General features: G+C 62.4%; 110 protein-coding genes and 1 pseudogene (2 of these 111 running past the window's edge). 87 read left to right on the top strand and 24 right to left on the bottom strand.

Going from position 1 to position 115343, the window contains the following annotated elements; all coding sequences use genetic code 11:
- Both rpoB and J2T21_RS12900 read left to right on the top strand, forming a co-directional pair.
- Positions 1–2550 carry the 3' portion of a DNA-directed RNA polymerase subunit beta gene (rpoB, locus tag J2T21_RS12905; RefSeq protein WP_307581731.1) on the top strand. The gene continues 957 nt to the left of window position 1, outside the view, so 2550 of the gene's 3507 nt are visible here — the last part of the coding sequence; the start codon falls outside the window, past its left edge; it ends in the stop codon at positions 2548–2550.
- A gap of 190 nt (positions 2551–2740) precedes the next feature.
- The gene (locus J2T21_RS12900) at positions 2741–6634 is read left to right on the top strand and encodes a DNA-directed RNA polymerase subunit beta' (protein ID WP_307581730.1); all 3894 of its coding nucleotides are present in this window, start codon (positions 2741–2743) and stop codon (positions 6632–6634) included.
- A gap of 492 nt (positions 6635–7126) precedes the next feature.
- Here the strand turns inward: J2T21_RS12900 and J2T21_RS12895 are convergent, their stop codons facing one another.
- The gene (locus J2T21_RS12895; protein WP_307581729.1) at positions 7127–8929 is read right to left on the bottom strand and encodes an HNH endonuclease signature motif containing protein; all 1803 of its coding nucleotides are present in this window, start codon (positions 8927–8929) and stop codon (positions 7127–7129) included.
- Between the two features lie 416 nt (positions 8930–9345).
- On the opposite strand from J2T21_RS12895, the gene rpsL reads away from it, so the two are divergent.
- From rpsL to truA, 37 genes are all read left to right on the top strand, one after another.
- Positions 9346–9720: a 30S ribosomal protein S12 gene (rpsL, locus tag J2T21_RS12890; protein ID WP_007271021.1), complete on the top strand. Its 375-nt coding sequence runs from the start codon at positions 9346–9348 to the stop codon at positions 9718–9720.
- Positions 9720–10190: a 30S ribosomal protein S7 gene (gene rpsG / locus J2T21_RS12885; protein ID WP_071212929.1), complete on the top strand. Its 471-nt coding sequence runs from the start codon at positions 9720–9722 to the stop codon at positions 10188–10190. Before rpsL ends, rpsG begins: the two co-directional genes overlap by 1 nt.
- A gap of 81 nt (positions 10191–10271) precedes the next feature.
- Positions 10272–12386 (top strand): elongation factor G, encoded by a 2115-nt coding sequence (gene fusA, locus J2T21_RS12880; protein WP_307581728.1) that lies wholly within the window; start codon positions 10272–10274, stop codon positions 12384–12386.
- 235 nt (positions 12387–12621) lie between these two features.
- Positions 12622–13812, top strand: a complete 1191-nt coding sequence (gene tuf / locus J2T21_RS12875) for an elongation factor Tu (RefSeq protein ID WP_307581727.1) — start codon at positions 12622–12624, stop codon at positions 13810–13812.
- 218 nt (positions 13813–14030) lie between these two features.
- Complete coding sequence (locus J2T21_RS12870) at positions 14031–18128, top strand: hypothetical protein (RefSeq protein WP_307581726.1); 4098 nt, start codon at positions 14031–14033, stop codon at positions 18126–18128.
- Positions 18129–18209: 81 nt separating this feature from the next.
- On the top strand, positions 18210–18338 hold the full coding sequence (locus J2T21_RS12865; protein ID WP_281070099.1) for a hypothetical protein: 129 nt from the start codon (positions 18210–18212) through the stop codon (positions 18336–18338).
- Between the two features lie 575 nt (positions 18339–18913).
- Positions 18914–19222, top strand: a complete 309-nt coding sequence (rpsJ, locus tag J2T21_RS12860; RefSeq protein WP_003803825.1) for a 30S ribosomal protein S10 — start codon at positions 18914–18916, stop codon at positions 19220–19222.
- Between the two features lie 20 nt (positions 19223–19242).
- Positions 19243–19893 (top strand): 50S ribosomal protein L3, encoded by a 651-nt coding sequence (gene rplC / locus J2T21_RS12855; protein WP_071212933.1) that lies wholly within the window; start codon positions 19243–19245, stop codon positions 19891–19893.
- Between the two features lie 4 nt (positions 19894–19897).
- Positions 19898–20500 (top strand): 50S ribosomal protein L4, encoded by a 603-nt coding sequence (rplD, locus tag J2T21_RS12850; RefSeq protein ID WP_071212934.1) that lies wholly within the window; start codon positions 19898–19900, stop codon positions 20498–20500.
- Positions 20497–20799 carry a 50S ribosomal protein L23 gene (rplW, locus tag J2T21_RS12845; RefSeq protein WP_217389422.1) on the top strand — a complete coding sequence of 101 codons (303 nt, stop codon included), beginning with the start codon at positions 20497–20499 and terminating at the stop codon, positions 20797–20799. Before rplD ends, rplW begins: the two co-directional genes overlap by 4 nt.
- A 30-nt stretch (positions 20800–20829) precedes the next feature.
- A complete protein-coding gene (gene rplB / locus J2T21_RS12840; protein WP_071212936.1) occupies positions 20830–21669 on the top strand; it encodes a 50S ribosomal protein L2 in 840 nt (279 codons plus the stop codon).
- 12 nt (positions 21670–21681) lie between these two features.
- Positions 21682–21963 (top strand): 30S ribosomal protein S19, encoded by a 282-nt coding sequence (gene rpsS, locus J2T21_RS12835; RefSeq protein ID WP_068731512.1) that lies wholly within the window; start codon positions 21682–21684, stop codon positions 21961–21963.
- A 57-nt stretch (positions 21964–22020) separates the two neighbouring features.
- On the top strand, positions 22021–22386 hold the full coding sequence (gene rplV, locus J2T21_RS12830) for a 50S ribosomal protein L22 (protein ID WP_071212937.1): 366 nt from the start codon (positions 22021–22023) through the stop codon (positions 22384–22386).
- Between the two features lies 1 nt (position 22387).
- Positions 22388–23218, top strand: a complete 831-nt coding sequence (gene rpsC, locus J2T21_RS12825) for a 30S ribosomal protein S3 (RefSeq protein ID WP_071212938.1) — start codon at positions 22388–22390, stop codon at positions 23216–23218.
- Entirely contained in the window at positions 23219–23635 is a 417-nt protein-coding gene (gene rplP, locus J2T21_RS12820; protein WP_113762236.1) for a 50S ribosomal protein L16, read from the top strand.
- Between the two features lie 2 nt (positions 23636–23637).
- Positions 23638–23907: a 50S ribosomal protein L29 gene (gene rpmC / locus J2T21_RS12815; protein WP_307581725.1), complete on the top strand. Its 270-nt coding sequence runs from the start codon at positions 23638–23640 to the stop codon at positions 23905–23907.
- On the top strand, positions 23907–24194 hold the full coding sequence (gene rpsQ / locus J2T21_RS12810; RefSeq protein WP_113762234.1) for a 30S ribosomal protein S17: 288 nt from the start codon (positions 23907–23909) through the stop codon (positions 24192–24194). Before rpmC ends, rpsQ begins: the two co-directional genes overlap by 1 nt.
- Positions 24195–24666: 472 nt before the next feature.
- Positions 24667–26457 carry a serine/threonine-protein kinase gene (locus J2T21_RS12805; protein ID WP_307581724.1) on the top strand — a complete coding sequence of 597 codons (1791 nt, stop codon included), beginning with the start codon at positions 24667–24669 and terminating at the stop codon, positions 26455–26457.
- Positions 26458–27328: 871 nt separating this feature from the next.
- A complete protein-coding gene (rplN, locus tag J2T21_RS12800) occupies positions 27329–27697 on the top strand; it encodes a 50S ribosomal protein L14 (protein ID WP_071212943.1) in 369 nt (122 codons plus the stop codon).
- A 2-nt stretch (positions 27698–27699) separates the two neighbouring features.
- The gene (gene rplX / locus J2T21_RS12795) at positions 27700–28044 is read left to right on the top strand and encodes a 50S ribosomal protein L24 (RefSeq protein ID WP_071212944.1); all 345 of its coding nucleotides are present in this window, start codon (positions 27700–27702) and stop codon (positions 28042–28044) included.
- Positions 28044–28613: a 50S ribosomal protein L5 gene (gene rplE, locus J2T21_RS12790; RefSeq protein WP_071212945.1), complete on the top strand. Its 570-nt coding sequence runs from the start codon at positions 28044–28046 to the stop codon at positions 28611–28613. The genes rplX and rplE overlap by 1 nt, the downstream gene beginning before the upstream one ends.
- A gap of 62 nt (positions 28614–28675) precedes the next feature.
- Positions 28676–29074: a 30S ribosomal protein S8 gene (gene rpsH / locus J2T21_RS12785; RefSeq protein ID WP_071212946.1), complete on the top strand. Its 399-nt coding sequence runs from the start codon at positions 28676–28678 to the stop codon at positions 29072–29074.
- Between the two features lie 21 nt (positions 29075–29095).
- Positions 29096–29632, top strand: coding sequence for a 50S ribosomal protein L6 (gene rplF, locus J2T21_RS12780; protein WP_071212947.1), 537 nt, complete (start codon positions 29096–29098; stop codon positions 29630–29632).
- A gap of 2 nt (positions 29633–29634) precedes the next feature.
- Positions 29635–30006 (top strand): 50S ribosomal protein L18, encoded by a 372-nt coding sequence (rplR, locus tag J2T21_RS12775; RefSeq protein ID WP_071212948.1) that lies wholly within the window; start codon positions 29635–29637, stop codon positions 30004–30006.
- Entirely contained in the window at positions 30003–30710 is a 708-nt protein-coding gene (gene rpsE / locus J2T21_RS12770; RefSeq protein WP_071212949.1) for a 30S ribosomal protein S5, read from the top strand. The genes rplR and rpsE overlap by 4 nt, the downstream gene beginning before the upstream one ends.
- Before the next feature lie 2 nt (positions 30711–30712).
- Positions 30713–30919 (top strand): 50S ribosomal protein L30, encoded by a 207-nt coding sequence (gene rpmD / locus J2T21_RS12765; protein ID WP_071212950.1) that lies wholly within the window; start codon positions 30713–30715, stop codon positions 30917–30919.
- A 2-nt stretch (positions 30920–30921) separates the two neighbouring features.
- Positions 30922–31377, top strand: a complete 456-nt coding sequence (gene rplO, locus J2T21_RS12760) for a 50S ribosomal protein L15 (protein ID WP_071212951.1) — start codon at positions 30922–30924, stop codon at positions 31375–31377.
- A 287-nt stretch (positions 31378–31664) separates the two neighbouring features.
- Positions 31665–32969 carry a preprotein translocase subunit SecY gene (secY, locus tag J2T21_RS12755; protein ID WP_307581723.1) on the top strand — a complete coding sequence of 435 codons (1305 nt, stop codon included), beginning with the start codon at positions 31665–31667 and terminating at the stop codon, positions 32967–32969.
- Positions 32966–33538, top strand: coding sequence for an adenylate kinase (locus J2T21_RS12750; protein ID WP_071212953.1), 573 nt, complete (start codon positions 32966–32968; stop codon positions 33536–33538). The genes secY and J2T21_RS12750 overlap by 4 nt, the downstream gene beginning before the upstream one ends.
- 110 nt (positions 33539–33648) lie before the next feature.
- Complete coding sequence (gene map, locus J2T21_RS12745) at positions 33649–34479, top strand: type I methionyl aminopeptidase (protein WP_307581722.1); 831 nt, start codon at positions 33649–33651, stop codon at positions 34477–34479.
- Between the two features lie 232 nt (positions 34480–34711).
- Positions 34712–34933 carry a translation initiation factor IF-1 gene (gene infA, locus J2T21_RS12740; RefSeq protein WP_068731548.1) on the top strand — a complete coding sequence of 74 codons (222 nt, stop codon included), beginning with the start codon at positions 34712–34714 and terminating at the stop codon, positions 34931–34933.
- 83 nt (positions 34934–35016) lie between these two features.
- Entirely contained in the window at positions 35017–35130 is a 114-nt protein-coding gene (gene rpmJ / locus J2T21_RS12735) for a 50S ribosomal protein L36 (protein WP_071894985.1), read from the top strand.
- Between the two features lie 150 nt (positions 35131–35280).
- The gene (gene rpsM / locus J2T21_RS12730; protein WP_071212955.1) at positions 35281–35655 is read left to right on the top strand and encodes a 30S ribosomal protein S13; all 375 of its coding nucleotides are present in this window, start codon (positions 35281–35283) and stop codon (positions 35653–35655) included.
- A gap of 43 nt (positions 35656–35698) precedes the next feature.
- A complete protein-coding gene (rpsK, locus tag J2T21_RS12725; protein WP_071212956.1) occupies positions 35699–36100 on the top strand; it encodes a 30S ribosomal protein S11 in 402 nt (133 codons plus the stop codon).
- Between the two features lie 173 nt (positions 36101–36273).
- Complete coding sequence (locus J2T21_RS12720; protein WP_307581721.1) at positions 36274–37281, top strand: DNA-directed RNA polymerase subunit alpha; 1008 nt, start codon at positions 36274–36276, stop codon at positions 37279–37281.
- 94 nt (positions 37282–37375) lie between these two features.
- The gene (gene rplQ, locus J2T21_RS12715) at positions 37376–37888 is read left to right on the top strand and encodes a 50S ribosomal protein L17 (protein ID WP_132358637.1); all 513 of its coding nucleotides are present in this window, start codon (positions 37376–37378) and stop codon (positions 37886–37888) included.
- A gap of 134 nt (positions 37889–38022) precedes the next feature.
- Positions 38023–38967 carry a tRNA pseudouridine(38-40) synthase TruA gene (truA, locus tag J2T21_RS12710; RefSeq protein ID WP_373457928.1) on the top strand — a complete coding sequence of 315 codons (945 nt, stop codon included), beginning with the start codon at positions 38023–38025 and terminating at the stop codon, positions 38965–38967.
- Positions 38968–39133: 166 nt separating this feature from the next.
- Here the strand turns inward: truA and J2T21_RS12705 are convergent, their stop codons facing one another.
- Complete coding sequence (locus tag J2T21_RS12705; RefSeq protein ID WP_307581720.1) at positions 39134–39949, bottom strand: DUF4184 family protein; 816 nt, start codon at positions 39947–39949, stop codon at positions 39134–39136.
- A 1102-nt stretch (positions 39950–41051) separates the two neighbouring features.
- Between J2T21_RS12705 and rplM the strand changes: the two genes are divergently transcribed.
- The 4 genes from rplM to J2T21_RS12685 all read left to right on the top strand — a co-directional run bounded on the left by rplM (position 41052) and on the right by J2T21_RS12685 (position 45028).
- Positions 41052–41495 (top strand): 50S ribosomal protein L13, encoded by a 444-nt coding sequence (gene rplM / locus J2T21_RS12700; protein WP_071212959.1) that lies wholly within the window; start codon positions 41052–41054, stop codon positions 41493–41495.
- A 36-nt stretch (positions 41496–41531) separates the two neighbouring features.
- A complete protein-coding gene (rpsI, locus tag J2T21_RS12695) occupies positions 41532–42032 on the top strand; it encodes a 30S ribosomal protein S9 (RefSeq protein ID WP_071212960.1) in 501 nt (166 codons plus the stop codon).
- 176 nt (positions 42033–42208) lie between these two features.
- The gene (gene glmM / locus J2T21_RS12690) at positions 42209–43555 is read left to right on the top strand and encodes a phosphoglucosamine mutase (protein ID WP_307581719.1); all 1347 of its coding nucleotides are present in this window, start codon (positions 42209–42211) and stop codon (positions 43553–43555) included.
- Positions 43556–43684: 129 nt separating this feature from the next.
- Complete coding sequence (locus tag J2T21_RS12685; RefSeq protein ID WP_307581718.1) at positions 43685–45028, top strand: UDP-glucose dehydrogenase family protein; 1344 nt, start codon at positions 43685–43687, stop codon at positions 45026–45028.
- Between the two features lie 215 nt (positions 45029–45243).
- Here J2T21_RS12685 and J2T21_RS12680 read toward each other — a convergent pair whose 3' ends face one another.
- On the bottom strand, positions 45244–45459 hold the full coding sequence (locus J2T21_RS12680; protein WP_307581717.1) for a hypothetical protein: 216 nt from the start codon (positions 45457–45459) through the stop codon (positions 45244–45246).
- A gap of 944 nt (positions 45460–46403) precedes the next feature.
- Between J2T21_RS12680 and J2T21_RS12675 the strand changes: the two genes are divergently transcribed.
- Positions 46404–51842, top strand: a complete 5439-nt coding sequence (locus J2T21_RS12675; protein WP_307581716.1) for a fibronectin type III domain-containing protein — start codon at positions 46404–46406, stop codon at positions 51840–51842.
- 154 nt (positions 51843–51996) lie between these two features.
- The gene (locus J2T21_RS12670; protein ID WP_307581715.1) at positions 51997–52950 is read left to right on the top strand and encodes a helix-turn-helix domain-containing protein; all 954 of its coding nucleotides are present in this window, start codon (positions 51997–51999) and stop codon (positions 52948–52950) included.
- Between the two features lie 972 nt (positions 52951–53922).
- Here J2T21_RS12670 and J2T21_RS12665 read toward each other — a convergent pair.
- From J2T21_RS12665 to J2T21_RS12655, 3 genes are all read right to left on the bottom strand, one after another.
- Positions 53923–54552: a hypothetical protein gene (locus J2T21_RS12665; RefSeq protein ID WP_307581714.1), complete on the bottom strand. Its 630-nt coding sequence runs from the start codon at positions 54550–54552 to the stop codon at positions 53923–53925.
- Between the two features lie 523 nt (positions 54553–55075).
- Positions 55076–56611, bottom strand: coding sequence for an NAD(P)H-hydrate dehydratase (locus J2T21_RS12660; protein WP_307581713.1), 1536 nt, complete (start codon positions 56609–56611; stop codon positions 55076–55078).
- An 84-nt stretch (positions 56612–56695) separates the two neighbouring features.
- Positions 56696–57046 (bottom strand): holo-ACP synthase, encoded by a 351-nt coding sequence (locus J2T21_RS12655; RefSeq protein WP_307581712.1) that lies wholly within the window; start codon positions 57044–57046, stop codon positions 56696–56698.
- A 103-nt stretch (positions 57047–57149) separates the two neighbouring features.
- Between J2T21_RS12655 and J2T21_RS12650 the strand changes: the two genes are divergently transcribed.
- A complete protein-coding gene (locus J2T21_RS12650; RefSeq protein ID WP_307581711.1) occupies positions 57150–57725 on the top strand; it encodes a mycothiol transferase in 576 nt (191 codons plus the stop codon).
- Positions 57726–57813: 88 nt separating this feature from the next.
- On the opposite strand, the gene glmS is transcribed toward J2T21_RS12650, so the two are convergent.
- Positions 57814–59685 carry a glutamine--fructose-6-phosphate transaminase (isomerizing) gene (gene glmS, locus J2T21_RS12645; protein ID WP_307581710.1) on the bottom strand — a complete coding sequence of 624 codons (1872 nt, stop codon included), beginning with the start codon at positions 59683–59685 and terminating at the stop codon, positions 57814–57816.
- Between the two features lie 148 nt (positions 59686–59833).
- Here glmS and coaA point away from each other — a divergent pair, with 148 nt between their 5' ends.
- From coaA to tsaD, 7 genes are all read left to right on the top strand, one after another.
- Positions 59834–60793, top strand: a complete 960-nt coding sequence (gene coaA, locus J2T21_RS12640; protein WP_071212965.1) for a type I pantothenate kinase — start codon at positions 59834–59836, stop codon at positions 60791–60793.
- Positions 60794–60888: 95 nt separating this feature from the next.
- Positions 60889–61287 (top strand): large conductance mechanosensitive channel protein MscL, encoded by a 399-nt coding sequence (gene mscL / locus J2T21_RS12635; protein WP_307581742.1) that lies wholly within the window; start codon positions 60889–60891, stop codon positions 61285–61287.
- 223 nt (positions 61288–61510) lie between these two features.
- Positions 61511–62656 (top strand): alanine racemase, encoded by a 1146-nt coding sequence (gene alr / locus J2T21_RS12630; protein ID WP_307581741.1) that lies wholly within the window; start codon positions 61511–61513, stop codon positions 62654–62656.
- Positions 62649–63197, top strand: coding sequence for a tRNA (adenosine(37)-N6)-threonylcarbamoyltransferase complex ATPase subunit type 1 TsaE (gene tsaE / locus J2T21_RS12625; RefSeq protein ID WP_373457927.1), 549 nt, complete (start codon positions 62649–62651; stop codon positions 63195–63197). The genes alr and tsaE overlap by 8 nt, the downstream gene beginning before the upstream one ends.
- A gap of 14 nt (positions 63198–63211) precedes the next feature.
- Positions 63212–63883 carry a tRNA (adenosine(37)-N6)-threonylcarbamoyltransferase complex dimerization subunit type 1 TsaB gene (gene tsaB, locus J2T21_RS12620; protein ID WP_307581709.1) on the top strand — a complete coding sequence of 224 codons (672 nt, stop codon included), beginning with the start codon at positions 63212–63214 and terminating at the stop codon, positions 63881–63883.
- A complete protein-coding gene (gene rimI, locus J2T21_RS12615) occupies positions 63880–64365 on the top strand; it encodes a ribosomal protein S18-alanine N-acetyltransferase (RefSeq protein WP_307581708.1) in 486 nt (161 codons plus the stop codon). The genes tsaB and rimI overlap by 4 nt, the downstream gene beginning before the upstream one ends.
- A gap of 104 nt (positions 64366–64469) precedes the next feature.
- Complete coding sequence (tsaD, locus tag J2T21_RS12610; protein WP_307581707.1) at positions 64470–65543, top strand: tRNA (adenosine(37)-N6)-threonylcarbamoyltransferase complex transferase subunit TsaD; 1074 nt, start codon at positions 64470–64472, stop codon at positions 65541–65543.
- Positions 65544–65623: 80 nt separating this feature from the next.
- Here tsaD and J2T21_RS12605 read toward each other — a convergent pair whose 3' ends face one another.
- The 7 genes from J2T21_RS12605 to J2T21_RS12575 all read right to left on the bottom strand — a co-directional run bounded on the left by J2T21_RS12605 (position 65624) and on the right by J2T21_RS12575 (position 74616).
- The gene (locus J2T21_RS12605; RefSeq protein WP_307581706.1) at positions 65624–66766 is read right to left on the bottom strand and encodes a glutamate--cysteine ligase; all 1143 of its coding nucleotides are present in this window, start codon (positions 66764–66766) and stop codon (positions 65624–65626) included.
- 134 nt (positions 66767–66900) lie between these two features.
- Positions 66901–68175: a class I SAM-dependent methyltransferase gene (locus J2T21_RS12600; protein WP_307581705.1), complete on the bottom strand. Its 1275-nt coding sequence runs from the start codon at positions 68173–68175 to the stop codon at positions 66901–66903.
- 125 nt (positions 68176–68300) lie between these two features.
- Complete coding sequence (locus tag J2T21_RS12595) at positions 68301–69692, bottom strand: sugar transferase (protein WP_307581704.1); 1392 nt, start codon at positions 69690–69692, stop codon at positions 68301–68303.
- Positions 69693–69794: 102 nt separating this feature from the next.
- Positions 69795–71189, bottom strand: a complete 1395-nt coding sequence (locus tag J2T21_RS12590) for a UDP-glucose dehydrogenase family protein (RefSeq protein ID WP_307581703.1) — start codon at positions 71187–71189, stop codon at positions 69795–69797.
- A gap of 90 nt (positions 71190–71279) precedes the next feature.
- Entirely contained in the window at positions 71280–72251 is a 972-nt protein-coding gene (locus J2T21_RS12585; RefSeq protein WP_307581702.1) for a GDP-L-fucose synthase family protein, read from the bottom strand.
- Positions 72252–73286, bottom strand: coding sequence for a GDP-mannose 4,6-dehydratase (gmd, locus tag J2T21_RS12580; RefSeq protein ID WP_307581701.1), 1035 nt, complete (start codon positions 73284–73286; stop codon positions 72252–72254).
- Between the two features lie 73 nt (positions 73287–73359).
- Positions 73360–74616 (bottom strand): glycosyltransferase family 4 protein, encoded by a 1257-nt coding sequence (locus J2T21_RS12575; protein WP_307581700.1) that lies wholly within the window; start codon positions 74614–74616, stop codon positions 73360–73362.
- A 101-nt stretch (positions 74617–74717) separates the two neighbouring features.
- Here J2T21_RS12575 and J2T21_RS12570 point away from each other — a divergent pair, with 101 nt between their 5' ends.
- From J2T21_RS12570 to J2T21_RS12545, 6 genes are all read left to right on the top strand, one after another.
- Positions 74718–75299 carry a DapH/DapD/GlmU-related protein gene (locus J2T21_RS12570; protein WP_307581699.1) on the top strand — a complete coding sequence of 194 codons (582 nt, stop codon included), beginning with the start codon at positions 74718–74720 and terminating at the stop codon, positions 75297–75299.
- Positions 75296–76177 (top strand): glycosyltransferase family 2 protein, encoded by an 882-nt coding sequence (locus tag J2T21_RS12565; RefSeq protein WP_307581698.1) that lies wholly within the window; start codon positions 75296–75298, stop codon positions 76175–76177. The genes J2T21_RS12570 and J2T21_RS12565 overlap by 4 nt, the downstream gene beginning before the upstream one ends.
- A gap of 470 nt (positions 76178–76647) precedes the next feature.
- Complete coding sequence (locus tag J2T21_RS12560) at positions 76648–77256, top strand: glycosyltransferase (RefSeq protein ID WP_307581697.1); 609 nt, start codon at positions 76648–76650, stop codon at positions 77254–77256.
- Positions 77240–77815, top strand: coding sequence for a CatB-related O-acetyltransferase (locus J2T21_RS12555; RefSeq protein WP_307581696.1), 576 nt, complete (start codon positions 77240–77242; stop codon positions 77813–77815). Before J2T21_RS12560 ends, J2T21_RS12555 begins: the two co-directional genes overlap by 17 nt.
- Entirely contained in the window at positions 77812–79071 is a 1260-nt protein-coding gene (locus J2T21_RS12550; RefSeq protein WP_307581695.1) for a lipopolysaccharide biosynthesis protein, read from the top strand. The genes J2T21_RS12555 and J2T21_RS12550 overlap by 4 nt, the downstream gene beginning before the upstream one ends.
- Positions 79072–81918: 2847 nt before the next feature.
- Positions 81919–82890, top strand: coding sequence for a hypothetical protein (locus tag J2T21_RS12545; protein WP_307581694.1), 972 nt, complete (start codon positions 81919–81921; stop codon positions 82888–82890).
- Positions 82891–82990: 100 nt separating this feature from the next.
- Here the strand turns inward: J2T21_RS12545 and J2T21_RS20880 are convergent, their stop codons facing one another.
- The 3 genes and pseudogenes from J2T21_RS20880 to J2T21_RS12535 all read right to left on the bottom strand — a co-directional run bounded on the left by J2T21_RS20880 (position 82991) and on the right by J2T21_RS12535 (position 85459).
- Positions 82991–83410: an ISAs1 family transposase gene (locus J2T21_RS20880; RefSeq protein WP_373457929.1), complete on the bottom strand. Its 420-nt coding sequence runs from the start codon at positions 83408–83410 to the stop codon at positions 82991–82993.
- Between the two features lie 178 nt (positions 83411–83588).
- Positions 83589–84089: pseudogene (locus tag J2T21_RS20875) on the bottom strand (ISAs1 family transposase); the annotation flags it as partial.
- A 146-nt stretch (positions 84090–84235) separates the two neighbouring features.
- Positions 84236–85459 carry an IS110 family transposase gene (locus tag J2T21_RS12535; protein ID WP_307581692.1) on the bottom strand — a complete coding sequence of 408 codons (1224 nt, stop codon included), beginning with the start codon at positions 85457–85459 and terminating at the stop codon, positions 84236–84238.
- Positions 85460–85821: 362 nt separating this feature from the next.
- Here J2T21_RS12535 and J2T21_RS12530 point away from each other — a divergent pair, with 362 nt between their 5' ends.
- On the top strand, positions 85822–87219 hold the full coding sequence (locus J2T21_RS12530) for an integrase core domain-containing protein (RefSeq protein ID WP_444939669.1): 1398 nt from the start codon (positions 85822–85824) through the stop codon (positions 87217–87219).
- Positions 87220–87344: 125 nt separating this feature from the next.
- Here J2T21_RS12530 and J2T21_RS12525 read toward each other — a convergent pair whose 3' ends face one another.
- Positions 87345–87947: an arsenate-mycothiol transferase ArsC gene (locus J2T21_RS12525; protein WP_307581691.1), complete on the bottom strand. Its 603-nt coding sequence runs from the start codon at positions 87945–87947 to the stop codon at positions 87345–87347.
- Between the two features lie 242 nt (positions 87948–88189).
- Between J2T21_RS12525 and J2T21_RS12520 the strand changes: the two genes are divergently transcribed.
- Positions 88190–89827: a polysaccharide biosynthesis tyrosine autokinase gene (locus J2T21_RS12520; protein ID WP_307581690.1), complete on the top strand. Its 1638-nt coding sequence runs from the start codon at positions 88190–88192 to the stop codon at positions 89825–89827.
- A 185-nt stretch (positions 89828–90012) separates the two neighbouring features.
- Here J2T21_RS12520 and J2T21_RS12515 read toward each other — a convergent pair whose 3' ends face one another.
- From J2T21_RS12515 to J2T21_RS12495, 5 genes are all read right to left on the bottom strand, one after another.
- On the bottom strand, positions 90013–90882 hold the full coding sequence (locus tag J2T21_RS12515; RefSeq protein ID WP_307581689.1) for a GDSL-type esterase/lipase family protein: 870 nt from the start codon (positions 90880–90882) through the stop codon (positions 90013–90015).
- A gap of 369 nt (positions 90883–91251) precedes the next feature.
- Positions 91252–91626, bottom strand: coding sequence for a flagellar assembly protein FliW (locus tag J2T21_RS12510; RefSeq protein ID WP_307581688.1), 375 nt, complete (start codon positions 91624–91626; stop codon positions 91252–91254).
- A complete protein-coding gene (gene flgL / locus J2T21_RS12505) occupies positions 91623–92507 on the bottom strand; it encodes a flagellar hook-associated protein FlgL (RefSeq protein ID WP_307581687.1) in 885 nt (294 codons plus the stop codon). Before flgL ends, J2T21_RS12510 begins: the two co-directional genes overlap by 4 nt.
- A 16-nt stretch (positions 92508–92523) precedes the next feature.
- Complete coding sequence (flgK, locus tag J2T21_RS12500) at positions 92524–93963, bottom strand: flagellar hook-associated protein FlgK (protein ID WP_307581686.1); 1440 nt, start codon at positions 93961–93963, stop codon at positions 92524–92526.
- A gap of 9 nt (positions 93964–93972) precedes the next feature.
- Positions 93973–94458, bottom strand: a complete 486-nt coding sequence (locus J2T21_RS12495) for a flagellar protein FlgN (RefSeq protein WP_307581685.1) — start codon at positions 94456–94458, stop codon at positions 93973–93975.
- A gap of 221 nt (positions 94459–94679) precedes the next feature.
- On the opposite strand from J2T21_RS12495, the gene J2T21_RS12490 reads away from it, so the two are divergent.
- From J2T21_RS12490 to J2T21_RS12395, 20 genes are all read left to right on the top strand, one after another.
- Positions 94680–95492: a sigma-70 family RNA polymerase sigma factor gene (locus J2T21_RS12490; protein ID WP_307581684.1), complete on the top strand. Its 813-nt coding sequence runs from the start codon at positions 94680–94682 to the stop codon at positions 95490–95492.
- 118 nt (positions 95493–95610) lie between these two features.
- A complete protein-coding gene (locus J2T21_RS12485) occupies positions 95611–96495 on the top strand; it encodes a flagellin N-terminal helical domain-containing protein (RefSeq protein WP_307581683.1) in 885 nt (294 codons plus the stop codon).
- A gap of 161 nt (positions 96496–96656) precedes the next feature.
- Entirely contained in the window at positions 96657–97982 is a 1326-nt protein-coding gene (gene fliD, locus J2T21_RS12480; protein ID WP_307581682.1) for a flagellar filament capping protein FliD, read from the top strand.
- Positions 97983–97984: 2 nt separating this feature from the next.
- Positions 97985–98395, top strand: coding sequence for a flagellar export chaperone FliS (locus J2T21_RS12475; RefSeq protein ID WP_307581681.1), 411 nt, complete (start codon positions 97985–97987; stop codon positions 98393–98395).
- Entirely contained in the window at positions 98388–98717 is a 330-nt protein-coding gene (locus J2T21_RS12470; RefSeq protein ID WP_307581680.1) for a hypothetical protein, read from the top strand. Before J2T21_RS12475 ends, J2T21_RS12470 begins: the two co-directional genes overlap by 8 nt.
- A 113-nt stretch (positions 98718–98830) precedes the next feature.
- Complete coding sequence (locus J2T21_RS12465; protein ID WP_307581738.1) at positions 98831–99172, top strand: flagellar basal body rod protein FlgB; 342 nt, start codon at positions 98831–98833, stop codon at positions 99170–99172.
- Complete coding sequence (locus J2T21_RS12460; RefSeq protein ID WP_307581679.1) at positions 99172–99564, top strand: flagellar basal body rod protein FlgC; 393 nt, start codon at positions 99172–99174, stop codon at positions 99562–99564. Before J2T21_RS12465 ends, J2T21_RS12460 begins: the two co-directional genes overlap by 1 nt.
- Complete coding sequence (locus tag J2T21_RS12455) at positions 99564–99872, top strand: flagellar hook-basal body complex protein FliE (protein WP_307581678.1); 309 nt, start codon at positions 99564–99566, stop codon at positions 99870–99872. The genes J2T21_RS12460 and J2T21_RS12455 overlap by 1 nt, the downstream gene beginning before the upstream one ends.
- On the top strand, positions 99872–101464 hold the full coding sequence (gene fliF / locus J2T21_RS12450) for a flagellar basal-body MS-ring/collar protein FliF (RefSeq protein ID WP_307581677.1): 1593 nt from the start codon (positions 99872–99874) through the stop codon (positions 101462–101464). Before J2T21_RS12455 ends, fliF begins: the two co-directional genes overlap by 1 nt.
- Positions 101461–102492, top strand: a complete 1032-nt coding sequence (gene fliG, locus J2T21_RS12445; RefSeq protein ID WP_307581676.1) for a flagellar motor switch protein FliG — start codon at positions 101461–101463, stop codon at positions 102490–102492. The genes fliF and fliG overlap by 4 nt, the downstream gene beginning before the upstream one ends.
- Entirely contained in the window at positions 102482–103096 is a 615-nt protein-coding gene (locus J2T21_RS12440; protein WP_307581675.1) for a FliH/SctL family protein, read from the top strand. The genes fliG and J2T21_RS12440 overlap by 11 nt, the downstream gene beginning before the upstream one ends.
- Positions 103093–104412: a FliI/YscN family ATPase gene (locus tag J2T21_RS12435; protein WP_307581674.1), complete on the top strand. Its 1320-nt coding sequence runs from the start codon at positions 103093–103095 to the stop codon at positions 104410–104412. Before J2T21_RS12440 ends, J2T21_RS12435 begins: the two co-directional genes overlap by 4 nt.
- The gene (locus J2T21_RS12430) at positions 104412–104837 is read left to right on the top strand and encodes a flagellar FliJ family protein (protein ID WP_307581673.1); all 426 of its coding nucleotides are present in this window, start codon (positions 104412–104414) and stop codon (positions 104835–104837) included. Before J2T21_RS12435 ends, J2T21_RS12430 begins: the two co-directional genes overlap by 1 nt.
- Entirely contained in the window at positions 104834–105664 is an 831-nt protein-coding gene (locus J2T21_RS12425; RefSeq protein ID WP_307581672.1) for a C40 family peptidase, read from the top strand. Before J2T21_RS12430 ends, J2T21_RS12425 begins: the two co-directional genes overlap by 4 nt.
- A 704-nt stretch (positions 105665–106368) precedes the next feature.
- A complete protein-coding gene (locus tag J2T21_RS12420) occupies positions 106369–107250 on the top strand; it encodes a flagellar hook-length control protein FliK (protein ID WP_307581671.1) in 882 nt (293 codons plus the stop codon).
- A 15-nt stretch (positions 107251–107265) separates the two neighbouring features.
- Positions 107266–107745 (top strand): flagellar hook capping FlgD N-terminal domain-containing protein, encoded by a 480-nt coding sequence (locus J2T21_RS12415; RefSeq protein ID WP_307581670.1) that lies wholly within the window; start codon positions 107266–107268, stop codon positions 107743–107745.
- Between the two features lie 66 nt (positions 107746–107811).
- Positions 107812–108990: a flagellar hook protein FlgE gene (locus J2T21_RS12410; RefSeq protein ID WP_307581669.1), complete on the top strand. Its 1179-nt coding sequence runs from the start codon at positions 107812–107814 to the stop codon at positions 108988–108990.
- Between the two features lie 79 nt (positions 108991–109069).
- On the top strand, positions 109070–109294 hold the full coding sequence (locus J2T21_RS12405) for a flagellar FlbD family protein (protein ID WP_307581668.1): 225 nt from the start codon (positions 109070–109072) through the stop codon (positions 109292–109294).
- 12 nt (positions 109295–109306) lie between these two features.
- Positions 109307–110122 (top strand): motility protein A, encoded by an 816-nt coding sequence (locus tag J2T21_RS12400; RefSeq protein ID WP_307581667.1) that lies wholly within the window; start codon positions 109307–109309, stop codon positions 110120–110122.
- On the top strand, positions 110119–110940 hold the full coding sequence (locus J2T21_RS12395) for an OmpA/MotB family protein (protein WP_307581666.1): 822 nt from the start codon (positions 110119–110121) through the stop codon (positions 110938–110940). Before J2T21_RS12400 ends, J2T21_RS12395 begins: the two co-directional genes overlap by 4 nt.
- Positions 110941–111029: 89 nt before the next feature.
- Here J2T21_RS12395 and J2T21_RS12390 read toward each other — a convergent pair whose 3' ends face one another.
- On the bottom strand, positions 111030–111164 hold the full coding sequence (locus J2T21_RS12390; RefSeq protein ID WP_307581665.1) for a hypothetical protein: 135 nt from the start codon (positions 111162–111164) through the stop codon (positions 111030–111032).
- Between the two features lie 461 nt (positions 111165–111625).
- Between J2T21_RS12390 and J2T21_RS12385 the strand changes: the two genes are divergently transcribed.
- The 6 genes in view from J2T21_RS12385 to J2T21_RS12360 are tightly spaced (at most 38 nt apart) and all read left to right on the top strand, a layout consistent with a single transcriptional unit that may run on beyond the window.
- On the top strand, positions 111626–112549 hold the full coding sequence (locus J2T21_RS12385; RefSeq protein ID WP_307581664.1) for a flagellar motor switch protein FliM: 924 nt from the start codon (positions 111626–111628) through the stop codon (positions 112547–112549).
- A complete protein-coding gene (gene fliN, locus J2T21_RS12380) occupies positions 112546–113298 on the top strand; it encodes a flagellar motor switch protein FliN (protein WP_307581663.1) in 753 nt (250 codons plus the stop codon). The genes J2T21_RS12385 and fliN overlap by 4 nt, the downstream gene beginning before the upstream one ends.
- A 2-nt stretch (positions 113299–113300) precedes the next feature.
- On the top strand, positions 113301–113837 hold the full coding sequence (locus J2T21_RS12375; protein ID WP_307581662.1) for a FliO/MopB family protein: 537 nt from the start codon (positions 113301–113303) through the stop codon (positions 113835–113837).
- Positions 113834–114655, top strand: coding sequence for a flagellar type III secretion system pore protein FliP (gene fliP / locus J2T21_RS12370; protein ID WP_307581661.1), 822 nt, complete (start codon positions 113834–113836; stop codon positions 114653–114655). The genes J2T21_RS12375 and fliP overlap by 4 nt, the downstream gene beginning before the upstream one ends.
- Positions 114656–114657: 2 nt before the next feature.
- Positions 114658–114933 carry a flagellar biosynthesis protein FliQ gene (fliQ, locus tag J2T21_RS12365; protein ID WP_071212999.1) on the top strand — a complete coding sequence of 92 codons (276 nt, stop codon included), beginning with the start codon at positions 114658–114660 and terminating at the stop codon, positions 114931–114933.
- Positions 114934–114971: 38 nt separating this feature from the next.
- Positions 114972–115343 carry the 5' portion of a flagellar biosynthetic protein FliR gene (locus J2T21_RS12360; protein WP_307581737.1) on the top strand. Its footprint extends 357 nt past the window's final position, so the window shows 372 of its 729 coding nt (coding positions 1–372); the start codon lies at positions 114972–114974; its stop codon lies off the right edge, out of view.

Raw genomic sequence — 115343 nt, 5'->3', positions numbered from 1 at the left:
GACGCCTCGGTGCTGAACATCGACGACATCGTCGCGATGATCAAGTTCCTGGTTGCCCTGCACGCAGGCGAGAAGACCACCCCGGGCATCCGCGATGGCAAGCCTGTTGACCTGACCGTCAGCATCGATGACATCGACCACTTCGGCAACCGTCGCATCCGCGCCGTGGGCGAATTGATCGAGAACCAGGTCCGCACGGGTCTTTCCCGCATGGAGCGCGTGGTTCGCGAACGCATGACCACGCAGGACGTCGAGGCGATCACCCCGCAGACGCTGATCAACATCCGTCCGGTTGTTGCAGCGATCAAGGAATTCTTCGGAACCTCCCAGCTCTCGCAGTTCATGGACCAGAACAACCCGCTGGCCGGTCTGACGCACAAGCGTCGTCTTTCCGCGCTGGGCCCGGGCGGTCTGTCCCGTGACCGTGCAGGCATGGAAGTCCGAGACGTCCACCCGTCCCACTACGGACGCATGTGCCCGATCGAAACCCCTGAAGGCCCGAACATCGGCCTGATCGGTTCGTTGGCGACCTACGGCCGCATCAACGCCTTCGGATTCATCGAAACCCCGTACCGCCAGGTCGTCAACGGCCAGGTCACCGGCCAGATCGATTACCTGACTGCGGACGACGAGCTGGACCACTTCATCGCACAGGCCAACGCGCCGCTGAGCGAGGACGGCCACTTCATCGAAGACGGCGTCCTGGTCCGTGAAAAGGGCGGTGGCGGCGAGCCCGTCATCGTCGAGCCGTCCGAGATCGCGTACATGGACGTTTCCCCGCGCCAGATGGTGTCGGTGGCAACCGCCCTGATTCCGTTCCTCGAGCACGACGATGCCAACCGCGCCCTCATGGGTGCGAACATGCAGCGCCAGGCCGTGCCGCTGCTGGCATCCGAGTCCCCGCTCGTGGGCACCGGCATGGAGAAGTTCGCAGCAGTGGATGCCGGCGACTCCGTCGTCGCCTCCACCGGCGGCGTGGTCTCCGAGGTGTCGGCCGACCTGGTCACCGTCATGAACGACGACGGCACCGAGGCCTCCTACCCGATCATGAAGTTTGCACGCTCCAACCAGGGCAACGCATACAACCAGCGCGTGATGGTGTCCGAAGGCGACCGGGTTGACTACAACTCGATCATCGCCGACGGCCCGTCCACCGACAAGGGCGAGCTCGCCCTGGGCAAGAACCTCCTCGTGGCGTTCATGTCCTGGGAAGGCCACAACTTCGAGGATGCGATCATCCTGTCGCAGCGCATGGTCTCCGACGACGTGCTCACCTCGATCCACATCGAAGAGCACGAAGTCGATGCCCGCGACACCAAGCTCGGTGCCGAGGAGATCACCCGGGACATCCCGAACGTCTCCGAGGAAATCCTGGCGCAGCTCGACGAGCGCGGCATCATCCACATCGGTGCCGAGGTCGAAGCCGGCGACATCCTCGTTGGCCGTGTCACGCCCAAGGGCGAGACCGAGCTGACCCCGGAAGAGCGCCTGCTGCGCGCCATCTTCGGCGAGAAGTCCCGCGAAGTGCGCGACACCTCCCTGAAGGTCCCGCACGGCGAGTCCGGCGTGGTCATCGGTGTTCGCATCTTTGATCGCGACAACGACGACGACCTGCCCCCGGGCGTCAACCAGCTGGTTCGCGTCTACGTGGCACAGAAGCGCAAGATCACCAACGGTGACAAGCTTGCCGGCCGCCACGGCAACAAGGGCGTCATCTCCAAGATCCTGCCGATCGAGGACATGCCGTTCCTGGAAGACGGAACCCCCGTCGACATCGTCCTGAACCCGTTGGGTGTTCCGGGCCGCATGAACGTCGGACAGGTCCTGGAAATCCACCTGGGCTGGGCCGCCAAGCAGGGCTGGAAGATCGAGGGCGAGCCGGAGTGGATCAAGGATCTGCCGAGCCTGCCGCGCGAGACCGGTTCGACCACGGTTTCGACCCCGGTCTTCGACGGCGCTTCCGAGGACGAGATCCGCGGACTGCTGGACCACACCGCAGTGACCCGCGACGGCGTGCGCCTGATCGGCAACTCCGGCAAGACCCGTCTGTTCGACGGCCGCTCCGGCGAGCCGTTCCCGGATCCGGTCTCCGTGGGCTACATGTACATCCTGAAGCTCCACCACCTGGTGGACGACAAGATCCACGCCCGCTCCACCGGCCCGTACTCCATGATCACGCAGCAGCCGCTGGGTGGTAAGGCCCAGTTCGGTGGCCAGCGCTTTGGTGAGATGGAAGTGTGGGCCCTGGAGGCCTACGGTGCCGCATACACACTGCAGGAACTGCTCACGATCAAGTCCGATGACATCCACGGTCGCGTGAAGGTCTACGAGGCGATCGTCAAGGGCGAGAACATCCCGGAACCCGGCGTTCCGGAATCGTTCAAGGTCCTGATCAAGGAAATGCAGTCGCTGTGCCTGAACGTCGAGGTCCTCGGAACCGACGGACAGACCATCGAAATGCGAGACTCGGATGAAGAAGTCTTCCGGGCCGCGGAAGAACTCGGCATCGACCTTTCCCGGTCGGAACCGAACTCCGTCGAAGAGGTCTAGTTCCCCGCAGTGGGTTTTCGTGCCAGGGGGAGCGGTGCACCGGCAACGCCGGTTCGCCCGCCCCCGGCACGAAACCACGGCCACGGAACTGGATCACTTCCAGACCCAACGGTGGGCGCCGATCCGCAAGGACCGGCGAACACCCCACCACATTAGACTTCAGAGAACTTAGAAGAGAGATAAGGACCATATGTCCAGCGAATCCTCATTCGGCCTCATGCGCATCGGCCTGGCAACTGCGGAAGAGATCCGCGGGTGGAGCTACGGCGAGGTAAAGAAGCCCGAAACCATCAACTACCGCACCCTCAAGCCGGAAAAGGACGGTCTTTTCTGCGAAAAGATCTTCGGTCCCACCCGTGACTGGGAGTGCAACTGCGGCAAGTACAAGCGCGTGCGTTTCAAGGGCATCATTTGCGAACGCTGTGGTGTTGAAGTCACCCGCGCCAAGGTCCGCCGCGAACGCATGGGCCACATCGAGCTCGCCGCTCCGGTGACCCACATCTGGTACTTCAAGGGCGTTCCCTCGCGCTTGGGCTACCTGCTTGACCTTGCCCCGAAGGATCTTGAGAAGATCATCTACTTCGCGGCCTACATGGTCACCGCCGTTGATGAAGAGCGCCGCCACGCCGAGCTGCCGAACCTCCAGGCCCAGCATGACCTGGAACGCAAGCAGCTGGTTGACACCCGCGACTCCGACATCGCCTCCATCGCCCGCGAACTCGAGGACCAGCTTGCTGCCCTCGAAGCCGACGGCGCCAAGGCAGCGGAAAAGAAGAAGACCCGCGACCTCGCGGACAAGACGATGGCCCAGGTGCGCAAGCGCGCCGACGCCGACATCGAGCGTCTTGACCAGGTCTGGGACCGTTTCAAGAACCTGAAGGTTGCAGACCTCGAGGGTGACGAAGGCCTGTTCCGTTCGCTGCGCGAACGCTACGGACTGTACTTCGAGGGCTCCATGGGTGCCGAAGCCATCAAGAAGCGCCTCGAGTCCTTCGACATGGAAGCGGAAGCCGAGATCCTTCGGGAAATCATCGAGACCGGCAAGGGCCAGCGCAAGACCCGTGCCCTGAAGCGCCTCAAGGTCGTCAACGCGTTCCTGACCACCACCAACTCCCCGTTGGGCATGGTCCTGGACGCCGTTCCGGTGATCCCGCCGGAGCTTCGCCCGATGGTGCAGCTGGACGGCGGCCGCTTTGCGACCTCCGACCTCAACGACCTGTACCGCCGCGTGATCAACCGCAACAACCGCCTCAAGCGCTTGTTGGACCTGGGCGCGCCGGAAATCATCGTGAACAACGAAAAGCGCATGCTGCAGGAAGCTGTGGACTCGCTCTTCGACAACGGCCGTCGTGGCCGTCCGGTGACCGGTCCGGGCAACCGTCCGCTGAAGTCCCTGAGCGACATGCTCAAGGGCAAGCAGGGACGATTCCGCCAGAACCTCCTCGGCAAGCGCGTCGACTACTCGGGCCGTTCGGTCATCGTGGTCGGCCCGCAGCTGAAGCTGCACCAGTGTGGCCTGCCCAAGCAGATGGCCCTGGAGCTCTTCAAGCCGTTCGTGATGAAGCGGCTGGTTGACCTCAACCACGCACAGAACATCAAGAGCGCCAAGCGCATGGTCGAGCGTTACCGTCCGCAGGTCTGGGACGTTCTCGAAGAGATCATCACCGAGCACCCGGTGTTGCTGAACCGTGCACCCACCCTGCACCGTTTGGGCATCCAGGCGTTCGAGCCCCAGCTGGTTGAAGGCAAGGCCCTTCAGCTCCACCCGCTCGTTTGTGCCGCCTTCAACGCCGACTTCGACGGTGACCAGATGGCAGTGCACCTGCCGCTGAGCCCCGAGGCCCAGGCCGAGGCACGCATCTTGATGCTGTCCTCGAACAACATCCTGAAGCCGTCCGATGGCCGCCCGGTTGCACTTCCTTCGCAGGATATGATCATCGGTCTGCACCACTTGACCACCAAGCGGTTGGACGAGAAGGGCGCCGGTCGTGCGTTCTCCTCGGCCGCCGAGGCGATCATGGCGATGGACCGCGGCGAGCTGCACCTGAACGCACCGGTCAAGATCCGCGTGTCGGGCTTCGTCCCGTCCGCTGACCAGCCGGCTCCGGAAGGTTGGGTCGAGGGCGCCGAGGCGCTCATCGAGACCTCCCTCGGACAGGTCCTGTTCAACGAGACGCTGCCTGCGGATTACCCGTGGGTTGAGCGTGTCGCCGGCAAGGATGCCCTCTCGGACATCGTCAACGACCTGGCCGAGCGCTACCCGAAGGTTGTTACCGCGGCAACGCTGGACAACCTCAAGGATGCAGGCTTCAAGTGGGCCACCCGCTCGGGCATCACCGTTGCCATCTCCGACATCACCTCGAACATGGACAAGGCCACCATCCTTGCCCCGTACGAGGAGAAGGCGCGTCGCGTCCAGTCGCAGTACGACAAGGGCCTGATTGCCGACTCGGAGCGCCGCCAGGACCTGATCGACATCTGGACCAAGGCGACCGACGAGGTTGCCGCGGCCATGCAGGCCGGCATGGAAGAGCTGAACACCATCAACCGCATGGTGACCTCCAAGGCTCGTGGTAACTGGCTGCAGTTGCGCCAGATTGCCGGTATCCGTGGCCTGGTGTCCAACCCAAAGGGCGAGATCATCCCGCGTCCGATCAAGTCTTCATACCGTGAAGGCCTGTCGGTCCTTGAGTACTTCATCGCGACCCACGGCGCCCGTAAGGGCCTGGCGGATACCGCGCTGAAGACCGCCAACTCGGGTTACCTGACCCGTCGTTTGGTGGACGTCTCGCAGGATGTCATCGTGCGCGAGCAGGACTGTGGCACCAGCCGCGGCCTGACCGTGCCGATCGCCTACACGGACGAGATCGGCACCGTGCGCATGCACGAAACCGTCGAGAACTCGGCCTACACCCGTACGTTGGCCACCGATGTGACCGACGCAGAGGGCAAGGTGCTGGCCGCGGGCGGCTCGGACGTGGGCGACGTGCTCATCGACGAGCTGTTCAACGCCGGTGTCACCGAGATCAAGGTCCGCTCCGTGCTGACCTGTGAATCGGCCGTCGGAACGTGTGCACTGTGCTACGGACGTTCGCTGGCCAGCGGCAAGACCGTTGACATCGGTGAGGCAGTGGGCATTATTGCCGCGCAGTCCATCGGTGAGCCCGGTACCCAGCTGACCATGCGTACCTTCCACACCGGTGGCGCTGCCTCCGCGGAAGATATCACCCAGGGTCTGCCGCGTATCCAGGAGCTCTTCGAGGCACGTACCCCCAAGGGTGTTGCCCCGATCTCCGAGGTTGCCGGTCGCGTGACCATCGAGGATTCCGAGAAGCAGCTGCGCATCGTGATCACCCCGGACAACGGCGACGAAGAAATCGCCTACCCGGTGCTGCGTCGTGCACGTCTGTTGGTTATCGAGGGCGAGTCCGTCACCGTTGGCCAGCAGCTTGTTGCCGGTGCGATCGATCCGAAGCAGGTCCTGCGAGTTCTTGGCCCGCGTGAGGCACAGAAGTTCCTCGTCCGCGAAGTCCAGGAGGTCTACCAGTCCCAGGGCGTGGGCATCCACGACAAGCACGTGGAAGTCATCGTTCGCCAGATGCTTCGCCGCATCACCGTCATCGAGTCGGGCGAAACCGACTTGCTGCCGGGCGAGCTCGCGGACAAGGCACGCTTCCAGTCGGAGAACCGCAAGGCCGTCTCCGAGGGCAAGCGTCCCGCATCCGGTCGTGACGAGCTGATGGGTATCACCAAGGCTTCCTTGGCTACCGATTCCTGGCTCTCGGCCGCGTCCTTCCAGGAGACCACGCGTGTCCTGACCCAGGCCGCGATGGAAGGCAAGTCCGATCCATTGCTCGGCCTGAAGGAAAACGTCATCATCGGTAAGCTGATTCCGGCCGGTACCGGCCTGGATCGCTACACCCAGGTGAATGTGGAACCGACCGAGGCAGCGAAGGCTTCGCTGTTCACCGGGCAGTCCGCATTCTCCACCGGCATGGACTACGAAGGCCTGGAGCCGGGCCTGAGCCCGGAGTTCCATGCCATCGCCATGGATGACTACGATCTCGGCAACGATTTCCGCTAAGGCGTAGTTCTTCTCCCCGGTCTCGCCGGGGGGAAGAACACGTAACGAGGCCGGCCCGTGCCGCACTTCCCGCTCCTTGAAAGAGGAGGCGGGGGAGTGCGGTGCGGGCCGGCCTTTTTGCACCCGAAAACGCACTGCGGGGGATGAGACGAGCAGGAGGGCCCCGTCGGGCCGAACCGGGCACGGGGGAAGCCCGCATCGCCGTGCGTGGGCCGGCGCAGGAACGGTTGACGATCTGGCATGGGTGCTTTTGCATATGGAAACAAGGCGCGGCGGCGGACCGGGGCGCATGCCCGGGCGGTCCTGTGGCCGCGTGGCGGTGCGGGATTCGCCGGGGAGGGCTGCTCGAAGGAGTCCGTCGAAGGCAATTGCATCCAGGGGATTTGTATCCCGGTTTGTAGGTGGCCACTGGGGGATTAAGCACCTGGTGCCGCATTGTTCGACCGAACCGCAGGACCTTGAAGCGGTGAGTCCCGGCTGGCGCAGGTTTGCCTAGGCGGCGGCCTCGGCCTCGGGGTGGAATATCCAGTTTCGTCGGAGCCGCTGCTCCGGATCGCGCGCGGTGGACTGCAGGACGTACGGGATCGAATCAACCACCACGATCTTGAAGTGGCCGGCATGGAACGAAGCGTGGCAAATCGGGCATAACAGTGCACCGTTCGCCAGGTTCGTTTCACCACCGAGGTACCACGGCTTGATGTGGTTTGCCTCGCAGCGGTGGGAGGCCATCGTGCAGCCGGGGTTGATGCAGCCCTTGTCCCGGATCATCATGGCCCGTCGTTGGGCCCTGTTGAACAGACGTTGCGTGCGTCCCAAGTCCAGCGGCTGCGATCGGGTGCCGAGCACGGCCGGGAGGATGTTTGCGGAGCACGCAAGCCGGCGGGCGTATCCGGGCGAAACCAACTGGTTGTGGGCGGTGATGCCCGGATCGTTGAGCTTTCCAACCAAGGCGTCCCACGAAATGGTGACGATCATTTCAACCTGGGGCTTCATGGGCATCGTTGGCGCGCCGGGACTCTCCCCGTCCGCCGCATATCGCATGGAATCGAACACGAACTGGTACAGGGCACGCGCCTTGGCTCGGGCCCTGGCTTCCGCAGTGCTCTCGCCCGGCAGCAATTCAAGTCCGGGCGCGCCTTCCGTTGCGGGGATTCCCCGGCCAAGGTCTGTGAACCCGGCGCGCGGCCGCTGCTCGTCGGGGGTCTGCGGATCGATTGCCCATGCCGGGATGGGCGGGGCTTCTGGGGAGCTTCCGGGCTCGGAGAGCCCCGGTAGCGGCTCTTGGCCTTCCGACCCGGAACTTGACCCGGAGCCGGCATCGGAGCCGGACTTTTTCCCGGGGTCCGGGGCGGGGCTCGGGGTGTTCCCGAACGCGGACCGCGGATTGGCCAGCTGGTCGGACAGGTGCAGGAGCGTTTCATGCCCCTGGACATCGGTGCACAACTCCCAAACGTATCCGCGGGCCTGCTTGCCCTTGAAGTCGAGGCTGAGGTGCTCCAGCATCCGGGCCTCGCCGCGCTCCAGCGCCTGGGCATCGAGCCGCGCGGAGATGCGCTTGAATAGCTGGGTTGTCCCGGCGGGGTTCCGCGAGACCAGCGACTCGGCGACTTGCCGTTCGATGAGCTCGGCGGCCGCGCCGGGATCCGGCTGGGCATCGATGCCCGGCTGCAGGGCCAGCAGCCGGCGCGCCGCCATCGCCACTTGTTGCGGGTCGGCGGTCCCGTCGTCGAGCACCCTGGACAGGACGGCGAAGCGCGGTGGAACGACCGATCCGTTGAATCCCGTCCGTGCCAGCAGCAGGTCGCGGGTGGCCAGGCGCTCCCTGGACTGGGAGAAGGACAGGTGCAGCTGCTCCTTGAGCATCTCGGTTGCGTCCTTGAAAAGCATCTTGGTGCCTGGGCTGTTGCACTGGTCGGCGGGAAGCGAGATGGTGCCTTCGATGAAGTCGGCGAGGTTGCCGTGCACTTGGTGCAGCAGGGCAAGCGGTTCTTCCTTCAAGGTGTGTGCATCGGATTCCTCAATCTTGCCTGCGGCAACGATCTGGGCGCGGCCGATGGTTCGCCCGAGGTCCTCGATGAGGAGTGCCAGCGTCGCGGCGCGTACCGGCGACGTGGTGACAGAGCCGGCAATCTCGTCCACGAGCGTTTTGAGCAGCGGATTGAGCAGGGCCAGCAGGCGCAGCTGATCGTCCACGGGGGATTCGGATGCCGAGGTATCCGTTCCTTCCGTGGACGACGCCATGAATTGCTGAAGTCCAGCCAATCCGGCGTTGGCGAGCATTGCCATCGTTGCCATGGCTACACGATGGCACCTCGGCGGGGTCGGTGGCGGGGGAGAAGGCCAATATGTGGATAACCTTGCACGAACGGGCAATGGCCCGCGGGTGGGCATCGGGTGAAACTTCCGGGGCGGGGTTCGGTGCGAGCGGTTTCTGCGGGAGGAAATTAAGTGACCTGCCTTTCATCCGGCGGGCTCCAAGAGCCCCGCGTCAATTGCGCCGCCATGCGCGTGCTAAGCTTGAGCTAATTGTTTTTCATGTGTGGCAAATGGACACGGTCCGGGTTGCGGGTAGGTTGCGCAACAGATGCCACACTTTCGCACGCCTAGGGTCAAATCCGAAATCGCTGTGATGAAACGACTATAAACGCAGCGTCTCCAAGCAGTTTGATTGTGGGTGGCGCCGCAGAACAAAGAAACCGGAGGACACGAAAGTGCCTACTATTCAGCAGCTGATCCGCAAGGGTCGCTCGCCGAAGGTCACTAAGACCAAGGCCCCAGCCCTTAAGGGCAACCCGATGCGTCGTGGCGTATGCACCCGTGTGTACACCACCACCCCGAAGAAGCCGAACTCCGCACTTCGTAAGGTCGCACGTGTGCGTCTTGCCGGTGGCGTCGAAGTTACCGCTTACATTCCGGGTGTCGGCCACAACCTGCAGGAACACTCCATCGTGCTGGTGCGCGGCGGACGTGTGAAGGACCTCCCGGGTGTGCGCTACAAGATCGTACGTGGCGCTCTCGATACCCAGGGTGTCAAGAACCGTAAGCAGGCTCGTTCCCGCTACGGCGCCAAGAAGGAAGGTAAGTAATGCCTCGTAAGGGCCCCGCGCCACAGCGCCCCCTCGTCTCGGATCCGGTATACGGTTCCCCGCTTGTTACCCAGCTGATCAATAAGGTTTTGGTCGATGGTAAGAAGTCCACCGCAGAGCGTATCGTTTACGGTGCACTCGAAGGTGCCTTGGCCAAGAACGGTACCGACCCGGTCGTGACCCTGAAGAAGGCCATGGATAACATCCGCCCGGCCCTCGAGGTTCGCTCCCGCCGTGTTGGTGGCGCAACCTACCAGGTTCCCGTTGAGGTCAAGCCCGGACGCTCCACCGCGCTGGCTCTTCGCTGGCTCGTTGGCTACTCCAAGGCTCGCCGCGAGAAGACGATGATCGAACGTCTCATGAACGAGATCCTCGACGCATCGAATGGTCTTGGTGCCGCTGTCAAGCGTCGCGAAGACACTCACAAGATGGCAGAGTCCAACAAGGCCTTCGCCCACTACCGCTGGTAAAAAGCGTTTTGTCCGGTTGGCGGGATTGGTCATAGACCGGTTCCGCCAACGTCGCGGGCATAACCAACAAAGGGAGACATCGTGGCACAGGACGTGCTTACCGACCTAAACAAGGTCCGCAATATCGGCATCATGGCCCACATCGATGCCGGTAAGACCACTACTACGGAACGCATCCTGTTCTACACGGGTGTGAACCACAAGCTCGGCGAAACGCACGACGGCGGCGCAACGACCGACTGGATGGAGCAGGAAAAGGAACGCGGCATCACGATCACGTCTGCCGCCGTGACCTGCTTCTGGAACAACAACCAGATCAACATCATTGACACCCCGGGTCACGTTGACTTCACCGTTGAGGTTGAGCGCTCGCTGCGCGTCCTCGATGGCGCCGTTGCGGTATTCGATGGCAAGGAAGGCGTGGAGCCGCAGTCCGAGACTGTTTGGCGCCAGGCCGACAAGTACAACGTTCCGCGTATCTGCTTCGTCAACAAGATGGACAAGCTGGGTGCTGACTTCTACTTCACCGTAGAAACCATCATCAAGCGCCTTGGTGCCAAGCCGCTGGTCATGCAGCTGCCGATCGGCTCCGAGTCCGAGTTCACCGGCGTTGTCGACCTGATGACCATGAAGGCTTTCGTCTGGGAGGGCGACTCCAAGGGTGACGTCACCATGGGTGCCGCCTACGAAGTCCAGGAAATCCCGGCCGACCTTCAGGAAAAGGCCGAGGAATACCGCGCCAAGCTGGTTGAGGACGTAGCCGAGGGCTCTGACGAGCTCATGGAGAAGTTCCTCGAAGGCGAAGAGATCAGCATTGCTGAGCTCAAGGCCGGCATCCGCAAGATGGTCGTCAACTCGCAGATCTACCCGGTCTTCTGTGGTTCTGCCTTCAAGAACCGCGGCGTCCAGCCGATGCTCGATGCTGTCATCGACTACCTTCCTTCGCCGCTCGACGTCGAGGCCATGATCGGCCACGACCCGAAGAACGAAGAGATCGAACTGATCCGCAAGCCTTCCGAGGACGAGCCGTTCTCGGCACTTGCGTTCAAGATTGCAACTCACCCGTTCTTCGGCCAGTTGAACTTCATCCGCGTGTACTCCGGCAAGGCAACTCCCGGTACCCAGCTGCTGAACTCGACGAAGCAGAAGAAGGAACGCATTGGCAAGCTCTTCCAGATGCACGCCAACAAGGAAATGCCCGTAGACGAGGTCCACGCCGGCCACATCTACGCTGTGATCGGCCTCAAGGACACCACCACCGGTGACACCTTGTGCGATCCGGCACACCCGATCGTTCTTGAGTCGATGTCCTTCCCCGATCCCGTGATCTTCGTTGCCATCGAGCCGAAGACCAAGGGTGACCAGGAGAAGCTCTCGACCGCAATCCAGAAGCTTTCGGCCGAGGACCCGACGTTCACCGTCTCCCTCAACGAAGACACCGGCCAGACCGAAATTGGCGGCATGGGCGAGCTTCACCTGGACATCCTGGTGGACCGCATGCGCCGCGAATTCCGCGTTGAAGCCAACGTTGGCAAGCCGCAGGTTGCATACCGCGAAACCATCAAGAAGGCTGTGGAGAAGGTTGACTTCACCCACAAGAAGCAGACCGGTGGTTCGGGCCAGTTCGCAAAGGTCCAGGTCTCCTTCGAGCCCCTGGAAGTTGTCGACGGTGTCATCTACGAGTTCAAGAACGGCGTCACCGGTGGACGTATTCCTCGCGAATACATCCCGTCGGTAGACGCAGGTATCCAGGACGCCATGCAGTTCGGCATCCTGGCCGGCTACCCGATGGTGGGCGTCAAGGCGACCCTCCTCGACGGTGCCTACCACGACGTTGACTCCTCGGAAATGGCGTTCAAGATTGCCGGTTCACAGGTGTTCAAGGAAGGCGCACGCCGCGCCCAGCCGATCATCCTCGAGCCGGTCATGGATGTCGAAGTCCGTACTCCCGAGGAGTACATGGGCGACGTCATCGGTGACCTGAACTCCCGCCGTGGTTCCATCGCCTCGATGGAAGACGCAGCAGGCGTGAAGGTTATCCGCGCAACGGTCCCGCTGTCCGAGATGTTCGGTTACATTGGTGACCTGCGTTCGAAGACCCAGGGCCGTGCAGTGTACTCGATGACCTTCTCCAGCTACGCAGAGGTCCCGAAGGCAGTTGCCGAAGAGATCATCCAGAAGTCCCGCGGCGAGTAATCGTCCGGACCAAGAATTGGCCGTGACCCCGATCATCGGGTGAGTGGCCGCACGACGGGGTCGGTGCAGAGAAATCCAATCCGGCCCCGCCAGGCCAACTAACGGATCCCCAGCTGGATCCCGCAGCTAACCACAATTTAAACAATTCACTAAGCCCCCAGTAGACTTGTACAAGTTTCGTCCGCGACCCGTGTGGACGAGGTACGTCTTCTGTAAACGTTTCTAGGAGGAACCTGTGGCAAAGGCAAAGTTCGAGCGGACCAAGCCGCACGTCAACATCGGCACCATTGGTCACGTTGACCATGGCAAGACCACGTTGACCGCCGCCATTTCCAAGGTGCTTGCTGACAAGTACCCGGATCTGAACGAGCAGCGCGATTTCGCCAATATCGACTCGGCGCCGGAAGAGCGCCAGCGCGGTATTACCATCAACATCTCGCACGTCGAGTACCAGACCGAGAAGCGCCACTACGCGCACGTTGATGCCCCGGGTCACGCTGACTACATCAAGAACATGATCACCGGTGCTGCCCAGATGGACGGCGCGATCCTCGTGGTTGCCGCCACCGACGGCCCGATGGCCCAGACCCGCGAGCACGTTCTGCTGGCCCGCCAGGTTGGCGTTCCCTACCTGCTGGTCGCACTGAACAAGTCCGACATGGTCGAAGACGAAGAGCTTCTGGACCTCGTGGAAATGGAAGTTCGCGAACTTCTCTCCTCGCAGGGCTTCGACGGCGACGAGGCACCGGTTATGCGTGTTTCGGGCCTGAAGGCACTGGAAGGCGACCCGGTTTGGGTCAAGTCCGTTGAGGCCCTCATGGACGCCGTTGACGAGCACGTTCCGACCCCGGTTCGTGACCGCGACAAGCCGTTCCTGATGCCGGTTGAAGACGTCTTCACCATCACCGGTCGTGGCACCGTTGTTACGGGCCGCGCCGAGCGTGGAACCCTCGCCATCAACTCCGAGGTCGAGATCGTCGGCATCCGCCCGGTCCAGAAGACCACGGTTACCGGTATCGAGATGTTCCACAAGCAGCTCGACGAGGCATGGGCCGGCGAGAACTGTGGTCTGCTGCTTCGCGGCATCAAGCGCGAAGACGTAGAGCGTGGCCAGGTCATCGTGAAGCCGGGTTCCATCACCCCGCACACCGATTTCGAGGCCAACGTGTACATCCTTTCCAAGGATGAGGGCGGGCGTCACAACCCGTTCTACTCGAACTACCGCCCGCAGTTCTACTTCCGCACCACGGACGTCACCGGCGTTATCACCCTGCCGGAAGGCACGGAAATGGTTATGCCCGGCGACAACACCGAAATGTCCGTCGTGCTGATCCAGCCGATCGCCATGGAAGAGGGCCTCGGCTTCGCAATTCGCGAAGGCGGCCGCACCGTTGGTTCGGGCAAGGTCACCAAGATCACCAAGTAGTCTTTTCTACTCGGGTATCTTGACCTAAGGGTCTGGAAAAGACCCCCGCTGCACTGTTTCGACAGTGCAACGGGGGTCTTTTTCTTTGCCCCCGGAACTCGTGCAGAAACCACCGGACATTTATATCAAACGAATGTTCTGAATGGGGTACGCTGGAGTCCGCAAGCGGCCCTTTGTCCCGGGTGGCATAAAGACATAGGTGGAGGCGGGAAACCAGTATGAATGGGTTCGTCCTGATCGTGGTGGCCGTGGCCATGTTCCTTGCAGGGTTGTTCCTGGGCAAGCAGCTGGCGGCCAACAAGTTCCAGTCCCGGCAACCGGTCCAAGCCCCGGCCCCCGACCGGGCAGCGCTCGCCCTTGCCTGGCAGCGCGGCTTCGACGCGGCAACGCAGGAGGCTGCCCGGAAGCGGGAAGCCGGCGATGCCCTCATGCCCCATGATGCCCAGACCGGGGCCCCGGGACCGGCTCTCGGGGAGCAAGGAACGTCCACCGCCGGTTCGATGCAACCCGGCCCGGGCGCCCCGGTCCCATTCGCCCCGTCCCCGTCCGCCCCGCCGGCGGCCGTTGGGGATCCCGGGCCCGGAAGCGGACAACCGCAATTCTCCGGCGCCATGCCCGCAGCCGCCCACGTCGGACAGCCCACAATGCCGGCCCCGCCTCTTCGGGTGCCTGCTGTTCCGGTGGACCCGCGCGTGCGCGCACTGCGGAACATCAACATCACCCTGTACGTCGCCGCACTGCTCATGGTTGCCGCGGCCTCACTCTTCATTGCCCTGGCACTGCCGGCGGCGGCCAAGGTCGTGGGGCTGGGCCTGGTCGCCGCGGGATTCTACGGGGTTGGCCTGTTGATGCACGCGCGCAGCGTCCGGCTGCGCCCGGCCGCCGCAGCCTTCACCGCGACCGGGCTCGCACTGATCCCGATGACCGGGCTGGCCCATTTCCTGCTGCTGTCCACCACCCCCGGGGCCAGCTGGTTCGTCACCTCCGTGGTGGGAACCGTCGCCTTCGCCTACGCCGCCGGGAAGCTGCAATCGCGCATCGTCGCCGGCCTTGGCACCACCTTCCTGGTCTCCACCGCCTACTCCGGCGGCGCGGTGCTCAACCGCGGACTGATCTACTACTTCCTCTTCAGCATGCTGCTGGCCACCGCGATCACGCTGGTCGGTTCCAGGAAACCTCGCTGGGTCGGCAACATCTACGTGCAGTCGTTCACGCTCGCGCACCGGTACCTGGTTCCGGCCACGGTGCTCGCCGCGCTCTTGTCGTTCGCCGTGCTTCAGGCCAGGGACTACGGATGGATCTTTGCCGCGGCGGCACTGTACTACGCCGTTGCGTTGGTCGCGGCACCTGCGACCGAACGGTTCGCGCACCTGGCCGCGGCCCGCATCTCGGCCATGGCAAGCATCGGGGCCTTCCTGCACGTGGCCGATGTTTCGGCGACGGACATCTTCCGCATCATGGCCGCGTTGCTCGTGGCGCAGCTGGTGCTGCTGGCGCAATTCGCGCCGAACTATGCGCGCAAGCTGCGCCTCAAGCAGGCCTTTGCTGCCGGTGAAACCTGGATCCTGCTGGCCCTGGCGGGGCTGGGGGCGCTGATTGGCGCCGAGTCGCTGCTGCGTGATCAGGGGCTTGCCGGATCCGGGGGTGGCCTCGACCTGAACTGGGCCCTGGCATTGCTGCTGGCGGCCGGAGTTTTCGTTGGCGCACGACGTGGCGGTAAATTCCGCTGGGTACCGTTGGGCGTCGCGGTCCTGGGGATCGTGGAACCGATGGACGGCAACCAGGGGCGCCAGGGGATGCTGCTCGCCGCAGCGGCGCTGGCCACCTGGTGGCTGGCACGCAACGCCTCAGGCACCGCACGCTCGTCGCTTCGGTGGGCCGCGCGGATCGCCTTGGTCCCCGCAACCGGGGCATTGTTCTCCTATGCGGCGGCGGGCTGGGCGCTCCAGCCGCGGTTGGGCAGCACCCTGACCGTGCTGCCCGGCACCGCGAACCCAGCCCAGGCCGCGGCCCTGGAGCGCACCATCGAGGTGGCGACGCTGGTCGGGGTCGTGCTGGCGCTGCTCATCCAGCTTGGCGTTGCCGCAGGACTGCTGTCCAGAATGCGGCGGACCGCACAGACGGCGGCGGCGACGGCACCCCGCTTGGAGTCGTTCGGGGAATCGCTCATCTTTGCCGGCGGCGTGCTGTGCGCGGCGGTGGCCACGTGGTCCCTGTCGGTGAAGCTCGGCCGGGGCGGCTCGTTGCTCTACTCCGACGTGGATCCGGGCACCGCCGGGTTCGCCACGGTGCTGTGGCTGGGCTACCAGTGGGACACCATCCTGTTGTGGCTGGGCCTGCTCGCGGGCCTGGTGGGCGCCACCGCCATCCTGGGCCACCGGCGGGCACCACATCGCGTCCCGGGGGAGCGGACCGTGGCAGTCCTTGAACGGGTCCCGATGGCACTGGGCCACCTCGGCGGATTGGCCGCCCTGGGTGCAGGGCTTGGCATGGCAGCGGGCCGCGACCCCTCCTGGATGGTCGAACTCGTTGCCGTCCTGGGCCTGGCCCATGCCGGAATCCGGATCCTGGCCGGCACCGTCCTGGCGGAGAAGGTGGGCTATTCGGTGCTGGCCCAGGCGCTCTTCTCCGGCACCGCATGGCACGTTGCCGACCGCTTCGACATGGACGCCCATGGCCAGTTTGCGCTGTTCGCCTTCACCATCGCGCTGGCCCAATCCGTCCGTGCCGCCCTGGGACGGAAGTCGGCCATGCCGAAGTACTCCGACCCCCGCACGCTGATGACCCTTGCCGCGGTGGCCCTGCTGTTGCTGGTCCCGGCCGTATACCTGATGGATCATGCAGGTGGATACGACCAAGCCGGGCTGTTGGTCCAGTTCCTGTGCCTGCTGGCCTTTTCCGGTGTCGTTGCCACGACCCATGTCCGCCGGGCTCCGGCCTTCCGGTACGTTGCGGTACCCGCCGCACTGGGGCTGCTGGGCCTGGTGCTTGTCCCGGCCCTTGGGCAGTCACTGCGCCTCGGGGGCTGGTTGCCGTCGCCGTTGTGGACCAAGGACGTCGCCGGCACGGTGCTGGTCCTGTTGCTTCTCGGCATCCTCGTCGCCGAGGTGCGCAACCTGGCCGGGAAGGACTGGCGCTGGGTGCGTGCCGTGGTGGCCGTGGCGTACTGGGCGGCGCTCTTCGGGCTGCATGACTGGCAGGAGCCCGGATGGCAGGTAACCGCAGGGCTGCTGGGCGCGGCCGGCTTCATGGTCTTCTCCGCCACCTGGGGCATCCCGCTGTTGCTGCTGGGCAGCGCCGCGCTGGTGCTGTCGGCCTCGCTGCGCGGGGTGGACCTCATCCACGACCTGGCCCTGGAGCGGGGGAGCGAACCGCTGGACGGCATGATCGGACTCGGGGCCACCTGGGTCATCTTGCTGATCGGCTCGATCTTCGGTGGCCGTTTTGGCGGGGAGCCGGTGCCGTTTGCCGCCCTCGTGCGGCGGACTGCCGGCTGGGACCCGGCCCACGCCCGGGTGCTTTTTGCCGTCTCGCTGGCGGCCCTTGGCTTCGGCGGATTGCTCGGGCAGTCCGACCAAATCGACAGGCACGTTTATGCGGGTGCGGTGATGCTGCTGGTGGCCGTCTTCGCCGCGGCGGCACTGGAGGTACCGGCCCGACTGCGGGAAACCGGATACGAGGTCGCAGCCCTGGTGGGCGCCGCGGTCATCCACCGTTGCTGGTGGGTCGGGGTTGGCGGGACAAGCACGTTTGCGGCCTTCTACTACTGGATCATCGTCCTGGGACTGCTTGCGGCCTACGAATTCCGGCGCAAGCGGGAACGGAACGGCATCGTTGTCCTGGGTGCGTCCTCGGTCTTGCTGTCGCTGGCGGGGCTGGGAACCTTCCTTTCCTCCACCCTGGCCCAGCAGCTGGTGGTGTTGCTGAGCTTCACGGCGCTGCTGGTCTTCGGACTGGTGACCAACCGGAAGATCTTCACGGTGTGGGGCGCGGTCGGGGTAACCGTGGCGGTGCTGTGGTTCCTGCGTGGGTACACGTTCCTGCTGCTGTTGCTGATCGCGGCCGGTTTGATCGCCCTGGCACTGTGGAGGCTGGGAAAGATGAACAAGGGTTCCCAGGACCACGATTCTCCCGCCCAACCGTATCCGCCGGCAGCTGCGCCGGCTGCCTGGCAGGCGCCCGCCGCCGACCCTTCGGTCCCGGACCAAACGGTATACGGGCCGACCGGACCACAGGCTCCGCCTGCGCCACCGGCCGGCAGCGGCATGCCGTGGATGAGGCCGCACGGCCAGGATGCCTCCGACGATTCGCACTGAGCCGATGGTGCTGGAGAGCAGAGTGCCATTCATTTGGCCGGATCTGGTGACCGGCTCGGGCCAAGCGGTTACGCTGGCCACATGAAGTTCTTGATTTTCGTGTTGATCGTGGTGGTCGTCGTCGTGGTCGTCATGCGGGTGCGCAAGCAGTTCTCCAAGGAGATCCAGCGGGCCAAGGAGATCCGGCGATCCCGGGAAGATGACCAGTAGCAGTCCGGCGGGCGAAAGCGCATCGGTGAGCTTACTCACGCGATTTTGCCCGAGCCTGCTCGAACCTGCGCACCGAACCACCAGCGTCGGGGAATCGACAACCGAATTTCCGGTGATTTTCCCGTGGCAGCGATCGTGCGTGTCAATGTCCGGGCGCCGGCTGCGCCAGCGGGCAGTTGGCGGGGGAGAGCAAAGATTTGGTGTTTGGGCCCGGAACCTGACACACTAGACAAGTTGTTCGTGAGCATTTCCATGGTTCATGTCTGCTGATCGGGAAACCGACACCGGGACATGGATTTTTTCTACCGAGATTGTGTCTCACCCGGGATAATGCCCGGGGCTGGGGAGCAATACAACCGAAATTCCTGGAAACACGAACAATGTCCCCCAAGGTTTTCACGGGTTCGGTGTCGCTGAAAAGTGCGACACGCCCGACCGCGGGGGTCGGGCTTCGGCGGATTGAGGAACCCGGATTTATCCGGATTCAGTTCGATGCGAGGCGTGCCGGTCCCGAAAGGGGCCCGTAGGGCACAGTAACTGTACAGAGAGTGCTAATTAGAAAGAGGCATCAAGCCATGGCGGGACAAAAAATCCGCATCCGGCTGAAGTCGTATGACCACGAGGTCATTGACGTTTCTGCCCGGAAGATCGTTGAGACGGTGACGCGCGCTGGCGCAACCGTAGTCGGCCCAGTGCCGCTCCCAACGGAAAAGAACGTGTACTGCGTTATCCGTTCGCCCCACAAGTACAAAGACAGCCGTGAGCACTTCGAAATGCGCACGCACAAGCGTCTGATCGACATCATCGATCCGACCCCGAAGGCCGTAGATTCGCTGATGCGTCTTGACCTGCCGGCGGATGTCAACATCGAAATCAAGCTCTAAGGGGAGGTGGCGAGAAAACTATGACCGCAACCCGTAACGTAAAGGGCCTGCTGGGCACGAAGCTCGGCATGACCCAGGTTTGGGACGAGAACAACAACCTCATCCCGGTAACCGTTGTACAGGCCGACAGCAATGTCGTCACTCAGCTGCGCAACGCCGAGCGCGATGGCTACACCGCGGTTCAGATCGGCTACGGCCAGATCGACCCGCGCAAGGTCACCCAGCCGCTCGCCGGCCACTTCGAGGCAGCAGGGGTCACCCCGCGCCGCCACGTCGTTGAGCTGCGCACTGCCGACGCCGATTCCTACGCCGCAGGCCAGGAACTCACCGTCGAAATCTTCGCCGCCGGCCAGAAGGTCGACGTCGTTGGAACTTCCAAGGGTAAGGGCTTCGCCGGCGTCATGAAGCGCCACGGCTTCCACGGTGCTCCGGCATCGCACGGTGCTCACAAGAACCACCGTAAGCCGGGCTCCATCGGCGGCGCATCGACCCCGGGCCGTGTGTTCCAGGGCCAGAAGATGGCCGGTCGCATGGGCGCCGAGCGCGTCACCACGCAGAACCTCACCGTTCACGCCGTGGATGCCGAGAAGAACCTCCTGCTGATCAAGGGCGCCGTTCCAGGCGCTCGCGGCCGCGTCGTACTCGTGCGCACCGCTGTGAAGGGAGCATAACTAAATGTCTAAGGCACTTACTGTCGAGTTCCCTTCGGAGATCTTCGACGTTCAGACCAACGTTCCGCTGCTGCACCAGGTCGTCGTGGCCCAGCTGGCAGCTGCTCGCCAGGGCACGCACAAGACCAAGAACCGCGCCGAAGTTTCCGGTGCCGGTCGCAAGCCGTTCAAGCAGAAGGGCACCGGCCGCGCCCGTCAGGGTTCAATCCGTGCTCCTCACATGACCGGTGGTGGCGTTGTCCACGGACCGACTCCTCGCGATTACAGCCAGCGCACCCCCAAGAAGATGAAGGCTGCTGCATTGCGCGGCGCCCTGTCCGACCGCGCTCGCAACAACCGCATTCACGTCATTGAAGCCCTGGTTGAAGGCACCACGCCGAACACCAAGGCGGCACTGGCCACCCTGCGCGCTCTGTCCGAGCGCAAGAACCTGCTCGTAGTCATCGAGCGCGCCAACGACGTTGCAGCCCTTTCGGTCCGCAACCTCACCGAGGTCCACGTCCTGTACGTAGACCAGCTCAACACCTACGATGTGCTGGTTTCCGACGACGTCATCTTCACCAAGGCCGCATTCGATGCCCTGGTCCAGAAGGAGGAAGCCAAGTGAGCACCTTCTCAAAGGCTCCGCACGATGTGGTCATCGCACCCGTCGTATCGGAAAAGAGCTACGGTCTGATCGACGAAGGCAAGTACACCTTCCTCGTTGACCCGCGTTCGAACAAGTCGGAAATCAAGAACGCCGTGGAAGCTATCTTCTCGGTCAAGGTTGACTCCGTAAACACCCTTAATCGTGCCGGCAAGCGCAAGCGCACCAAGTTCGGATGGGGGACGCGCAAGGCTACCAAGCGTGCGATCGTCTCCCTGAAGGAAGGCTCGATTGACATCTTCGGCGGTCCGCTTTCTTAAGCGGAGACCACTTTAACGAGGAATTAAACTATGGGAATCCGTAAGTACAAGCCGACAACCCCGGGCCTTCGCGGCTCGAGCGTTGCCGACTTCGCAGAAATCACCCGATCGACTCCGGAAAAGTCGTTGCTTCGCCCGTTGCACAAGACTGGCGGCCGTAACAACACCGGTAAGATCACCACCCGCCACAAGGGCGGCGGACACAAGCGCCAGTACCGTCTGATCGACTTCCGTCGCCACGACAAGGACGGCGTGCCGGCAAAGGTCGCTCACATCGAGTACGACCCGAACCGCACCGCTCGCATTGCGCTTCTTCACTACGCTGATGGAACCAAGCGTTACATCATCGCACCGAACAAGCTCTCCCAGGGCGACACCGTTGAGGCCGGCGCAAACGCCGACATCAAGCCCGGCAACAACCTGCCTTTGCGCAACATCCCGGTTGGTACCGTAATCCACGCTGTGGAATTGCGTCCCGGCGGCGGTGCAAAGATGGCTCGTTCCGCAGGCGCCTCGGTGCAGCTGGTGGCCCGTGAGGGTCGCTTCGCCCAGCTCCGTTTGCCGTCCGGCGAAATCCGCAACGTTGACGTGCGCTGCCGCGCAACCGTCGGCGAGGTCGGCAACGCCGAGCAGTCGAACATCAACTGGGGCAAGGCCGGCCGCATGCGCTGGAAGGGCGTTCGCCCGACCGTGCGTGGCGTGGCCATGAACCCTGTTGACCACCCGCATGGTGGTGGCGAAGGCAAGACGTCCGGTGGCCGTCACCCGGTCAACCCGAACGGCAAGCGCGAGGGACGCACCCGTCGTCCCAACAAGGACAGCGACAAGTTGATTGTTCGCCGTCGTCGTACCGGCAAGAACAAGCGATAGGAGCCTGGAAACATGCCACGCAGCCTGAAGAAAGGCCCCTTCGTCGATCAGCACCTGTTTGTAAAGGTCGCTGCTGAGAACGAAAAGGGCACCAAAAACGTCATCAAGACGTGGTCCCGCCGTTCGATGATCATCCCCGACATGCTCGGGCACACGATCGCCGTACACGACGGACGCAAGCACATCCCCGTGTTTGTCACCGAGTCGATGGTCGGGCACAAGCTCGGCGAGTTCAGCCCGACCCGGACGTTCCGCAGCCACGTGAAGGACGACAAGAAGGGCAAGCGCCGCTAACCCGCAAGGGTTCAGCGAGTGCTTAGCACTTCTTCGAGAGACGAGAGAAGGAAAGCAATGGAAGCCAAGGCAATTGCGCGCCATATCCGCGTGACGCCTATGAAGGCCCGGCGCGTCGTCAACCTTGTTCGTGGCAAGCAGACGAACGAAGCACTGGCGATCCTGAAGTTTGCCCCGCAGGCAGCTTCAGAGCCAGTGTTCAAGGTTGTAGCATCGGCAGTGGCTAACGCCCGTGCCGCCGCAGACCGCGAGGGTGTCGCGTTCAACGAAGACGAGCTGTTCATCAGCGAAGCGTTTGTTGACGAGGGTCCGACCATGAAGCGGTTCCAGCCGCGTGCTCAGGGTCGGGCATACCAGATCAAGAAGCGCACGAGCCACATCACTGTGGTCGTCGCAACCCCTAAGAAGGGTGGGGAAGAGTAAAATGGGACAGAAGGTTAACCCGCATGGGTTCCGTCTCGGTATCACTACCGACCATGTTTCGCACTGGTTCGCCGACAGCACCAAGGTCGGTCAGCGTTACAAGGACTTCGTAAAAGAAGACATCCGCATCCGCGAACTGATGACCGTTGGCATGGAACGCGCCGGCATCGCCCGCGTGGAGATCGAGCGCACCCGAGACCGTGTTCGTGTGGATATCCACACCGCACGCCCGGGCATCGTTATCGGTCGCCGCGGCGCCGAAGCCGATCGCATCCGTGGCGAGCTCGAAAAGCTCACCGCCAAGCAGGTTCAGCTGAACATCCTCGAGGTCAAGAACCCCGAGATCGAAGCCCAGCTTGTTGCCCAGGGCATCGCCGAGCAGCTTGCTTCGCGTGTGGCTTTCCGCCGCGCGATGAAGAAGGCCATGCAGTCGGCAATGCGCGCAGGTGCCAAGGGCATCCGCGTACAGTGCTCCGGTCGTCTGGGCGGGGCAGAAATGTCCCGCAAGGAGTTCTACCGCGAAGGCCGTGTGCCGCTGCACACCCTGCGTGCGAACATCGACTACGGCAAGTTCGAAGCCAAGACCACCTTCGGCCGCATCGGCGTGAAGGTCTGGATCTACAAGGGCGACGTAACTTCGAAGGAACTGGCAGCCCAGGCTGCAGCAGCTCCGGCCCGCGGTCGCGGCGATCGTCCCGGCGGACGTCCGGGTGGACGCCCCGAAGGTGGCGAACGTCGTCGTCGCCCCGAGCGCAGCGCAGCTCCAGGTGCAGAAGCAGCTTCGGCTGTTGAGGCTCCCGCAGCAGCAGTTGCAGAAGGAGGACAGGCTTAAATGCTTATCCCACGCCGAGTAAAGTACCGCAAGCAGCACCACCCCGGTCGGAGTGGCGCAGCTTCGGGCGGTACCACGGTAGCCTTCGGCGAGTACGGTATCCAGGCCCTTACCCCGGCCTACGTTACCAACCGCCAGATCGAGGCAGCTCGTATCGCAATGACCCGCCACATCAAGCGTGGCGGCAAGGTCTGGATCAACATTTATCCGGACCGTCCGCTGACCAAGAAGCCTGCCGAAACCCGCATGGGTTCCGGTAAGGGTTCGCCGGAATGGTGGGTCGCAAACGTAAAGCCGGGACGGGTTCTCTTCGAACTCTCCGGTGTCAGTGAAGAGGTAGCACGCGAGGCATTGCGCCTGGCAATCCACAAGCTGCCGTTGAAGGCACGCATTGTGCGTCGCGAAGGTGGTGAATAGGAATGGCAATCGGATCCAAGGATCTAGCAACCGAAGCACTGGACGGCTTTGATAACGCCCGTCTGGTCGAGGAGCTCAAGAAGGCCAAGGAGGAGCTGTTCAACCTCCGTTTCCAGTCGGCCACCGGTCAGCTCGAATCGCATGGCAACCTGAAGGCTGTCAAGCGTGACATCGCTCGTATCTACACCGTGCTCCGCGAACGCGAGCTGGGCATTCGTCCCGACGTTGTAGTGCCGGTCGAAGAGACCAAGAAGAGCAAGGAAACCAAGTAATGAGCGAGAAGGATAACGTCGTGGATGCAGCTGCAGAGCGCAACGACCGCAAGACCCTCCGTGGTTACGTGGTTTCCGACAAGATGCAGAAGACCATCGTCGTTGACGTCGAGGACCGCGTAAAGCACGCCCTCTACGGCAAGGTCATGCGTCGCAACAAGAACGTCAAGGCTCACGACGAAGAGAACAGCGCCGGCATCGGCGACCTCGTTCTCATCGCCGAGACCCGCCCGCTGTCTGCCGACAAGCGCTGGCGCCTCGTGGAAATCCTCGAAAAGGCCAAGTAAGCCCCTTTCGTTGGTTTTCACTTAGACGTGAACCAAGCTCAACACCCCGGGACCGCTGGATTCATCCAGCCGGTGCCGGGGTGTTTTGCGTTCGGCGATTTCCCTAGGTTGGGTGGACGCCGCACGCGGTTGCCTTGCAAATGACCGGAAGCGGGTCCACAAGGGTGACTAGGATAACTGCCAGGGAGCAGAGGCCACCGTGCGGCATTCTTTTACGTCGCATGGTGGGTGAGGTATTTTGCCGTGAGCCTCGCCTCAATGCCGCACCTAAAGTCCATCCATTCTAATGGCGCTGCCGGTGGTGCTACTGTTCCGACGGCCTAGCCGGGGTGGGTGTTACTGACTCTCAACCGGACGCAAATGTCGTCGGGCCAGACAGTCCATATTCGGGCGGCCCTGGTTGGACACCGTGGCAGCGGCCGCCGCTGAATTAATGAGTTGATCTACTCAAGAGTTGATTAGGCTAATTTCTATGAAGAAGCAGAAGAAAATTCTGGAGATCGAAGGCGTCTCCTACACCTTCGAATCAATTCTCGGACATGGAGGTACAGCTGAAGTCTGGAAGGTACGGTCCGCAGACGATGACAAGGTCTACGCCCTTAAAAAAATCTTGAAGCACGTTCGGTCGGACCGACGGAACGAGCGATTTCGTAAGGAGATAGAGTTCGGTCTGGCGGCGAGGAACGATCATGTTGTGAGAATTCATGCGAAGTCCGAGGACGAGAAGTATTTTTACTACACCATGGACCTGTATCCAGAGAGCTTGCGTGCGGTCATTGAAAACGAAACGGACCACCAAGTAATTCTCGACTACCTCTCCCAGCTTTGCGAAGGGCTCGCCTATATACATCAAGCAGGCGTGGTGCACCGGGATATCAAACCCGAAAACATACTCGTCGATAGCAAGAAGCGGCGTTTAGTTCTTGCGGACTTCGGTATCGCCCACTTCAAGGACTCCACGCTGACCACTGCAGGTGAACTCCTGGCCAATCGCAATTACCAGGCACCTGAGCAGATGGTCAGGAATGGCGCCACAGATATCGGGAAGCCTGCAGACATCTTCGCGCTCGGACTCATCATCACCGAGATTTTCACCAAGCAGAACTCTCGCGGAGCTCGGCATCGGCGAGTGGGGGAAATCCACCCTTTTCTCTCCGATCTCGACATGCTCCTCGAGAGGATGATGCTTCAGGATGAGACACAGCGCATCGGGATTCAAGCCGCACGAGATTGGCTCCGCCTGATCCGCAGGCAGCTCGCCGCTAACGTCGAAGGGATCATGGAGGAATTGAGGACCAATGACGCGCCGACTGACGGATCCGTCTCCGATGCCAACCACATCCTCAAGCAAGCCGCTATGGATGTCCTGTCTGCCAAATATATCTTTGAGCGAACTACAAAAGAGGAGATTTCTCTCTACAACCCGAACTATCACTGCGAGATTGACTACCGCGTGACGCAGGAGTTATATAATTCCTGCGTCCAATCAAAGCTGTACTCGATCTGCAAGGCGAAGTTCGAGTATGAAGCTAATAGCACGTGGAATGATTCTGACCAGAAACTGGTGGTCTCCCCGTTCAAGAAACGTCTCCAAAGCGAATTCGAGTCCTTGCAGAGGCAATACCCGCTGGCGCGTAGCTCCATCTGGGCGGGGCTGCCCTCTAAGGCGGCTCACTACTTCCGCTTCTGTAAGGACTACCATTGCAGAGAGATCCTAGAAAGTATTCAAGACTTACTCTCGGTCACACCGGGTTCAAGTGCAGAGTCACTTCATCGAAATCTCGTGGGTGCCCCCATTATATGGATCGCGAGAAGCGTGAGGGAATATCTCGAGACTGACTTCTTCGAATTGTCTTTGCAGAACCTTCAAAGCATCGAGTTCGATCGCCAAGTAATTGTTCATTGGGAGGGAACTTCGCTTGAAGATTCCTCCCGAAAGACCACCGGTGCTGAACTCTTCGATAAGTCTAGCGACGCGGAAATTGCCGCCCAAGTACTTGGAGTATTTGAGAGTAGGTGGGACGTCTCGGTAGGGCAAGGGACCGACGGAAGCTATTCGATATATTTCCCATCGAGCGATGAATATGAGCGATTCCGTAAGAGTGCACTCGCCATTGCCTCGGAGGACTACTGGTTTAGGGGCGATGTCCTCGACTTGCTAAGGCCAGTGGACCAGTATGAAGATCTCGTCGTACTCAGCTGGGGCCCTACGTTCGACATCCGCAGCACACTGGCCAAAGTCCTAAAATTGCGGGAAATATAGGAAGGAATAGTAGTTCTGGACCTTCCATGACTGCTATCTACGGCAACCCCTAAGATCGCGTTTCCGCATAACGGCGCGTTGCGGAGCGACCTATTTCGTATGGCAAATACCGTGATGAATGGCTACTTATCGCTGGAAGAGGACCACATTCGTTGAAATGCCTCAATCTTCAGGAAGTGGTTTCGGGGCGGCCAAGACGAGACCGGACCGTGTCAAGGGGGGGGCAAAGCATGCGTGTCGAAATCCATGCGGATATGCGCGTCGGAGCGGTGGAACTAATGCGCGACTCCGGAAAAGTGAAACCAAACAAAGCCAGCCGAAAGTGCGATGTGACGGACGGCTGGAGGTCTGGACCTAAAGATAGCAACTAGCTAGCGACTCGACCTGATCGAGCGTGGCATCAATACCGCGAAGCAACGGAGGCCGCTGACCACGAGATAGGCCCGCGCTCACGTACCACTCAGTGATGGTGTTGTAGACCGTAGTATCGTGAATCTCGCCAATTTCGGCAGTCGATCACACTCACTAAAAGAGCCGTGTGTGACCAAGGACCCCACGTTGCCCCATAGCACACGGTTTCGGGATCACGCATTCTTGCGGTAGACTTTTTATTCTGTGCGCGTTATGTCTGGAGACTATCCACCTCCGCCATGATGCATAGTGCAGCCGGAGGGTTTTTTACGGGCCCGGAAAGCTGTGCGGCATAGCTCTGAGCTAACGCCTCGGCCCTGCTTCCCCAGCACCAACTGTTCCTCGCCCTCGGGCGCCTTGAACCGTTGTGTATGGAGGTGGGGGTAAGCGGAAGCTGAGATGGACCATATCCGTTCCGCAAGGCTCCCTAGGAGAACCAGCGAGACGACAGGAGTAAAAAGTGATTCAGCAGGAATCGCGACTGAAGGTTGCCGACAACACCGGTGCTAAGGAAATCCTTACCATTCGTGTTCTCGGTGGCTCTGGCCGTCGCTATGCAGGCATCGGCGACGTAATCGTCGCCACCGTCAAGGATGCAATCCCTGGCGGAAACGTAAAGAAGGGTGACGTCGTCAAGGCTGTCATCGTTCGCACCAAGAAGGAGCGTCGCCGCGTCGACGGTTCCTACATCAAGTTCGACGAGAACGCAGCTGTCATCCTCAAGGCTGACGGCGAGCCCCGCGGCACCCGTATTTTCGGTCCGGTGGGTCGTGAACTTCGCGACAAGAAGTTCATGAAGATCGTTTCCCTGGCTCCGGAGGTACTGTAACCATGGGTGCAAAGATTAAGAAGGGTGACCTGGTTCAGGTCATCGCCGGTTCCGACCGCAACAAGCAGGGCAAGGTGCTGAAGGTATTCCCGGCAGCGCAGCGCGTTCTTGTTGAGGGTGTCAACCGCGTCACCAAGCACACCAAGGCCGGCCAGACCGAGCGTGGCACGCAGACCGGTGGCATTGAGGTCGTTGAGGCCCCGATGCACATCTCGAATGTCGCAATCGTTGACCCGGAAACCAAGAAGCCGACCCGCGTTGGCTTCCGCGAGGAAACCGTGGAGAAGAACGGCGTGTCCAAGACCGTCCGTGTTCGCTTCGCCAAGTCTTCCGGAAAGGCACTGTAATGACTGAAGCAGCTGTGAACATCCAGCCTCGCCTTAAGGCCAAGTACAACGCCGAAATCCGCGAAACCCTGACGAACGAGTTCAACTACGCCAACCCGATGCAGGTCCCGGGCCTGGTCAAGGTTGTTGTGAACATGGGTGTCGGCGAAGCCGCCAAGGACTCCAAGCTCATCGAAGGCGCAGTTCGCGACCTCACCGCCATCACCGGCCAGAAGCCGTTGGTTACCAAGGCACGCAAGTCGATCGCACAGTTCAAGCTGCGCGAAGGCATGCCGATTGGTACCCACGCAACGCTTCGCGGCGATCGCATGTGGGAATTCGTGGATCGTCTGGTTTCGCTGGCACTGCCGCGTATCCGTGACTTCCGTGGCCTGAGCCCGAAGCAGTTCGACGGCAACGGCAACTACACCTTCGGTCTCACGGAACAGTCGATGTTCCACGAGATCGATGTTGATTCCATCGACCGCGTTCGCGGCATGGACATCACCGTAGTGACCACCGCGAAGACCGACGACGAAGGCCGCGCCTTGCTCAAGGCCCTGGGCTTCCCGTTCAAGACCGCCAACTAGATCAACTACGTTGCAGGTCCGCGCTTGCGCGGAAACCGTAGCGAGGAAGGGCAGAAGCCCAAATGACAATGACAGATCCTGTCGCAGATATGCTGACTCGTCTGCGCAACGCCAACTCGGCTTACCACGACACGGTTTCCATGCCGTCGTCGAAGCTGAAGGTGCGCGTTGCCCAGATCCTCAAGGAACAGGGCTACATCGGCTCGTTCGTTGAAGAAGCAGCAGAGGTCGGCAAAAAGCTGACCATCACCCTGAAGTTCGGCCCGAGCCGCGAGCGTTCAATCGCTGGCGTTCGCCGTATTTCGAAGCCGGGCCTGCGTGTATACGCAAAGTCCACCAACTTGCCGCACGTCCTTGGTGGCCTCGGCATTGCAATCCTGTCCACGTCCTCCGGTCTCCTCACGGACCGCCAGGCAGCCAAGAAGGGTGTAGGTGGGGAAGTCCTCGCCTACGTCTGGTAACGGGAAAGGGAGAAAGAAACCATGTCACGTATTGGACGTCTTCCGATCACTGTTCCTGCCGGCGTTGAGCTCAAGATTGATGGCGACGTTGTCACCGTCAAGGGCGCCAAGGGCGAACTGAACCACACCGTAGCAAGCCCGATCGCTGTTGTTCTCGAAGAGAACACCGTGACCGTGTCCCGCCCGAACGACGAGCGCGATTCGCGTTCGCTGCACGGCTTGACCCGTACCCTGATCGAAAACATGATCATCGGTGTCACCGCAGGCTACGAAAAGAAGCTCGAAATCCACGGTACCGGTTACCGCGTTGCAGCAAAGGGCTCGAACCTCGAGTTCGCCCTGGGCTACTCGCACCCGGTTGTTGTCGAGGCTCCCGAGGGCATTGCCTTCGCTGTCGAGGGCAACACCAAGATCACCGTCTCGGGTATCAACAAGCAGCAGGTTGGCGAAGTTTCCGCCAACATCCGCAAGCTCCGCAAGCCTGACCCGTACAAGGGCAAGGGCGTTCGGTACGCTGGCGAAATCATCCGCCGCAAGGTCGGAAAGGCTGGTAAGTAACCATGGCTCTCGGAATCAAGGGTAAGAGCAAGGCAGCCGCACGCGGCCGTCGCCACTTGCGTGTTCGTAAGCGCATCACCGGCACCGAGGTGCGTCCGCGCCTGGTCGTCAACCGCTCCGCACGCCACATCTTCGTTCAGGTCGTAGACGACAGCAAGGGCATCACCGTTGCTTACGCGTCGACGATGGAAGCTGACTTGCGCGCATTCGACGGTGACAAGACCGCCAAGGCCAAGCGCATTGGTGAGCTCGTCGCCGAGCGCGCCAAGGCTGCCGGCATCGAATCCGTGGTCTTCGACCGCGGCGGCAACAAGTACCACGGTCGCGTGGCAGCTGTTGCTGACGGTGCACGCGAAGGTGGGCTGGCACTGTGAGCGAAGCAACTAACAAGAAGGAAACTCAGGTGTCTGAAGCTACTGAGGCAGTCGCGACTGCTCCTGCCGCTGACAAGGCCGGAGCCGCTCGCGGCGAAGGCCGTGGACGTGGCGGCGAAGGCCGTGGCCGTGGCGAGGGTCGTGGCCGTGGCCGCGACCAGAAGGACAGCCGCAACGATGACAAGGACAAGTTCCTTGAGCGCGTTGTAGCCATCAACCGCGTATCCAAGGTTGTCAAGGGTGGTCGTCGCTTTAGCTTCACCGCGCTTGTGGTTGTGGGTGACGGCAACGGTCTCGTTGGCGTTGGCTACGGCAAGGCCAAGGAAGTTCCGGCAGCAATCGCCAAGGGCGTTGAAGAAGCCAAGAAGTCCTTCTTCCGCGTTCCCCGCGTCGGCACCACCATCCCGCACCTGGTGCAGGGTGAAGCCGCTGCCGGTGTTGTCCTCCTGCGTCCGGCTGCTCCGGGTACCGGCGTTATCGCCGGTGGTCCGGTCCGCGCCGTACTGGAATGCGCAGGCATCCACGATGTTCTGTCGAAGTCCATGGGCTCGAGCAACCAGATCAACATCGTCCACGGCACCGTTGCCGCACTGAAGGCCCTTGAAGAGCCCCAGGCAGTGGCAGCACGTCGTGGCCTGCCGTTGGAAGAAGTTGTTTCGGCACAGATGCTGTGGAACATCCAGAACCAGAAGGCAGGTGCGTAATAGTGGCGAAGAACATTGTCCCTAGCGACGCGACTCTGACAATCACCCAGATTAAGTCCACCATTGGTGGCAAGCAGAACCAGCGCGACACCCTTCGCTCGCTCGGTCTGAAGCGCATCGGCCACACCGTGGTCCGTACCGCCGACGCCGTCACCGTAGGCATGGTCAACACGGTTCCGCACCTCGTAAAGGTTGAGGAGGCGAAGTAGTCATGGCTGAAAAAGAAAACGCATTGAAGGTACACCACCTGCGTCCGGCCGAAGGTGCCAAGACCGCCAAGACCCGTGTGGGTCGTGGTGAGGCATCCAAGGGCAAGACCGCTGGTCGCGGTATGAAGGGCACCAAGGCGCGCTACCAGGTCAAGGCCGGCTTCGCCGGTGGCCAGTTGCCGCTGCACATGCGCCTTCCGAAGCTTCGCGGCTTCAAGAACCCGTTCCGCGTCGAGTTCCAGGTTGTAAACCTGGACAAGATCTCGGAGCTGTTCCCCGAAGGTGGCGAAGTCACCGTTGAGGCATTGGTCGCGAAGGGCGCCGTTCGCAAGAACGAGCCCGTCAAGGTCCTTGGCTCGGGCGAACTGACCGTCAAGGTCGACGTGAAGGTCAACGCCTTCTCCTCGTCCGCGTCGGAAAAGATCGTCGCAGCCGGCGGCTCTGCAGTAGAGCTCTAAGCTACGTGGTCTCTTGATCACACAGTGAGAAGGGGTGGACCCGGGAATTCGCTAAGCGGATTCGCGGGGACACCCCTTTTTTCTTTCCGCCACACCTTTGGGAACCGGCTGGCATGCAGTTGTGCCGTGGGCATGGTTCCGCAGGTGGTTTCCCGCTGGACATATCGATCAGCCGGGGAATGATTACAGTCCCAGCCGCGATTCATTTGGTGTGTAACACTCACCACCCGATAGAATCAATAGGTCAACCCCCGGGTACCCCCGGCCACCACCAATCAGGAGGACGCTTGTTCAGCGCCATTGCCCGGGTATTCCGGACGCCTGACCTGCGACGCAAGTTGTTGTTCACGCTCGCCATCATTGCGATCTACCGTGCAGGTGTCTACATCCCTGCCCCTGGCGTGGACTACTCCAACGTCCAACAGTGTCTTGCCGCGGGTAACACCACCGGCGGCCTGTACCAGTTCGTGAACCTGTTCAGCGGCGGTGCATTGCTGCAGGTCTCGATCTTCGCCATGGGCATCATGCCCTACATCACGGCCTCCATCATCGTCCAGCTGCTGCGTGTGGTGATCCCCCGCTTCGAGGAGCTGCACAAGGAAGGACAGGCCGGACAGGCCATCCTGACCCAGTACACCCGGTACCTGACCATTGCGCTGGGCCTGTTGCAGGCAACCACGCTGGTCTCGCTGGCGCGCAGCGGAATGCTCTTCCCCTCCTGCCAGCTCCCGATCGTCCCCGAGGACAACCTCTGGGTCATCATCCTGATGGTCTTCACGCTCACCGCAGGCACCGGCCTGATCATGTGGATGGGCGAGCTCGCCACCGAACGCGGCGTCGGCAACGGCATGTCGCTGCTGATCTTCGTGTCCATCGCCTCGGGCTTCCCCTCGGCCATGGGCGCCATCGCCACCTCGCAGGGCTGGGGCGTCTTCGCCGGGGTCATTCTCATCGGCCTCGCGGTCATCGCCCTGGTCGTCTTCGTGGAGCAGTCCCAGCGCCGCATCCCGGTGCAGTACGCCAAGCGGATGATCGGGCGCCGCACCGTGGGTGGAACTTCCACCTATATCCCGATCAAGGTCAACATGGCCGGCGTGATCCCGGTGATCTTCGCTTCCTCGATGCTGGCACTGCCCTCGATGGTCGTGCAGTTCAACACGCGCACCGACGGCACGCTGCCGGACTGGGCGCTGTGGGTGCAGACGAACTTCTCCGGTTCCTCGCCGCTGTACATGATCGCCTACACGCTGCTGACCATCGGCTTCACCTACTTCTACGTAGCCATCACATTCAACCCGACCGAGGTTGCCGACAACATGAAGCAGTACGGCGGATTCATCCCCGGCATCCGTGCCGGACGCCCGACGGCCGAGTACCTCGAGTACATCCTCAGCCGCATCACGTTCCCCGGTGCCATTTACCTGGCATTCGTGGCCCTGATTCCGTTGATCGCCTTCGTGTTGATCAACGCCGATCAGAACTTCCCATTTGGCGGCACCTCGATCCTCATCATGGTTGGTGTGGGTCTTGAGACCGTCAAGCAAATCAACGCACAAATGCAGCAGCGACACTACGAAGGACTTCTGCGATGACAAGACTGTTGATCATTGGACCACCCGGTGCCGGCAAGGGCACCCAGGCGGACCGCATCTCCGAGCGCCTCAACGTGGTGGCCATCTCCACCGGCGACATCTTCCGCGCCAACGTCAAGGGCGGCACCCCGCTGGGCGTCGAGGCCAAGAAGTACATCGACGCCGGCAACTTCGTTCCCGACTCGGTCACCAACTCGATGGTGCGCGACCGCCTGTCCCAGGACGACGTCAAGGACGGCTTCCTGCTGGACGGCTACCCGCGCACCAGCGCCCAGGTCGACGAGCTTGATTCGATCCTGGCCGACGCCGGGGTGCAGCTCGACGCCGTGCTGCAGCTGACCGCCGACGACGAGGAGCTCGTCGCCCGCCTGCTCAAGCGCGCGCAGATCGAGGGACGCGCCGATGACAACGAAGAGGTCATCCGCCACCGCTTGGGCCTGTACCACGAGGAAACCGCCGTCGTGGTCAACCGCTACCAGGAGCGCGGCATCGTGCGCCTGGTCGACGGCATCGGCGAGATCGATGAAGTCACCAACCGTGTCATGGACGCGCTGGGACAGAACGTCTAAATCGCTTACGCACGCACAAACCGCGGGGACCGGCACACCAGTGCCGCGGGCCCCGCGGTTTTTTGCGATAATGACGTGGAGCAACGTCTTTGGAAAGGGACAAACACACCATGGCTTTCAGCCAACGCAAGATCGAGTACAAGACCAACGGGCAGATCCTGAAGATGCGCGAGGCGGGCTTGGTCCTGGCCGAGGCATTGGACGAAGCCGTTGCCGCCGCGCAAATCGGCGTGACCACCGCCCACCTGGACGCGGTCTTCGCCTCGGTGCTCGAACGCCACGGGGCCACCAGCAACTTCAAGGGCTACCACGGGTTCCCGGCCACCATCTGCGCCTCGGTCAACGAGGAAGTCGTCCACGGGTTCCCCAGCGAGTACGTGCTGGCGGACGGGGACGTGCTGAAGATCGACGGCGGGGCCATCATCGACGGCTGGCATGCCGACTCGGCGCGCACCGTCATCGTCGGCACCGCGGCCCCCGAGGACCAGCGCCTGTCCGACATCACCCAGGAAGCCATGTGGCGGGGGATTGCCGCGCTGGCCGAGGCACGCTACGTGGGAGCGATCGGCGATGCCATCGACGACTTCGTCTCCGGGGTCCCGGGCGCTCCGCTGGGCATCCTGGAGGACTACGTGGGCCACGGCATCGGGTCCGAGATGCACCAGGCACCCGATGTCCTGAACTACCGCACCGGACACCGCGGTGCCCGGGTGAAGCCGGGCATGTGCCTGGCCATCGAACCGATGCTGGTGCGCGGGGGGCTTGAGACCAAGGTGTTGGCCGACGACTGGACCGTGGTGACCGTCGATGGGCAGCGCGCCTCGCAGTGGGAACATTCGGTGGCCGTGCACATGGGCGGCATCTGGGTACTGACGGCCCACGACGGGGGAGCTGCAGGGCTTGCGCCGTTCGGCGTCGTCCCGTCCCCGATCGTTCCCTAGCGCCGGTCCGCCCTCCGCTCCACATGGCCGGGTGGGGGGAACTGTGGCCAACCTAACAAAACAGGTCGGCCCCAATGATTTCCCTTTAAGCCTTCCAGCACGTAGGCTTGACTGTTGGTTGTCTGTTCCTTGGTGCCCAAAAGCTGTTGCTGCGGGTACCTCTCTGATCGATGGCCGAGACCATAAATCTGTTGGCGGTAAATGTCGCCAGCAACAAAAGTTAGCGGAGGATATGGCCAAGAAAGAGGGTGTCATCGAGGTAGAAGGCACCGTGTCAGAGGCACTGCCCAACGCGATGTTCCGTGTTGAGCTGCCCAACGGGCACGTTGTACTTGCAACTATCTCGGGAAAGATGCGTCAGCACTACATTCGAATCCTCCCTGAGGATCGCGTAGTGGTGGAACTCAGTCCGTATGACCTCAACCGCGGACGTATCGTTTACCGCTACAAGTAAAGATTTTTGTTCTTCCTTCCCTTGGGATGGGCGACAAAGGTAATTACGCTCCACTGAAACCGCAACCGCAAAAGGAGTAAGCCGTGAAGGTTAACCCTAGCGTGAAGCCGATCTGCGATAAGTGCAAGGTGATCCGCCGTAATGGTCGGGTCATGGTGATCTGCGAAAATCCACGCCATAAGCAGCGTCAGGGCTAATTTCCCTCACGGGAAATCCTGCGCGTAGTAATTGTAATCGGCAGTACAGCATCCACCGCGCGATGCACACCCACGGCACGGAGGCCGTGGACTGGGAATTCCCAGGATTGTACTGCTTTAGACCTCCGCACATCGAAAGGTAGACAGCATATGGCTCGTCTAGCTGGCGTAGACATCCCGCGCGAAAAGCGCGTGATTATTGCGCTTACCTACATCTACGGCGTGGGCAAGACCCGTGCAGAACAGACCATCGCCGAGACCGGGATCAACCCGGACACTCGCGTGAAGGATCTGACCGACGCTGAGCTGGTTCAGCTGCGTGACTTCATTGAAGGCAGCTTCAAGGTTGAGGGTGACCTCCGCCGTGAAGTGGCAGCTGACATTCGCCGCAAGGTTGAAATCGGCTCCTACGAAGGCATCCGCCACCGCAAGGGCCTGCCGGTCCGCGGTCAGCGCACCAAGACCAACGCTCGTACCCGCAAGGGCCCGAAGCGCACCGTCGCCGGTAAGAAGAAGACCCGCTAAATCTAGCGGTCGTCACTAAGCCAAATTTCTCGTAGGAGTAAGCATGCCCCCCAAGACTCGTGGAGCGGTCCGCAAGCCGCGTCGCAAGGACAAAAAGAATATCGCGCTCGGACAGGCGCACATCAAGAGCACCTTCAACAACACCATCGTTTCCATCACGGATCCTTCAGGTGCTGTAATCTCGTGGGCCTCGGCCGGCGAGGTTGGCTTCAAGGGCTCGCGCAAGTCCACTCCGTACGCTGCACAGATGGCCGCCGAGGCTGCTGCAAAGCGTGCTCAGGAGCACGGACTTCGCAAGGTTGACGTTTTCGTCAAGGGCCCGGGCTCGGGACGCGAAACCGCGATCCGCTCGCTGCAGGCTGCTGGCCTTGAGGTTGGGTCCATCCAGGACGTTTCCCCAAGCGCACACAACGGCTGCCGCCCGCCAAAGCGTCGCCGCGTCTAATAATGACTGTCTGGCTTTGATGCCGCCGCGTCTTTCCCCCGCAAGGGGGTTGGGCGCGGCGGCATGATCGCCACGGCTAGCCAGACCGAACCAGACGAACGCCGACGAGGCATACGTCGTTTCCACCCCCTGTGTTGCGTCATATAGCGGACGCTCGCTGAAAGGAAATGTAAGTGCTCATTGCACAGCGCCCTACCCTGACCGAAGAAGTCGTAGCGGATAACCGCTCCCGTTTCGTAATTGAACCGTTGGAGCCTGGCTTCGGCTACACCCTGGGTAACTCGCTTCGCCGTACCCTGCTCTCCTCCATTCCTGGTGCAGCTGTCACCAGTGTGCGGATCGACGGGGTACTGCACGAGTTCACCACCGTAGCCGGTGTGAAGGAAGATGTCACCGAGCTGATTCTGAACATCAAGAATCTCTCAGTGTCCTCCGAACATGACGAGCCGGTCGTCGCCTACCTGCGCAAGCAGGGCCCGGGCGTCGTCACCGCAGCCGACATCACCCCGCCAGCCGGCGTGGAATTCCACAACCCGGACCTGCACATCGCGACATTGAACGCGAAGGGCAAGTTCGACATGGAACTGACCATCGAACGTGGCCGCGGTTATGTTTCTGCAGCGCAGAACAAGAACGTGGACGCAGAGATCGGTCGCATCCCCGTGGATTCGATCTACTCGCCGGTGATGAAGGTGACCTTCCGCGTGGAGGCCACCCGTGTCGAGCAGCGCACCGACTTTGACAAGCTCATCGTCGATGTCGAGACCAAGGACTCGATGCTTCCGCGCGATGCAGTTGCATCCGCAGGCACCACCCTGGTTGAACTGTTCGGCCTGGCACGCGAGCTGAACACCGCCGCTGAAGGCATCGAGATCGGCCCGTCCCCGACGGACGCCGCACTCGCAGCCGACATGGCACTGCCGATCGAAGACCTCGAATTGACGGTTCGCTCGTACAACTGCCTCAAGCGTGAGGGCATCCACTCCGTGGGTGAACTCGTTGCACGCTCCGAGGCCGACCTGATGGACATCCGCAACTTCGGTGCGAAGTCCATCGACGAGGTCAAGGCGAAGCTGATCGATTTGGGTCTGGCCCTGAAGGATTCCCCTCCGGGCTTCGATCTTGCAGCACGTGCCGCCGCCATTGGCGACGATGACGTCTACGGTGAGGAAGAAGTCTAAGACTTCTTGGCCCACCAGCTATAGAACTTAAACCTTTGCGCCCGGTATCCCACCGGGGCCCCGGGCGCAAGGGCCACCATACTAGGAGAACACTATGCCTACCCCTCCCAAGGGTCCGCGTCTCGGCGGCAGCGCAGCTCACGAGCGTTTGATGCTCGCGAACCTGTCCGCGCAGCTGTTCGAGAACAAATCCATCACCACCACGCTGACCAAGGCCAAGCGCCTTCGTCCGCACGCAGAGCGCCTGATCACCTTCGCCAAGCGCGGAGACCTGGCCTCGCGTCGCCGCGTCCAGGCAGTCATTGCCTCGCGCAGCCGCACCAACAAGTCGATCGTTCACGAGCTGTTCGAGAACATCGCACCGCTCATGGCCGAGCGCCCGGGTGGATACACCCGCATCACCAAGATCGGCAACCGCAAGGGCGACAACGCCCCGATGGCTGTCATCGAATTGGTCATGGAGCCGGTTTCCCCGAAGCAGGCCGTTGTGAAGGAAGCCGAAAAGGCTGCCGCAGTGGCTGCTCCGGTTGAAGAGGTCGTTGAGACCGAAGCAACCGAAACCGCCGAGGTCGTTGAGACCGAGGCAGCAGAGGAGAACAAGGCCTAGTCCTTGTCCCCCTGGCAACAGCCAAAACATTGGCCCGGTGCGGCTTTTCCCGATTGCGGGGAAAATGCACCGGGCCAATGGCTTTAAACGGCGCCGGCCCGCAGCGGGACGGCGCGTGGATCTAGGATTGAAACATGTTGATTCCCGCCATTGATTCGGTGGATCCCTCACTGGCCCCCAGTTCCAGCCCCACCGAGCCGGCGCTGGTGCGCATGTGCGTGCGACTGGGATACGACGGCACCGGATACAACGGCTGGGCCATCCAGCCTGGCCTTCCCACGGTGCAAGGCGTGGTGGAAGCGGCCCTGGCCATGCTCCTGCGCCGGCCCGTGCGCACCACGGTGGCCGGGCGCACAGACGCCGGGGTCCACGCCCGGAACCAGATGGTCCATTTCGACCTGACCGCCGCCGAATTCGAGTCCCTGCCCCGCGGCGCGGCCATCTCCCCGGAACGTGCACTGGTTCGCAGGCTGCGCGGGGTGCTGACCCGGGAACGCGGGGCCATCCTCATCCACCAGGCAGCGGTCGCCCCGGCCGGGTTCGATGCGCGCTTCTCCGCACTCTGGCGGCGATACTCCTACCGGATCGCCGACGGCGCCGGAAACTGGGACCCGCTCTCGCGCGCCTACACGATGTGGCACAAGCGCGAGGTCGATGTGGAGCTGCTGGACGCCGAGGCGAAAAGCCTGCTGGGCCGCCACGACTTCCTGTCCTTCTGCAAGCCGCGCGACCACGCCACCACCATCCGCACACTGACCGAATTCTCCTTCGCCCGCGACGAGCGCGGCATCGTGGTGGCCCACCTGAAGGCCGACGCGTTCTGCCACAACATGGTCCGCGCCCTCATCGGGGCGTGCCTGCTGGTGGGCGACGGGCGGGAGGAACCCGGCTGGGTTGCCGCCCGCCTCGCCGAGGAGCTGCGCGATTCCAAGACGTTGCTGGCCGATCCCCGGGCCCTGGTGCTCGAGGAAGTGGCCTACCCCGACGGACGCGAGGCTGCGGCGCGTGCCGAGCTCACCCGGGCCAGGCGGCTGCCGCACGACGTGGGCATCCCCATCGGGGGAGTGTCGCTGGAATAGCGGCTGCCCGGAAGCTGCCGCAGCGAACCAACGCGCAAACGCCACCTGGGTGGTATCTCGCCGGGTAGAAGCCTTCCGCTCGATCCTGGGGGGATTTTTGCCTGGCCAGATGGTCCCGTCCCCAGGGCCCGCGGCGATGACGAAGCAGGCCGCCGATGCGGTGCAATTACACGTGGGTCGTGACCGGGTTGTGAAGCCTTCGGTGCAAGGCCACTGCATGCCAAGCAAGGCCATAGACAGCCAATGCCCCAAGCAGTGCGGTGCCACCCCGGAGAATCATGATCTGCAGGAACAGCTCGGCACTCGCCGCATCTTCGACGGCCGGGGTCGCGCCCAGGCCCAGGAAGGCAGCCGCGGCGGCGGGAACAACGCAAACCAGCACCAACAACATGGTTCGAGCCTTCCGGCTCTGGTCCATGCTGTCCATCCCGCATGCGTAGGAGGTTCTGGGCTGTTTTCGGTACCAGAGCGCCAGGAGCGCCAATCCGGCCAGGCTGCTGCAGTGCTGCAGGATCCGGTAGACGGGAATACCGGCAAGGGGCTCGATGGACAGGACCGGAAATTGTAGAACCACCCAGCCGGTGGAATGCGTGAACGAATCCCATACGAGGTGTGTGAGAAGCCCGATCAACAAGGAATGGAACGTCCACAGCACAAGGTGCGCACGGCTGGGCGGGCGCCCCGCGAACGCTCGTTGTACCGGAATCCACGATTCGGGAAGCGCCCAGCGCATGGGTCGGTCCACAAATGCCATGAACCCCGCCAGCACCAAGGCCAGTGGCAATCCGATGGTCAGGATCTGCGTGAACCCATGTGAACTGATCCCGCTGAGCAGGGAGGCGAACCACCCGTCGTTGCTCGGCTTTGCCATGATGAAGTACGGGAGGTCCGGCGCCATGGCTCCGGCAACCAGTGCCACCGGTACGACGGGCATGCGCATGAACGGCAGGACAGCAGCCGCATGGGCCAGTGTGAAGGGCAAGTGGATCCTCTAACCGTTGTGTCATGGTCCATGGCAATAGATTCCTGGTGCGCATGGGGTCAGTCCAAGCCTAGTTGCCGCGCGTTCGGAAACTCGCGGGATGTTCCGTGTTGACGGGTACATTTGCCTCGGAGTTGTGGGCCTGCGCTCCTCCCCAAGGCCGCCGCCTGCGACGATTGACAGGCGCGAGTATGTTTCCCCGATCGGTCTTGAAGCAGCACTGCCGGCAGGCTCAATATGCTCCCCTTCCCTATTTCTTCCCATCGAGGTGTCGTAGGGTGATGTCTAGGAAGCGGGCCTGTGTCGATTGGGGAATTGCACGGGACCGCACGGTTATCACTTTTGGGGAAGTGGGTACGTGCCTAATGTTGAGACGTCTGGGAAAATATGGCCAGTCCAATGGGCTGGAATTGCAGGTCCCAAGGACCGCAAGAAGGGCAAGTCCCTCGAGCTTGGCAATCAAGTGGGTTGCGGAATTGTTCGCCGCCGGAGGACCAAGAATTGCGGTCTCGGCCCAAGGCGACTGCGGGGCGCTTCCGAACGGTTTTTCATTGGACCCCGCCAGGGCTGCCCTGTTGGTTGAACGCCCCGTTCGGCGAGGTCGAGCGATGGTCTGTACCTGCATCCGCGCGGAGGACTTGCGGGGGATCGCCGTCCCGGACCCCGAATGCCCGGTAATCATCCAATTTGTGGATTCGCTGGGTTCAACCTAAAGGGGGCAGCCCGTCGCCGGCGGGGGAGCTGCGCGCGGCTCCCCCGGGCCCGTCGGCGGATTCCGTGACCCCGATCCGGGCGGTGAGAGACGAATCACGCTCGCGTAGCGCGGTTCACGGCGCACGCTTTGGTGGTGCCGGGGTTAATCCGATAGACTAACGGCTGTTGTGCGTGTCCTTTGTTCGACACAACCTTCTCCGCGTGACGGCTCAGTTGCAGAGCCACTGGTCTGCTGGGATTGCGAACATTCATGGACGGCCGGTCTTTTCAGTCCTCACCTGGCGAACTGGTACAGCGCATCGAAACACAGCACAAAGACAATAGTGGATCTCACAGCCGCTGTTTGGACCTGTGCTTGACCAGTAACCAATAAACAAAGGCAATTACAGTGCGTACGTTCACTCCAAAGCCGGCTGACCAGACCCGCCAGTGGCACATCATTGATGCCACTGACGTTGTACTTGGCCGCCTCGCCGTCCAGGCCGCAACCCTGCTGCGCGGCAAGCACAAGGCTACCTTCGCCCCCCACATGGACATGGGCGACCACGTCATCATCATCAACGCCGAGAAGGTTGCCCTCACCGGCGCCAAGCTCGAAAACAAGCGCGCCTACCGCCACTCGGGTTTCCCGGGCGGCCTGAAGTCCGTGACCTACGCCGAGCTTCTTGAAAAGAACCCGGTCCAGGCAGTGGAGAAGGCCATCAAGGGCATGCTCCCGAAGAACTCGCTGGCTGCGGATCAGCTGTCCAAGTTGAAGGTCTACCGCGGTGCCGAGCACCCGCACGCTGCACAGCAGCCGCAGACCTTCGAAATCACCCAGGTCGCGCAGTAGCGCTGGGCCCCGAGAACAAGACTTTAGGAGATTATCGTGGCTCAGAACACTGAAGAGATCACTGAATTCGAGGGTGAAGCTCCGACTTCGTACACCTCGGAAACCGTTGCCGTAGAGGCAGAGGCAGTCAAGGAACGTCCGGCACTGACCGTTGCAGGCGCAGCAGTTGGCCGCCGCAAGCAGGCAATTGCCCGCGTGCGCGTCGTTCCGGGCACCGGCCAGTGGACCCTCAACGGCCGCTCGCTGGACAACTACTTCCCGAACAAGCTGCACCAGCAGGACGTCAACGAACCGTTCAAGCTCCTCGAGCTGGACGGCGCATACGACGTCATCGCACGCATCCACGGTGGCGGCCCCTCGGGCCAGGCCGGTGCGCTGCGCCTGGGCATCGCCCGCTCGCTGAACGAGATCGACCGCGACAACAACCGCGCCGCTCTCAAGAAGGCCGGCTACTTGACTCGTGACGCACGCGTCATCGAGCGCAAGAAGGCTGGTCTCAAGAAGGCCCGTAAGGCTTCGCAGTTCTCCAAGCGCTAAACCGCTTGCGCCGGGTTTTCACCCGGCACCGAAGGGTCCCGGCATTCGTGCCGGGGCCCTTCGCCCGTTAAGGCGCGGTGCCTTAGTGGGATATGGCACATGATTAGGCAAAGATTGCCTTGATAAACCCCACAGATGCCCGACTTCGGGGATTCCTGGCCCTATGATGGATGACGATGGCAAGGTTATTTGGGACCGATGGTGTCCGCGGAAAAGCAAACGAACTTCTGACCCCCGAACTGGCGATGGCGCTTTCACAGGCCGCCGCGATGGTGCTGGGGCACGAGAAAATACATGACGGGCGCAGGCCCGTGGCGGTGGTGGCCAAGGATCCCAGGATCAGTGGCGACTTCCTCTCTGCTGCAATCGAGGCGGGGCTCGCAGCCTCCGGCGTCGACGTGCACGACGCGGGGACCCTGCCGACGCCGGCGGCGGCGTACCTGGTCGCGGATCTGGGCGCCGACTTCGGCGTCATGATCTCCGCCTCGCACAACCCCGCGCCGGACAACGGGATCAAGTTCCTGGCCCGCGGCGGCAAGAAGCTGGACGACGCGCTCGAGGACGCCATCGAGGCGGCCCTGGACAAGCCCAAGTACCGTCCGGTCGGCGGTGACGTGGGACGGGTAACCCGCTTTGCGGACGCCGAGGACCGCTACGTCATGCACCTCCTGCAGACGCTGCCGAACCGGCTTGATGGCATGAAGGTCGTCCTTGACTGTGCCCACGGCGCGGCCAGCGGCTGCTCTCCGGAGGTCTTCAACGCCGCCGGGGCACAGGTCGTGGTCATCGGCGCGGAACCCGACGGCATCAACATCAACGACGGCTACGGCTCCACGCACCTTGAGCGCCTGCAGGCCGCAGTGCTGGACAACGGCGCGGACCTGGGCATCGCCCACGACGGCGACGCCGACCGCTGCCTGGCGGTGGACCACGAGGGAACCGTTGTGGACGGGGACCAGATCATGGCGATCATGGCCACCGACATGAAGGAACGCGGCGTCCTGAAGGACGACACCCTGGTGGCCACCGTGATGAGCAACCTCGGCCTGAAGATCGCCATGCGCGAGGCCGGCATCACCATGCTGGAAACCGGGGTGGGGGACCGCTACGTGCTCGAGGGCATGCGCACCGGCGACTTCAACCTGGGCGGGGAACAATCCGGACATGTGATCTTCGCCGACCACGCCACCACCGGAGACGGGGTGCTGACCGGCCTGCACATCGCCGCACGCGTCAAGGCCACAGGCAAGACCCTCAAGGAGCTTGCCGCCGCCATGACGGTGCTTCCGCAGGTGCTGATCAACGTCAAGGGCGTCGACAAGGAAGCAGCTCCGAGCAACAAGGTGCTGATCACCGCGATCGCCGCCGCCGAGGCGGAACTGGGCGAGAACGGACGCGTGTTGCTGCGCCCTTCGGGAACCGAGCCGGTGGTCCGTGTGATGGTCGAGGCCACCTCGCACGACATGGCAAGTTCCCTGGCGCAGTCGCTGGCCGACGTCGTGCAGCGCGAACTGGCACTCTGATATCCACTCCCGCATTGCCAATGTGGCCGGGCGTTCCGGCACCACGGGTGCCCGGCGCTCGGCCACGTTCATTTGTGCAGGTGCAACACCCTCGTTGCACCCCAAATAGTTGAAGGGTTTCCCACGGGCATGAGCATGAAGATTTCGGTGGTCGGCACCGGGTACCTGGGCGCGACGCACGCGGCCTGCATGGCGGAGCTGGGATTCGAGGTCATCGGCGTCGACGTCGACCCGGCCAAGATCGAGGCACTCTCCGCGGGCCTGCTGCCCTTCCACGAGCCCGGCCTGCCCGAGCTGCTGCGCAAGCACGTGGCCTCGGGCCGGTTGCGCTTCACCACCGACTATGAGCAGGTGTCCTCCTGGGCGGACGTGCACTTCATCGGCGTCGGCACCCCGCAGCGCGCCGACGGGCACGGGGCCGACATGCGCTATGTCGACGCGGCAGTCGCCGAGCTGGCCACCCGCATCCGCGGCAAGGCCCTGATCGTGGGCAAGTCCACGGTGCCGGTGGGCACCGCCCGCCGGCTGCGCCGGCTGATTGCCGTCAACGCGCACCCGGACGCCGAGATCACCCTGGCCTGGAACCCCGAGTTCCTGCGGGAGGGCTTCGCCGTGGCCGACACCATGACCCCCGACCGGCTGGTGCTGGGTGTCGAGGACGAAACCTCTGAGATGGTCCTGCGCAGCATCTACGCAAGGTCGCTGGAGGCGGACACCCCGTTGATCGTGACGGACTTCGAGACGGCGGAACTGGTCAAGGTCGCAGCCAACGCCTTCCTGGCCACCAAGATTTCCTTCATCAACTCCTTTGCCGAGGTCACCGAGACGATCGGCGGGGACATCACGGTGCTGGCCGACGCGCTGGGCCACGATGCGCGCATCGGGCGGAAGTTCCTCAACGCCGGGGTCGGTTTCGGTGGAGGCTGCCTGCCCAAGGACATACGCGCCCTGCAGGCGCGGACGAGCGAACTGGGCCTGACCCACACCATGGGATTCCTGGCCGAGGTCGACGAGATCAACCTGCGCCGCCGTGAACGCGTGGTGCGCCTGGCCCACACCATGCTCAACGAGAAGCTGGTCGGTGCGCGCATTGCCGTTCTCGGGGTGACCTTCAAGCCCGATTCGGACGACGTTCGCGACTCCCCGGCCCTGGACATCGCGGTGCGGCTCTTCAACGCCGGTGCCGACGTGCTGGTCTACGACCCCAAGGGCAACAAGAACGCCGCCGATCGCTTCCCGCGCCTGCACTACGCCAACGACCTGCCCGAGTCCGTGGCCCAGGCGGACCTGGTGCTGCTGCTGACCGAGTGGGCCGAGTTCAGGGCCCTGGTTCCCGCGGATCTGGACCCGTTGGTGGCCGCGCGCCGGATCATCGACGGACGCAACGTGCTTTCCCGGGGCCAATGGGAGGCCGCCGGCTGGGAGATCGTGGGGATGGGCCAGCACTACGCCCCGCTGGACGGGGAACTGTAGGACCCGAATTGAGTGGCTCGATCCGGGCGAGCGGGAATCCCCGGTCCGGGCCACACAGGGCATCTGCGCCTGCAAGTGGGCTGCTCCTGGTGAGGCCCGTGGGTGAAGCCCGGGATCGTTTCAGCATCGGCACATGAATGGGGACCACCTACGAAAGTGGTCCGTGCACGTCCCGTGTTGCCAGCGGACGGGCAGTATCCGTCCAGGTGTCCGTGTCAGGTGAACAAGATGAAGGCACCGATGCCGATTGCCACAACGGCAAGGAGTCCCAGTCCGACGTTTTGCCAGATGATGGGCACGCGTGGTCCCTGCCTGTAAAAGCGGTTGTAAATGCGTTTGCGTACTTTTCGTCCCAAGATTTCCTCCCCAAGTTTTACGCCCCCCAGGACGCGATTGGAATTGACTTTACCAGTTCCGGGATTCTTGGCCATCAATGTGACTATTTACTCAATGCCTATTATTGAGTGGTTTTGATGTTTTGTTGATTCGAAACCCTGGACCCGACTGGCAACCGGGCGACGGCGGCCGAGGGAGCGTTGTTGGCGGCTCGGTCGGGACGGGGAGGGGCCGCGTGTTGATTTTCCTTGGCCCGCGTTCAAACCGGATAGCTGCCGCCCTAGTGGGATTTCGAAGATTGAAAAGTGAAAGCTGACTTCGCGTCTTCTTCAAGTCCATGTAGGAGCCCTGCACCGATTTCACGCTTCCAACATAGGGATTTAGTAACATCGGCCGTTTGACGTGCCAAATCGGGAAAATTGGGTAGCATGTTCTCAGCGTTGGTTACCCCAATTACCCGCGCGAGCATGCTGCGGATACCCCAAGTTTCCGCAACTGCGAAAAGGGCCCACTATTACTCGCAAGTTTGGTGGGCCCTTTTTCAATGCTGGAAACCGGGTCCTCTCGTCGGCAGCAGTGCCCCGTACGGAGCCTGGGGCAACAAGTCCTTGGCCGCACAGCAGCCCCACCAGCAGGTCCGAGTCGCCGAATCAGAGCTTCAGGGACATATTCACCTGAGTGGAATATTTGGTCCCGCGGCGCAGTTTCCCCGCCACATTGGTACCGATCCATACCGATGATTCCGATTCGTTCCCTTTATGCACGTTCACATTCTTCCATCTGGTCACAATACAAGTGCCGGAGTGTGCCCTTTTTAGGGGCCCGGTGAGACAGCTCGACCAGACCTTGAGGGGGGATCATGGCCGCATCGCGCCATCGAACACCGGATAAATTGATCAGGAGACCGCGCGCCTTGGTGGCGTCGCTCGCCGCCGTGGCTTTGGGCTTTGGGGCCTTGATGGGCACAGGTCCAGCACAGGGGTGGGCCGCCGGCGTCGGAGACACCGACAACGCAACCAGCGCGGTATCTGCCGCTCCAATGGCTACCACAACCAAAGCCGGGACATCGCCGGTGGCGGAACCGATCAAGCAACCAGCTGGCCCAGTCAGCAGTACTGGTGACAGCAAAACCTCGGAGACGGAAAAGGCAGCCACCGAATCCGGCGGCAACCCATCCACGGATCCGGCACCCGAGACCGAGGCCAGCCAGTCTGCCGCCGAGTCGGGCGCCGCCGAGAGTTCTGTCGATGAAGAATCCGCTCCGTCCGAGACTGCAGCTCCGACGCAGGAACCGGCGACCGGATCCAAGCCCCGTGCGCCTGCCGAGGAATCGGTGCCACCAGCCTCCGGCAATGACGCCGGAAAGGCGGAGTTGGCCACCCCGGCCAAGCCCGAAGAAGGCGCTCCCCAGGAAACCGACGCAAAGCAAAGCGCCAAGTTGGCCGAGACCGAAGCCACAGCAGCCAAGCTCGTGGAGGCTTCCGGAACCGTCACCGCGCCGCAGGCGCTGTTGTGGCCGATCGAGATCTTGGTCCAAGATAATGACTCAGGCGACTTCTCCGCGAAATTCACACTGGCGCGGGGTGAATCCCACACCTGGGAAGGTCAGCTTCCCGAAGGTACGGGGGTGAACTATAGGATCACGAATCCCGATACGGAAATGCTCATCGATGTCTACAACAGAACCGACTCGATGGACTTGGACCTGGGCGGCGCCGGAATTGTCACCGGCACGCTCAAGGACTCCGCGGGCGCACCCCGCGCCGGAGTGCGGGTCGAGGCCCTGGCAGGGTATCCCTTCGAGCCGCGGCCGATTGAGACCAATGCCGAAGGGCGCTACCAATTCATCGTTGGGCAACCGGCCTCGTTTGGGTTGGTTATCGACGACACCTCGCAGAACGTGACCAGCACCATGGGAACGGTTTTGACGGTGGAACAACCCGCCGGAGCACAGCAGCTCACGGTTCGGCTCACCGATCCGAAGGGCAGCGACTTCACGCTGGAAGAGGGCGAAAGTGCCCATCTTTCCCTCGACGGAGAGTATGGCCAGACTCGCGACCTTGCCGCGGGCGAGAACTCCGTTATCTTCAACGCACCCGCTGGTTCGTACCGGCTGAGCGCGCGCGTTGATTCGTCCGGAGGGTCGCTGGATAACTATTACCCGGGCGTGGTCTCCGAGGAAGACGCAGTCCTTCTTGAAGCAGTCGTCGGCGGGGAACCGAAAACCATTGAATTCCCCGTGGACCGGGGCAGCAGCATCGGCAGCATCTTCGTCGATGAAAACGGCGCCCCGGCCCGCATTCCGAACGGGGGGTATGGGGAAGCAGAAATTGCCCAGAACGGCATGACCTCCGCAACGAAGTGGATCAGTGAAGGTGAGTCCGGATTCTTGTTCGGTTTCCTGGCCCCCGGCGAGTACGAGGTGAGCTTCAATTACCTTGACCGCGGCGGGGACAGCGTCCAGAGGAAGCAGGTCGCGGTTGTCGCCGGGGCCAATGCCACCGGGATCGAATTCGTGGTTCCCCGATCCAACACCGTCTCGGGCAGCCTAGTCGATTCACAAGGCGACCCGGCTCCCATCCCAGAGGACCAGTGGAGCGAACTAGTGCTCGAGGACGAGAATGGCGGCCGTCAGTGGCTCAATATCGAGCCAGGCCAAAGCACCTTCGAATTCCGGGACGTCGTTGCAGGAAAATACACCATGACACTCTCCATAGATGGGGACACGCTGTACTACCCAGGCGTTGCGGACCAAGAACTGCAAGAACCGTTCGAGGTTTCCAGTGACCTGTTGGACCTGCGGTTCAACACCAGCTTCGGTTCGAGCATCTCAGGGACCGTCACCGGCCCCGAGGGCCAATCTGTTGCAGGTGCCAAGGTCTACCTGCACCCCGCCCAATCGCTGGAAACCTGGGACGCAGAACGCACCATCACCTCCGACGCCGAAGGCCGCTACGAATTCTCGCGCCTGTCAGTGGGCAACTACGCAGTGCGCGCGGGTGCCGGCGACTCGTACTACTTCGACCGCTGGCACACGACGCAGGCCAGCGGGGAGCCCAGCCCGGTGATTGTTTCGGAACCGGAGCAGCAGATCACCGCCGATGTCGTTCTGGCGGAGCAGGGCGGAAAACTGGATATCACCTGGCCCGAAGCCTACGACGCGTGCACGAGCACAACGGTTCGCTGGCACACTGCGGACGGGGACTACGTGTCGTTCAACGAAGACGGCGTTCTGCAGCCCGGCGAGTATCGCCTTGGCATTGAATGCGGCAGCGAGACGTATTGGTGGGATGGTGCCGCAGACATGGAATCCTCGGACCTTATATCAATCGTTGAAGGCGAAACCACCAAGGTGGACTTCTCGGCTTGGGAGGGAAGCCAGGGCAGCATCTCGGGAAGCGTGAGCATCGACGGCAAGAAAGATGTAGGAGCCTACCTCACCCTGTCCCGCCGCGTCAGTGACGAGTGGGGTTCCTGGGATGAATATGTGGCCTCGGTGTGGAGCCCCGATGGTCGCTATTCTTTCGGGGTCAGCGAGCCCGGGGAATACCTGGTGCAGGTGGATCCTTCGGGGGGTTACCAGAACGCATGGCACGACGGGTCCGCATCACTGGAAAAGGTCTCACCGCTGGTGCACAACGGCACCGAAGCAAAGAGCGCGGACATCGCGCTGGCCTACCCCGTGTCATTGACGGTGCGCACGTTCGACGCCGCGACCAACACCGCGGTGGAGGGCGAGCCCTATCTCCATACGACCGGTGGGATCTCGAGTTCGACGGCGTACGGGAACGTGGCGACGTTGAAGCTGCTCCAAACCGGGGAAGTGGAAATTCTTGCCCGCAGCGCCGGCTATGTTGATACGGCGGCCAAGGTGGCTGTGCCTACCAAGGGCGCCCACACCTACGACCTGCACATGGACAAGGGCGCGAAGCTCGGCGTAACGGTCCTGGCGGACAACAACTCCCTGCCGTTGCGCAACGTGTGGGTGCAGAGCCTGTCCGACGGCACCGAGTCGTGGGACTCTGACAGCGAATGGACCGGCCATGACGGTCGCGCCGAGTTCGTGCTCTCCCCGGGCCAGTACTTCGTCTGCGTCCCCGACGCGGGTCTGTATGTGGGCCAGTGCGACGAGCATGATCCGGCCACCGGCCAGCTCGTCACGGTGGGCCCCGAGGGCCTGGAGACCACCATCCGCCTGACCCTGGGTGGCCAGATCAAGGGAGTCATCCAGGATGCCTCCGGCACCCCGCTGGAAGGCGTGACGGTCGGCCTTGCGAAGCCAAGGGAACCGGCGCCGGGCGGTGTCGCGGGCCTTTCCCGCAAGTTCGTCTCGCTCTTCGCGGCTCCCGTCGCGGGAGACAACGGGCAGTTGGTGGGGGAGACCACCCTGACCAACGCCAACGGCGAGTACACGCTTCCGCCGGTGGACCCGGGGCAGTATGCGCTGTTCGCCTACCGCGCAGACCTGGGCACCACCTGGTACCCGGAATCCGGCACCTTCACCGGCTCCGAGCTGCTGGACATTGCCCCGGGCTCCACGCGGAACCTGGCGTTCACGGCCTCGATTCCGGCGGACGGCATCATCCGCACCCCGGAGCAGTCGCTGACCACGGCGTTCCGCATCACCGTGCAACCGGTGGCGCAGGCCGCGGCCCAAGACGGCGACACGGTCAAACTGGCGGCGTGGGCGGCGGGCGATCCACTACCCACCGTGCGCTGGCAACGCAGCAACGACGAAGGCACCACCTGGGCAGACGTCGCGGGCGAGGTCTCCGAGACCTTCGGCTTCACGGCCAAGCTAGCCGATAATTCGGCGCAGTTCCGTGCGGTGTTCACCCAGTCCGGCGTGGAACTCGTTTCGAATGCGTCGAAGCTGGTGGTCAAAGCGCCCGCCGTGGCACCTGCCGCCGTGGAAAGCATCGAGATCACTGCGATGACGGACACCGCGGCCACGCTGCAGTGGGAGGCCCCCAACGACGGCGGATCGCCGATCCAGGGCTACACGGTCCACCTGCACCAGGGAGGGGAACTGATCCGCACGCTCAACCCGGGCAATGTCCTTTCCCTCACCGTAGGCGGCCTCGAGGCCGAGACTCCGTACACGGCCACGCTCACCGCCCACAACGCGGCCGGGACCGGTCCGGTTTCGGCGGCCGTCGCCTTCACCACCGAGACCAAGCCGGCAGCGGCCACGGCACCGGCGAAGATCCTGTATGTCATCATCAGGGCCACCCACGAGAGTGCCGTGGTTTCCTGGGATGCCCCGGACGACGGCGGTTCGCCGATCACCGGCTACACGGTTCAGGTGTGGCATGCCGGCACGCCGTTCCGGACCTTCGAGAACATCACCGAAACCTCGGTGGTGGTCGACGGCCTGGCTCCGCTGGACGAGTACGGCCTGGTGGTCACCGCGCACAACGCCGTGGGCTCCACGGAGTCCGGAGGCAAGCGGATCATGACGATGCCGGCACCAACAGCGGAACCAACGCCAACTCCGACCGCGGAACCGTCCGAAGAGCCGACACCGACTCCGACTGTGGGGCCGAGCACGACTCCGGAGCCGACCGAGGAGCCGACTGTGACGCCAACGCCGACTGAGGAACCGAGCACGACTCCGGAGCCGACCGAGGGGCCGACGGTGACACCAACTCCGACCGAGGAGCCGAGCACGACGCCGGTACCGACTGAGGAGCCGACGGTGACGCCAACTCCGACTGAGGAGCCGACGGTGACGCCAACTCCGACTGAGGAGCCGACGGTGACGCCAACTCCGACTGAGGAGCCGAGCACGTCTCCGGAGCCGAGCACGACGCCGGAACCGACTCAGGAGCCGAGCAAGACTCCGACTGAGGAGCCGACAGTGACTCAGACGCCGACCGAGGAACCGTCTACGGCTCCGAGGCCGACACCCGGTGGAAACCATCCTCCGCGGGAACCGCGTGAATCCGATCTCGTCGGGGAAGCCAGCGACAGCGTCAAGGTGCCGTCGAAGGCCAAGGCGGGCGCCCGGATCGAGATCGTGGTGACCGGTGTCGAAGAAGGGCAGAAGGTGAACGTGTACGCGTTCTCCAAGCCGGTCCATCTTGGCACCGAAACAGTGGGCACGGGCGGCCTCGTCTCTGTTTCCCTGCCTGCCGGGCTCGTGGGTGAGCACCGCATTGCCGTCTACCTGCAGGACGGGACCCTGGTGGGCTGGGACCGCATCACGATCGCGGACTCCGCAGCAACGCCTCCTGCGGGAGAAACTCCGGAGGGAACCGCAACGACGGACGCGACTGAATCCGCGGCGCCAAGCGGTACCGAGTCCTCGGCACCGACAGGTTCCCCAACCGATCCGGCTGCGTCAGGGGACAAGGACGATTCGCTGGCGCGCACCGGAACGGAATTCATTCCACTCGGGGCTGTGGCGATCGGACTGATCCTCGGTGGGTTCGTGCTCTATCGCCGGAAGGCGTACGTGGGCTCGCACCGAAACTAAACCGCGGCTCACAAAGGGCGGGACGGTCATCCTGAGGGTGGCCGCCCCGCCCCTTCATTTTCCACACCGATTTACCTAAAAAGGGCTTCGGACGTATAGGGTTTTGATCGTCACGGGATGATGCTTCCCATGACAGGGGGGAATTTCAGAAATCATGGGTGATTTGGGGAACACCGCAGCGGCTGCGGGCGCAAGCGAACGCTCGGGGGCAGAAATCCTCGGTGGGCTCTTGCGCGAGGAGCTCGAAGCCGCAGGCATGCCGACCTACCAAACCATCGCCAACCGAGGTGGAATCTCCAAGAGCGCGGTCAGCGACGCCATGAGGGGGCTACGGATTCCCAGCGCCCGCACGGTGTTGGGAATCATGACAGGACTGGACCGCGATCCGGAGCTGATGATGTCCGAACGCGAACGATTGTTGCGGCTGGATGCCACTGATGAACGGGCGCCCGTTGGCTCCGCGGATCAGGATCCGGCGCAGCAGCAGGGGATCCCGGAACCCAACCACGTATCCGGTGTGGCTGTCGGGCACGCTCATGATCATGCGGTGGACACAAGCCGTGGAGGTGCTCATATCCAGGCACGCAACTTAGTCGACGGCCCGATCCCGGCCGTCGTGCACAGCCGGCCGCACCGGACCCCGTTCGGGAAGATGGCGTTTGTGCTGGCCTGCGTCCTTTTCGCCGGCATCGTTGCAGGACACTTCGCGACCGCAACCCTTGCCGCCGGCGACAGCGGTGACATCCGTGCAGCAACGACAGGCAGCAACGTGTTGGACATGCCCTGCACCAAGGACGGGATCGTCGTCGCCTCGGAAAACCGTGCCCGGGATACCCGGATGGAGATTGTTTTCTCGCACGACTGCCAGGCACTGTGGGGCCGCGTGCTGCGCAATGACGGACGGGCCTTCGGCAACGGAATGGAGGCCGTGTTCTATCCGAAAGGTGACCCACGCTCCGAGTTGGCCCAACGGGTCGAGGTTCAGGACAGTGCCACGGCGCTGACCGCGATGGTCAATGTGGCCGAGAAAACGCGGCAGTTCTGTGTCGAGGCGACCCTGACAGTCGACGGTGGCAGGGTGGATCTCGGCGATCCTCTCTGCCTGTAGGTTTCGTCCCGCCAGCGGACAGTGCTCGGCCTGGTTTCGCCGGGGTGAGCTTCCTGCATGCGAAGCCTGGTATGGCCGCGTTCGCAGGTTGTGGGCAATGGCATGGAGCACCCTGTGGCGGCCATGAGACGGTACGTAATGACAGTTGTTGTCCTCTGCATTGCCGGGTAGATTTCTGGCCACGACCGAACGGCTCGAAAGTTGGAAGATGCAGCCCATGATCTCGTACTTGAACCTTCCTTCTCCGTGGCAAGAGCGGGGGTACTCACCGGGGGACACCTGGCTTCGACCTCCGGCGTCGCTGTACTTGAACATCCAATTTCCTGGCTGCAGAACACGCTGTTCTAGAGTTTCACCCACGTTCTATCGAAGTGACTTCAGCGGTTGTCACTCACGATTCAATGTGGGGAAAATTCGCGGCTGTAACAATCAGAAGAAGTTCGGCAGGATTATTTACCGCAATTTTTCAGGGAGTCCAACTGAACATTGGCGATGCAGTTGAGTAATGAACTATCCGCCGCGATTGTGCAGTCCCCGATCTGCGGAGACTCGTCCTGGAAGCCTGTTCGGCAAAGTCGATCGTAGGGCAACGGGCGCCGCACCATCCACCAAAGCGAAAGTCCGACTGCACTACCCGAGGCGATTGTTGAGCAGATGACCTCTATGTTGGGGAAGGATGAGGCCGCCACAACCTACGCCATCAAGTCATAAAAGTCGATCAATGGGTTGGCAATCAATGAACGCTCAGATGCGATGGCACGTCTTAAGCTGTTGATGCTTAAGGGGGGTAGCAATTGACCGAGCAGCTCAAGGACAACTAGGCGGTTGAGCTGAAGCACGGGGCTATCTACAAGGTGGCCGTCGCTCACCGGGACTTTGGGCAAGCGTAAGAGTAATGGCTAGCGGGGGACCTGCTTGATCCCCGGGTAAGCCAAAATTCCCAGAATTCCTAATCCAGTCATGGGGCTCCCGTTAGTCGAGGAGCAATTCGGCGACGGTCGCATTGGGGTTCGCTCGACCGCCGCGACTAACTTTCCACAGCCTCGGCGAGTCGGTTTCGGCGCGGAACGCGATAAACCAAGGATGGTTGCCCTTGCCCTTTTTTCGGAATCCATAGCTGGCGTCGCGCACAGTCCATTTCCCAGCAGCCTCAGTTTCGTTCCAGTGCTCTACAATGTCAGCCAGTATAGAGAGTGGTATGTCGTCGCGACCCACCGTCACCACTCCATCGCTGAGGTTGATGTCAGCAAGATATGCGATTGCCGTGGCGGCCGCATACATGTCCTCTTCCTCAACCGGCGCTTCATCCGAGACCGACGAAGATTCCATTACGCGCTCCAGCAGCTCGGGAAGGCTTGAAGTGCTTTTCGCGATTTCGGATCGGATGCGCTGTTCCGAGCCCTTCGCGTCTCTACCCTGGCGCAAATAGATAACCAACGCAATCAGGACGCCAGCGAACGACAAGTAGGTTCCAGTTCGGGTCATCCACGTGTCCATGGAATGATCACCGTAGATGACGATCAGGTAGGCGACTGTGCCGACACTAAATACAATGAATGCGCGCTTTTCGCCGGGCATCAGGGACTTCCAGAAGTTGATCATAAGTTAATCATCTTTCACCGGCTTTGGAAAAACAAAATCGACCTCTTCTAGGTTCAACATATGCACTTTTGACTTAATTGGATAACATTTATTTTTAGGGAAGGAAATTTTCTACTCCTTAGACTGTCTCACGTTCAGCTTCGCTCCCTGCTCAACGCTCAGTGGACCGAACAAGACGAGAATTCTAACGTTGAAAATTTTTCATTCAACCAATTTCTAGAAAACGACCGTGTGGATCAATGTAACTTGAATAACGGACTATCGACGTAGTTTGCCGGTCAGTGATTCCGCGATGAGGTTGCAGATTGCGGTTCACCGGATGCATGTGAACATTGCCCGACGAACCAAGTCTTTCCGGATCGAATCGGCAGTCGAATTTGCCGGATAGGAGCTAGCGAAAATCGCAGTCCGGAACGATCAGTGCGCTAATAAGGTTGTGGGCAGGGGGCTTGCCAAAAATGATCCGAACATCAAATGATCGTCGAACCGTACAAATCGTATTCGTTTGACTACGTCGGCGTTTCTAGAGCCCCAGGTCCCTGGCCGCTCGTGGCAGCTCCACCAGCAGGTCCACGGCACTGACCGTGCCTTCGCGTGCCGCCAATGCACCGGCATGGGCATGAATCAACGCGCCGGCCGCGGCCAGATCGGTCAGCCGGTGGGTCAGCGCGGTGGCGTCGCCGGTGGTGGGCGTGGCCGGGAAATCGGCGGCCGCCAGCAACGTGCCCAGGATGCCGGTGAGCACATCCCCGCTGCCCGCGGTGGCCAGGTCCGGGGTTGAGGCGTGCACGATCAGTGCGTAGCCGTCCGGGGCCGTGCAGATGGTTGCCGAACCCTTGAGCAGGATCACGCAGTCGTAGGCGACCGCGGCCCAGCGGGCCCAGCGGATCGGGTCAGCGGCGATGTCCCGGGCGCTGACGCGCACCCCGGCCTTGGCCAGCAGGGCATTCAGTTCCCCGGCGTGCGGGGTGAGGATGCGCAGCTGGCGGTGTTCGCCCGGTTCCAGCATCGCCAGCGCGCTGGCGTCGATGACGCACGGATTGTTGGCCGAGAGGATCTGTTGCAGGTGCTGGCGCGTCTCGGGCGTGTCTTCCAGTCCGGGGCCGATGGCCCAGGCTCCGATGCGGGTGGCGCCCTCGCGCCCGTTGCGGCGGTTTTGCGCCAGCAGGGCGGTGAGCTCGTCGGTGCCCAGCGGAACGGCCTCGGGGACCTGGCTGGTCAGGGCCGCGGCCACGTTCTCGGGGACGATGGTGCGCAGCAGCCCCAGCCCGCTGGCGACGGCAGCACGGGCGCTGAGCACTGCGGCGCCGGGGTAACGGACGGAACCGGCCAGCAATCCCAGCACTCCGCGCTGGTACTTGTGCCTGCCCGCCGCCGACCAGCCGCGGTCGCGGTCGAGCAACAATTCCAGGTCGTCTCCCTGCACGACCCAGGCCTCCGGCTTGCCCAGGGTCGGGGTGAGCCCGATGTCGGTGACGCGGATGCGTCCGGAGACCAGGTGCCCGGATCCCACCACGAGGCCGGTCTTCAGCGCACCAAAGGTCACGGTCCGCTCGGCCGGGATCACGCTCTGGGCAGCCGCGCCGGTGTCGGCATCGACGCCGCTGGGTACGTCGCACGCGAGCACCGGGATGTGGCGGGGGATGGCCGGCAGTTGGACACCGGGGCGCAGCCCGGTGCCGTAGGCGGCGTCGATGAACAGGTCGCATTCCTCGATTAGCGCCTCCAGGGCCTCGGCGGAGGCGGTGCGGCCGCCTGCGCGCGCCAGCGCGGCCAGGCCCTCCTGGTGGGCCTGGGAGGCCAGCAGCACCGCGGTGACGGCGACTCCGCGCCTGGCCAGGGCGGCCAGGGCAAAGAGTCCGTCCCCGCCGTTGTTGCCCGGTCCGACCAGTGCCACCACGCGGGAACCGTAGAGGCGGCCGGTGTATTCCTTGAGCATCAGCACCGCCTGGTGTGCCAGCGCGTCCGCGGCCCAGCGCATCAGTCTCAGGTCGTTGGCATCGCGAAGCAGCGGCTTTTCGGCATCTCGAACACTGGAACCTGCATAGACGGGGATCATGTGTTCAGAATACCCAACCGCGGCTGGTATTTGCCGCAGGTTTCGGCTGGCGGGCGCGGGCGCGCCCGGTGCGGGGGACGGGTCTCAGCGTTCGGCCACGACCATGGCCGTGGCCAGGTCCCCGTCATGGCTCATGGACAGGTGCCAGTGCACCACGCCCTTCTTTGACGCGGCCTCGGCCACCGAACCGTCGAGCACCACGTAGGGATCGCCCGCCTGGTCCTTCTCGATCCGGCAATGCTGCCAGTTCATCCCGGCCGGGGCACCGAGCGCCTTGGCAATGGCCTCCTTGGCGGCAAAGCGCGCGGCCAGGGAACGGACATGCAGTTCACGTTCCTCGGGGACGAAGAGGCGTTCGAGCAGTGCGGGGGTCCGCTCAAGCTGTGCCTTGAAACGAGACACCTGGACCACGTCAACACCAATTCCCACGATCATGCCCTCGAGTTTATCGGCTCAGCGCTCCCGTCCCGTCCCGGGGCGCACGGGCGTAGGCTTCCAGTTACCGCCTGCAGGGTGCAAACGGGGAAGGAGAATAGCTATGGGAGCGAACGGGAACGACCCGGGACCAAGCGCGGTCTTGCTGCTGCGCGACGGCTTCACGCGGGTGAGCGAGGGGATCGAGACGGTGCTCGAGAGCGCCGAGCCGCGGATGCTGCGTTTTCGGGCCAGCAACTCCGCGAACCCCGTCGCGTGGCTCATCTGGCACCTGAGCCGGGTGCAGGATGACCATTTCACGTTCCTGGCCAGGGCACTGGATCCAGCCTCGGAGGCGGAGCAGCGGTGGATTGCCAACGACTGGGTGTCCCGCTTCAACCTGCCCTACCGGCGGCTGGACACCGGATTCGGGCACAGCAGTGAACAGGTGGCCGACTTCGGGATGTACGACGGCCAATACCTGCGCGGCTACCACCTGGATGTCCACCGGCAGTCCCTGGAAATCCTGGGCACGCTGCGCGAGCCGGACCTGGGCACGGTGATCGACCGGCGCTGGGACCCGCCGGTCACCGCGGCGGCCCGGCTGGTGAGCATCCTGGGAGAGACCACCGCGCACCTGGCCCAGGCGCAGTTCGTGCGCGGCATCTACAAGGACATGAACCACGCCAAGCGCCCATAGGGCTTAACGCCGAACGGTGCCGGTGCCTTCTCCCCAAGGGGTAAGGCACCGGCACCGCACGACGGTGGAACGTCTTTGCGTCTAAGACCTACTCGACCGTGACCGACTTGGCCAGGTTGCGTGGCTGGTCGACGTCCAGGCCCTTGGCCGTGGCCAGTTCGCAGGCGAAGAGCTGCAGCGGGACGGTGGCCAGCAGCGGCATCAGCAGCGTCGGGGTCTCCGGGACGTAGAAGATGAACTCGGCGTAGTCGCGCACCGCCTCGTCGCCTTCCTCGGCGATGACCAGGGTCTTGGCGCCGCGGGCGCGGACCTCCTGGATGTTGGAGACCACCTTGGAGTGCAGCGAGTCGCGGCCGCGCGGGGAGGGGACCACCACGAAGACGGCCTTGTCCTGCTCGATCAGTGCGATCGGGCCGTGCTTGAGCTCGCCGGCGGCAAAGCCCTCGGCGTGGATGTAGGCGATTTCCTTGAGCTTCAGGGCACCCTCCATGGCGACCGGGTAGCCCACGTGGCGGCCCAGGAAGAGCACCGATTCGGTGTCCTTCATCGAGCGTGCCAGCGTCTTGATTTCCTCGGCGCGGTCCAGGATGTCCTGGATCTTCGCCGGGATCTTGCCCAAATCGGCCAGGATGTCCTTGATCTGGCCGCTGAACAGGTTCCCGCGCAGCTGGCCCAGGTACAGGCCCAGCAGGTAGGTTGCGGTGATCTGCGCCAGGAAGGCCTTGGTGGAGGCCACAGCGATTTCCGGTCCGGCGTGCGTGTAGAGCACGGCGTCGGACTCGCGCGGGATGGTCGAACCGTTGGTGTTGCAGATCGACAGGGTCTTGGCGCCCTGCTCCTTGGCGTAGCGAACGGCCATGAGCGTATCCATGGTTTCGCCGGACTGCGAGATGGAGACGACCAGGGTGTTCGAGTCAACGATCGGGTCGCGGTAGCGGAACTCGTGGCTCAGCTCGACCTCGACCGGGATGCGGCACCAGTTCTCGATGGCGTACTTGGCAACCGATCCGCCGTAGGCGGAGGTGCCGCAGGCCAGCACGACGATCTTGGTGACGGAGGCAAGTTCCTCTGGGGAGATGCGCAGTTCGTCGAGGGTCAGGCGGCCAAAGGCGTCGGAGCGGCCGAGCAGGGTGTCTGCGACAGCCGCGGGCTGGTCAAAGATTTCCTTTTCCATGAAGGAGGCGAAGCCGCCCTTTTCGGCGCTGGCGGCGTCCCAATCGACGTGGAATTCCTTGCCCTCGGCGGAGTTGCCCTCGAAGTCGGTGATGCTGTGGGTTTCGGGGGTGATGGTGACGATCTGGTCCTGGCCCAGCTCGACGGCGCGGCGGGTGAAGTCGATGAAGCCCGAGACATCCGAACCCAGGAAGTTTTCCCCGTCGCCGAGTCCCAGCACCAGCGGGGAGTTGCGGCGGGCGGCCACGACGACACCGGGGTGTTCGGCGTGCACGGCCAGCAGGGTGAAGGCGCCCTCGAGCTGGCGGGCGGTCAGCTCCATGGAACGGGTCAGGTTCCCCTCGCCGGCGCCGCGGTAGACGGAGCCGAGCAGGGCCGCTGCGACTTCGGTGTCGGTGTCGGAGATGAACTCGACGCCCTCGGCGCGCAGCTTGGCCTTCAGCTCGGCGAAGTTCTCGATGATGCCGTTGTGGATCATTGCGAGGTTGCCTTCGTCGGCAAGGTGCGGGTGGGCGTTGGCGTCGGTCGGGCCGCCGTGGGTCGCCCAGCGGGTGTGCCCGATGCCGGTCAGGGCCGCCGGCAGCGGTGCGTCTTCCAGCGACTGGACGAGGTTGGCGAGCTTCCCGGCCTTCTTGCGCGAGTCGATGCCCGCGTCGGTGACAACGGCCAGGCCGGCCGAGTCGTAACCGCGATATTCGAGGCGCCGCAGGCCCTCGAGAATCACATCGAGCGCGCCGTGATCGGCCGCGCGTCCAGCATTACCTACGTATCCAACAATTCCACACATGAAAAAAAGAGTACCGTGCCGCACAAGGCCGCAGATACATTTGCCATGTCGGGTGGGCATAATATTTTGTGGTCATGAACATAGCCGGGAAGTATGGCCAAATGGCGAAGTTTGGGAATACAGGTGGGTTGTTGGCACAATTCAAGGCGTGAATGGACAGCGCGCGGTCGACTACAGTGCAACACCCTTTGTCGAATTGGACCGCCAGACCTGGGCAAGACTGTCCAATGAACTGAAGCAGCCACTGGACGAAGCGGATCTACGCCGCCTCAGCGGCCTGGGTGAACAGCTCAACCTCGCCGAGGTGCGCGAGGTGTACCTGCCCTTGTCGCGCCTGCTTAACCTCTATGTCCAGGGCGCGGCCTCCCTGCACCAGGCCACCAACACGTTCCTCGGGGAAAAAACCCGACGCACCCCCTTCGTCATCGGCGTGGCAGGTTCGGTGGCCGTGGGCAAGTCCACGACCGCCCGCGTGCTGCAGGAATTGCTGCGCCGCTGGCCCGACACCCCCGACGTGCAATTGATCACGACCGATGGCTTCCTGTACCCGAACGCGGATCTGGAAAAACGCGGCATCATGCACCGCAAGGGCTTCCCCGAGTCCTACGACCGCCGCCGCCTGTTGCGTTTTGTCTCGGAAGTGAAATCCGGGGCCCCCGAGGTGCGCGCCCCCTGGTATTCACACCTGAGCTACGACATCGTCCCCGGCAAGGAGGTGGTGGTCCGCTCCCCGCAGGTGCTGATCGTGGAGGGGCTCAACGTCCTGCAGCCGGCCCGGGCCCGGATGGACGGCACCGCGGGCCTGGCGCTGAGCGATTTCTTTGACTTCTCCGTCTATGTCGACGCGCGGACGGCGGACATCGAGGAGTGGTATATCCGCCGATTCATGAAGCTGCGTTCGGGTGCCTTCTCGGATCCAGCGTCCTATTTCCACCGCTACGCATCGCTCAGCGACGACGAAGCGAGGGAAACGGCGCACGGCATCTGGAAGCGCATCAACGAGCCGAACCTGCGGGAAAACGTCATCCCGACGCGCGGCCGCGCACAGCTCGTTTTAAGCAAATCGGCGGACCATTCGATCCGCCGGATGCTGCTGCGCAAGATCTAGAACCGCACTGTGTTCGATGAACGGTTCGTAAACTTTTCGAAAAAACACCCCGACACCACCTATTGACCACTGGCAATGTGTGCAAAGCTGGGCACATGCTCAAAGGATTCAGAGATTTCATTATGCAGGGCAACGTTGTTGACCTTGCAGTTGCCGTTGTCATTGGTGCCGCTTTTGGTGCCGTGGTCAACTCATTGGTGGAAAACATCATCATGCCACTGATCGCAGCATTGGTCGGTTCGCCGAACTTCGACAACTTCCTCATTGTCACGATCGGTGACGGTGTGGAGGTCAAGTTCGGCGTCTTCCTGACCGTCTTGGTGAACTTCATCCTGATTGCTGCCGCCATTTACTTCATCGTCGTTGTGCCGATGAAGCACCTCGCCGAGATGCGCCAGGCCCGCCTGGGCGTCGAGGAGCCCGCCGAGGAAATCGATCCGCAGGTTGCCCTGCTGGCCGAGATCCGCGACGAACTGCGCAATCGAACCGTCTGATCAACTGCGCACCTTCGGGTGCCACGACCGATGATGCCCCGGTGGCTATGATCCTTGCGATCCGGCTGCCGGGGCATTCTCATGTCCAAGGCCAGGCGCCGCACGGGCCCGGGCAGGCGGTGTGCCCCTGAAGCACGCACCGCATCGATAGTGGGATGATGGAGCGGTGAGTGCACAATCTACCGATCAGACCGAAAATCCAACCCACACCCAGGACCCGACAATGACGTCGGACTGGGAGCGGCGCGCCATCATCGATCTGGCCAATGTCCGCGAAAACGTGAAGCGGGTGGCCGAGTTGGTGGCTCCGGCCGCCATCATGGGCGTGGTCAAGGCCGACGGCTACGGCCACGGAGCCGTGGCCGTGGGACGAGCCGCGGTGCAGGCCGGGGCCACCTGGCTGGGCTGTGCCCACGTCACCGAGGCCCTGAAGGTGCGTGAGGCGGGACTCGAGGTCCCGATGCTGGCCTGGCTGCACACCAAGGGGACCCCCTTCGCCGAGGCCATCGCCGCAAACATCGACCTGGCCGTGTCCGGCTGGGAACTTGAGTACGTGGCACGCGCCGCCGAAGCGGCGGCCCAACCGGCACGCGTGCACCTGAAGATCGACACCGGGCTGGGCCGCAACGGCTGCACCCCTGCGGAATGGGAACTGTTGCTGGGCCGGGCGGCCAGCTACCAGGAAGAGGGATTGATGCGCGTGGTGGGCGTCTTTTCCCACCTGGCTGTCGCCGACGAACCCGAACGCCCGGAAACCGACGGCCAGCTCGAGGCCTTCAACCAGGCCGTGGCCCTGGCCGAGGACGCGGGCTTCGACCTCGAGGTGCGGCACATCGCCAACACCCCGGCGATTCTCACCCGCCCGGACGCCCACTACGACATGGTCCGCCTGGGCCTGGGCCTGTACGGACTGAGCCCATTTGCCGGGGAAGACCCGGCACGCTACGGCCTGCGCCCGGCGATGACGCTGGTCAGCAGGATCGCCAACGTCAAGAAGGTCCCGGCCGGGCAGGGCATGGGCTACGGACTGCGCTACCACACGGAATCCGAAACCTACCTGGGGCTGGTTCCGATGGGCTACGCCGACGGGGTGCCGCGCGTTGCGCTGAACGCACCGGTGAGCATCAACGGCACGATCTACCGGGTCCGCGGCACCATCGCCATGGACCAGTTCGTCGTGGACCTGGGCCCGGATGTCGACGTCGAGGCAATGCTGGGTTCCGAGGTCATCCTCTTTGGCGAGGGCGGCCCCTCGGTTACCGAGTGGGCCGACGCCGCCGGCACCATCAACTACGAGATCGTCACCCGCATTTCCCCGCGGGTCCCGCGCCGGCTGGTGGAAGGCACCTGGGGTGAATCCGGTGAGTGAGGCTTCGGCGGCCGTTGAGCTCGCGGTCCACGACATTGCCCAGACCAAGGACTTCGCGCACCGGCTCGGGGCGATCCTGGAACCCGGGGACCTGCTGGTGCTCACCGGTGTGCTCGGTGCCGGCAAGACCACCTTCACCCAGGGCCTGGGGCTGGGGATGGGGGTGCGTGAGGGCATCATTTCCCCCACCTTCGTGATCTCCCGGACCCACCCGACCCTTGGCACCGGGCCCGACCTGGTGCACGTTGACGCCTACCGGCTGGCCAGTGCCGCCGAGCTCGACGATCTGGACCTGGAAGCGACCATGGCCCAATCCGTCACCGTCGTGGAGTGGGGCGCGGGCAAGGTCGAGCAGCTCAGCGACTCCCGCTTGGAGATCGTGCTGCTGCGCCCCGGCTCGGTGCAGAACCACGAGGACCTGGTCTTCGACTTCCACGAGGGCGAGGACGACGAACCGCGCACCATCAAGCTCACGGCCATCGGACCGCGCTGGGACAACGACCCGGCGCTTGCGGCCCTGCTGAACGACTTCACGAGCTAAGGGAAAAGATAGAGATGCTCTTATTGGCCATTGACACTTCCGCCAACGCCTCGGCGGCACTGCTGCGTTCCGAGGGCTCTGCCATCGAGGTGCTCGGCGCCTTCACCTCGAACGAGAGCAACGACCACTCCGAGGTCCTGGCCCCGGCCATCGAGTCCCTGCTCGCCGCCGCCGGCTCGGTGGTTCCCGAGGCGATCGCGGTCGGGGTAGGCCCCGGGCCCTTTACCGGGCTGCGCGTGGGGCTGGCCACCGCCCGGACCCTCGGCTTTGTCTGGGGAGTGCCGGTCCACGGGGTGATGAGCCTGGATGCCATCGCCCTGGATGCGGTGGCCCGGCAACCGGCCGGGGACTTCACCGTAGCCATCGACGCGCGGCGCAAGGAGCTGTACTGGGCACGCTACGACAAGGCCGGGGCGCTGCTCGACGGCCCGCACGTCACCGTGGCCGAGGAACTGCCCGCAGGCCCGGTGTACGGGGCCGGGGCCGGCCTCTACGCCGATCGCCTGGCGGCGGTGGGTGCCAACGCCGTGGAAGGCTTCGAGGACTTCCATCCCGGAGCCGTCTCGCTGGGCACCCGCGCGCTGCGCACCCTGGCCGCCGGCGATGCCCTGCTGGGCACCGAGCCGCTGTACCTGCGCGAATCCGACGCGAAGGTGCCCGCGGTGATGAAGGGCAAGCTGCTGTGACCGAACAGGAGCCCAACCCCGTGCCGGCGGGCCTGGATACCAGGCCCATGCTCCACGCGGACGTGGACGAAGTCTGGGAGATGGAAAAGGCGCTTTTCCCGGCGGATGCCTGGCCTCGGGAGATGTTCATGGGCGAGCTGGATCTGGTGGACACCCGGAACTATTGGGTGGTGCAGGACGCCGGGAAAACAATCGCGTACTGCGGGCTGATGTGCGTGCTGCCGTTGGCGGATGTGCAGACCATCGCCGTGGACCCGCACTACGAGGGCCGGGGGATCGGGACGCACCTGTTGCGCCTGATGATCGACACCGCCGTGAAGCTCGGTGCCACCGACCTGTTGCTGGAGGTCCGCGAGGACAACCCCCGGGCCCAGGGCCTGTATGGGCGCCACGACTTCGAGGCCATCCACCGCCGCAAGGGGTACTACCGCGACGGCGTCGATGCCATCATCATGCGCAAGGTGCTTTTCACAGCCGGTTGATCCGGCCGTGTCCATGTGCACGGGTGGTCCCTGGCTGGCCCGGAACACAAGGGCGAACGCATCCGCTTCGCCCAAAGCGGGGCCCCGGCCCTAAAATTGGAACCATGTCCCTTACTGCACCGCTCGTTCTTGGCATTGAATCCTCCTGTGACGAAACCGGGGTGGGTATCGTGCGTGGAACCGAGCTCCTGGTCAACGCCGTGGCCTCCTCCATGGAAGAGCATGTGCGCTTCGGCGGGGTCATCCCCGAGATTGCCTCCCGTGCCCACCTGGACGCCTTCGTGCCGACGCTGTCCGCCGCGCTGAAGGACGCGGGGGTGTCGCTGGATGAGATCGACGCGATCGCGGTGACCAGCGGCCCCGGGCTCTCCGGCGCCCTGATGGTGGGGGGCTCCGCCGCGAAGGCCCTGGCCCTGGCCACGGGCAAGCCGCTGTACGCGATCAACCACCTGGTTGCCCACGTCGGCGTGGGCATCCTGGACGGGGGAGAGCTGCCCGAGAACCTTGGGGCGCTGTTGGTTTCCGGCGGCCACACCGAAATCCTGCAGGTCAACTCGCTGACCGACGACGTGCGCCTGCTCGGGGCCACGATCGACGACGCCGCGGGGGAGGCTTACGACAAGGTCGCACGGCTGCTGGGCCTGGGCTACCCCGGCGGACCTGTCATTGACCGAATCGCCAAGGAAGGCGATCCAAAGGCCATCCGGTTCCCGCGCGGGCTGACCCTGCCCAAGTTCATCGGCACCGCCGAGGAACCGGGCAAGCACCGCCATGACTTTTCATTCTCCGGGCTCAAGACCGCGGTTGCTCGCTGCGTGGAGCAGTACCAGAATCGCGGCGAGGAGGTTCCGGTGGCCGACATCGCCGCCGGCTTCCAGGAGGCCGTGGTCGACGTGATCACCTCCAAGGCCGTGCGCGCCTGCCAGGAACACGGGCTGACCAACCTGATGCTCGGGGGAGGGGTGGCTGCGAACTCGCGGCTGCGCGAACTGCTGGCCGCGCGCTGCGCCTCGGCAGGGATCACCCTGCGGGTGCCGCCGCGGAACCTGTGCACCGACAACGGCGCGATGGTTGCGGCCCTGGGAGCCCAGCTGGTGGCCGGCGGTGTTTCCCCGACCGGGCTGAAGTTCTCCACCGATTCCGGGCAACCGGTGAGCCTGGTTTCGTTGGTGGCATAGGGCCAAAATAGCCTTGAACGCAACAAGGGGTGGACGGGAAACTACCCGTCCACCCCTTGTTGCGTCCTTCGAGCCTTGGCTCAGGCCAGGTGCATCCTGCGGACATTGTCCTTGACGACCTCGTGGAGGTCGCCGTTGTGCGCCGTGGCGATCTTGTGCTGCCACTGGTAACCGGCGCCTCCGGTGATGATGCGTTCCACGTCGGCCAGCTCGGCGCTGCAGCCCAGCTTTTCGGCGACCGGGGCCAGCCGCTCGAGCTCCAGGCGCAGGTGGTCGGTGACGAGCATTTCGTCCCCGGCGGCATTCAGGATGATGATCGCTTCCATGCCGTAGCGGGCGGCGCGCCACTTGTTCTCGACGCGGTACCAGGGCGGCATGACGGGAATAGTTCCGCCGGCATCCAGGGTGGTGGACATGTCATCGACCAGGCATTGGGTCAATGCGGCAATGGCGCCGATGTCCTGCAGCGAGGACAGCCCGTCGGGGATGCGCATTTCGACGGTCCCGAAGCGGGGGACCGGGCGCACATCCCAGCGGATCTCGGAGATGTCGTCGATGACGCCGGTGTGCAGCATGTCCGCGACGTAGGCCTCGTATTGTTCCCAGGCCGGGAAGTGATACGGGATTCCGGCGGTGGGGAGCTGCTGGAACATCAGGGCGCGGTGCGAGGCATAGCCGGTGTCTTCCCCTCCCCAGAAGGGGCTGGAGGCCGAGAGCGCCTGGAAGTGCGCCTGGTAGTTGATCAGCCCGTCGACGATCGGCAGGGCCTTGGCCCGCGAGTCCAGGCCCACGTGCACGTGCACGCCGTAGATGACCATTTGCTGGCCCCACCATTGGGTGCGGTCGATCATCTTCGCGTAGCGGTCCTTGTCGGTGACCGGCTGCAGCTTCGGCGGGGCGAAGGGGTGGGAACCGGCGCAGTACAGGTCCACGTCCATGGGGTCGGTGACCTCGCGGACAGCCACCAGGTTCTCGTGCAGTTGTGCCTTGGCCTGGGCCACGGTTTCGCACACGCCCGTCACGATTTCCACGGTGTTCAGCAGCAGCTCCTGCTTCACATGGGGGTGTTCATCATCGATCCCAAGGTTCCCGTGCCGCACGTTCAATTCGGCAAGCACTTCCTCGGCGACCGAACGCAGGTCGGAAGTATGACGATCCACCAACGCAACTTCCCATTCCACACCGAGCGTGGACTGGCGTGATGATGCGAAATCTATTTGCATCGAACCTCCATGATCCATGAGGCGATCCACCCCAATATGTTCTTGCCCTTCAGTCTATCGAGGGAAACCGCACAGTTGATGCCACCAATGGAGGTTCGGTGGGGTTTGGCGGTCCAACGGTCGTGTCATTGCGCTCACACGGGGAAAACGACCGGCTCGACCTCGATGGCCAGGCGGGTATCGCCGATGCGGGTGAGCACCAGGGTCGCCTTGTTTTTCGCGTCGCGCCCGGTGCCGGCCAGCAGGATCTTGCGCAGCTCCTCGGGGGTGACGTCCATGCCGCGCTTCTTGATGTCCAGCACACCGATCTTTTCGGCCTTGACCCACGCGCGCAGGTTCTTCACGTGGTACGGGTGGACGGCCAGGACCTTGTAGGCCTTTGCCAGCGGGGTCGCCACGGCTTCGGCGGTGCTGAAGTAGGCAATGTGCGGGTCGAGTAGGTGCCCGCCGGTGTCCTTGAGCAGCTGGTCGATCAGCCCGGCGCGGATCACCGCACCGTCGGGTTCGTAGATGTAGGAGTCGATTGCGCCGACCGGCACGTCCCCGCGCAGCGCCGCATCGGGGTCGAAGTCCACGCCGCTGGTCAGTTCCGTGGCGCCGTGCGCACCGATCACCAGAGCCGCGCGGCGGATGCCGGGGCGGGCCAGCGGGCCGAACCAGAGGGCCGCCTCGGTGACATCCCCGTTGATGGAGACCCACTGGACCTCGCAATTGGCAGGAACCGCACCGTGCGGCAGGCCGGGGCCCATCTTCACGCCCACGGCCAGCCCTCGGTCGGCCAGCGACTCGACGAAGGACAGCGGAGGGGAAAACGCCTCGGGATCGAAGATCCGCGAGGTTCCGGAGGTGTCGGTGGTGCGCCGGGCCGGGTCCAGCCAGACCCCGTCGAAGCCGGTGAGGTCGAACTCGGTCGCGTCCGCGTTGACGACCGTCGCGGTGGGCCACGGCATGAGGTTCAAGGTGGCCGCGGCCGCGGTGGTCTCGTCCATCTCCACGGCGGTCACCTCGATCTCGGCGCTGGCCAGGGCGAGAGAATCGGCGCCGATGCCGCATCCAAGGTCGGCGACCTTCTTGATCCCGGCACGGGTGAAACGCTGGGCATGCAGGCCCGCAAGCTTTAGGCGCGTGGCCTGTTCGAGGCCGGCGGGGGTGAACACCATGGTGTCGGCAAACGGGCCGAATTTAACCCGGGCTTTAAAGCGCAGCTGGCTTTGCTGCACCACGGCTGTCACCAACTCGGTGGGGTGCCCGGCCTTTCGAAGAATCAAATTCAGTTGGAAGGCGGCTTCTTTGGTGCCCGCCGAGGAAGGGTCCACCGTATTCAACAGTGTCCAGCCCTCGGGGGTGAGTATCTGAGCAAGGTTGGAAATTGCTGCAGTGTTGCCGTCAGCAGAAGAGGAAAAAGCCATAGGATCAAGCCTAGCGGTAAGAGTGAAAGACTTGTTCGGCTACAGAATGATACGGCCGCTATTCCGACCAAAGCATGGGAATCGAAGCCGACGTCATTGCTGCGAGCGTGAGTCTGGCCGAAACCTTAGTAGGCGCCGTCCTTGCCGAACACTGCCTTGGCTGTGCGGAAAAGGATGATCAGGTCTTGAGTGAGCGACCAGTTCTCGACGTAGTAAAGGTCCAGACGCACGCTATCGTCCCACGACAAATCTGAGCGACCGCTGACCTGCCAAAGTCCTGTCACTCCGGGCTTGACTTTGAGCCTACGAAGGACGTACTCCTCGTAGGTCTCGACCTCACTCTGGAGTGGAGGCCGAGGACCCACCATGCTCATCTCGCCGGTCAAGACATTCCATAATTGGGGGAGCTCGTCGATGCTATAGCGGCGAATGAACGCGCCAATCTTGGTGATCCGCGGATCGGTTTTCATCTTGAATAGGACGCCGTTGCCCTCGTCGACTGTTTGCAAATCGGCTAGGAGGTCCTCGGCGTCAACGACCATTGAGCGGAACTTGTGCATCTTGAACGGAACTCCCTTTCGGCCTATCCGTTCCTGGTGGAAGAAAATCGGGCCAGGACTGTCCTTCTTGATTAGCAATGCAACGAAGAGAAATAACGGTGAGAGAATGATCAATCCGAGCACTGCACCAATGCAGTCGAATGCCCGCTTCACGAAAGCCTGTGAACCTTCAAGTTCTGGCGTTGAAACATGGATCAAGGGCAACCCGGCTACGGGTTGGGTGTGGATGCGGGGTCCGGCAATGTCGGTAAGTGCTGGAGCCATGATCATGCTGATGCGTCGTTCCTGAAGTTCCCAGCCCAGCTGTCGAATGACCCGAGGCTTTAGAACCGTGCCCGCTGAAATTGCAATGGCATCGACCTTATATGACTCGACGGCTTCAAGGATTTGGCGTATTTCGCTGCCAACACTCGCAACAGGTAGATTGAGTTCTTTGCCGGAGGGTGAGTTGAGTTGGTATCCGGGCAAGATTACTGCGACAGGTAGATACCCGGCGCCAGGCACACTGCCCAGTCTGCGGTGAAGATGATCGACCGCCGCGGGGCTGCCCACAAGCATGATCCGGCGTGTAAAGCGGCCGCTATTTCGATGCCGAACCAGAATCTTTCGACAGATCCATCGTGAGATCAGCAAAAGTACGATGCCAAGCGGCATCGCCACACCTATATATCCACGGGCTGTGTGAATGCTGAACGAGTAAGACACGATAGCCACGGAGCCAAATAGGTAGAGGGACGAAACAGCCACGCGTTTGTACTCTTCAGGACCGGCACCAAGGACTTTGATATCGCTGGAGCCCCAGATTCGGAGAAAGAACCACCACACTATCCCCAGCAGGGCTGTTACGAGCCAATAACTTGTGACGACGACCCCGCCCAAGGACTGGTCAGTACCAGTTCCGAAGCGTGACAACTGAGCAGTAACCATTGCGATAACGATGGAAACTCCGTCGATCATACTGAGGACCCGGGGGATCCCGGTTCTCCATTCGTGGTTATTATTGCGCAATATGTTGATCCCCCGAGGAAAATATTTGAATGACTAACGCTGCGGCGAAGCCTAGGAAAGGGCCATTTCAGAAGCAAACGCGGGCTCTGATTCGAACTTGTGACCAAGTGCAGCTATCTGCCACCCAGCGGCTCGCCAGGTAGCGAGGTCCAAGACGTTTCGGGCGTCGATAAAATTCTTTGCTTTCACTAAATGGTCGAGGTCGATTGGCAGAAGATCGCTGAACTCAGACCACTCAGTAAGCAATATCACAAGATCGGCATCGCTAACGGATTCGAGAGCCGAACCAACGTAATTTAGGCGTGGAAAGCGCTTTGAAGCGTTTGCATTGCCCTTGGGATCATAAACGTTGACGTCGGCTCCGGCACTGAACAATCGCGCGGCTACGTCCAACGCAGGGGAATCACGCACGTCATCGCTGTTGGGCTTGAAAGTTACACCAAGAATGGCAATCTTCTTGCCTCCCAATGGTCCCGCCATTTCTTCAGCGAGATGAACAACTCGATCTCGACGCCGAAGATTGATCTCGTCGACTTCTGACAAGAATCGCATCGTCCGTTCCAAGCCCAACTCGCTGACGCGTGCCTGAAGTGCCCGGATGTCTTTGGGAAGGCACCCGCCTCCAAACCCAACGCCCGCGTTGAGAAACCGTCGTCCAATTCTTAGATCGTGTCCGAGGGCGTCAGCCAAGGTGCGAATGTCTCCACCGACAGATTCGGTGATCTCGGAGAAGGCGTTGATGAACGAGATCTTCGTGGCGAGGAAAGCGTTGGCTGCCACTTTCACAAGTTCGGAGGTTTCGAAGTCAGTGCTGATGAACGGCGTATTATCAGCAATCGCTGCCGCATATACAGTCCTCAGGACCTGTTCGGTGGCCGTCTCCTCAACTCCGACGACCAAGCGATCGGGCTGTAGAGTATCCTTGACCGCGAATCCTTCACGCAAGAATTCTGGATTCCAGGCAAAGCCGATGGATACATCAGCTTGTTTATTCTCCGCAACGAGATTTCTGAGTCGACGGGCAGTGCCCACTGGCACTGTCGACTTACCTACGATCACGGAATCCTTGGTAATGTGCTGGGCCAAGGACAATGTGGCAGCATCCACGTAGGTCATATCTGCCGCGTACTCGCCAGATTTCTGTGGTGTTCCGACACCAATGAAGTGCACATCAGCCCATGCACCGATTTCCTTATAGGAAGTCGTAAAACGCAGGCGCCCGGTTGAGATGTGCTTTAGCAATAGCTCCGGTAGCTCAGGTTCGTGAAATGGAAGTTCACCTCGGGACAAGCTATTAATCTTGTTTTGATCAATATCCAGCCCAATGACTTCAAAACCCAGTTCTGCCATGCAAGCAGCATGGGTGGCACCCAAATAGCCTGTTCCGATGACTGAAATACGTGGTGACACTGTTTCCCCCTGAAAATGACGCCAACTTCTAGCCATCGCGAAATCGCCCGGGCATGCAGATGACGGTACTTCTAACGAATTTTGTGCGGAGAGGCGGAGGCGCTTGATAGCGCCTCCACGATGAATCTATCCGCGGAATGACTCACGATTGTTGCGGAACCAATCTACGGTTTGTTGGATTCCCTCATGAAGACCGATCTTTGCAGTCCAACCAGCCGCTGTTAGCTTGGAAACGTCCATGAGCTTGCGATGCGTTCCATCAGGCTTACTCGCATCCCATTCCATGGAACCTTCATAGCCAACGGCTTGGGCGACCGTCTCGGAAAGCTCCTTGATGGTGACATCTGAACCCACCCCAACATTGACATGTTCAGGACCGTCATAGTGTTCTAGGAGGAAGAGACAAGCTGAAGCCATATCATCAACGTGAAGGAACTCCCGAAGCGGCGTTCCACTGCCCCAATTGACGACTGTCGTGGCGCCATTTTGGACGGCCTCGTCGTAGCGTCGAATCAAAGCCGGCATTACGTGCGAGCCCATCGGGGAGAAATTGTCGCCTGGTCCGTATAGATTTGTCGGCATCGCAGAAATCCATGCTTTCCCATGCTGGCGGCGAATCGACTGAATTTGTAGGATCCCAGCGATCTTGGCAATGGCGTAGGCGTCGTTCGTCGGTTCCAACTGCCCTGTGAGCAGGTATTCTTCCTTCAACGGCTGCGGAGCCATCTTTGGGTAGATACATGAAGAACCAAGAAAAAGGAGACGTTCGACATTATGCTCAAGCGCCGCATCCATGGTGTTCACTTGGATCTGCATGTTCTCGCTCAAGAAGTCAGCTGGGAAAGTATTGTTGGCTAAAATGCCACCGACTTTGGCAGCCGCCAAGACTACATAATTAGGCTTTTCAGAAGCGAAGAATTCGAAAACCGCGCCGCGGTCTTTCAAATCCAGCTCGGCCGAGGTTCGTCCAATGATGTTGGTGAATCCCTCGGACTCTAACTTTCGCCAAATCGCGGACCCTACAAGTCCACGGTGCCCAGCGACATAGATCTTTGCTGTTCGGTTTAGTGGACGAGCGACATATTCACTGCTTCCCACCTAAACGCAGACCTTCCAGCTTTCGAGGTTTACATTGTCAATCCAGGGGTTGCCGGCATTCTTGAGTGCCTCGAGATCCGCATCTACCATGATGCGTGCCAACTCCGGTGTTCTCACGGTCGGGACCCAGCCGAGTTTCTTTTCAGCCTTTGAGTAGTCACCGATGAGAGCATCTACTTCGGTTGGGCGCAAATAGCGCTCATCGAACCGCACGTAGTTCTCCCAATTGAGGCCGACGTGCTCGAACGAGTACTGAAGGAAGTCACGAACTGAATATCCGGCGTTGGTAGCCAACACGAAGTCTTCAGGCTCGTCTACCTGAAGCATGCGCCACATGCCTTCGACGTACTCGGCGGCGTAACCCCAGTCACGAACCGCGTCGAGGTTACCCATGTAAAGCTCGTTTTGTTTGCCAGTCTTGATGGCGGCTACGGCGCGTGTGATTTTGCGCGTGACAAACGTTTCGCCACGGCGAGGCGACTCATGGTTAAAGAGAATGCCGTTGACGGCAAACATCCCGTAAGCCTCGCGGTAGTTCTTGGTGATCCAGTAGCTGTATACCTTCGCCGCCCCGTAAGGGGACCGAGGGTAGAACGGAGTGTCTTCGTTCTGCGGCGGAGGAGTGGCACCGAACATCTCTGAGGATGACGCCTGATAGAAGCGGGCATCAACGTGAGCCATGCGCAGAGCTTCAAGAAGGCGGACGGTACCGATTCCCGTGGTGTTGCCAGTGTGCTCAGGTTCATCGAAGGAGACACGGACATGTGATTGGGCTGCGAGATTGTATACCTCGTCAGGACTGATTTCGGAAAGTAGTGTCACCAGCCGAGCCCCGTCGGAAAGGTCGCCGTAGTGAAGGAAAAGCTTCGCATCAGACTGATGCGGATCGACGTACATATGATCGATGCGAGCAGTATTAAACGTCGAGGCTCGGCGAATGAGGCCATGTACTTCATAGCCTTTGCTTAGGAGGAGTTCGGCCAGATACGACCCGTCCTGACCTGTGATGCCGGTGATGAGTGCTTTTTTAGCCAATGTGGTCCCCCAAGTGGTTGAAATGAATATCGAATGTTTGCCGAGACTTGCAATTAATCATATCGGAAATCGTCTAATTGACAGAATTTTTCAGCGAGCTAAGCCAAATGGCGAATTCGTCGATGGCGCGTTTCTCGCTTAGTATCGTTTGCGCATATATGGTGCCCGACACGCTGCATTTGGTGGCCAGATCCGGGTTGGAGGCTAACTCTTCGATGGCGGCCAGTAACTCTGAGGGTTTGCCTGATTGAACATGAAGGCCAGAGCCCGAAGCCCTTATTTCGTCGGCAGTGGCACTATCGGGTTCAGTCGCTGCAATGATGGGTTGTCCTGTCGCAAAATATGAGGTCAGCTTGCTTGGAACCGACATCTCCTTGACCCCAGGGAGCTCATTTACAAGGAGAACGTCAGCGGCTTGCAGAGCAGGTACGAAGTTTGCATCAGAGAGTGGCGCAAGAAATGATAGATTGCCAACGCCTTCGGCGCTTGCCTCCAGTGCCGGTCGCTGATTGCCGTCGCCGAGCAGGACGAAACGAACCTTGGAACCGCTGGAGAAAGCCACTCGAGCAGCTTCGATGATATTTCCCAAATCTTGTTTGACGCCCATGTTCCCAGCATGGAGTGCGATAATTTCGTCCACCTTCCAACCCAAGCTCTCACGGACGGATTCGCGATCGATTTTTTCTGGAACCTCGATGTGGGACCAGTTTCGAATGACGTGAACCTTATCGGCCGATACGCCGAGTTCATCCACAACGTACTGGCGGAAACGTTCGTGTATCACAGTGACCCCAGTAGCAGATCGCAGGATCTTGCCTTCGATGAACTTAACGGCGCGTGATACCAAAAGGGAGCTGCCCGTCGTTTCCTCCAACCCACGGCTGTAGAGGTCTTGGACCCATATGCCGACCGGCGTTCCCGTGCTACGTGCCTTCAAGACCGTCATTCCTGATGCAAATAGTGCCGGTGAGATAGTCAGAGCCACATCGGATGCGTGCCATTTGGTGAGTAAAATACGGAGGCCGTATGACAACTCCATGTGGATTCGGGGCAGGAACTTCGGAACAGAAGGAATGCGGTGGCGCAGTCGCCTGATGCTAACGCCGTTGACGTGTTGTTCCATCGTCATCCCCGTGTAACCTGAGTGCGCCTCCCATTGGGGGTAGTGCGGATAGCCCGCCAGGACTTGAATGTCAATTCCTTGGAGGTGGAGGCCCTCAGCCAATTTCGTGGCGTAGGGGGCAATCCCGGTTTGCTCTGGTGCGTAGTTGAGGCTTGTAAGGAGTGCTGCAAAATCTTGCGGCGGTGTCACGATGTTAGGGAGGCTCACTCGTCCATATTATGCTAGTCGGTGGGTGAACCACGATTCGAGAAGTTAATTTGCACCACGAACAATCCGTTGTGTGGTCAATGTTTAGAACAGGGGCGGCATTGGATAAGGTCAAGCCAGATGTACGGGTAATCAACTTGGCGCAGGCTCCCGGCGAAAAGTCGGTTTGGGGACGTCCGGCATCGGTGGTGTATTTATGGGGAATCGTCGAGTTTTTCATTGTCACGAATCCGCTCCAGATCAGCTCAAAACTCAGAGTTTGGGCGCTGCGAACTTTCGGTGCAGAGATCGGTAACGGCGTCGTGTTTCGGCCACGGACTCGTGTTAAGTTCCCTTGGAAGCTCTCGATTGGCGATCGTTGTTGGATCGGAGAAGGAGTGTGGATCCATAACCAAGACGAAGTCTGGATTGGAACGGACGTTGTCGTATCCCAGGAAGCCTTTATTACTACGGGAAGCCATGCTTTGCGGCGCGACATGGCGTTGTTGACGCGACCGGTGAAAATTGAGGACGGCGTCTGGATAACTTCGAGATCTATGATTCTGGGTGGGACAACGATCGGCCGAAGTAGCGTTGTCAAGCCCGGTAGTGTCCTTGGTCCGAATGCTTCAATACCTGCTAATCGAATCGTCGGGACATCGAACAAAACGACTGATTATGGCGAGAGGTATTACAGCAAATGAGTCTAGGCAAAGTAAGTGGCGGAAAGCTGAAAGCTTCCGTGGTCATCCTCACCAAGAACGAGGAGAAGCATGTAGAGCGGGCTGTTATGTCGGCTAAGGATTTTGACGAAATTCTAGTCATCGATTCTAACAGCACCGATAGGACTGTTGAACTTGCTGAAGCAGCCGGGGCTCGAGTCGTGCAGTTCACTTGGGATGGTAAGTATCCAAAAAAGAAAGAGTGGTCTTTGCCCCAATGCACCAACGATTGGGTCATTTATTTGGATGCCGATGAATACTTTACCGAAGACATTGTCACTGAGATTCGACAGGTCATAGTTCGAGCTAATGCCTCAGCGATTCAAGTCCCCTTAAGATATTTTTGGCTCGGCAAAGAGCTAAGACATGGGCATCGGGTTTCGAAAAGGATCGGTATGCGTCGAAGCTGCGGTTACTGGCCACGGCCGGATGACCTACATGTCAAGAACATGTGGGAAGTTGAGGGACACTATCAGCCGCAGATTAGCACTGGAACGGTTGAACTACTCACTTCTCCTCTTGGTCACGACGACCGAGATGGCCTATTTGACTACTTTCAGCGGCATAACAGGTATAGCGACTGGGAAGCTCAGATGCTGTACGACGGAGACAACGCATCTCGACAAGCGCGCTCGCGCCTCGGACGAATAGCGACTAGATTGCCGTTCAAGGGACTCGTGTTCTTTGTTTATTCGTACATGGTGAAGGCTGGATTCCTGGACGGTCGGGAGGGCTTGCATTATGCATTGGCGCTGAGCTTCTACTACTGGCAGATCGGCATCAAGGTTCGTGAGATTGAACTGCAGGAGTCGCGCCCGGCTACGGAGCGGCCGTCGGAGACAGAAGGTTCGCGGCGATGAAGACTCCCGAGTACGGCCTCTTCTTGGCTGTCTTGCCCAAATACCGAGAGGAGTGCATTGAGCTCCTGCGCACGGAGCTGAAGGGTGATCTGGAGATTGAGGTATCCAAAGCCCACCTTGACATGAGCGTTAAGACGGGTATTCGAAGGGACTTATATCGTGAGACTCCGATGTTGCGAATAGGCGGAAAAGCGTTCATCCAGATTCCCCGGACATTTATGACCTTACGTGTGGCGAATCTTGTCGTGGATCTTAACCCCCGTAGCCTTTCTGTTTGGCCATTGTTGCTGATACGCAAAATTCTCCGTCGACGCACTCTCGTTTGGGGACACTTGCATCCTCAAGCTGGGGGATCTGCAAATACAGCATGGCTGAGAAGGCTTTTGCGGTGGCTCGCTGATGGAACTGTGTCTTATACCTATCGTGATCGAGACCGAGGGGTCCAAGAACTTCCAGACAAACCTGTTTGGGTGGCACCCAATTCTTTGTACCGCCAGAACGTGATCCGTCCGTCTGTTGCGGACGGCGATAGGCACTGTCTTATTTACGTTGGCCGTTTTGAGAAGGCCAAGAAGCTCGACCTTGTTATTCGAGCGTTTGCGCTTGCCACGGATCGTATGGAAGGGGCCAAGCTTCTGCTTATTGGCGGGGGGTCCATGGAAGAGCGGCTCCGCGAGATTTGTTCGGAACTGGGGCTGGGCGTCGATTTGGTGGAGTTCGTGGGTTGGATCGACGACGTCGAAGACCTCCGAACGTACTACTCCAGGAGCTTTGCAAGTGCCTCTCCAGGCTTCGCCGGACTCGGGCTGACTCAGTCGCTCGGTTTTGGTATACCCATGATTGTGGCCGAGGACGAAGAACATTCGCCCGAAATCGAGTTGGGGACTGACGGCCGTGTAAGCTGGTTCGCTTCTGATAATCCGGCCCAAATGGCAGATAAGATCGTGGTCCGATGGCAGAGCCGAGGAAACGTTCCAATTGAAGAAGCATCAGCTTTTGTGCGCAATCGCTATTCAGCCGATGCAATGTCAAAAGGCCTGGCTGCTGCCTTAACAGGGAGAGATGAGACATATGTCTAGAATACGAAGTACCAATCACGCGTTCGCGACTGGCGTCCCGAGGCCCCTGGTTAGAGTAGCTCGCCATATCCTCAGATCTTTGGCCGTTCATGAGAATGTCACTTACGGGGCGAACTTCAGGGTGGGCCGGGGGGTCGTCGTAAGTTCGCCACATGGTCTACGGATCGGCCATGACGTTTCTATCGGGCCGCACAGTGTAGTCCAAGTTTCCGGCGAGATCGGTGACTACGTGATTATCGGAATGGGTGTTCAAATCGTTGGTAAGAACGATCATGCCTCCAATGAAATTGGCACTCCAATGAGTCACTCGACACGCGTTTCAGAGCGTCAGTCAGAACCATCAGATTTGGTCAAGTTTGGGCGTGACGTTTGGATAGGGGCATCGTCTGTAGTCCTGAGCGGCGTAGAGATCGGTGATGGTGCCATCGTGGCTGCCGGAGCGGTTGTATCGAAGTCTGTCCCCGCATTCGCCATTGTTGCGGGAAATCCGGCACGAGTCGTCCGATATCGATTCGAATCAGAAGAAGAGCGCCAGCGACATCTGGAACAACTCAAGTGAACCTAACTGAAAATACCTCACCAAAGTCGACACTCTTGGGGAAACGAATCTTGGGGCAATTCGCGTGGGTGACTGGTTCCCGTTTCATCGGTGCAGTTTTTCAGGCCCTAGCGTTAGTAGTCCTAGCACGAAATATTGAGCCCAAGAGCTTCGGAATCCTAGTGGCCATATGGGGGGCTGCTATCGTCATGCAGACGATTGCAGACTTGGGAGTGTCAACTTTTATCGTTAAAGAGCGGGCTCTAAATCCTGGATCTTCGCTTCTGCCTTATGCACTGGGGTTGGTGAGTTTGTCCGGCGCAGGGGTCATGATCCTGTCTGCAGTGGCTCTCTTATTCGCGAATCAGGTGACAAATGACTCCGAGTACTTGCAATTACTACCACTAGCTGTGTGGTGCGCTGCCGAAAAGAATACGGAAGCGTGGCTTGGAATACCACTAGCTGACGGAAGAGCTCGCGTGAACGCTGTGAATCAAGTATTTCGGAGGACGATGGCACTTGTGCTTTTCATCGTTTTAGTGGCTTTGGATTCATTTCCAGCTCTGTTCGCTTTCGCGATTTCCTACGCTGTGGCCGCAATTGGGGCACTTTGTCTAGCTTGGTATCAGTCAGCTAAGAACGCCGGAGTTAACTTTGGATTTGAGGCGTTTAGAACTGTGCTCGTCAGTTCTAGGTCTTATTGGGCGAACTCTATCGGAGCGCAGTTGAGGAATTTGGATGCGATTGTCGTTACTTCAATCGGAGGCCCGTCCGTCGGCGGATTCTATGGTGCAGCAAGCCGCTTGACCGGTCCGCTGGGGATGGTCTCTTCAGCTCTTGCCACCGTACTCATGCCAGCTGTTGCTTCTAGGCAATTCGGAAGAATCACGCATACGTTACGTATGCTTTGGATCTCGATTGCTGGATTTGCTGTTCTATATACGGGGCTGGCGTGGACCCTGCCTCCGCTGGTGCCCACGCTTCTTGGTTCTGAATATGTCGAGGCAGAATGGCCTGTTAGAATTGCGCTCATGGGTCTGATATTCGCGTCAGCAGCCTCGCTAATGAGCGCAGTTTTGCAGGGCTGGAATCGTCAACGAATTGTGGCAGCTGTTTCTATCACCTGCACCATCCTCTGTCTGGCTTTATGTGCCATTGGGGCAATAGTCGCTGGTGCAGTTGGAGCATCGTGGGGTTTGGCAGCTTCGTTCGGTATACAAGTATCGATACTCGGATACTTTGTTGGGCGAACGCAGAGAATTCTTCAGGAACGATGAGAACTCTCCAATTAAGGTTTGGCTCCTGAAATCCGGTCGGTAGATTTGGTGAGGGCGTCTGGGAAGCCCTCGACGGACTTTTCCGCATAAATGGCTCGTAGTCCTGGTTCCCAGTTTCGATCCAGTTCTTCATGTCTCGTTCCAGGGCTTGGACGCTTTTATGAACCCCGTGGCGCAGCAGCTTATTGGCGAGGAACCCGAACCAGTGCTCGACCTGGGTAATCTAGGACGACGCTGTTGGCCTGAAATACATGAAGAAGTGCGGATGGACTGACAGCCAATCGTTGATTGCCGGGGTCTGGTAGGTGGCGAAGTTGTGTTTCGTCGATTAGAAGTAGGCCATATCGGCGCTAAGAAGCAGGCCATGTCAGCAAGCTCCCAGACCATTTCGGCAGCCTCGATGGAACCCGCCGAAGATCTTCGTTTTACCCACAGAAATCTCGATCCCGTGCCGGCCTCACACGGGCCATCGAACCGGTCAATGGCGGTGGGATGATTTGCATCAGGACTCATCTATAACCATATCCTGACAGGACGCGTTACGCATCAGGACGGTCGCGGCCATCGTTGAATCCCTGGCAGACCGTTGGGGCTCCAACATGTTGACCGCCCGAGGTCTTGGCCGCGCACAAAGTATGTCGACTTCGTCATTGATGCCACCGCCGATTGTGGACACGGGCCCCCACCGGCAGCCCCCGGCATCATTGCGCACACCAGCCAGGACGGCGCCGAACCGGGCACTGACAGGCCGGGCCCATCCGGCACGAGAGACGCGGGGATGCGGCTATCCGCGGGGGACGCAGGGCCGCTCAAGATCGTCGGCTGCCGCTCGAAACACCCGGCGGGAACCGTTCGCACTTGTTGCTGGCGGGGACCGCATGTGGGCAATCTCGAGCCGCTGCCAAGGGGCTGGCGCTTGGCGCTCATTTGGCCTGAAATGAGCTGTCTGCCAAATAGCGTCTGATGGTAGTGCTGTTCTGGCGACCGGGTAGTGAGTTCTCCGGGCAGGTGGTAATCGAATTCGGGGGAAGTGGTAGTACTTTGAGCCTTGACTCGGGCCCGTTGTAACCTGCACATGCGCGGTCCCGGCGGTCGGTCATGGTCCCGCCAGGTAATGGCTCCTCGACGTCGGTGCATCCAGTGCCGTTCTGCGGTTGGCAGCACTGCCTGCGGCGGCGAGGGCGTTCTTGCGACTGAGAAAGCAGGAGTCGGTCCGCTCCGGAGCGATGGTTGCCGTGTCGGCCCGGCCCCGTGAAGAGCGGGACACGGCCTCCGCGCGCGCCACCAAGACATCCCGTCCCTCTTATGATCGCCACGCCGGGTTGCGAGACGATCGGATCGGGTGGTCGCGACGGGCCACGGACATTACCGCGTAGTCGGAACGACACTACCAACAAGCCAACAAGCCGGAACATCACTACCTCCTGAGGCTATTTGGCACTGTCAACTTGGCCCGTCTCCATGGATGAAACGGCCTGAAGTTTAGCGCTCACACACACATGCGGCCCGGCCTGTTGGCGGCCTGGGAAAAGTGCCCACTGGCGGCCAGCAAGAAACCATTGGATCAGCGCGGAATGCCCATGAGGGCTGCCCGCCGTCGGCCAAACAAAAAGCACCAATCCAGGGTTCTCGGCGATTTTGCTCCACTCGGCTCGCAGACCTGTCGGCACACCATGTCGTACGGTGGGCCAATCCTGGATCGACGATGCCGGGACGCCCCGCAACACCTGCCGTTCCCCGGCATGGCAACGAATCCCGGCGATGGTGGACCCGTGCTCCGCCGCGCCTCGCATCACCGTCCACGTATTCGGTGATGGCGATTCCCTTCCGGGCAGGGAATGCCTTGTCCGGGCGCTTGCCCGCCCTGCAGCTGCGAAGTGGATGCCCGCAGACGGCCACGGCAGAGCCCGCATACGGCCATGGGCGAATGGCCACCAGTGGGCATTTCTTCATGGCCGCTAACACCGGCCCTGCGTGTCCTGCACGCGGTGTCTGCAGAAGGGCCGGCACCGGCGGCCCGGCTCCGGCGTCAACGCAGAGGATGGTCATGGACCGGGACGTCCACCACGCCATCCTGCCCGGAGCGGGAAGGCACATGTGACGCGAGAAGGTCGGCGCCGTCCAGAACCAGGTGGAACCCGCTGGGGGCCTGTGGCTCCCACGCGGGGAGGTACTGGTCCCAACGTCAATATCAGTGGCCCCCAACGGCAATAATGGTGGTCCTCAAAGCGTCGAATATGCATTCATGGTCCGATCGAGACGGTGGCCGTAAATTTAGTCAGTTAGAGTCGCCGGGGATTAGGTCCCATGCCGCCAAGGAGCGCCAAAGCCCATATCAACTCAGTGATGCGTCTTGCAATCAACCGAGGACACTCCGAACATATTTCAGGTGCCGGTAGACTGGATACGTTGGTTTTCAGGGTAGGGGTAGACAAAAGACAGGATGTTAATACGTCGATGGGTTCTTATGCAATTTCGAAAGTTAGGATTGAGTGAACTCTCCACTCAACTCAGCAGCACTCAAATTGGCGTTGTGGACTTTACGCTTTTGGAGCACTTCAGCAGGCCCGACAGGGGGGTATCAATATGACGGACTTGTCTCGACGAATACATGACAGTGGGGCTGTCCCTCAGGTCCTCCGCAGTGCGCTCTATGTGATGCTACTCGTGGCAGGAATCCTCAGTGTTCCTCGGCTAGGTGAGTTTGGCGTCCTTCCAATGACGTCACTTTTCGATGCGTGGCTCATCCTTTTCGTATTGATCATGATAAGCCGGGGCCGAATCGCTGCACCCGGACTATTGTTCTTCCTAGCGGGATACCTAGTAACTCGAGTGGTACCTGCATTCGTGACAAATTCCCCATTGGAAGACTTTTTGCAGGCCTATCGGTGGATGTTCTACCTGATGGTCTTAGCGTTCGCGATTCGGAAAAAGTGGGGCCCTGTTCGTCCTTTAGTTATCGTCACGTGGCTCCTCATTGGGATGGCTACGCTCAAATCCATACTAACTTCGGCAGTTTTGGGACCAAACGAGCGGCCCGGACTGCTCACCGAGAACAATTTTGAGTTAGCACTTTTCTCCGGACTGGTAGTGGCGCTGTATCGCCATATCAGACATAAGTTTCTGATTATCTTCACCCTAGGAACCTTGACACTTTTGTCAGGTTCACGTAGCGGCGCAGTCGCGTTCCTCATTCTCTGCTTGTTCGCCATTTCACAGGCTCAAAAGGCAAGTCTTCTTGTCAAGTACTTGCTCGCTTGTTTGATCCCGTTGTTGGTGTTGATCCCTCTCCAGATATTCGCTTCAAGGAACCCAGAAGGCGGGCAGATCGATCGGCTGAATTTTTTCGATGTTTTCCTCAGTGAGACCCAAAAATGGACCAGTATCGAATGGCTGTTCGGAACTGTGCCGATTTCTCCCGTTAGTCGCGAGGGCTGTGATCGCCTGTCCTTTTACCAAGCACTGTTCTCAACGACTGGCGATGGTAGTTGTTACTCGGTCATCTTCCATGCCTTTACGCTGCGCGTAATCTTCGACGCAGGGATCTTCGGTTTTCTGCTTGTTATTTGGGTTGTTTGGTTCGCGCTTAGAAAATCACGTGTCCAACGCACGGGGGCGATTGCATTGGTGCTCATCGCTATTTCCAATGGGTTCTCTGTAAGCGGATTCAACAGTCCGTACATTATGATTCCAGTTGTCCTTGCAATCTTGACGGCAGCGAGAACAAACCAATATCTGAGTAATTGCCCGAAGGAACGACTCCAAAGCGAAACTCAGGTAAATCGTCAGCTGGATCGAAAAACAGGTCCGAGAAAGTAATTGACAAACATACGAGCCAAGTTCTTCCGGCTTTGCTAAGGGTTCAATGCCCTGGACTGTGCCTAGAGAAATCGACAGATTACTGCTCGGCTGCGCAGGGCTAATGCAAAGTCGCTGACCGGGTCGTGAACCCGATGCGTTCCAGCGGGCGTGCGGGGTGTTTGGCCATGTAGCGGCTGGCCTTGGCGATGTTGGTGCTGTGGTTGAGCCGACGCAGGCTGAGGACCAGGTTTCGCAGGCTCGCCATCACCCGCGGCGCGACACCCGTCCGGGTCTGGCTCGCGTCCTCCTGGTACGTCACGTCCCGGCACCAATGGAGGGAATTCTCTATTTTCCAGTGGCCCCGGATCCAGGTGTTCAGCTGCCGCGGGCTTGCCTGGTGGGCCGGCAACGAAGTGATGAGATACACGACCTCGATGGACCACTTCTTCCCCTTCAGTGGCCGTGTCTTTCGGGCCAGTTGCGCTGCCTGCAACGCGTGCGGGAACTTGATGCCGCCAGTGAGCGTGGCGACCTTGATCTTGCGGATGCTCCTGCGCCCGTGCCCGGTGTCTTGTTGCTGGTTCCCCCACGGGACTTCCTTCTATGGCAGGGCCTTGAGTTGTTTGAGCAGCTTGGGTTGGTTGCCTTTCATCCTCATCAGGAAATGGGCGCCACGGGCATGCAGGAACTCGCACATGGCGACCCATAGTGTGCAGGGCATCGATGGTAATGATCCTGCCGTCCAGGTCACCGAGGGTTTCCAAGAGCGAGTCGAGCCGGGTGATCTCGTTGGTCTTGACTCCGACGTCGACCTGTCCGAGGACGGTGCCGGTGTCGTGGTCCAGCGCTGCCATGAGGTGCACGCGATCCGCGCCACCGTTTTTGGCTCCGCGTACTTCCAAGACGCGGATGGCGATGATCCGCGCCTCGACTTGGGTTTGCACCCACGCGCCCATGGCTTGGTCGAAGGCCTCTGCATCCAATCGGGCCAGGACGCGTTGGAAGGTGGTGACGTGCGGTGCCGCGAATCCGGTGGTGCGCAGCGAGGTGGAGGCGGCGTAGGTTGACCAGTCGGCGATGGCGGTGAAGGGCTTGGCGCCGGACAGCACCGCGCAGAGGGCAACGGCCAGGATCCAGCCCAGCTGGTGGCGGATGCCGCGAGGTTTGCGGTGGTCGGGGAACGAGGCGAGTGCCTGGAAGATCGATTCGGGAGTCATGAAGCTGATGAGGTTTTCGGGGATGTCGTCCAGTTGGCCATGGAGGATGCTGATGGGGGAAGATGGCATGGAAGAACTCCGGTTGGAACGAGGATCTTAGACAATCACCAGTTTTAACAGGAGTTGTGATGAGGCTCCTATTGTTGTCAACTGCTTTCAGAGCCCTGTTTTTCCAGCCACGATCGATAACGTTCAATCGCCTCGTGGTCACGGCATTCGCCTCGCTCGATCCTTGAAATAGTGCTGGTCCAGCAACCCAAGGCGTTCGCTGCCACCACCTGGGTGAGGCCCAGCCCCAGACGCAGCGGACGCAGGTCATTGACCAACGGCGCAGGCCTGGGGTTCTTCATGACACGGAAGATTTCCCGGGCAACATAGCGTTTGAGGCAGCGAATAATTTCCTTCTTGCCCATGCCGTCCTCGGTGCGCTTGGCCACGTATTCGCGCGTCCTTGCATCCTTGGCCATGCGCACCAACACGATGCGGTAAAGCGATGCATTCGCTTGCCTGTCACCGCCGCGGGAGAGCCTGTGGCGGTTCGTTTTCCCGGAGGAGGCCGGGACCGGCGCGACGCCAGCCAGCGCAGCGAATGCGGCCTCGCTGCCCATGCGTTCGGGGTTGTCCCCGAACGTCACCAACAGTTGGGAAGCGACCACGGTACCCACGCCGTTGACCTCCAGAAGCTCCGGGGCACGGGAAGAAACGATGGCAGCCAACTCGGCATCCGTCTCGGCGATTTCCTCGCTGAGAAACCGGTGCCGGGTCCCCAACCGCTTGAGCGTCACCAGGGTCGCCACGACCGGGTCCGCGGCGTCCCCGCCAGGCCGGCTTGTGGCCATGGCCTTGGCCCGTGCCACGCTGCTCATGCCCCGGTATTTGGCCCTGACCTCCTCCGCTGCGGAAGTGAGGACTCCGCTGATCTGGTTCAGCAAGGCGGTGCGGGCCTTCATGGCACTGGTGCGGGCAGTGCGCAACACGCGCAGCGCCTCGACGTGTCCGTCACGTGTCTTGGGCGTGGAAGTGCCGCGCTCCGCCAGCACGGATTCTGCAGCTTGGTAGGCGTCCAAGGGATCTGACTTTCCGTGCAAGCGACGCTCGGCACGGTTGGGCCGGTTCACTTCCCTGACAGTGAAACCGCGGCCGGTCAGGACGCGTGTCAGTTCGGCTCCGTAGGAGCCGGTTCCCTCGACGCCGACGGCGGTCACGGGACCGAAACTGGTCAGGTAGGCGGCGATCTCCTGATACCCGGATCCGACGGCCAGGAACTTGCGGTCTCCGAGCCGTTTCCCGTAATCGGTGACGAGGGCAACATGGTGGGTGTCGGCATGAGTATCGATGCCGGCGATGACTTTGAACTGCGCGTTTGTCATGATGGATGGAGCTCCTCTGAAACTGATAAAGCAACAGGGTGGGCTCGTGTTGACCGGTCGGGCAGACAAGACGGCGATGGGACCTCTGGATCAGGCTCCTATTAAGTCATGTCCGGCTGGGCAACACGTTTGGTGCTGGCCACCAGCCGGCGGACTGATCATTATCAGGACAACCTCTGGAGGTGTCAGTCGCAGGAAGGGTCACGCCGGGCTGATGGCCTACTACCATCATCGCCGTCGCAGGAGATCGGTGACAGTTCTGCCTCAACACATCGGTGACACTTCAGGCGGTTTTGGTGGTGACACTTCCCGAGGGTTAACACGGCTTTGACCGCCAGGGTGCAGGGCATGAAGAATGACTGGTGAATAAGAATGAGCCTGTCGACGCCCGTATCCGCCTTGCCATCGCCCAGTGGCCCGATGACGCACCACGCGGCTCCGTCACCACGTTTTGTGACGAACACGAGATCACCCGCAAGACGTTCTACGCGATCCGGGCCAGGGCACGCGACGAGGGCCAGGCCGCGGCCCTGGAACCACGTTCACGCCGGCCGAAGACCTCGCCGAGGAAACTCACCGAGGAACTCAAGCAGGAAGCGCTGCAGGTGAGGGCCGCCCTGGAGTCCTCCGGGCTGGACCACGGACCAATCAGCGTGCACGACAAGATGCTGTCCCTGGGGATGCGGGCACCCTCCGTGGCCTCCCTGGCACGGATCTTCCGCGAGAAGAACGTGGCCCGGTCCGAACCAAACAAGAAACCCCGGGCCTCGTACCGCAGGTTCGTCTACCCCGCCCCGAACGCCTGCTGGCAGCTGGACGCCACCGAGTACGTGCTCGCCGGCGGTCGCAAGTGCGTGATCTTCCAGCTGCAGGACGACCACTCTCGCCTCGCGGTCGCCACCCACGTGGCGGGCGGGGAAACCAGCGAGGCCGCCATAGCCGTCGTCAAGAAGGGCATCGCCGCCCGCGGGGTGCCACAGCGGATGCTCACCGACAACGGTGCGGCGCTCAACCCCTCACGGCGCGGCGTCGAAGGGCAACTGGTCGCCTACGTGACCTCCCTCGGGGTCAAGGCGATCACCGGCAAGCCATACAAGCCGACGACCCAAGGCAAAAATGAGCGGTTTCACCAGACCCTGTTTCGCTGGCTGGACAAGCAGCCCATGGCCCATTCCCATGCGGAGCTCCAAGCCCAGGTTGACCAATTCGACCACATCTACAACACCGAACGTCCCCACCAGGGACTGCCCGGACGCATCACCCCGCAGCAGTCGTGGGACGCGACGGCCGTTGCCGAAGAACCCAGGCCAAGCCCCATTCCGGTTCTCCCTGGCATCAACGAACACGCACCATTGGTGGTGGGCGTTCCCGAACCCGTGGCCGAAACCGAGACAGAGACAGAAACACCGGGCCACGATGCCGTCGGCCCGGAACCGGAAGCCGCACTCGAGACCAGCGTATTCGGCAGAATCAGCGGCACCATCGCCCACCCGGCAGATACCGGCATCCAGAAGCTGCAGGTCTATTCCAACGGCGTCGTCAAGATCCGCAAGACCCTGTTCTCCCTGACGAAACGAATGGCCGGACGCATCGTCATCGCTGCCTGGGACACCGACGGCGTCGTATTTGCCAATACCGAAGGGGAAGTCATCGCCGAATTCGCCTGGCCGCCGGAAGGGACGGGATACGTCGGGATCAGCAGGTCGCTCACGCGCTTCCGCAAGGAGCGGTCTTCAAGGCAATTGTCACTGATGTCCTGAGACATCGAGTGTCACCAATGTCCTGAGAACTGTCACCGATGTGCCGAGACATCACATTCGTCATTAAAAGCACCGACCGGCCGAGTCGGGAGAATAGTTCGTGGGCAGTCATTCACGACTTTGCATCAGCCCTGCTCGGCTGCGTGAATGAGTTCAAATTCAACGATTGTTTTCAACGCAGGGAGCAAGTCTTCGACCATCTGGTCGTACACCGAATCGCTTTGACGATAGGGATCAACGACATCCAGATTTCCTGCCAACTTACTGCGCGCCGAGGGCCGCGCTAGTGGAGCTGCCTTGAGCAAAGCCGCCCAACGTGTCTCCACAGTCGTCGTATCGCTTCCCCTAGGTAACGTTCCGTCCGGCATGGCCGCCAACTCTTCAAGCACGGCAGCAAATTCTCGAACGGTATATGTGCGCTTGAGCAGCCTTGGACTCATTGCCACAATGCTGCTTCGATGCTCGTCGGTCAAGGCAAGTATTAGGTCGTTGCCGCTGGCGTTGCCTTCGTTAAGCTGCCTCGCTATGAATCCATCGCTGGCCACACCGACTTCGTGGAGCTTCATCGAGGAACGCTCATCCATTTGATGTCCGACCAACGCGTGGGATCCAGCGCTGCGAATCATGAATGATCCGGGGGAGAGGCGGTCCAGCTCGCTTTGAAGAAACAGCTCGGCAAAAGGAGAACGGCAAATGTTGCCGGTGCAGACTGTGAGGATCCTGATCATGACTTGATCATAGTCAATCCGGTGTGTCTTCCATCGAATTCAACGGGAGAGCCGTCGCCACAAAATTACTTGGGTGTTCCGGTCTTGAAATCGTGCGGGCTGTAACCTCAGCTACCTCATGTAATGTGCATCTTGCGCAGTCAGGGACCGAATGTCCAGAGTGTGCATCAATTCCAGCTAAGATTGAGGTAAACCCCCTTCAGGCCTTTCGAACGCGCGTAAATTTACCGGGAGCACTATCAGTGGAACAACTTGAAGAAAACGTGGCGGACGGCCCGGATTTAAGGCAATACCTGCGAGTGCTGCGCACATTTTGGCGGAGCATCTGCAGCGTTGTCTTAGTCGCCGTCATCTGCGCATTCGGCTGGACGCTCACGCAGCAATCACTTTACGCAGCGTCGGCTTCCGGACTTGTCATCGCCAGTGGTGCGGATACCGCCGCATTGGCACTTTCTGGTGACAGCCTGGCCAAGTCGCGTGCCATTAGTTACAAGAGCATTGCGGCCACTCGTGCTGTCGCCGAACGAGTACGGAATGATCTGAAACTCGAGGTAAGCCCCGAGCAGCTTCTCGAACAGCTTGAAGTCGAGCTACCTACTGGCACGGCCGAGGTGCGTTTGAGCATCACCAATGCCGATCCCGTTCTGGCGCAGAAGACCGCGAATGCCTGGGTGGATGCCCTGGCGGAACAGGTCACGGAAATTGAATCCGGCTTTGCCAAGGGGGCATCGAAGGACGATTCGATCGTTCGCCTGGTTCCGCTGGTGGATGCCGAGGTTCCGACGTCCCCAGTATCGCCAAACACAAAGCTCGCCATCGCGCTTGGTGGCGTGCTTGGCCTCGCCCTGGGAATTGGGTACGCATTGCTTCGGCAGCACTTGGACCGTCGAGTTCGCTCCGTGGAGGATCTTGAGAAGCTGGGCACCTCGGTGATCGGTACCATCCCGTTGGACCCGCGACTGGTGAACAACCGTTCGGCGGTTGAAACCGGTGCCCTGGACCACGACGACCGTGCCTCGCACCCTTATGCAGAGGCATTGCGCGAGCTGCGTACCAACCTCACTTATGTTGATGTCGACAAGCCGGCACGGGTGATTCTCGTCACTTCCTCGGTCCCAGGCGAAGGAAAGTCTTCCGTCGCTGCAAACCTTGCCATCGCCATTGCATCCACCGGCCGACCAACAATTCTTATTGATGCAGACTTGCGCCGCCCGGTGGTGACCGACGTCTTTGGCCTTCCCGGTGGCGCCGGACTCACCGATGTGCTCAGCCACCAGGCGACGCTGGACGACGTCCTGCAGCCCTACGGACCCATTCCAACGTTGTCGATTCTCGCGGCCGGCCGGATCCCGCCGAACCCGTCGGAACTCTTGGGATCCCAGGCAATGCTTTCCTTGCTCGAGGATATGAGCCGCGATGCACTGGTTCTCATCGATGCACCACCGCTTCTTCCGGTCACCGATGCCGCTGTGTTGAGCAACTTCGTTGACGGTGTACTGGTTGCGGTGAAGGCGGACTCGACGTCCACGGATGAGGTTGCCAAGTCGTTGGGCAACTTGCACAAGGTTGGTGCCAACGTGCTGGGCTTCGTCCTGAATCAGGTTCCAACCAAGGGTGCCGGCGCCGCGAACTACGGCTACTACGGACAGTACTACTACGCTTCCGAGGTGCCAGAAAAGGGCAAGGCGAAGAAGGCCAAGCTGAGCCGTCGCCTGAAGAATGCTGTTCCGGTGGTGGCGCCGATGCGCCGTGCAACGGAACAGCGCATGGACTATGACTACGGGCACGAAGCGGGTGCGGACACCACCCAGATTCCCGTGGATGCTGAATTTGACGATGTCTTGACCACGCGAGCAGGGATGCGCCACCTGAGGCAGTAGCTGATCGCAGCTCAAAAACCACCCGTACCGGTCGCATGCGGCCGGTACGGGTGGTTTTCTGCTTCTTCAAAGAGACTTGGCTGAGCCAAGTCACCTACGTGAAGTTCTTCGTAGGTGAATCCGGATTCCCAAGACCTGGACCCGGAGCTCGACTGGATCCGCCATGCGACGGGCACGGTCGTCGATCAGCGCACCAACTGGTTCATATGGATGCGGTTGCTCACCGCCGGGTAGTAACCATTGAGGTAGCCGGTGGTGGTGGGGTGCAGGTTGAACGGGTCCGCGGGGTTGGCCAGGTTGAAGTACATCCAGGTGTCGGTAGCTCCCACTCCATGGTCGTTGAATGGCCCGAGGACCGGAACGAACGTGGCGCTGGTTCCCTTGACGGCCGAGCGGATGGCGCGGTCAAGCGCATCCCCCACCTTGTTCATCTCCCGGGCATTGCGTGCGGTGACAAGCGGCTGGTCGCCGTTGGAGGTGGTGAACAGCCTTGGGTAGCCCAGTACCAGGATCTCGCCGGGCGTTGCGGCGTCCAGCAGCTGCAGGGTCTTGTGGGCCGAGGAGGTAACGGCCGGGAGTATCGCCGTGGCGACCTCCAACGCGTTTTCGCAGGCGGCATCGGAGCCCATGGTGCTGCAGGCAAAGACGATCTGGCCGAAGCCGAGGTTATTGCCACCGAGCGTGAGGGTAGTCAGGTCGGCGGTGGATAGGTATGGCGCGATCGCGGGGATCACTGCGGCGATCTGGGTGGTGGTCATGCCGGCACAGGCCGCGTCCATGGTCAGGTTCATGTTGTCCATGGCCGCGATCTTGGTGACGTGTGTTGGTCCGTTGCCTTGGAAACAACCCGGGAACGGGCCGGGCACCAGGGCCCCGGAACCGAATCCGGCGGAGTACGAGTCGCCGAGGTTGACGTAGTTCACTGTCCCCGAGGTGCTGGTTTCCGTCGGCGGGGCCAGCGCGCTGGCCGGGCCCATCCCGGTGAGGGTCAGTGCGAATGCGGCAATGCCGGCGGCGAGGAGGGCGAAAAGACGAGGTGGTGCGATGCGAGCCATGGGAAAGTTCCCCCTGCTTTCAACATGGCGGGGCGTCGGTGACGCGCCGCCGGTTTCCCGAAAGGTCGGGTGGCCGTGTGGGGCGCCGGGCCGTTGCCAGAAGGTGCCCCGTGGTTCGAATCCCCAAGGAAGCGAACCACCGTCCGGCCGGGCGCGAGGCTCTGCCGGTGTGCCAGAGTGCGGGACCGAGGCTCTCGGCCCGCACGTATTGCCAATCCTAGGGCGCACCCTGGCCATAAGACAGGTTTGGGATGGGGGAAATGTGGCACGTCACTGAGCTGCGGTGCCGGGGAGCAGCGTGCTGCCGCTGCTGGTGCCAGGCCGGCCGGAGCGGCTCCGGCACTGCGGGGAGGCACTCAGGCCATGGAATCAGAGCGGCAGGGCCGAGCGGATGGGCCAGTCCTGGCCCTCGAGGATGATCTGGGCGCACGTGCCGGTGTCGGAGTTGAACACCAGCGGGGCGAGCAGGTTGACGCTCGCTTGGCTGTCGGAGGTGTTCACAATGACCAGGACGCCCCGCGACGCGGGCTCCGGGTCACCGAGCAGCGCCATTTGTTCGTTGGTGAACACCGGCTTGTAGTCGGCCAGGTGCAATCCCGCATCCAGTACGTAGAGGCGCAGCCCTGCGGCTTGGGGGGAAGCCAAGGAGTAGAGACCCATCGCACCCTCGACGGGCTCGAGGGACAGCGTGGTGGCCTCGGGGAATCCCGGCAGGGGAGTGGCGGGAACCAGTACCCGGCTCATCGCAGGAAGTCCATCAGCGAGGGCTGCAGGGTGCGGGCGGCGGCGGACAGGGCCGCCTGGTAGGCGACCTCCTGGGTCTTGAGCTCCAGGATGACCGAACCCAGATCAATGTCCTCGATGCCGCTGCGGCGGGCTTCGAGGGAAACGGCGTCCGAGAGCAGCGCTCCATCGGCGGCAAGCACCGACGCATGGCTGGCGCCGATGGCGGCCTGGGCACCGAGCACGTCTTGCAGACGTTCATCGATGTCGCCGATCCGCGAGGAAATGTTTGTCCCGTCACGGAGGTTCATGGCAATATCCTTCACGAGTTGAAAAACGCTGGTGGCGCCCTGGCCGAATACGTCTGCGCCATTCGCATCGACCCGAACCGTCGAGTTCTGGCCGATGCGGCGTTCCACGCCGCTGGTTCCGGAGAACGCGTAGGCGCCATTCTCCGTATCCACCGCCGTGGAACCATTTGAGGTTCCTGCAAAAACGTGGCGCCCCATGAATTTGGTGTTGGCAGTGCTGAGCAGGGCGTCGTGCAGCTGGTCGAGTTCCAGGGCAAGGGCTTCCTTGGCCTGGGGGGTCAGGGCACCGTCGTTGGCTCCCTTGACCGCGAGGTCTCGCGCCTGTTGCAGCAAATCTGTCGCCGTGGTCAGCGCGTTGTCGGTGGTGGAGAGCCAGCCGTTGGCGTCCTGTACGTTGCGGGAGAACTGTTCGTTTTGGCGCTGCTCCGCGCGCACTGCCATGGCGTTGGCGGTACCGGCCGGGTCGTCGCTGGGCCGGCCGATTTCCTGTTGCGTACCGGCCTTGTTCTGGATGCTGGCCAGCCGCGTCATGGCGGCCTGCAGGTTGCGCTCGGTGTTGAGGCTGAGCGATGCGGTGGTGATTCGAGTCATGAGCCTGTTTCCTTGCCTAGCGTCCGACTAGTCCGGTGCGGTTGATCAGGGTGTCGAGCATTTCATCGATGGCCGTCATAACCCGTGCCGCGCCCTGGAAGGCGTGCTGGTTGGCAATGAGGGCAACGTTTTCCTCGTCGAGGGACACCGCCGAGACCGACAGTTGCGCGCTCGCGGCGCTGGCGGCGGCGACGGCGGTCGATACCGACTGCTGGGCCTCTGTCTTGGTGGCGGTGCCGATCTGGATGACCATGCTGGACCACAGGGCATCCGGTCCGTCCGCGGAGGTGCCCAGCTGCGACATTTTCGTGGCGTTGGAACCGTCCAGTTCGCCGCCGTCCATGCCGTCGGGGGTCGAATTCACGGATCGAGTGGCCAAATCCATGGCTCCGGTCGCCAGCACCCTCAGAGAGAGTGCCGGATCGTTCTCGTTGATCTCAAAGAAATCCATGCCGGTCTCGCCCGTCACGGTCTTGCCGTTGCGATGCACTTCATTAACGCTGCCGGCCAGCTCCAAGGCGATCTTGTCCAGTGACTTCGCGGCTTCGGCCAAGGACCCGCCGGTGCCTGTGTCGTCGTCGGCGGCCGGCGCGAGAAGGGAAACCGCACCTGCCAGGCGGCCACCCTGCAGCGCGACGGCGCCTGGGCGGTGGGCCCACTGCACGGCCGGTGCCTCGGAGCCGTCCATGGTGGGGGAACCCGTGACTTGGAGCGGGCGGGCGGTTGATCCGGTGACCAGCGCATTGCCGTCAATCAGCACATCCACGGTGCCGTCGGGCAATTCCCGGATGGTGGCTCCGGAGAGTTCGGCGATGCTCTGCGTCAACTGGGCGCGCTGGTCCAGCAGGGCATTGGGAGCACCGCCGGCTGCGATCGAGGAGCGGATCTGGGCGTTGAGCCCGGCCACCGCACCGGCCGCGGCGTTGACATCGGTGACCATGGTGTCCAGGGATTGGCGTTGGGTGGCCCACTGGTCCGAGATCTCCGTACGGGACTGGGCGATGCGGTTCACCACGGCCTTGGCGCTTTTCAGCAGGACGGCAGCGGGGGCATTCTCGCCGGGCTGGTTGGCCACGTCTTCCCACCCGGCCCAGAAGTTGTTGAGCAAGGCAGAGAGCCCGTTCTCGCCCGGTTCCCGCAGGACTCCCTCGAGGTTTGACAGGGCTTCGGCGCGGGTGTCTGACTGCGCAGCAAGGGCCAGGGTTCCGCGGACGCGCGCATCGAGGTGGGCATCCGCCAGCCGGGCGATGCCGGTGAGCACCACTCCCTGGCCAACGCCGGGACGGGAGGCGAGCAGGCCGGTCGAAGACACGGGACCAACCGAGGCGAACTCTGCGCGCTGCCGGGTGTAGCCGGGGGTGCCGACGTTGGCAAGGTTGTTTCCGGCCGTCTCCATGGCCAGTCGCGCGGCATTCAGGCCGGACATGGCCGTGTTCAGGCCACTGAATGTACTCACGTCGGTTCCTTAAAGGTTGGTGTCAATGATGTGGGCGCCGGCGCTGCGCGATGCAGATGCTCCGGCCGGACCATACAGCGAGGGGTCGTCACCCAGGTTTGCCAGGGTTTCTTGGGTGGAGCGGTGGGCGGCCCGCAGGTATTGTTCGTTGGCATCTTTTAGCTGGCCGATCTCGGCGCCGGTATGTCGAAGTGCCGCCAGATGTGCGCCCAGGATTTCATTCCACGGGCCCTCGGGCGCGGCTTCGATGATCTCTGACAGGGGCGCTGCTGCGTCAAGTCCCCAGGACAAGGCAACCCTTGCCGCCTCGACCGCACGGTTCAGGCCCGCCGCGTTGACCTTCTCCAAGACGTTCTCGATCTCGCGTGTGGCCAACTGAATCCATTGGGACTTGCCGGCAACGAGCAAAAGATGCTGTTCCTCCAACTTGAAGTGCAGCAGCTCAAGTAGTTCCCGTTCTTTCCACAACAGGGCCGAAAGCTCATTGGTACCCATGATTTTTATCTCTCCAAAACTGTTGTGCCCCCAATAATTTCCCCAGTCATAGGAGTCTATCGGCCGACACAAAGTGAACGTTAGTTAACCAACGAGCCATTTAGGCCGAAATGCGGCTAACATCTGTTCTTGGGGAAATACGCATTTGGGGAAAATGGCTAGTTGGCCAGAGGCGATAGCTTCTGGACTTTTGATCACTCAAATGGACAAGGACGATCCGGTTGGAGCGACAAGTACGCAACCAGATGGTATTGGAAAACCTTCCACTGGTAGGTTACCTCGCGGCGGAACTATGCGCGAAGGCGACGCATCTCTCGCGTGAAGATTTGGCGTCGGTGGGGGCTATTGCCCTGATCACCGCGGCGGATTCCTTTGACGACACCCTCGGAGTTCCGTTCGGGGCCTACGCCCGGCGGCGCATCTTGGGCGCCTTCGCCGATGACATGCGCTCGAACGATTGGGCGACGCGCGGCGCACGCAAAAAGATTACCGAAACACGCAGCGTCCAAGACTCTCTGACGGCCGCGTTGGGGCGAACCCCCACGGTGTCCGAGCTGTCCGAAGCACTGGGCCTTGACCAGACGGCTACCTTGGCGATCTTGAGCGACTCGGCACGCACTGTGGTGGCGATCGATGACACCATGAACGACTACCTCGCTTCCGGCATCGAGACACCGGAAGAGTCATTGCTCGAAGTGGAACGCACCAAGGTCATCCGCGACGCCGTCGCGGCGCTGCCGGAGAACCTGCGCGTGGTCATCGAACGCATCTACTTCGGGGGCTCCACCGTGAAGGAACTCGCAGCCGAAATGGGGGTCACCCACTCGGCGGTGTCCCAACGGCGAACCACTGCCATGAGGCTGCTCCATGAAGGTTTGCAAACGCGCTACGTCCCGGACCTTGCGCCTTTGCCCGAATCTAGTCTCACCAAGGCGGCCACGCAGCGGCGCGAGCAGTACCTGAAAGGCTTCGGGGAGCGCGTTGCCGGGGGCATCGTCCGGTTGGCCGGACAGCCGGCCTGGCCATCTGCGTAGCGTCCCGGCACTTATTTTCGGTGACTGCTAACGGACCTTGGGTGATGGTCGATAGTCGGTGATTGAGGTCCACGGACGGACCTTTAGTAGGTACACCCGATTCACGGAGGAATTCATCATGGGTATGGCAGTCAACACCAACCTCGCGGCGCTTAACGCTCACCGCAACCTTTCCAACACGCAGAACGACCTCTCCAAGTCGCTGGAGAAGCTCTCCTCCGGTCTGCGCATCAACCGTGCAGCCGATGACGCGGCTGGCCTGTCCATCTCCGAGGGCCTGCGCTCGCAAGTCAACGGCATGACAGTTGCGACTCGCAACGCCCAGGATGGCATCTCGGTTGTCCAGACCGCCGAAGGCGCACTGAACGAAGTCCACTCGATCCTGCAGCGCATGCGTGACCTAGCTGTTCAGGCAGGCAATGACTCGAACAGCGATGATTCACGCACGGCGATCGATACGGAAGCCAAGGCCCTCAGCGCAGAGCTGGGCCGCATTACTGAATCGACGAACTTCAACGGCATCAAGCTCCTGCAGGGCACTCCCACCTCCGATCCCATGAGCTTCCAGGTGGGAGCCAACGGAGATGCCTCATCGCAGATCACAGTCAAGGTCGCCGATTTGAAGACGGCTCTCACCGGGGTCGTGGACCTGGATTACTCCGTGGGAGGTGCCACGCCGACCGCGGCAAAGGCAGACATGATCGTGAAATTCTCTGACGCCACGGAGGCTGCAAAGGCAGTAACGGATATTGACGCTGCCATCAAGAACATCTCGACCACTCGATCAGAACTGGGTGCTTCGCAGAACCGCTTCGAGTCCGCCATCAACACCCTCAACGTCTCCCGCGAGAACCTGCAGGCCGCAGAGTCCCGCATCCGCGACGTTGACATGGCCGCCGAAATGGTCAACTTCACCCGCTCGAACATCCTGTCCCAGGCCGGTACCGCCATGCTCGCGCAGGCCAACCAGTCCAACCAGGGTGTGCTGCAGCTCCTCGGCTAAGCAGCCAAAGCCGTTAGCAACTAGCGGTTCCGAACCTCGAACAGTTTCGGGATCGCGCTAAGAATCCAACGATCTCCCGTGGCCGATGCCCGATTCATTGAGTCGGGCACCCGCCGCGGGAGATTCGCGGTATCCACACTAGAGGTAGAAGCGGAGACAACATGGCACTGTCACTTGATGGACTCGCCAGCGGGCTGGACACCACCACGCTAATTAGATCCCTCATGCAGGTTGAGGCGATCCCGCAGAACCTCTTGAAGAACAAAGTCAATGCGACCCAGACCATGGTGTCCGCCTTGCAGGCGTTGAACACCCGCGTCGCTGATCTCGCTACGCTGACCACGAAACTTTCCAAGCCCGAATCGCTGCAACTTTTCAGCACTGCAGGCAGCTCGGAGGGCCTTGCCGTCACCACCGGCACCGGAGCCGCAGCCGGGTCCCTGGAGCTCACCGTCAAACAGCTCGCTACGAGCGAGGTGTGGGTTTCGGAGGCCGCCGCGGAATGGGGCGGACCCGGTTTGACCATAACCGCAGCCGACGGGACCGCAACGGATATCACGGCACAATCCAATTCCCTGGATGACATCGTCGCAGCAGTCAACGCCTCGGAAACCGGGGTTAAAGCCGTAAAGGTTTCCGCCGGCAAGGACCTGGACGGCATTGACCAATTCAGGGTGCAATTCACCTCCAGCGAAACCGGTGCCGCGAACTCATTCGAGATTTCCGGAGCCGGGGTTTCGGCCGCACCAATCCGCGAGGCGCAGGACGCCGAGCTAATGCTCTGGGCAGGTAGCGGGGCCGAGCAGACCGTCAGCTCGGCGACCAACACCTTCACATCCCTGCTGCCTGGCGTCGATGTCACAGTTTCAAAGGTGTCTGCCGAACCCGTCACCGTCTCGGTCCAGCGCGATGCAGAGGCTACGTCCAAGACTGCCTCGGACCTTGTGGATTCCCTCAATGGACTTTTCAATTTCATTGCCACGAACTCGTCGGTCACGGCGGGCACCGGGGGTGGCACCAAGGGCATGATCTTCACCGGCGACAGCACGGCCCGTGACGTCAAGCAACGCATCATGGATGCGGCCATCATGCCCGTCGATTCCAAGTCTCCCTCGGACATCGGTATTTCGATCACCAAGGACGGCAAGCTCGAGTTTGACGCCGAGAAATTCTCGAAGGCCCTGGCAGAGGATCCTGCCAAGGTCGAGACGGTGCTGCAAACCATTTCCTCGCGGATTTCCACGGTCGCCTCGGCCCTGTCCGACAAGTATGACGGTGCCATCACTTCCCGGATCAAGGGCCAGGAATCCCTGGTCACTCGTTTGGATTCGCAGATCGAGGATTGGGACCGGCGGCTTAGCACCAGGGAAGCAACGCTCAAGCGGACCTACTCCGCCCTTGAGGTGGAGCTGAGTAACCTCAATTCCCAACAGGCCTACCTCGCCTCTCAACTGGCCTCGCTCCCGACCAACAACCAATCGAAGTGATCATGAATCCGGCACTGAAACGCGCGCAACTCAACCGCGAGGCCATCCTTTCGGCCAGCCCCGCACGTCTGCTCACCATGCTCTACGACCGTCTCCTGGTGGACCTGAACCGTGCCGAAACGGCGCAGCTTGCCGGAGATTGGTCCGTGGCGTCGGAAAACCTGGTTCACGCCCAGTCCATCATTTCCGAGCTCATCTCCAGCCTGAACAGCGACGTCTGGTCCGGTGCCACGGGCCTGCACAGCCTCTACGCCTTCGCGACCCAACTGCTGATCGATGCCAACATCAAACGAGACCCGGCACTGACCCGGCAGGCGATTGACCTCATGGAACCGCTGCGGCAAACCTGGCACACGGCCGCGGCCGCGCCTGTCGCGGCCAGCGCCGACAACGGCGGCATACACATTGGCTGAGCAGTTGGAATCGACGCCCGTATCCAGTGATTGGGTACGTGTCCTGGATGAGCTCGAGGAGCATCTTGCCAGGCTGCGGGACTGCGGAAACGATGACGAGCGGCTGCTGGAGATGCGAAGTGCGCTGTGGCGGCCGCCTGCCAACATCGGCCAGCTGCCTGCCGCCTTGGCACCACGGGCAACGGCACTGAACGCTGCAATGGAAGCGCTGGTTCCCGAGATTCGGCAACGCCGCGACGAGACGGCACGACAGCTTCGCGCCGTCGAATCCGTACCTCGCGAAGACCGATTGACATCCGTGTACCTGGATTCGGTGGGATAACCCAAAACAGCTAACGGCAAGTGGCTATTTGCCGATTGTCTAGGAAGAGCACGGATAGCTCATTTCCCTTGCGCCCACGGATGGGCCACGCAACGACCCTGGAGCAATTCGTCGTGTTCGATTCCGTCACGTCCTTGGCGCTCGAAAGTGCCTTGGACGGTTTGGCACTGCGCCAGCGTGCCATCGCAAACAACATCGCAAACGTCAACACCCCCGGCTACCACGCCCGCCGGGTTGAGTTCGAGTCCGCGCTGGCCAAGTCCGTGGCCAACGGCAACGGCCAGGCAGCTGCCACGACCTCAACATCATTGGAGCCCACGCGTCTTGACGGATCCAACGTCAACCTGGACACCGAGACGCTGTCGAACATCGATACCGTGCTGCGCTACCAATTTGCCACCCAGGCGGCCTCGGGCCCGTTCAACTCCATCCGCACCGCACTTCGGAGCAACTAATGCTTGACGCAATCGGAATCGCCGGTTCGGCACTAAACGTCCACCGCAAGTGGCTTGACGCCGTGGCAGACAACCTGGCCAACGCCAATACCGCCACTGCCACCGACGGCGAGGCCTTCCGCGCCCGCTACATCCTGGCCAGGGCCGGTGCGGAAAACGGAGGCGTGCACGTCGCCGGGGCGGAGTTCGGGGATCCCGAGGGACGCATCGTGCATGAACCGAACCACCCGCTCGCCGATGCCGAGGGCAATGTCCGCTACCCGGACATCGACATGTCCGAGCAGATGGGGTCCCTGATCATGGCCCAGCGCGGCTACCAGGTCAACGCGGCGGTCGTGGACCGCGCCAAGGAAACGTACCAGGCAGCACTCCAGATCGGACGCAACCAATAATGGCCTTTGAAATTGTCCCCGTCGCGGGCGTTGCCCCCACGCTGCCCACCGGTTACCTGAAACCTGCCGGGACACCGGCCACCGACGGGTCGGCCTTTGCCAGCGCCCTGGGAGGGGCCGTGGACCAGGTCCAGTCCCTGCAGGCCGCTTCCAACGATCTTTCGATCAAGGCCGTGACCGGGGACCTGACTGATATCCATGCCGCCACGCTGGCTTCGACGCGCTCCGCGGTGGCCCTGGAAATGGTTTCCACCTTCCGCAACCGCGGCGTTGAGGCATTCAACGAAATCATGAGGATGCAAGCCTAGTGGCCAACGTTCCAGCACCACTGACGAAAGCCATGGACGCCGTGCGCGGCTTTTCCCTGGCCCAACGCACCATTGCCTTGATTGGCGTCGCCGTGCTGGTCCTGGGAATCATCGCGTTGGCTGCCTTCATGAGCCAACCCAAGCTGACTCCGCTGTACACGGGTCTGGCACCCGAGGACGCCGCGGGGATCGTGGAGCAGCTCAAGACGGATTCAATCCCGTACGAGCTCACCGGGGGAGGCGGGACCATCCTGGTGCCCGAGGCGAACGTCTACGAGTCCCGGCTCAAGGCCGCTTCGGCGGGCCTGCCCAGCGCCGGCACCAGCGGCTATTCGCTGCTCGACGATATGGGCGTCACCTCCAGCGAATTCCAGCAGTCCATCACCTACAAGCGTGCCCTCGAAGGGGAACTGGCCACCACCATCCAGGCCATGGACGGCATCAACCTTGCCTCGGTCAAGCTGGCCATTCCCGAGGAAACGGTTTTCGTGGATTCAAAGACCGACCCCACCGCCTCGATCTTTGTCGAGACCAAGCCGAATGCCGCCCTGGGCAGCGACCAGGTCCAGTCCATCGTCCACCTGACCTCGGCCGCGGTCGACGGGCTCAAGGCGGAAAACGTCTCGGTGGTTGATTCCACGGGCAAGCTGCTTTCCGCCGCCGGCGTCGGGGTGACCGGCGGTGCCGAGAAACAGACCACCGACTATGAGACCCGCGTGGCAGGCGTTATCCAGGCCATGCTCGACCGCGTGGTCGGACCCGGAAATGCCACCGTGGCGGTCGCAGCGGACCTGAGCCTGGAATCGGCCGAACGCACCGAGGAATCCTTCACCAACCCCGAGGGAAACCCCGCGCTGACCGAATCCAGCAAGGAAGAGGAATACGAGGGCACCGGCGGCGCCGGCGCCGGCGTGCTTGGGCCGGACAACATTGCGGTGCCCGGTGGAAACGGCGGTGAAGGCACCTTCACCTCCACGGACAGCCAACGCACCAACGCCGTGAACAAGGTGACAGAAAACCGGTTGATCCCCTCCGGCACGCTCAACCGCCAGAGCGTCTCCGTGGCCCTGGACTCCGCCGCCACCCAGGAATTGAACATCGCAGACATCACCGAGATGGTCGGCACAGCGGCCGGCATCGACGAGGCCCGCAACGACACCGTCTCCGTCTCCGTGGTGCCGTTCAACGCCGATGGAGCCGCCGCCGCGCAACAGGCGCTGGACGCCGCCGCCGCGGCGGAATTGGCTGCCCGCAACGCCGAACTGCAGAAGAACCTGATCATCGGCGGGGTCATTGGCCTGGCCCTGGTCCTGCTGACTGTCTACGCGCTGTACATCCGGCGCAACAAGCAAAACCGCGAACCGGTCGACCTGGGCGAGTTCCGTGACTTCGCCCCGCTTCCGCCGGCTCCCGCGCCGGTCGTCCACCCGGAAACGACGGCCATCACCAAGGTGCCGTTGCCCGAGCCGGTCGCCGCGCTGGTGACCCCGCAGCACATCAAGCGCGATGAGCTCTCGGCCCTGGCGGCAAGCGACCCGGCAAAGATGGCCGACTACCTGCGTACCGTGATGGATGATCGGAAGGTCCAGTGAAGCAGATCGAACCATATGCCGCGGTGAAATTGACCGGGACGCAAAAGGTCGCCATCATCTTGATGCAGCTGGACCAGGCCCATGCCGCCGAGGTCATGCGCCAGTTCACCGAGACCGAGGCGGACGAGATTGCCGCGGAGCTCATGCGCCTGCGTCGCGTGGATTCGGCGACCGTGGAATCCACCATCAACGAGATCCATGATTTGGCCACCTCCGGGCGGCTCAACGCCCACGGGGGCCGGGAAATCGCCTCGAGCCTGCTCGAGGCGTCGTTTGGTGCAGACAAGGCGACCACGGTCATGGATCGGCTGGCCACCTCGATGGCCGGGATGAACTTTGATTTCATGGACGGTGCCGATCCCTCCCACATCGGTGCGCTGCTTGACGGAGAACTTCCGCAGACCATCGCCTTGGTGCTTGCCCACCTTCGGCCCGGCACCGCGTCGGCTGTGCTGTCCTTCTTCCAGGAGCCGCTGCGCACCGACAGCGCCCGGGCCCTTGCCGCCATGGGCACCGCGGTCCCGGAAGCCGTGCGCGTGGTCGCGGAGGAACTGAAGAAGCGCATCGGCGGCAACGCCCGTACGCAGGAACCCGTCGATGCGATCGGCGGCATCCAGCCCCTGGTCGACATCCTGAACCGCTCGGACGTCAACGTCGAAAAGGACGTGCTCTCCGCACTGGACGAGCGCGACCCGGAACTGGCCGAAGAGGTGCGCTCGCGCATGCTGTCCTTCACGGACCTGGTCAAGTTCGACCGCCGCGACGTGCAGCGCGTGCTGCGCGGCGTCGATGCCACGACCCTTGCCTTTGCCCTCAAGGGCGCTGCCCCCGAGCTGGAGGAAATCATCCGGACCAACCTCTCGGATCGCACCAAGGAAATCCTTGATGCGGAAATTTCCTCCATGGGCCGGGTGCGCGTCTCGCAGGTCGAGGAGGCCCGCGCCGATGTCGTCCAGTCGATCAGGGCGCTGGAAGCCAGCGGCGAGATCACCATCAAGCGCGGCGACGATGACGACTATGTCCTCTGAGCCGGCGGCTTTCAAACCCGCGCACTTCGGCCTGCTTGCCCCGGCAGGATCCGGCGACCAGGCCCAGGACTCCTCGCAGGCACACGGTTATGCCACCGGATACGCACACGGCATCCGGGCCGCCGAGGCCGTGGCCCGGACCCAGCGCGAGGACTTGGCACGCGCCGCGGCCCAGGCCGAGGCTTCGCGGGCCGCGGTGCACGCCGAGGCGCTGCGCGCCCTGGCCGGTGCCGCTGCGGCCCTGCACGCACGCACCGTCCCGGTACTGGACGCCGCCTCCACCGCGCTGGTGGAATCCGCACTGATGCTGGCGGAGAGAATCGTGGGCAGCGAACTGTCCAACCACCGCCTTGGCGCAAAAGCGGCGCTGGACCGCGCCCTGCACGGCATCGAGGCGGGCACCGTGCGCCAGGTCCGCATGAATCCCCAGGACCTGGAACTGCTGGGCCTGGACACCGTGCCGGAGACCGACATCGAGCTGGTGCCAGATCCGTCGCTGGCACGCGGGGACGCCCTCACCGCCTTTGACGAGGGATTCCTTGACGCCCGCATCGCCACTGCCTTCGAACGAGCCGCCGCGGCCCTGCGTGGTGCAGGATCATGACCCTTGACGCACGGACCTGGGACGGGCTGGGTGCCGCGCTCTCGGCGGCCGAACCGGTGAGGATGGGTGTGGTCAGCTCCGTGGTGGGCCTGGGACTCGAGGTTTCGGGACTCAACGCACCCCTGGGAACGGTGGTGCTGATCGGCGAGGGGAAGATTCCCGCCGAGGTGGTCGCTGCGCGTCGCGAGACACTTCACTGCATGCCGCTCGGGGCCCTGGAAAACATCCGGGTGGGCGACTTCGTTCACAGCAGCGGAACCTCCGCCTACATTCCTGCCGGCCTGGGCCTGCTCGGCCGGGTCCTGGACGGGCTGGGAAACCCCATTGACGGCTTGGGCGCGCTGGGGGAGCACACCATGGTTGCCATGGAGCGCCAGGCCCCCGCAGCACTGGAGCGCAGCCGTATCACCGTCCCGCTGCAACTTGGCGTTCGTGTCATGGACACGCTCACCGCGGTGGGTGCCGGGCAACGCATCGGGCTCTTTGCCGGATCCGGCGTCGGGAAGTCCTCGCTGCTGTCCATGATTGCCCGCGGAACCAACGCGCAGGTCAATGTCATCGCCCTGGTGGGGGAGCGCGGGCGCGAGGTCCGCGAATTCCTCGAGGAAGACCTCGGACCCGAGGGACTGGCCCGCTCCATCGTGGTGGTCTCCACCGCGGACGAACCCGCACGGATGCGCCTGAGGGCCGCCTTTGTCGCCACGCGCATTGCCGAATCCTTCCGCGAGTCGGGTGCACAGGTGCTGCTCATGATGGATTCCCTGACACGTGTGGCCATGGCCCAGCGCGAAATCGGTCTCTCCGCCGGGGAACCCCCGGCCACGCGCGGCTACCCGCCCTCCACGTTCTCGCTGCTTGCCCGGTTGCTCGAGCGGGCAGGAACCTCAGCCGAAGGCTCGATCACCGGGATCTACACGGTGTTGGTGGACGGGGACGACCACAACGAACCCATCGCCGACGCCACCCGGTCCTTGCTTGACGGACACATCGTCCTGGACAGGAAATTGGCGGTCTCCGGACATTTCCCTTCCATCGATGCGCTGGCTTCGATATCGCGTGTCGCCTCGAGGGTGACCACCAGGGAACAGGCCAACGCCGCGGGCACCCTGCGCAAGGTCATGGCCGCACGCAAAAGCGTGCAGGACCTGTTGGATGTCGGTGCCTACCAGCGCGGCAGCAACCCGCTGGCTGATGCGGCGGTCGACCACCAGGGGGCCATCAACAACTTCCTGCAGCAACGCCTGGAAGATCCGGTGCCCGCCGCCCAATCGTGGGCACAACTTGATTCATTGCTGCGAACCATGGGGGTGTCCTGATGTCCAGGGGATTTGCACTGTCCGGCCTGCTGCGGCTGCGCGGCCTGCAGGAAACCAAGGCCGCCGGCGAACTTGCCGCGGCCAACCACGCCCTGCGCCGGCGCACCGGCGAGCGCAATTCCGTGCGCGAATCCCTCGCCGCCACCGAGGACGCCCCGGTGGACAGCGAAACGCTGATGGCCCTCATGGCCGCCCGGGCTTCCACACGCGGCATGCTGCTGGAGCTGGATGCCGTGGTCGCGACCCTGGACGCGGACGCGGACCGCGCCCGCGAACAACACCGGCAGGCCCGGGCCGAGCTTAAGTCGCTGGAAAAAATGGCCGACCGCCACGAGATCACCATCCGCAACCAGGCCCTGGCCCGCGAGCAGATCTTGCTTGACGACCTGGGTGCCACCAACGCCTTCGAAGGGAAGACACCGTGAGCTTCACCGACATGGCCTCGCGCATCGGTGCGATCCAGGGAACCCTGGCCCGTGTCAGCGGCACCACGGCCAGCATGCGCCCCGAACCGTTGCCGTCCGGCACCGCTGCGGCGGCCTCCATGTACGCAGGGGGAGTTGCGGGTGCTTCTTCCGCGCTGCCCGCAGCCCCGTCAACACCGGCGGCCTTCACCCAGGCCCTGCAGGAAGCCATGGCCGCCCCGGCGGTGCTCGCCCCCAAGGCCACAACCCCGGCACCTGCCGCCTCGGTTGCTCCGGGCACCGGTGCCGCCGCGGCCAAACCGGATGCGGTGCGCAGCGAACCGCAGGCAACCAAGGGCGGCGTGGACGGATCGGACGTCGTGGCGGCCGCCAAGATGTACCTTGGCGTCCCGTATGTGTGGGGTGGCAACAACCCCAAGATCGGCCTTGACTGCTCGTCCTTCGTCCAGCACACCTTCAGGGACCTGGGGGTTGAAGTTCCCCGCGTGGCACGCCAGCAGGCCAAGGAAGGCACCGAGGTGCCTTCGCTGTCCCAGGCCAAGCCGGGGGACCTGATCGTCACCCGGGGCGGTGGGCATATCGGCATCTACCTGGGGGACAACAAAATGATCCATGCCCCGCGACCCGGCGAAAGCGTGAGCATCCGCAAGCTCTTTGAAACGGATGCCACGATCATGACCATCCGCCGGATCGTTCCCTCTGAAACCTCGGTCCCGGGCGCGGCGAAGCCGGCTGCCGGCGCGATCCAGGATACTGTCAGCGTGCAGGCCGAACTGACGGCCGCACTGCAGCGCGCCCACTTCTCGACGGCGGTGAACGGCGCATGATGCCCCTGCTGCCAACAACCCCCGCATCCCCTGCATCAGCCGGGACTTCGACTACGGCCACCGGTGCCTCTGCCCGCGCCGGTGCCTCTGCCCGCGCCGGTGCCAGCGACCTCCCCGGGGCAACTGCGCCTGGCCTGTTCGCCGAGCTCTTTGCTTCCATGCTCCCTGGCTCCTCACCACGGCAGGACACAGAAGCACCTGCCCCAGGGGCTACGTATCCGGCTGAGACCGAGGGTGGCACAGTGGCCGGGCACTCCTCCGCCGAGGCCGCTGACCCCGCGACCGCAGTAACCGAGACGACGGAAGCCAAGCAGGAGGGTTCGCTGCTTTCGCAGCGGGCCCACTATCCGACCTTGGCACCGGCGGCAACCACACCGGAGCCGGCCGTGCCCGGTATGACGGGCACGGTCCCTGCTATGACCGAGCCCGCTTCGCCGCACCCGTCGGAAAGCCCAACGCCACAGGCTCCAGGTATTGCCGCGGACAGCGATCCGCTGCCAACCGGTTCCGCGGCCCGGACGTCCTTCCCGGTTGCCGTTGCCCCGTTGCTTATCTTGCCGCTGCCAGGAGTGCCGGCGCCCCAGACAGCTGCGCCGACATTGGACCCGCCGCCGCCCGTGGCCCAGGCCCCGCTGCTCAATGTGCCGCTTCCTGGCGTGCCGACCTCTCAGACGGCTGAGCCGCCACGGATTCCACCACTGCCCGTGGCCCAGGCCCCGTTGCTGGTCATCGGGATGCCGGAACCGGCCGACTCCGTGGCGGCTTCCCAAGATGCGAGCCAAACCCCGCCCGGTGCCATGTTGACGGCCGCAGCCTCCGGGATGGCACCGGTGCAGGGTGTAGCAGCTGCATCGATCCGCCCGGAAGTCCCCGGGACCGGGGCCGACACGGCTGGACTTCCCATATCCGCGGCCGAGGGAGCCGTGGCCGAAAGCGTTCCGGCACCCGCAGCCGCCGGCGTCATCCCGCTCCAAGCCACGCCGCCCGCAGTGCCTCTTGCACCGGTGCCGCAACCAACAATTCCGGCTCACGCCGTTGGCCAGGCCCTGAACTCCGGTCCGACAGCCGATGCGGGTGTAGCAGCCGTCGACTCGATCGAGGTGCCCTCTGCCACGGCCGCACCGGTACGGACCCAACCCCCGCTGCCGCTGCACCGGCAATTGCTCGGGCCCATCGCCACGCTGGCCGCCGGACCCCATGGGGAACGCACGCTGAGCGTGAACATTGCCCCGGAGGCGCTGGGGCCCATCACTGTCAAGGCCCACCTGGGATCCGAAGGCATCCGCATGGAGATTTCCGCCCCCACGGAAGCCGGGCGCGAGGCGCTGCGGGCCATGCTGCCGGAACTGCGCCGCGAACTGGCGGCCGGCGGAGGGGGCAACATCACCCTGAATACCACCGCGGACGGCTCCTCCACCGGGGGGAGCCCCAGAGGCGAAGCGTTCGGCGGCGGGGGAGAGCAACGCGCAGCTCCCGGCCCCCGAGCCACGGTGTTGCCCGGCGGCACCGGACATCCGCCCGAATTCCAGGCCCAGCCAGAACTCTCGACCCACCGCGCCGCATCCCATCTCGACGTGATGGCCTAGGAAGGAAATACGCCCATGACCGTGCCACCCATCGAGGCCACCCAATTCGGGACCGGGGCAGCCCCTGCCCGCGTTCCCAAGCAGACCATGGACGGGGAAATGTTCCTGCACCTGCTGGTCACCCAGTTGGCCAACCAGGACCCCAGCTCGCCCATGGACACCAACGAGATGATCTCCCAGACCACGCAGCTGGCGTCCATGGAGCGGCTGAACCAACTCAGCGCCACCCAGGACGTGTCCCTGGCCATCCAGCAGCGCCTGGCCGTCTCGGCGCTGATCGGACAGCAAATCACCACCGGCGGCGATGACCCCGTCACGGGGGTGGTCACGGCCGTTTCCTTCGCCGGGACCAACCCGGTTCTCACGGTGGGGGACAAGCAGATCCCCTATGGACAGATCATCACCGTGGGGAGGCCGGATGATCCACCCGCGGCGGAGACGCCGGCCGAGGACCCCGAACCGGAGACCACGGAACCGGATCCCGTCGGAGCCTAGCTTCCGGCCAGCAGATTTTCTTGACCCCTTGCCATTTCCTTCAACGCAGAAAGTGACCCCACCCCCATGCTTCGTTCACTGTATTCAGGAATTTCCGGTCTTCGCGCGCACCAGACCATGCTCGACACCACCGGCAACAACATCGCCAACGTCAACACCGCGGGCTTCAAGTCTTCTTCCGTCCAGTTCCAGGACACCCTCTCGCAGATGACGCAGGGCGCCACCACCCCCGGTGCCAACGCCGGTGGACGCAACCCCGCGCAGGTGGGCCTGGGCGTGCAGGTAGCCGGCATCGCCACCAACTTCGGCCAGGGCTCGTCCCAGAGCACCGGGCGTGCCTCGGACATGATGATCTCCGGGGACGGGTTCTTCATCACCCGCTCGGGCAACGCCACCACCCTGACCCGCGCCGGGGCCTTCGACTTCGACGCCAACGGAAGGCTCACCAGCCCCGACGGCGGCATCGTGCAGGGCCGCATGGCAGTCAACGGCGCCCTGCCCACCGGCGGCGCACTGGGCGACATCGTCCTGCCCCGCGACCTGGTCTCGCCGGGCACCGGCACCACCGCAGTGGCGCTCGCCGGCAACCTGCCCAGCGAGGCCAAGGTAGGCGATGCCCCCATCGTGCAGGACAAGGAAATCTTCGCACCTGACGGCACCAGCCGCACCATGTCCCTGACCTTCACCCGCACCGCCGGCGGCTGGTCCGTCACGGGCAACGACGGCGCCGGAGCCACGATGCCGGCAACCAACCTGACCCTGGCCGCCGACGGCACGCTCACCGGCACCCTCCCGGACCTGAACGGGATCGCCATCGACATCTCCAATGTCACCGGCTACGCCGGGCTGAAGACCGTTTCCATCGCCACGGCGGATGGCAACGCGGCCGGCACCCTGGAGTCCTACACCCTGGGCTCGGACGGCACGCTGACCGGCACGTTCTCCAACGGCGCGCAGCAGGCCATCGCCCAGATCGTGTTGGGGACCGTGGCGAATGCCGCGGGCCTGCAGAAGACCGGCAGCTCGGGCTACACCACCACCGCGAACTCCGGCGCCATCGAATTCGCTGCACCCGGGGACCCCGGCGTCGGATCGATTTCCGGCGGCATGCTGGAAATGTCCAACGTCGACCTGTCCCAGGAATTCACCAACCTGATCGTCGCCCAGCGCGGCTTCCAGGCCAACGCCCGGATCATCACCACCAGCGACGAGGTCCTGCAGGAACTGGCCAACCTCAAGCGCTAGCCGACGAGTGGGCGGCACCGTTGGCTAACGGTGCCGCCTTTCCTGCCGAGAGTGCACCTGTGAAAGGACGGGCGCATTCATGATCGTAGTTACCAGGCTCAATGCCACACGCTTTGCGATCAATGCCGACCTCATCGAGCGGATCCAGGAAAACCCCGACACCGTCGTGTTCATGGCCACCGGTGCCAAGTACGTGGTGCGCGAAACCATGGAAGAGGTCATCTCCCTGGTCGCGGGACACCGCGCCCGCGTGGTTTCCCTGGCCCGCCAGGCCGTGCCGTCCGACCCGCCGCCGCACCGATAAGAGGACGCCACATTGGATCCCGCAACACTCATAGGCCTGCTGCTGGCCTTCGGCGCCATGTTCACCATGCTGTACATGGAGGGCGCATCGGTCTCCTCCATCCTGCTGCCGGCCCCCATGATCATCGTGTTCTTCGGAACCATCGCCGTGGGCATCGCCAGCGGCACCATCGCGGACACGGTCCTGGCCGTCAGGGCACTGCCCTCGGCCTTCCGCGGCAAGCTCCCCGAGGCCCGCGCCACCATCGCCAAGCTGGTCGAACTCGCCGAGGTTGCCCGCAAGGACGGACTGCTGGCCCTGGAATCGGAGGCCCGCGACGCCAAGGACCCCTTCCTGGGCCGCGCACTGCAATCCCTGGCCGACGGCATGGACGGTGACGAACTGCGCGAGACCCTCGAGGACGAGATCACCACGCGCGAGACCACCAACGCGATCGCGCACAAGTGGTTCTCCACCCTGGGCGGCTACGCGCCCACCGTGGGCATCATCGGCACCGTGGTCTCGCTGACCCACGTGCTGGAAAACCTCTCCAAGCCCGACGAGCTGGGCCACATGATCGCCGCGGCCTTCGTGGCGACGCTCTGGGGCCTGGTCTCGGCCAACTTCATCTGGCTGCCCATCGGTTCGCGGCTGCGCCGGCTCTCCGAGCTGGAAATCGACTCGATGACCCTGGTCATGGAGGGCGTGCTGGCCATCCAGGGCGGCAGCCAGCCGATCTTGCTCGAGGAGAAGCTCCAGGCCATGGTCCCGGCCCACGCGCTGGGCAAGGGCAAGGCGAAGGACTCGGGACCCGGGGCCTTGCTCGATGACTTCAAGGAAGCCGCATGAGCAGGTCCCGGCGCGGGGGCAGGAAGGGCCGCGGGGGCGCCGATTCAGGCCACCAGGGCCCGGACGAGCGCTGGATGGCCTCCTACATGGACATGGTCACCGTGCTGATGTGCCTGTTCATCGTGCTCTTTGCCATGTCCACGGTGGACCAGGACAAGTTTGAGGCGCTGAAGAATTCCCTGGCGACAGGGTTCGGGGTGGAGGCAAGCACCGCCGCCGACACCGCCGAGGGCATCGTGGTCCCGCCCGAACTGGTCGGCACCGAGGGCTTGCTGGCCAGCACCCAGATCGACGGGCAGACCAAGGAAGCCCTGCTCGCCCTGGCCCAGGAGGAACAGGCGGACCTGCTGGAGCTCAAGGCACGCATCCAGAAGCGGCTAAAGGACTCGGGGCATGCGGGAGCTGCCGAATTCTCCATCGACAACCGCGGCTTGACCGTTCGGCTGGTCAGCGCCGAGACCTTCTTCGTGCCCAATAGCGCCGAGCTCACCGACAACGCCCGCGAGATCATCGACGCCATCGCCCCGGTGCTCGCCCCCACCAAGCGCTACTTCGAGGTGGAGGGCTTTGCCGACGTGCGCCGGCCGGTTGATCCGTATCCCACCAACTGGGAACTGTCCGCCTCCAGGGCCACCGGTGTATTGCGCGCCCTGGTCGAGGACGGGGGAGTGAAGGCCACACGGATATCCTCGGTCGGCTACGGGGACGCGCGCCCGGTGCCGGGCAACAAGGACCTGTCCTTGAACCGGCGGGTGGACATCGTGGTGTTGTCCAACCAGCCCGAGTCCGTTCGCGACCTGTTGACGCAAAGCCCGTAGGCCCGCAGCGAAGCGGCCCGCGGTGTCCGTGAATGCCTGCCTGGTGCCACCGGTGTGAACCCTAAGAGTGGTGCCCCTGCGGGCGGTTTTCAGGAAACGAAAACGTAGAGGACCAATCCGAGGACTCCTGCGGCGAGTGTCCCCAGGCCAATGTTCTGCCAGAGCACCGGAATGCGCGGTTTCTTGCCGTAAAAGCGGCCCTCGTACGAGCGACGATCGTCCATGAAAATATCCCCCCAAGACATCGGTTGAACCTCCAACCATAAGGGGGCCATGAGACGTTCACCCTCACTTTGCCCGGCTTTCACCCTGCGGTTCACCCCGAGGTGGTGGGCCTCACTTGAGGGGTCGCAAAAGTCTTGGCCAGACCCCGTTTGACCACCTATCCAGCGGGATTGTGCAATCCCCGAGTTTGCGGCCACGCGTCGCGGAAACCGGACGGGAGCGGGCGCCGGAGAGCAACGGGAGCCGCGCCATCCACCAAAGGGAAAGTCCGACTGCACTATCCGAGGCGATTGTTGGTTCGTCGGGCTCCGGTGCGCCGGCCCTTGCGCTCGCGAATGCTTGCAAGGACGGTGACGGCTCCGCCCGGCGGGAACTGCCACGTTCCGGGTCTGTGAGCGAGCCGCAAAGTTGGTGGCCTAAACGGCTAACACGTCCCTTGATCCTGCCGATAGTGGTGCAGGTGACCCCCCTGCCTGCGGTACACCCCGGTGCGGGTGGACCGATCCCGAACCCCCAGGACCCGGCTTCCGCCGTGGTCTACGACTTCCGCCGGCCCACGACGCTGGCACGCGAACACTCTCGTGTGCTCGAGCTGGCCTTCGAAACCTTCGCCCGCCAGTGGGGCACCCAGCTGACCGCCAAGATCCGGGTGATGTCACAGGTCACCCTCGAGAACGTGTGCATGCAGTCCTACGACGACTACGTCGCTGGCCTGCCGCCGGCCACCACCATGGTGCTCTGCGAGGCCGAGGGGCACGGCGCCCGCGCCGTCATCCAGTTCCCCTCGGCCGACGCGCTGAACTGGGTCTCCCACATGCTCGGCAGCCCCGGTGCCTCCGATGCGCCCGAACGAAAGTTCACGCGCATCGAGCAGACGCTGGTGCGCGGGCTCATGGACGAGGCACTCGAGGACCTGCACTACTCCCTGGGCGCCCTGTTGCAGCGCCAGCTGGTGGTTTCCGGCATCCAGCACAACTCCCAGTTCGCCCAGGCCGCCACGAAGTCCGAGGTCGTCATCGCCGCGGTGCTGCGCGTGCGCGTGGGCGAGCGCAGCACCGTGGCCACCATCGCGGTGCCGGCGGAGATGCTCCTGCCCCAGCTGGGGGAGGCCAACCCGCGGTCCCCGGTGGAGAATGCCGCCGAACTGCTCACCGAGGCCATCGCCGGGGTCCCGGTGGATGTTGCCATGGTCCTGGGCCCGGCATTCGTCACCCCCGGCACCATCCTGGACCTGGCCGTCGGCGACGTGCTGCCGCTGCCGCACCCGGTCCACCGCCCCTTCGAGCTGTCCGTGGACGGGCGCCGCCTGGGCACGGCCGCCGCCGGGACCCGTAGCGGCCGGATTGCCGCCGTCGTTGTTTCTACCGAGGAGACCCCCGCATGATCCCCGAACCATCCTCCATCCCGGTTCTGCACGCGACCGCCCTGTACTCGGCCGCGGCCGAGGCACTGGCCGGAATGCTGCCCACCGGCGCCCCGGTGAGCGCCCAGCTTTACTCCGGGACCCGCGACGCCGCGATGCTCCAGGGCCCCGGCGAGCTGGTCTCCGCCAGCTTCGTGGGCCAGCAGTCGGCCGACGTGTTGCTGGCCATCGAATCCCCGCTGCTCGGCGGCTCCCCGGGCGGACCCGGTTCGTTGGTCTCCGCCGCGGACGTGCTGCGCCCGGCCCTCGAGGCCGCCACCGGCGTGCTGGGTGCCGGGGTGCTCTCCACCGCGACGGCGGTGCGCGCCGATGCGATGTTCGGCGATGCGGAAACCGTGTGCTTTGAATTGCGCAGTGCCGGGGAAGCCATTGGCTTCTTCGCCATCCGCATCCGCGAGAACGTGCAGGCCGAATCCACGTCCGGCACAGGCCACGGCCTCGAGGCGCGCGGGGACGTGGGCAGCCGGCTGGGCCGGATCAGCAACGTGGAAATGGCGTTGACCGTGGAGATCGGGCGCACCCGCATGTCCGTGCGCGACGTGTTGGGCCTGGAACCCGGCGCCGTCGTGGAGCTGGACCGCTCCGCCGGCGCCCCCGCGGACATCCTGCTCAACGGCAGGCTCATCGCCCTGGGCGAGGTCGTGGTCATGGACCAGGACTACGGCGTGCGCATCACCAAGATCCTCGATGTGAATGAGGGCCTGGCCTAGCCTTGGAAAGTATTTTTCTGGTGCTGCGGGTCATCATCTCGCTGGCGGCGGTCTTCGGGCTGCTGTTCTACCTGCGCAAGCGCGTGCTCTCGCGCTTCGGGACCCCGCGCGCCACGCAACTTTCGGTCGTCGAACGCCAGGGCCTGGGCCCGAAATCCTCCGTGGTGCTCCTGGACGTGCAAGGGCGGCGCTACCTGCTGGGCGTCGCCGAGTCCTCCATCAGCGTGCTCGATTCCTTCGAGGCCCCCGAACCCGTGGTGCCGGACCCACTTGAAGAGGCGGGCACCCCCGCCACCATGGCCGAGCGCTCCCGCGCCTTCGCCCAAAGCCTGAACGCCCTGCGGCAGGGCCCCGCAACCACGGCCGCGGCCGAAATCCGGGCCGGCGACGGGGGACTGGAGCAACCTGCAACCACCGGCGCGGCTGCGCCGGCGTCCCCTGCACCGGCGGTGCCAACGGGCCCGCTGGCCGGTTCGATCCTGTCCCCGGAAACCTGGCGCCGGGCCGCCGCGGCCCTGCGCTCCGGTCGCGGCGCATGAGTGCCACCCGCCGTTCCCTGGCCCTGCGCGCCCGGCTGCCCTGGCTGCTCGCGCTGCTGCTGGTGCTGCTGGCTTCATTTGCGCTTTTGGGAAGCCCCAGTGCGCTTGCCGCGCCCATCGAGCCCGGGACGCCCGGGGACAACGGCGGGTTGTCGGTGGAAATCAACGGCCCCAACGGCACCCCGAGCTCGGCCGTTGTCACCCTCATCGCCATCACGTTGCTCTCGGTGGCCCCGGCCCTGCTGTTGATGATGAGCTCCTTCACCAAGATCTTCGTGGTGCTGGCCTTCACCCGCAACGCCCTGGCGCTGCCGACCATCCCGCCCAACCAGGTGCTGGCCGGCCTGGCGCTCTTTCTCTCCTTGTTCATCATGGCCCCGGTGCTCACTGCCATGAACGAGACCGGCGTGCAGCCCTACCTGGACGGTTCCATCGACCTGACCCAGGCGCTCGAGGTCGGCGTCGTGCCGTTGCGCGAGTTCATGCTGGCGCACACCCGCGAGGCGGACATCGCGCTGATGACCCGCGCCGCGGACCTGGCCAACCCCGCGACCCCGGCCGATGTCCCGCTGACCACGCTGATCCCGGCGTTCATGATCTCCGAGCTGCGTGCCGCCTTCATCATCGGTTTTGTGATCTTCGTACCCTTCCTGGTTATCGACTTGGTGGTCGCCTCGGCACTGATGTCCATGGGCATGATGATGCTCCCGCCGGTGATGATCTCCCTGCCCTTCAAGATCCTGCTCTTCGTGCTGGTGGACGGCTGGGCGCTGATCCTCACCGCACTTATCGGCTCCTACAACGTCGGCGGGGGCTGAGCATGGACTCCAACGCCGTCCTGGACATCGGCCTCTCCGGGCTGCTGGTCGCCGCGAAGCTCGCCGCCCCGGTGCTGATCACCTCGCTGGTGGTGGGCTTCGCGATCTCGCTGTTCCAGTCCATGACCCAGATCCAGGAAATCACCCTTTCCTTCGTGCCCAAGGCCGCCGCGGTCGCGATCGCCCTTTTGGTCTGCGGGCACTGGATGATTGCCGAAATGGTGCTGTTCACCCATGAGCTCTTCGAGAAGATCCCGGCGCTGCTGGGAGGCACGTAACGGTGCTGGCGACCCTGCCGTTGGCCTCGCTGGAGGTGATGATGCTGGCCGCCGTCCGCGTCACCGCCTTTTTGGTCATTGCCCCGCCGTTCTCGCACAACGCCATCCCGCTGCGGGTCAAGGGCATGCTCGGAATCGGGCTGGCCCTGGCCGTCACCCCGCGCATGTCCGCCGGCTACGAGTCCCTGGACACCGGTCCCTTCCTGGCCGCGATCCTCGCCGAACTGCTGGCCGGCGCCGCCATGGGCTTTTTGGTCATGGTGCTCTTCTCCGCCATCCAGGCCGCCGGCGGGCTCATCGACCTCTTCGGCGGCTTCGCCATGGCCCAGGGCTTCGACCCCCAATCCATGGTCAACGGCGCCCAGTTCACCCGCTTCTTCCACTTTGCCGCCCTGGCCCTGCTGGTCTCC

This window comes from Paeniglutamicibacter psychrophenolicus (genome assembly GCF_030812255.1).
Lineage (GTDB): Bacteria > Actinomycetota > Actinomycetes > Actinomycetales > Micrococcaceae > Paeniglutamicibacter > Paeniglutamicibacter psychrophenolicus_A.
The sequence above is the reverse complement of the archived record's forward strand: the minus strand, read 5'-3'. Positions and strand labels throughout refer to the sequence as shown.

Bases quoted from the DNA above. Each gene is read 5' to 3' on its own strand.
- J2T21_RS12900 (WP_307581730.1), top strand. From the start codon at position 2,741: ATGTCCAGCGAATCCTCATTCGGCCTCATGCGCATCGGCCTGGCAACT.
- J2T21_RS12895 (WP_307581729.1), bottom strand. From the start codon at position 8,929: ATGGCAACGATGGCAATGCTCGCCAACGCCGGATTGGCTGGACTTCAG.
- rpsG (WP_071212929.1), top strand. From the start codon at position 9,720: ATGCCTCGTAAGGGCCCCGCGCCACAGCGCCCCCTCGTCTCGGATCCG.
- J2T21_RS12870 (WP_307581726.1), top strand. From the start codon at position 14,031: ATGAATGGGTTCGTCCTGATCGTGGTGGCCGTGGCCATGTTCCTTGCA.
- J2T21_RS12865 (WP_281070099.1), top strand. From the start codon at position 18,210: ATGAAGTTCTTGATTTTCGTGTTGATCGTGGTGGTCGTCGTCGTGGTC.
- rpsJ (WP_003803825.1), top strand. From the start codon at position 18,914: ATGGCGGGACAAAAAATCCGCATCCGGCTGAAGTCGTATGACCACGAG.
- rplC (WP_071212933.1), top strand. From the start codon at position 19,243: ATGACCGCAACCCGTAACGTAAAGGGCCTGCTGGGCACGAAGCTCGGC.
- rplD (WP_071212934.1), top strand. From the start codon at position 19,898: ATGTCTAAGGCACTTACTGTCGAGTTCCCTTCGGAGATCTTCGACGTT.
- rplB (WP_071212936.1), top strand. From the start codon at position 20,830: ATGGGAATCCGTAAGTACAAGCCGACAACCCCGGGCCTTCGCGGCTCG.
- rpsS (WP_068731512.1), top strand. From the start codon at position 21,682: ATGCCACGCAGCCTGAAGAAAGGCCCCTTCGTCGATCAGCACCTGTTT.
- rplV (WP_071212937.1), top strand. From the start codon at position 22,021: ATGGAAGCCAAGGCAATTGCGCGCCATATCCGCGTGACGCCTATGAAG.
- rpsC (WP_071212938.1), top strand. From the start codon at position 22,388: ATGGGACAGAAGGTTAACCCGCATGGGTTCCGTCTCGGTATCACTACC.
- rplP (WP_113762236.1), top strand. From the start codon at position 23,219: ATGCTTATCCCACGCCGAGTAAAGTACCGCAAGCAGCACCACCCCGGT.
- rpmC (WP_307581725.1), top strand. From the start codon at position 23,638: ATGGCAATCGGATCCAAGGATCTAGCAACCGAAGCACTGGACGGCTTT.
- rpsQ (WP_113762234.1), top strand. From the start codon at position 23,907: ATGAGCGAGAAGGATAACGTCGTGGATGCAGCTGCAGAGCGCAACGAC.
- J2T21_RS12805 (WP_307581724.1), top strand. From the start codon at position 24,667: ATGAAGAAGCAGAAGAAAATTCTGGAGATCGAAGGCGTCTCCTACACC.
- rplX (WP_071212944.1), top strand. From the start codon at position 27,700: ATGGGTGCAAAGATTAAGAAGGGTGACCTGGTTCAGGTCATCGCCGGT.
- rplE (WP_071212945.1), top strand. From the start codon at position 28,044: ATGACTGAAGCAGCTGTGAACATCCAGCCTCGCCTTAAGGCCAAGTAC.
- rpsH (WP_071212946.1), top strand. From the start codon at position 28,676: ATGACAATGACAGATCCTGTCGCAGATATGCTGACTCGTCTGCGCAAC.
- rplF (WP_071212947.1), top strand. From the start codon at position 29,096: ATGTCACGTATTGGACGTCTTCCGATCACTGTTCCTGCCGGCGTTGAG.
- rplR (WP_071212948.1), top strand. From the start codon at position 29,635: ATGGCTCTCGGAATCAAGGGTAAGAGCAAGGCAGCCGCACGCGGCCGT.
- rplO (WP_071212951.1), top strand. From the start codon at position 30,922: ATGGCTGAAAAAGAAAACGCATTGAAGGTACACCACCTGCGTCCGGCC.
- J2T21_RS12750 (WP_071212953.1), top strand. From the start codon at position 32,966: ATGACAAGACTGTTGATCATTGGACCACCCGGTGCCGGCAAGGGCACC.
- map (WP_307581722.1), top strand. From the start codon at position 33,649: ATGGCTTTCAGCCAACGCAAGATCGAGTACAAGACCAACGGGCAGATC.
- infA (WP_068731548.1), top strand. From the start codon at position 34,712: ATGGCCAAGAAAGAGGGTGTCATCGAGGTAGAAGGCACCGTGTCAGAG.
- rpsM (WP_071212955.1), top strand. From the start codon at position 35,281: ATGGCTCGTCTAGCTGGCGTAGACATCCCGCGCGAAAAGCGCGTGATT.
- rpsK (WP_071212956.1), top strand. From the start codon at position 35,699: ATGCCCCCCAAGACTCGTGGAGCGGTCCGCAAGCCGCGTCGCAAGGAC.
- rplQ (WP_132358637.1), top strand. From the start codon at position 37,376: ATGCCTACCCCTCCCAAGGGTCCGCGTCTCGGCGGCAGCGCAGCTCAC.
- truA (WP_373457928.1), top strand. From the start codon at position 38,023: ATGTTGATTCCCGCCATTGATTCGGTGGATCCCTCACTGGCCCCCAGT.
- glmM (WP_307581719.1), top strand. From the start codon at position 42,209: ATGGCAAGGTTATTTGGGACCGATGGTGTCCGCGGAAAAGCAAACGAA.
- J2T21_RS12685 (WP_307581718.1), top strand. From the start codon at position 43,685: ATGAGCATGAAGATTTCGGTGGTCGGCACCGGGTACCTGGGCGCGACG.
- J2T21_RS12680 (WP_307581717.1), bottom strand. From the start codon at position 45,459: ATGGCCAAGAATCCCGGAACTGGTAAAGTCAATTCCAATCGCGTCCTG.
- J2T21_RS12675 (WP_307581716.1), top strand. From the start codon at position 46,404: ATGGCTACCACAACCAAAGCCGGGACATCGCCGGTGGCGGAACCGATC.
- J2T21_RS12670 (WP_307581715.1), top strand. From the start codon at position 51,997: ATGGGTGATTTGGGGAACACCGCAGCGGCTGCGGGCGCAAGCGAACGC.
- J2T21_RS12665 (WP_307581714.1), bottom strand. From the start codon at position 54,552: ATGATCAACTTCTGGAAGTCCCTGATGCCCGGCGAAAAGCGCGCATTC.
- J2T21_RS12660 (WP_307581713.1), bottom strand. From the start codon at position 56,611: ATGATCCCCGTCTATGCAGGTTCCAGTGTTCGAGATGCCGAAAAGCCG.
- J2T21_RS12655 (WP_307581712.1), bottom strand. From the start codon at position 57,046: ATGATCGTGGGAATTGGTGTTGACGTGGTCCAGGTGTCTCGTTTCAAG.
- J2T21_RS12650 (WP_307581711.1), top strand. From the start codon at position 57,150: ATGGGAGCGAACGGGAACGACCCGGGACCAAGCGCGGTCTTGCTGCTG.
- glmS (WP_307581710.1), bottom strand. From the start codon at position 59,685: ATGTGTGGAATTGTTGGATACGTAGGTAATGCTGGACGCGCGGCCGAT.
- mscL (WP_307581742.1), top strand. From the start codon at position 60,889: ATGCTCAAAGGATTCAGAGATTTCATTATGCAGGGCAACGTTGTTGAC.
- alr (WP_307581741.1), top strand. From the start codon at position 61,511: ATGACGTCGGACTGGGAGCGGCGCGCCATCATCGATCTGGCCAATGTC.
- tsaB (WP_307581709.1), top strand. From the start codon at position 63,212: ATGCTCTTATTGGCCATTGACACTTCCGCCAACGCCTCGGCGGCACTG.
- tsaD (WP_307581707.1), top strand. From the start codon at position 64,470: ATGTCCCTTACTGCACCGCTCGTTCTTGGCATTGAATCCTCCTGTGAC.
- J2T21_RS12605 (WP_307581706.1), bottom strand. From the start codon at position 66,766: ATGCAAATAGATTTCGCATCATCACGCCAGTCCACGCTCGGTGTGGAA.
- J2T21_RS12600 (WP_307581705.1), bottom strand. From the start codon at position 68,175: ATGGCTTTTTCCTCTTCTGCTGACGGCAACACTGCAGCAATTTCCAAC.
- J2T21_RS12595 (WP_307581704.1), bottom strand. From the start codon at position 69,692: ATGATCGACGGAGTTTCCATCGTTATCGCAATGGTTACTGCTCAGTTG.
- J2T21_RS12590 (WP_307581703.1), bottom strand. From the start codon at position 71,189: ATGGCTAGAAGTTGGCGTCATTTTCAGGGGGAAACAGTGTCACCACGT.
- J2T21_RS12565 (WP_307581698.1), top strand. From the start codon at position 75,296: ATGAGTCTAGGCAAAGTAAGTGGCGGAAAGCTGAAAGCTTCCGTGGTC.
- J2T21_RS12555 (WP_307581696.1), top strand. From the start codon at position 77,240: ATGAGACATATGTCTAGAATACGAAGTACCAATCACGCGTTCGCGACT.
- J2T21_RS12535 (WP_307581692.1), bottom strand. From the start codon at position 85,459: ATGACAAACGCGCAGTTCAAAGTCATCGCCGGCATCGATACTCATGCC.
- J2T21_RS12525 (WP_307581691.1), bottom strand. From the start codon at position 87,947: ATGATCAGGATCCTCACAGTCTGCACCGGCAACATTTGCCGTTCTCCT.
- J2T21_RS12515 (WP_307581689.1), bottom strand. From the start codon at position 90,882: ATGGCTCGCATCGCACCACCTCGTCTTTTCGCCCTCCTCGCCGCCGGC.
- J2T21_RS12510 (WP_307581688.1), bottom strand. From the start codon at position 91,626: ATGAGCCGGGTACTGGTTCCCGCCACTCCCCTGCCGGGATTCCCCGAG.
- flgL (WP_307581687.1), bottom strand. From the start codon at position 92,507: ATGACTCGAATCACCACCGCATCGCTCAGCCTCAACACCGAGCGCAAC.
- J2T21_RS12495 (WP_307581685.1), bottom strand. From the start codon at position 94,458: ATGGGTACCAATGAGCTTTCGGCCCTGTTGTGGAAAGAACGGGAACTA.
- J2T21_RS12485 (WP_307581683.1), top strand. From the start codon at position 95,611: ATGGGTATGGCAGTCAACACCAACCTCGCGGCGCTTAACGCTCACCGC.
- fliD (WP_307581682.1), top strand. From the start codon at position 96,657: ATGGCACTGTCACTTGATGGACTCGCCAGCGGGCTGGACACCACCACG.
- J2T21_RS12475 (WP_307581681.1), top strand. From the start codon at position 97,985: ATGAATCCGGCACTGAAACGCGCGCAACTCAACCGCGAGGCCATCCTT.
- J2T21_RS12460 (WP_307581679.1), top strand. From the start codon at position 99,172: ATGCTTGACGCAATCGGAATCGCCGGTTCGGCACTAAACGTCCACCGC.
- J2T21_RS12455 (WP_307581678.1), top strand. From the start codon at position 99,564: ATGGCCTTTGAAATTGTCCCCGTCGCGGGCGTTGCCCCCACGCTGCCC.
- J2T21_RS12440 (WP_307581675.1), top strand. From the start codon at position 102,482: ATGTCCTCTGAGCCGGCGGCTTTCAAACCCGCGCACTTCGGCCTGCTT.
- J2T21_RS12435 (WP_307581674.1), top strand. From the start codon at position 103,093: ATGACCCTTGACGCACGGACCTGGGACGGGCTGGGTGCCGCGCTCTCG.
- J2T21_RS12430 (WP_307581673.1), top strand. From the start codon at position 104,412: ATGTCCAGGGGATTTGCACTGTCCGGCCTGCTGCGGCTGCGCGGCCTG.
- J2T21_RS12415 (WP_307581670.1), top strand. From the start codon at position 107,266: ATGACCGTGCCACCCATCGAGGCCACCCAATTCGGGACCGGGGCAGCC.
- J2T21_RS12410 (WP_307581669.1), top strand. From the start codon at position 107,812: ATGCTTCGTTCACTGTATTCAGGAATTTCCGGTCTTCGCGCGCACCAG.
- J2T21_RS12405 (WP_307581668.1), top strand. From the start codon at position 109,070: ATGATCGTAGTTACCAGGCTCAATGCCACACGCTTTGCGATCAATGCC.
- J2T21_RS12395 (WP_307581666.1), top strand. From the start codon at position 110,119: ATGAGCAGGTCCCGGCGCGGGGGCAGGAAGGGCCGCGGGGGCGCCGAT.
- J2T21_RS12390 (WP_307581665.1), bottom strand. From the start codon at position 111,164: ATGGACGATCGTCGCTCGTACGAGGGCCGCTTTTACGGCAAGAAACCG.
- fliN (WP_307581663.1), top strand. From the start codon at position 112,546: ATGATCCCCGAACCATCCTCCATCCCGGTTCTGCACGCGACCGCCCTG.
- fliP (WP_307581661.1), top strand. From the start codon at position 113,834: ATGAGTGCCACCCGCCGTTCCCTGGCCCTGCGCGCCCGGCTGCCCTGG.
- fliQ (WP_071212999.1), top strand. From the start codon at position 114,658: ATGGACTCCAACGCCGTCCTGGACATCGGCCTCTCCGGGCTGCTGGTC.